This window comes from Polaromonas sp. P1_G1 (assembly GCF_056405595.1).
The window spans coordinates 57,672-165,021 of the sequence record NZ_JBFUBU010000003.1 but is presented as its reverse complement, the minus strand read 5'-3'; the positions used below and the strand labels follow the sequence as shown (position 1 = coordinate 165,021).

At 64.2% G+C, this 107,350-nt stretch carries 96 protein-coding genes, 2 tRNA genes and 1 pseudogene (1 of these 99 running past the window's edge); 76 read left to right on the top strand and 23 right to left on the bottom strand.

The genetic code is table 11. The annotated features are described in order from the left end of the window. From AC1D1Y_RS02450 to AC1D1Y_RS02355, 20 genes are all read left to right on the top strand, one after another. A partial coding sequence (locus tag AC1D1Y_RS02450) for an EF-Tu C-terminal domain-related protein (RefSeq protein WP_477680957.1) occupies nucleotides 1–146 on the top strand: 146 nt, incomplete at its 5' end. Nucleotides 147–163: 17 nt separating this feature from the next. After that, a tRNA-Trp gene (locus AC1D1Y_RS02445) sits at nucleotides 164–239 on the top strand. 133 nt (nucleotides 240–372) lie between these two features. Then, complete coding sequence (gene secE / locus AC1D1Y_RS02440; RefSeq protein WP_477655119.1) at nucleotides 373–756, top strand: preprotein translocase subunit SecE; 384 nt, start codon at nucleotides 373–375, stop codon at nucleotides 754–756. A gap of 68 nt (nucleotides 757–824) precedes the next feature. Continuing rightward, nucleotides 825–1,352 carry a transcription termination/antitermination protein NusG gene (nusG, locus tag AC1D1Y_RS02435; RefSeq protein WP_228778638.1) on the top strand — a complete coding sequence of 176 codons (528 nt, stop codon included), beginning with the start codon at nucleotides 825–827 and terminating at the stop codon, nucleotides 1,350–1,352. 143 nt (nucleotides 1,353–1,495) lie between these two features. Continuing rightward, entirely contained in the window at nucleotides 1,496–1,930 is a 435-nt protein-coding gene (gene rplK, locus AC1D1Y_RS02430; protein ID WP_188708843.1) for a 50S ribosomal protein L11, read from the top strand. Further along, nucleotides 1,927–2,622: a 50S ribosomal protein L1 gene (rplA, locus tag AC1D1Y_RS02425; protein ID WP_477680949.1), complete on the top strand. Its 696-nt coding sequence runs from the start codon at nucleotides 1,927–1,929 to the stop codon at nucleotides 2,620–2,622. The genes rplK and rplA overlap by 4 nt, the downstream gene beginning before the upstream one ends. Before the next feature lie 268 nt (nucleotides 2,623–2,890). Next, complete coding sequence (gene rplJ, locus AC1D1Y_RS02420) at nucleotides 2,891–3,421, top strand: 50S ribosomal protein L10 (RefSeq protein ID WP_413331069.1); 531 nt, start codon at nucleotides 2,891–2,893, stop codon at nucleotides 3,419–3,421. Between the two features lie 26 nt (nucleotides 3,422–3,447). After that, on the top strand, nucleotides 3,448–3,825 hold the full coding sequence (gene rplL / locus AC1D1Y_RS02415; protein ID WP_122955013.1) for a 50S ribosomal protein L7/L12: 378 nt from the start codon (nucleotides 3,448–3,450) through the stop codon (nucleotides 3,823–3,825). Nucleotides 3,826–4,166: 341 nt separating this feature from the next. Then, entirely contained in the window at nucleotides 4,167–8,279 is a 4,113-nt protein-coding gene (rpoB, locus tag AC1D1Y_RS02410; protein WP_477655118.1) for a DNA-directed RNA polymerase subunit beta, read from the top strand. 27 nt (nucleotides 8,280–8,306) lie between these two features. Continuing rightward, nucleotides 8,307–12,530: a DNA-directed RNA polymerase subunit beta' gene (gene rpoC, locus AC1D1Y_RS02405; RefSeq protein WP_477680948.1), complete on the top strand. Its 4,224-nt coding sequence runs from the start codon at nucleotides 8,307–8,309 to the stop codon at nucleotides 12,528–12,530. Nucleotides 12,531–12,733: 203 nt separating this feature from the next. Beyond that, a complete protein-coding gene (locus AC1D1Y_RS02400) occupies nucleotides 12,734–13,327 on the top strand; it encodes a LemA family protein (protein ID WP_477655116.1) in 594 nt (197 codons plus the stop codon). A 39-nt stretch (nucleotides 13,328–13,366) separates the two neighbouring features. After that, entirely contained in the window at nucleotides 13,367–14,368 is a 1,002-nt protein-coding gene (locus AC1D1Y_RS02395; RefSeq protein ID WP_477680947.1) for a M48 family metalloprotease, read from the top strand. Between the two features lie 171 nt (nucleotides 14,369–14,539). After that, entirely contained in the window at nucleotides 14,540–14,863 is a 324-nt protein-coding gene (locus tag AC1D1Y_RS02390; protein ID WP_477680946.1) for a c-type cytochrome, read from the top strand. A 14-nt stretch (nucleotides 14,864–14,877) separates the two neighbouring features. Beyond that, the gene (locus AC1D1Y_RS02385) at nucleotides 14,878–16,203 is read left to right on the top strand and encodes an NAD(P)/FAD-dependent oxidoreductase (protein WP_477680945.1); all 1,326 of its coding nucleotides are present in this window, start codon (nucleotides 14,878–14,880) and stop codon (nucleotides 16,201–16,203) included. 185 nt (nucleotides 16,204–16,388) lie between these two features. Further along, complete coding sequence (gene rsmB / locus AC1D1Y_RS02380; RefSeq protein ID WP_477680956.1) at nucleotides 16,389–17,726, top strand: 16S rRNA (cytosine(967)-C(5))-methyltransferase RsmB; 1,338 nt, start codon at nucleotides 16,389–16,391, stop codon at nucleotides 17,724–17,726. After that, nucleotides 17,707–18,381: a DUF4390 domain-containing protein gene (locus tag AC1D1Y_RS02375; protein ID WP_477680944.1), complete on the top strand. Its 675-nt coding sequence runs from the start codon at nucleotides 17,707–17,709 to the stop codon at nucleotides 18,379–18,381. Before rsmB ends, AC1D1Y_RS02375 begins: the two co-directional genes overlap by 20 nt. After that, nucleotides 18,378–20,702, top strand: coding sequence for a sensor histidine kinase (locus AC1D1Y_RS02370; protein WP_477680943.1), 2,325 nt, complete (start codon nucleotides 18,378–18,380; stop codon nucleotides 20,700–20,702). The genes AC1D1Y_RS02375 and AC1D1Y_RS02370 overlap by 4 nt, the downstream gene beginning before the upstream one ends. Nucleotides 20,703–20,774: 72 nt before the next feature. Then, nucleotides 20,775–21,455 (top strand): response regulator, encoded by a 681-nt coding sequence (locus AC1D1Y_RS02365; RefSeq protein WP_477680942.1) that lies wholly within the window; start codon nucleotides 20,775–20,777, stop codon nucleotides 21,453–21,455. Between the two features lie 58 nt (nucleotides 21,456–21,513). Next, nucleotides 21,514–21,589: transfer RNA gene (locus AC1D1Y_RS02360), tRNA-Phe, on the top strand. A 321-nt stretch (nucleotides 21,590–21,910) separates the two neighbouring features. Continuing rightward, on the top strand, nucleotides 21,911–22,747 hold the full coding sequence (locus AC1D1Y_RS02355) for a hypothetical protein (RefSeq protein WP_477680941.1): 837 nt from the start codon (nucleotides 21,911–21,913) through the stop codon (nucleotides 22,745–22,747). Nucleotides 22,748–22,950: 203 nt separating this feature from the next. On the opposite strand, the gene AC1D1Y_RS02350 is transcribed toward AC1D1Y_RS02355, so the two are convergent. Together AC1D1Y_RS02350 and AC1D1Y_RS02345 are read right to left on the bottom strand one after the other, a co-directional pair. Continuing rightward, nucleotides 22,951–23,271: a DUF4148 domain-containing protein gene (locus tag AC1D1Y_RS02350; protein WP_477680940.1), complete on the bottom strand. Its 321-nt coding sequence runs from the start codon at nucleotides 23,269–23,271 to the stop codon at nucleotides 22,951–22,953. Nucleotides 23,272–23,666: 395 nt separating this feature from the next. Further along, on the bottom strand, nucleotides 23,667–24,593 hold the full coding sequence (locus AC1D1Y_RS02345) for a LysR family transcriptional regulator (RefSeq protein WP_477680939.1): 927 nt from the start codon (nucleotides 24,591–24,593) through the stop codon (nucleotides 23,667–23,669). 207 nt (nucleotides 24,594–24,800) lie between these two features. Between AC1D1Y_RS02345 and AC1D1Y_RS02340 the strand changes: the two genes are divergently transcribed. After that, complete coding sequence (locus AC1D1Y_RS02340; protein ID WP_477680938.1) at nucleotides 24,801–25,085, top strand: DUF4148 domain-containing protein; 285 nt, start codon at nucleotides 24,801–24,803, stop codon at nucleotides 25,083–25,085. Nucleotides 25,086–25,277: 192 nt separating this feature from the next. Then, on the top strand, nucleotides 25,278–26,099 hold the full coding sequence (locus AC1D1Y_RS02335) for a hypothetical protein (RefSeq protein WP_477680937.1): 822 nt from the start codon (nucleotides 25,278–25,280) through the stop codon (nucleotides 26,097–26,099). A gap of 23 nt (nucleotides 26,100–26,122) precedes the next feature. On the opposite strand, the gene AC1D1Y_RS02330 is transcribed toward AC1D1Y_RS02335, so the two are convergent. The 7 genes from AC1D1Y_RS02330 to AC1D1Y_RS02300 form a co-directional block, all read right to left on the bottom strand. After that, the gene (locus AC1D1Y_RS02330) at nucleotides 26,123–27,262 is read right to left on the bottom strand and encodes a DUF1513 domain-containing protein (protein ID WP_477680936.1); all 1,140 of its coding nucleotides are present in this window, start codon (nucleotides 27,260–27,262) and stop codon (nucleotides 26,123–26,125) included. 9 nt (nucleotides 27,263–27,271) lie between these two features. Next, entirely contained in the window at nucleotides 27,272–28,363 is a 1,092-nt protein-coding gene (locus tag AC1D1Y_RS02325) for an imelysin family protein (RefSeq protein ID WP_477680935.1), read from the bottom strand. 5 nt (nucleotides 28,364–28,368) lie between these two features. Next, nucleotides 28,369–29,832, bottom strand: a complete 1,464-nt coding sequence (locus tag AC1D1Y_RS02320; RefSeq protein ID WP_477680955.1) for a di-heme oxidoreductase family protein — start codon at nucleotides 29,830–29,832, stop codon at nucleotides 28,369–28,371. Nucleotides 29,833–29,835: 3 nt separating this feature from the next. After that, nucleotides 29,836–31,053, bottom strand: a complete 1,218-nt coding sequence (locus AC1D1Y_RS02315) for an imelysin family protein (RefSeq protein ID WP_477680934.1) — start codon at nucleotides 31,051–31,053, stop codon at nucleotides 29,836–29,838. A gap of 239 nt (nucleotides 31,054–31,292) precedes the next feature. Next, a complete protein-coding gene (locus AC1D1Y_RS02310; protein ID WP_477680933.1) occupies nucleotides 31,293–32,609 on the bottom strand; it encodes a cation:proton antiporter in 1,317 nt (438 codons plus the stop codon). 82 nt (nucleotides 32,610–32,691) lie between these two features. Further along, nucleotides 32,692–33,894, bottom strand: coding sequence for a phospholipase A (locus AC1D1Y_RS02305; protein ID WP_477680932.1), 1,203 nt, complete (start codon nucleotides 33,892–33,894; stop codon nucleotides 32,692–32,694). A 59-nt stretch (nucleotides 33,895–33,953) separates the two neighbouring features. Next, nucleotides 33,954–34,340: a hypothetical protein gene (locus AC1D1Y_RS02300; protein ID WP_477680931.1), complete on the bottom strand. Its 387-nt coding sequence runs from the start codon at nucleotides 34,338–34,340 to the stop codon at nucleotides 33,954–33,956. A 376-nt stretch (nucleotides 34,341–34,716) separates the two neighbouring features. On the opposite strand from AC1D1Y_RS02300, the gene AC1D1Y_RS02295 reads away from it, so the two are divergent. Further along, nucleotides 34,717–35,535, top strand: coding sequence for a phosphate/phosphite/phosphonate ABC transporter substrate-binding protein (locus AC1D1Y_RS02295; RefSeq protein WP_477680930.1), 819 nt, complete (start codon nucleotides 34,717–34,719; stop codon nucleotides 35,533–35,535). A gap of 118 nt (nucleotides 35,536–35,653) precedes the next feature. Here the strand turns inward: AC1D1Y_RS02295 and AC1D1Y_RS02290 are convergent, their stop codons facing one another. Further along, nucleotides 35,654–37,747 carry an ATP-dependent helicase gene (locus tag AC1D1Y_RS02290; RefSeq protein ID WP_477680929.1) on the bottom strand — a complete coding sequence of 698 codons (2,094 nt, stop codon included), beginning with the start codon at nucleotides 37,745–37,747 and terminating at the stop codon, nucleotides 35,654–35,656. 210 nt (nucleotides 37,748–37,957) lie between these two features. After that, on the bottom strand, nucleotides 37,958–38,818 hold the full coding sequence (locus AC1D1Y_RS02285) for an IclR family transcriptional regulator (protein WP_477680928.1): 861 nt from the start codon (nucleotides 38,816–38,818) through the stop codon (nucleotides 37,958–37,960). Between the two features lie 491 nt (nucleotides 38,819–39,309). Here AC1D1Y_RS02285 and AC1D1Y_RS02280 point away from each other — a divergent pair, with 491 nt between their 5' ends. The 13 genes and pseudogenes from AC1D1Y_RS02280 to AC1D1Y_RS02220 all read left to right on the top strand — a co-directional run bounded on the left by AC1D1Y_RS02280 (nucleotide 39,310) and on the right by AC1D1Y_RS02220 (nucleotide 50,743). Beyond that, nucleotides 39,310–40,851 (top strand): sugar ABC transporter ATP-binding protein, encoded by a 1,542-nt coding sequence (locus AC1D1Y_RS02280; RefSeq protein ID WP_477680927.1) that lies wholly within the window; start codon nucleotides 39,310–39,312, stop codon nucleotides 40,849–40,851. 20 nt (nucleotides 40,852–40,871) lie between these two features. Next, nucleotides 40,872–41,867 (top strand): ABC transporter permease, encoded by a 996-nt coding sequence (locus tag AC1D1Y_RS02275; protein ID WP_477680926.1) that lies wholly within the window; start codon nucleotides 40,872–40,874, stop codon nucleotides 41,865–41,867. Between the two features lie 137 nt (nucleotides 41,868–42,004). Next, nucleotides 42,005–42,949 (top strand): substrate-binding domain-containing protein, encoded by a 945-nt coding sequence (locus AC1D1Y_RS02270; RefSeq protein WP_477680954.1) that lies wholly within the window; start codon nucleotides 42,005–42,007, stop codon nucleotides 42,947–42,949. 65 nt (nucleotides 42,950–43,014) lie between these two features. Then, nucleotides 43,015–44,295, top strand: coding sequence for an L-fuconate dehydratase (locus AC1D1Y_RS02265; protein ID WP_477680925.1), 1,281 nt, complete (start codon nucleotides 43,015–43,017; stop codon nucleotides 44,293–44,295). 62 nt (nucleotides 44,296–44,357) lie between these two features. Continuing rightward, a complete protein-coding gene (locus tag AC1D1Y_RS02260; RefSeq protein ID WP_477680924.1) occupies nucleotides 44,358–44,576 on the top strand; it encodes a hypothetical protein in 219 nt (72 codons plus the stop codon). Nucleotides 44,577–44,608: 32 nt separating this feature from the next. Further along, nucleotides 44,609–45,667 (top strand): porin, encoded by a 1,059-nt coding sequence (locus tag AC1D1Y_RS02255; protein ID WP_477680923.1) that lies wholly within the window; start codon nucleotides 44,609–44,611, stop codon nucleotides 45,665–45,667. Between the two features lie 193 nt (nucleotides 45,668–45,860). After that, nucleotides 45,861–46,814 (top strand): AEC family transporter, encoded by a 954-nt coding sequence (locus AC1D1Y_RS02250; RefSeq protein ID WP_477680953.1) that lies wholly within the window; start codon nucleotides 45,861–45,863, stop codon nucleotides 46,812–46,814. 168 nt (nucleotides 46,815–46,982) lie between these two features. Beyond that, nucleotides 46,983–47,408 carry a YciI family protein gene (locus tag AC1D1Y_RS02245; protein WP_477680922.1) on the top strand — a complete coding sequence of 142 codons (426 nt, stop codon included), beginning with the start codon at nucleotides 46,983–46,985 and terminating at the stop codon, nucleotides 47,406–47,408. A gap of 68 nt (nucleotides 47,409–47,476) precedes the next feature. Continuing rightward, nucleotides 47,477–47,812: pseudogene (locus tag AC1D1Y_RS02240) on the top strand (YciI family protein); the annotation flags it as partial. Between the two features lie 75 nt (nucleotides 47,813–47,887). Then, the gene (locus AC1D1Y_RS02235; protein WP_477680952.1) at nucleotides 47,888–48,250 is read left to right on the top strand and encodes a YciI family protein; all 363 of its coding nucleotides are present in this window, start codon (nucleotides 47,888–47,890) and stop codon (nucleotides 48,248–48,250) included. A gap of 177 nt (nucleotides 48,251–48,427) precedes the next feature. After that, nucleotides 48,428–48,964 carry an SRPBCC family protein gene (locus tag AC1D1Y_RS02230; protein WP_477680921.1) on the top strand — a complete coding sequence of 179 codons (537 nt, stop codon included), beginning with the start codon at nucleotides 48,428–48,430 and terminating at the stop codon, nucleotides 48,962–48,964. 42 nt (nucleotides 48,965–49,006) lie between these two features. Then, the gene (locus tag AC1D1Y_RS02225) at nucleotides 49,007–49,438 is read left to right on the top strand and encodes a YciI family protein (RefSeq protein WP_477680920.1); all 432 of its coding nucleotides are present in this window, start codon (nucleotides 49,007–49,009) and stop codon (nucleotides 49,436–49,438) included. Nucleotides 49,439–49,444: 6 nt separating this feature from the next. After that, complete coding sequence (locus AC1D1Y_RS02220) at nucleotides 49,445–50,743, top strand: RNA polymerase sigma factor (RefSeq protein ID WP_477680919.1); 1,299 nt, start codon at nucleotides 49,445–49,447, stop codon at nucleotides 50,741–50,743. Between the two features lie 3 nt (nucleotides 50,744–50,746). Here AC1D1Y_RS02220 and AC1D1Y_RS02215 read toward each other — a convergent pair whose 3' ends face one another. Beyond that, nucleotides 50,747–52,033 carry an MFS transporter gene (locus tag AC1D1Y_RS02215; protein ID WP_477680918.1) on the bottom strand — a complete coding sequence of 429 codons (1,287 nt, stop codon included), beginning with the start codon at nucleotides 52,031–52,033 and terminating at the stop codon, nucleotides 50,747–50,749. 141 nt (nucleotides 52,034–52,174) lie between these two features. Here AC1D1Y_RS02215 and AC1D1Y_RS02210 point away from each other — a divergent pair, with 141 nt between their 5' ends. The 8 genes from AC1D1Y_RS02210 (at nucleotide 52,175) to AC1D1Y_RS02175 (ending at nucleotide 58,416) form a co-directional block, all read left to right on the top strand. Continuing rightward, on the top strand, nucleotides 52,175–52,939 hold the full coding sequence (locus tag AC1D1Y_RS02210; RefSeq protein ID WP_477680951.1) for an ArsR/SmtB family transcription factor: 765 nt from the start codon (nucleotides 52,175–52,177) through the stop codon (nucleotides 52,937–52,939). Between the two features lie 910 nt (nucleotides 52,940–53,849). Next, complete coding sequence (locus AC1D1Y_RS02205) at nucleotides 53,850–54,248, top strand: DUF7668 domain-containing protein (protein ID WP_477680917.1); 399 nt, start codon at nucleotides 53,850–53,852, stop codon at nucleotides 54,246–54,248. 85 nt (nucleotides 54,249–54,333) lie between these two features. After that, on the top strand, nucleotides 54,334–54,867 hold the full coding sequence (locus AC1D1Y_RS02200) for an alpha-ketoglutarate-dependent dioxygenase AlkB family protein (protein ID WP_477680916.1): 534 nt from the start codon (nucleotides 54,334–54,336) through the stop codon (nucleotides 54,865–54,867). 138 nt (nucleotides 54,868–55,005) lie between these two features. Continuing rightward, entirely contained in the window at nucleotides 55,006–55,977 is a 972-nt protein-coding gene (locus AC1D1Y_RS02195; protein WP_477680915.1) for a hypothetical protein, read from the top strand. A 26-nt stretch (nucleotides 55,978–56,003) separates the two neighbouring features. Beyond that, the gene (locus AC1D1Y_RS02190) at nucleotides 56,004–56,573 is read left to right on the top strand and encodes a hypothetical protein (protein WP_477680914.1); all 570 of its coding nucleotides are present in this window, start codon (nucleotides 56,004–56,006) and stop codon (nucleotides 56,571–56,573) included. 118 nt (nucleotides 56,574–56,691) lie between these two features. Further along, a complete protein-coding gene (locus tag AC1D1Y_RS02185; RefSeq protein ID WP_477680913.1) occupies nucleotides 56,692–57,408 on the top strand; it encodes a DUF6348 family protein in 717 nt (238 codons plus the stop codon). Nucleotides 57,409–57,590: 182 nt separating this feature from the next. After that, entirely contained in the window at nucleotides 57,591–57,872 is a 282-nt protein-coding gene (locus AC1D1Y_RS02180) for a hypothetical protein (RefSeq protein ID WP_477680912.1), read from the top strand. 118 nt (nucleotides 57,873–57,990) lie between these two features. Continuing rightward, nucleotides 57,991–58,416, top strand: coding sequence for a DUF2059 domain-containing protein (locus AC1D1Y_RS02175; RefSeq protein ID WP_477680911.1), 426 nt, complete (start codon nucleotides 57,991–57,993; stop codon nucleotides 58,414–58,416). Nucleotides 58,417–58,469: 53 nt separating this feature from the next. Here the strand turns inward: AC1D1Y_RS02175 and priA are convergent, their stop codons facing one another. Together priA and hemE are read right to left on the bottom strand one after the other, a co-directional pair. After that, entirely contained in the window at nucleotides 58,470–60,671 is a 2,202-nt protein-coding gene (priA, locus tag AC1D1Y_RS02170) for a replication restart helicase PriA (RefSeq protein WP_477680910.1), read from the bottom strand. A gap of 375 nt (nucleotides 60,672–61,046) precedes the next feature. Continuing rightward, complete coding sequence (hemE, locus tag AC1D1Y_RS02165; RefSeq protein WP_477680909.1) at nucleotides 61,047–62,156, bottom strand: uroporphyrinogen decarboxylase; 1,110 nt, start codon at nucleotides 62,154–62,156, stop codon at nucleotides 61,047–61,049. A 125-nt stretch (nucleotides 62,157–62,281) separates the two neighbouring features. Here hemE and AC1D1Y_RS02160 point away from each other — a divergent pair, with 125 nt between their 5' ends. Next, nucleotides 62,282–62,641, top strand: a complete 360-nt coding sequence (locus tag AC1D1Y_RS02160; protein ID WP_477680908.1) for an aminoacyl-tRNA synthetase — start codon at nucleotides 62,282–62,284, stop codon at nucleotides 62,639–62,641. A gap of 8 nt (nucleotides 62,642–62,649) precedes the next feature. On the opposite strand, the gene AC1D1Y_RS02155 is transcribed toward AC1D1Y_RS02160, so the two are convergent. Beyond that, the gene (locus AC1D1Y_RS02155; RefSeq protein WP_477680907.1) at nucleotides 62,650–65,163 is read right to left on the bottom strand and encodes a sensor domain-containing protein; all 2,514 of its coding nucleotides are present in this window, start codon (nucleotides 65,161–65,163) and stop codon (nucleotides 62,650–62,652) included. 258 nt (nucleotides 65,164–65,421) lie between these two features. Between AC1D1Y_RS02155 and AC1D1Y_RS02150 the strand changes: the two genes are divergently transcribed. Further along, nucleotides 65,422–65,718 (top strand): hypothetical protein, encoded by a 297-nt coding sequence (locus AC1D1Y_RS02150; protein ID WP_477680906.1) that lies wholly within the window; start codon nucleotides 65,422–65,424, stop codon nucleotides 65,716–65,718. Nucleotides 65,719–65,725: 7 nt separating this feature from the next. Here the strand turns inward: AC1D1Y_RS02150 and AC1D1Y_RS02145 are convergent, their stop codons facing one another. From AC1D1Y_RS02145 to AC1D1Y_RS02125, 5 genes are all read right to left on the bottom strand, one after another. Further along, the gene (locus tag AC1D1Y_RS02145) at nucleotides 65,726–67,060 is read right to left on the bottom strand and encodes a class I SAM-dependent methyltransferase (protein ID WP_477680905.1); all 1,335 of its coding nucleotides are present in this window, start codon (nucleotides 67,058–67,060) and stop codon (nucleotides 65,726–65,728) included. A gap of 166 nt (nucleotides 67,061–67,226) precedes the next feature. Continuing rightward, nucleotides 67,227–68,027 (bottom strand): hypothetical protein, encoded by an 801-nt coding sequence (locus AC1D1Y_RS02140; RefSeq protein WP_477680904.1) that lies wholly within the window; start codon nucleotides 68,025–68,027, stop codon nucleotides 67,227–67,229. 77 nt (nucleotides 68,028–68,104) lie between these two features. Further along, nucleotides 68,105–68,569: a CoA-binding protein gene (locus AC1D1Y_RS02135; RefSeq protein ID WP_477680903.1), complete on the bottom strand. Its 465-nt coding sequence runs from the start codon at nucleotides 68,567–68,569 to the stop codon at nucleotides 68,105–68,107. Nucleotides 68,570–68,591: 22 nt separating this feature from the next. Next, on the bottom strand, nucleotides 68,592–69,254 hold the full coding sequence (locus AC1D1Y_RS02130; protein ID WP_477680902.1) for a thioredoxin family protein: 663 nt from the start codon (nucleotides 69,252–69,254) through the stop codon (nucleotides 68,592–68,594). Between the two features lie 33 nt (nucleotides 69,255–69,287). Beyond that, nucleotides 69,288–71,471: a protein-disulfide reductase DsbD family protein gene (locus AC1D1Y_RS02125; RefSeq protein WP_477680901.1), complete on the bottom strand. Its 2,184-nt coding sequence runs from the start codon at nucleotides 71,469–71,471 to the stop codon at nucleotides 69,288–69,290. Nucleotides 71,472–71,585: 114 nt separating this feature from the next. Between AC1D1Y_RS02125 and AC1D1Y_RS02120 the strand changes: the two genes are divergently transcribed. The 3 genes from AC1D1Y_RS02120 (at nucleotide 71,586) to lnt (ending at nucleotide 75,882) form a co-directional block, all read left to right on the top strand. Further along, nucleotides 71,586–73,154: a B12-binding domain-containing radical SAM protein gene (locus AC1D1Y_RS02120; protein WP_477680900.1), complete on the top strand. Its 1,569-nt coding sequence runs from the start codon at nucleotides 71,586–71,588 to the stop codon at nucleotides 73,152–73,154. 278 nt (nucleotides 73,155–73,432) lie between these two features. Continuing rightward, nucleotides 73,433–74,215, top strand: coding sequence for an HlyC/CorC family transporter (locus AC1D1Y_RS02115; RefSeq protein WP_436156001.1), 783 nt, complete (start codon nucleotides 73,433–73,435; stop codon nucleotides 74,213–74,215). Nucleotides 74,216–74,271: 56 nt separating this feature from the next. Continuing rightward, nucleotides 74,272–75,882: an apolipoprotein N-acyltransferase gene (lnt, locus tag AC1D1Y_RS02110; RefSeq protein ID WP_477680899.1), complete on the top strand. Its 1,611-nt coding sequence runs from the start codon at nucleotides 74,272–74,274 to the stop codon at nucleotides 75,880–75,882. Between the two features lie 219 nt (nucleotides 75,883–76,101). On the opposite strand, the gene AC1D1Y_RS02105 is transcribed toward lnt, so the two are convergent. After that, complete coding sequence (locus tag AC1D1Y_RS02105; RefSeq protein WP_477680898.1) at nucleotides 76,102–77,010, bottom strand: LysR family transcriptional regulator; 909 nt, start codon at nucleotides 77,008–77,010, stop codon at nucleotides 76,102–76,104. A 238-nt stretch (nucleotides 77,011–77,248) separates the two neighbouring features. On the opposite strand from AC1D1Y_RS02105, the gene AC1D1Y_RS02100 reads away from it, so the two are divergent. Further along, nucleotides 77,249–78,337, top strand: coding sequence for an asparaginase (locus AC1D1Y_RS02100; RefSeq protein WP_477680897.1), 1,089 nt, complete (start codon nucleotides 77,249–77,251; stop codon nucleotides 78,335–78,337). 71 nt (nucleotides 78,338–78,408) lie between these two features. Here AC1D1Y_RS02100 and AC1D1Y_RS02095 read toward each other — a convergent pair whose 3' ends face one another. After that, nucleotides 78,409–79,191 (bottom strand): SDR family oxidoreductase, encoded by a 783-nt coding sequence (locus AC1D1Y_RS02095; protein WP_477680896.1) that lies wholly within the window; start codon nucleotides 79,189–79,191, stop codon nucleotides 78,409–78,411. 160 nt (nucleotides 79,192–79,351) lie between these two features. On the opposite strand from AC1D1Y_RS02095, the gene AC1D1Y_RS02090 reads away from it, so the two are divergent. From AC1D1Y_RS02090 to AC1D1Y_RS02050, 9 genes are all read left to right on the top strand, one after another. Then, nucleotides 79,352–80,305, top strand: a complete 954-nt coding sequence (locus AC1D1Y_RS02090) for a LysR family transcriptional regulator (protein WP_477680895.1) — start codon at nucleotides 79,352–79,354, stop codon at nucleotides 80,303–80,305. A gap of 82 nt (nucleotides 80,306–80,387) precedes the next feature. Next, nucleotides 80,388–81,317, top strand: a complete 930-nt coding sequence (glyQ, locus tag AC1D1Y_RS02085) for a glycine--tRNA ligase subunit alpha (RefSeq protein WP_477680894.1) — start codon at nucleotides 80,388–80,390, stop codon at nucleotides 81,315–81,317. 11 nt (nucleotides 81,318–81,328) lie between these two features. Beyond that, nucleotides 81,329–83,446 (top strand): glycine--tRNA ligase subunit beta, encoded by a 2,118-nt coding sequence (gene glyS / locus AC1D1Y_RS02080; protein ID WP_477680893.1) that lies wholly within the window; start codon nucleotides 81,329–81,331, stop codon nucleotides 83,444–83,446. 18 nt (nucleotides 83,447–83,464) lie between these two features. After that, a complete protein-coding gene (gene gmhB / locus AC1D1Y_RS02075; protein ID WP_477680892.1) occupies nucleotides 83,465–84,037 on the top strand; it encodes a D-glycero-beta-D-manno-heptose 1,7-bisphosphate 7-phosphatase in 573 nt (190 codons plus the stop codon). A gap of 69 nt (nucleotides 84,038–84,106) precedes the next feature. Beyond that, nucleotides 84,107–84,859: a lysophospholipid acyltransferase family protein gene (locus AC1D1Y_RS02070; protein ID WP_477680891.1), complete on the top strand. Its 753-nt coding sequence runs from the start codon at nucleotides 84,107–84,109 to the stop codon at nucleotides 84,857–84,859. A 39-nt stretch (nucleotides 84,860–84,898) separates the two neighbouring features. Continuing rightward, the gene (locus AC1D1Y_RS02065) at nucleotides 84,899–85,930 is read left to right on the top strand and encodes a M48 family metallopeptidase (protein ID WP_477680890.1); all 1,032 of its coding nucleotides are present in this window, start codon (nucleotides 84,899–84,901) and stop codon (nucleotides 85,928–85,930) included. Nucleotides 85,931–86,095: 165 nt separating this feature from the next. Then, the gene (locus tag AC1D1Y_RS02060) at nucleotides 86,096–86,536 is read left to right on the top strand and encodes a response regulator (protein WP_436156012.1); all 441 of its coding nucleotides are present in this window, start codon (nucleotides 86,096–86,098) and stop codon (nucleotides 86,534–86,536) included. Nucleotides 86,537–86,594: 58 nt separating this feature from the next. Then, nucleotides 86,595–90,899, top strand: a complete 4,305-nt coding sequence (locus AC1D1Y_RS02055; RefSeq protein WP_477680889.1) for a PAS domain S-box protein — start codon at nucleotides 86,595–86,597, stop codon at nucleotides 90,897–90,899. A gap of 154 nt (nucleotides 90,900–91,053) precedes the next feature. After that, entirely contained in the window at nucleotides 91,054–91,695 is a 642-nt protein-coding gene (locus AC1D1Y_RS02050; protein ID WP_477655049.1) for a response regulator, read from the top strand. A 108-nt stretch (nucleotides 91,696–91,803) separates the two neighbouring features. Here AC1D1Y_RS02050 and AC1D1Y_RS02045 read toward each other — a convergent pair whose 3' ends face one another. Then, entirely contained in the window at nucleotides 91,804–92,880 is a 1,077-nt protein-coding gene (locus AC1D1Y_RS02045; RefSeq protein WP_477680888.1) for an MBL fold metallo-hydrolase, read from the bottom strand. A 118-nt stretch (nucleotides 92,881–92,998) separates the two neighbouring features. Here AC1D1Y_RS02045 and AC1D1Y_RS02040 point away from each other — a divergent pair, with 118 nt between their 5' ends. From AC1D1Y_RS02040 to AC1D1Y_RS01960, 17 genes are all read left to right on the top strand, one after another. Then, nucleotides 92,999–93,403, top strand: a complete 405-nt coding sequence (locus tag AC1D1Y_RS02040) for a MerR family transcriptional regulator (protein ID WP_477680887.1) — start codon at nucleotides 92,999–93,001, stop codon at nucleotides 93,401–93,403. Between the two features lie 27 nt (nucleotides 93,404–93,430). Next, nucleotides 93,431–94,624, top strand: a complete 1,194-nt coding sequence (locus AC1D1Y_RS02035; RefSeq protein ID WP_477680886.1) for a serine hydrolase domain-containing protein — start codon at nucleotides 93,431–93,433, stop codon at nucleotides 94,622–94,624. Between the two features lie 68 nt (nucleotides 94,625–94,692). After that, nucleotides 94,693–95,136, top strand: a complete 444-nt coding sequence (locus AC1D1Y_RS02030) for a PaaI family thioesterase (RefSeq protein ID WP_477680885.1) — start codon at nucleotides 94,693–94,695, stop codon at nucleotides 95,134–95,136. A gap of 37 nt (nucleotides 95,137–95,173) precedes the next feature. Then, the gene (locus AC1D1Y_RS02025) at nucleotides 95,174–96,355 is read left to right on the top strand and encodes an isovaleryl-CoA dehydrogenase (protein WP_436156017.1); all 1,182 of its coding nucleotides are present in this window, start codon (nucleotides 95,174–95,176) and stop codon (nucleotides 96,353–96,355) included. 5 nt (nucleotides 96,356–96,360) lie between these two features. Then, nucleotides 96,361–97,215: a hypothetical protein gene (locus AC1D1Y_RS02020; RefSeq protein WP_477680884.1), complete on the top strand. Its 855-nt coding sequence runs from the start codon at nucleotides 96,361–96,363 to the stop codon at nucleotides 97,213–97,215. A gap of 51 nt (nucleotides 97,216–97,266) precedes the next feature. Beyond that, nucleotides 97,267–97,959, top strand: a complete 693-nt coding sequence (can, locus tag AC1D1Y_RS02015; protein ID WP_477655045.1) for a carbonate dehydratase — start codon at nucleotides 97,267–97,269, stop codon at nucleotides 97,957–97,959. Nucleotides 97,960–97,971: 12 nt separating this feature from the next. Continuing rightward, nucleotides 97,972–99,849: a bifunctional isocitrate dehydrogenase kinase/phosphatase gene (gene aceK, locus AC1D1Y_RS02010; protein ID WP_477680883.1), complete on the top strand. Its 1,878-nt coding sequence runs from the start codon at nucleotides 97,972–97,974 to the stop codon at nucleotides 99,847–99,849. Nucleotides 99,850–99,898: 49 nt separating this feature from the next. Then, the gene (locus tag AC1D1Y_RS02005) at nucleotides 99,899–100,582 is read left to right on the top strand and encodes a hypothetical protein (RefSeq protein ID WP_477680882.1); all 684 of its coding nucleotides are present in this window, start codon (nucleotides 99,899–99,901) and stop codon (nucleotides 100,580–100,582) included. Between the two features lie 26 nt (nucleotides 100,583–100,608). Continuing rightward, entirely contained in the window at nucleotides 100,609–101,802 is a 1,194-nt protein-coding gene (locus AC1D1Y_RS02000; RefSeq protein ID WP_477680881.1) for an acetyl-CoA C-acyltransferase, read from the top strand. Next, nucleotides 101,799–102,887 carry a DUF695 domain-containing protein gene (locus AC1D1Y_RS01995; RefSeq protein ID WP_477680880.1) on the top strand — a complete coding sequence of 363 codons (1,089 nt, stop codon included), beginning with the start codon at nucleotides 101,799–101,801 and terminating at the stop codon, nucleotides 102,885–102,887. Before AC1D1Y_RS02000 ends, AC1D1Y_RS01995 begins: the two co-directional genes overlap by 4 nt. Before the next feature lie 2 nt (nucleotides 102,888–102,889). After that, complete coding sequence (locus tag AC1D1Y_RS01990; RefSeq protein ID WP_477680879.1) at nucleotides 102,890–103,564, top strand: SDR family oxidoreductase; 675 nt, start codon at nucleotides 102,890–102,892, stop codon at nucleotides 103,562–103,564. Between the two features lie 53 nt (nucleotides 103,565–103,617). Next, nucleotides 103,618–104,748 carry an acyl-CoA dehydrogenase family protein gene (locus AC1D1Y_RS01985; RefSeq protein WP_477680878.1) on the top strand — a complete coding sequence of 377 codons (1,131 nt, stop codon included), beginning with the start codon at nucleotides 103,618–103,620 and terminating at the stop codon, nucleotides 104,746–104,748. A gap of 10 nt (nucleotides 104,749–104,758) precedes the next feature. Continuing rightward, on the top strand, nucleotides 104,759–105,190 hold the full coding sequence (locus tag AC1D1Y_RS01980) for a rhodanese-like domain-containing protein (RefSeq protein ID WP_477680877.1): 432 nt from the start codon (nucleotides 104,759–104,761) through the stop codon (nucleotides 105,188–105,190). Next, nucleotides 105,190–105,618, top strand: a complete 429-nt coding sequence (locus AC1D1Y_RS01975) for a YchJ family protein (protein ID WP_477680876.1) — start codon at nucleotides 105,190–105,192, stop codon at nucleotides 105,616–105,618. The genes AC1D1Y_RS01980 and AC1D1Y_RS01975 overlap by 1 nt, the downstream gene beginning before the upstream one ends. 27 nt (nucleotides 105,619–105,645) lie before the next feature. After that, nucleotides 105,646–105,942, top strand: a complete 297-nt coding sequence (locus tag AC1D1Y_RS01970; protein ID WP_477677883.1) for a hypothetical protein — start codon at nucleotides 105,646–105,648, stop codon at nucleotides 105,940–105,942. A gap of 56 nt (nucleotides 105,943–105,998) precedes the next feature. Beyond that, nucleotides 105,999–106,835 carry a metallophosphoesterase gene (locus AC1D1Y_RS01965; RefSeq protein ID WP_477680875.1) on the top strand — a complete coding sequence of 279 codons (837 nt, stop codon included), beginning with the start codon at nucleotides 105,999–106,001 and terminating at the stop codon, nucleotides 106,833–106,835. Next, nucleotides 106,832–107,350, top strand: partial view of an HAD family hydrolase gene (locus tag AC1D1Y_RS01960; protein WP_477680874.1) — the 5' portion only. The gene runs 144 nt beyond the window's last position; only the first 519 of its 663 coding nucleotides appear in the window; its start codon is at nucleotides 106,832–106,834; its stop codon lies beyond the right edge, outside the window. Before AC1D1Y_RS01965 ends, AC1D1Y_RS01960 begins: the two co-directional genes overlap by 4 nt.

Genomic DNA, 107,350 nt, shown 5'->3' with positions numbered 1-107,350 from the left:
GCAAGGAAATGGTCATGCCAGGCGATAACGTGTCGATCACCGTCAAGCTGATCAACCCGATCGCCATGGAAGAAGGTCTGCGCTTCGCCATCCGCGAAGGCGGCAAGACCGTCGGCGCCGGCGTCGTTGCCAAGATCATTGCGTAATTTGCAAGGTTTGATGGAGGGGTATAGCTCAATTGGCAGAGCGTCGGTCTCCAAAACCGAAGGTTGTAGGTTCGATTCCTACTGCCCCTGCCACCTGATGACTGATGTGTATCAGCGTTGAGGGTGGTTTGAAAAGTTAAAAAGCAAGCCCGCCGGGGGTCAAAACCCCAGGTGGGCTTAAGCGTCTGGAAAGACGCCCGAAGATTGAACAGGAAATCTGCCAACCATGGCCACTTCTCAAGTTGAAACCGTCAGTACCAGCGCCGACAAGGCCAAGCTGGGCGCGGCCGTTGCTCTGGTGCTGGCCTCCCTGGTGGGCTTTTACCTGCTGGCCAAGCAAGGCCAGGTGGTCCAGTGGGCTGCCCTGATCGCCGGGCTGGTGGCGGCCGTGGCGGTGTTCATGCTGTCCGAGCCGGGCAAGCAGTTCGTGGCCTTCGGCCGCGACTCATGGCGCGAAGTCAAAAAAGTCGTCTGGCCGGCCCGTCGTGAAGCCATCCAGATGACGGCTTATGTATTCGGTTTCGTGGTGATCATGGCGCTGTTTTTGTGGTTTACGGACAAGACGCTCGAATGGGTGTTTTACGACCTGCTCTTGGGATGGAAACGATAATGAGCGATCTGAATGGCACGGTAGTCAGCGAAGTGGCGGCGGGTACGTCCCTCACGCCGACGCCAGGCATGCAGTGGTATGTCGTCCATGCCTATTCCGGCATGGAAAAAGCGGTCGAGCGCAACATCGTCGAACGCATCAACCGCGCGGGCATGCAGTCCAAGTTCGGCCGTTTCCTGGTGCCCACCGAAGAAGTGGTCGAAATCAAGAACGGCCAGAAGAAAACGACGGAACGCCGCTTCTTTCCTGGTTACGTCCTGGTCGAAATGGTCATGGACGATGAAACTTGGCACCTGGTGAAGCACACCAACAAGGTTACCGGTTTTGTCGGCGGAGCCAAGAACCGCCCGGCCCCGATTTCCGAGGAAGACGTCCAGAAGATCGTCAGCCAGATGCAGGTCGGCACCGAGAAGCCGCGGCACAAGGTGGAGTTCGAAACCGGCGAATACGTGCGCGTCAAGGACGGCCCGTTCACCGACTTCAACGGCACGGTGGAAGAGGTCAATTACGACAAGAACAAGGTGCGTGTGTCGGTCACGATTTTCGGCCGCGCCACACCGGTGGAACTGGAATTCAGCCAGATCGAAAAAACGTAATTTCGGTTCGGCATTCAATTTCGCGCCTTGCAACTCGGCGCGAAACGGTCCCCAGGGACTGTTTTTGAGTTGTGTAACCCCCGGGGAGCCCGGGCCTGCCTTGATGGCGGCGCCCAGGCGTTATGACCCGCAAGGAGAAAAGTATGGCGAAAAAAATCGTCGGCTTTATCAAGCTGCAAGTGCCAGCTGGTAAGGCTAACCCGTCCCCCCCGATCGGCCCTGCGCTCGGTCAGCGTGGCCTGAACATCATGGAATTCTGCAAGGCATTCAATGCGCAGACCCAGGGTGTGGAGCCCGGTCTGCCGCTGCCTGTGGTGATCACGGCATTTGCCGACAAGAGTTTCACCTTCGTCATCAAGACGCCTCCCGCAGGCGTCCTGATCAAGAAGGCCATCAAGCTCGACAAGGGTTCTGCCACGCCGCACACGGTGAAGGTGGGCAAGATCTCCCGCGCACAGCTGGAAGAAATCGCCAAGACCAAAATGAAAGACATGACGGCTGCTGACCTCGACGCCGCAGTTCGTACTATTGCCGGCACGGCCCGTTCCATGGGTGTGTCGGTGGAGGGTGTTGTATGAGCAAGCTGACCAAGCGCCAAAAAACCATCGGCGACAAAATCGACAGCAACAAGCTGTACGCGCTGCCTGAGGCCCTGGGCCTTGTGAAAGAGTTCGCCGTCGCCAAATTCGATGAGTCCATCGATGTGGCCGTGCAGCTCGGCATCGACGCCAAGAAGTCCGACCAGGTCGTTCGCGGCGCGGTTGTGCTGCCCAACGGCACCGGCAAGACCAAGCGTGTGGCTGTGTTTGCCCAAGGCGCCAAGGCTGAAGAAGCCAAGGCCGCCGGCGCTGACATCGTCGGCATGGACGATCTGGCTGCTGAAATCAAGGCAGGCAAGATGGACTTCGACGTCGTGATCGCTTCCCCCGATGCAATGCGCATCGTAGGTACCCTGGGCCAGGTGCTCGGCCCCCGCGGCCTGATGCCCAATCCCAAGGTTGGCACCGTCACGCCTGACGTCGCCCAGGCTGTGCGCAACGCAAAAGCCGGCCAGGTCCAGTTCCGCGTCGACAAGGCCGGTATCGTGCACGGCACCATCGGCCGCCGCTCGTTCGACACCGACAAGCTGCAGGGCAACCTGGCTGYGTTGATCGATGCGCTGCAAAAAGCCAAGCCGGCTTCGAGCAAGGGTGTGTATTTGAAGAAAGTGGCGGTTTCGTCCACGATGGGTGTGGGCGTTCGCGTCGACACGCAAACCATCGCAGCGTAATCGCGAAAATTTGAGCAACCCGCAGGGGCTGCTCAATGTGGTGGGCTGCCGGGGTTCGCTCCGGCAGGTCATCCAAGACCGTTGGCGCGACAGGCTTTTTGGGCTTGCCGCTTAATCGAAAGACAGCCAACGCAGATGGCGGTCCCGCTGCTTGAATGGTTTTGCAAAGAATCTGAAAACAGTTGGTCGCTGAACATGAGCGTGTTGAAGGGCAGACAGCCGGCGCAAGCAGGCTTACACCCGACGGCACATTTTTAAGGAGTAGACCTTGAGTCTCAACCGCAGTGAGAAACAAGCCGTCATTGATGAAGTGACTGGCCTCGCCGCTAAAGCTCAAACGCTCGTGATGGCGGAATACCGTGGTATCACGGTCGCTGACATGACCCGTCTGCGCAGCCAAGCCCGCGACAAAGGCGTGACCCTGAGTGTTCTGAAGAACACCCTGGCTCGCCGCGCAGTGGCCGGCAGTGCATTCGAAGTCGTGTCCGACCAGATGACCGGTCCGCTGATCTACGGCTTTTCTACCGATGCAGTAGCTGCCGCGAAAGTGGTATCTGACTTCGCCAAGACCAACGACAAGCTGGTCATTCGCGGTGGTGCATTCGGTGGCAAGACCCTGGACGTGAACGGCGTGAAGCAACTGGCCAACATCCCTTCCAAGGAAGTGTTGCTGGCCCAGGTGTGTGGCTTGCTGATGTCCCCCATGTCGCGTACGGCCGTTGTGCTGGGCGCGCTGGCGGCGAAAAAGGGCGGCGGCGCAGCCGAAGCCCCTGCAGCAGCTGAACCTGTAGCAGCGTAATTACCCAACTTTTTTAGGAAATCAAAATGGCATTCGATAAAGACGCATTTTTGACCGCGCTGGATAGCATGACGGTCCTCGAACTCAACGAACTGGTGAAATCCATCGAAGAGAAATTTGGCGTGAGCGCTGCCGCAATGGCTGCTCCCGCTGCTGCTGGCGGCGGCGGTGCCGCTGCTGCCGCTGAAGAGAAGACCGACTTCAACGTCGTGCTGCTCGAAGCTGGCGCAAACAAGGTGTCGGTCATCAAGGCCGTGCGCGAAATCACCGGTCTGGGCCTGAAAGAAGCCAAAGACCTGGTGGACGGCGCTCCGAAGAATGTCAAGGAAGGCGCTCCAAAGGCCGACGCAGAAGCTGCGAAGAAGAAGCTCGAAGAAGCCGGCGCGAAAGTCGAACTCAAGTAATTCTTGGTGTTCGAGAAGGCTGGAAGACCGTAGTCGGGCTTCCAGCCTTTCGTGCTTCAAGGAGCACATCGAAAGCGGGTTTAAACCGCCCGTTTTTGAGTGCCCTTCGAATATCCGGCAGGCTTGCAGCCCGCCGGGTGTTTGGTAGAAGCACTGGAAAGCAGATCTAAAACGTCTGCTTTCCAGTGTTTTCTGACCCCGACTGCAGAAAACGCCTTGGTTCGGGTGACGTGCAATGCGTCACCGTCCGCCATGGTTGGTAGTGGCCAACCACCAAGCTGCCTGAATACGTGGTGTATTCGGGCACGAGAGTCGCCAGAGCCCATCAACGCGGAGAACTCATGGCCTATTCCTACACCGAACGTAAACGCATCCGCAAAAGCTTCGGCAACCGCGAAAGCGTGTTGACTGTTCCCTATTTGCTGCAAATGCAGAAAGACGCGTACACAGCGTTCCTGCAAGCCGACCGCGCCCCCCAGAAGCGCACCATCGAAGGCCTGCAGGCAGCGTTTGACAACGCATTCCCTATCGTCTCGCACAATGGTTTTGTCGAGATGAAGTTCATCGAGTACAACCTGGCCAAGCCCGCCTTCGACGTGCGCGAGTGCCAGACCCGTGGACTCACATTCGCCTCGGCCGTGCGCGCCAAGGTGCAGCTGATCATTTATGACCGCGAATCATCCACGTCGCAGTCCAAGGTGGTCAAGGAAGTGAAAGAGCAGGAAGTCTACATGGGCGAAGTGCCCCTGATGACCGACAAGGGCTCCTTCGTGATCAATGGGACCGAACGCGTGATCGTGTCCCAGCTGCATCGCTCCCCCGGCGTGTTCTTTGAACACGACAAGGGTAAAACCCACAGTTCGGGCAAGCTGCTGTTCTCGGCTCGCATCATCCCCTACCGTGGCTCCTGGCTTGACTTCGAGTTCGACCCGAAGGACGTGCTGTACTTCCGTGTCGACCGCCGCCGCAAGATGCCGGTCACCATCCTGCTCAAGGCCATCGGCCTGAACCCGGAATCCATCCTCGCGAACTTCTTCGTGTTCGACAACTTCCGCCTGATGGACAGCGGTGCGCAGATGGAATTCGTCGCCGAGCGCATGCGCGGTGAAGTGGCCCGCTTCGACATCACCGACAAGAACGGCAAGGTCGTCGTCGCCAAGGACAAGCGCATCACGGTTCGCCACACCCGCGAACTCGAGCAGAGCAACACCACCACCATCAGCGTGCCGGAAGACTTCCTGGTCGGCCGCGTGGTCGCCAAGAACATCGTCGACGCCGAAACCGGTGAGATCATCGCCAAGGCCAACGACGAGCTGACCGAAGTGCTGCTGAAGAAGCTGCGCGTGGCCGGCGTGCAGGACCTGCAGGTGCTGTACACCAACGAACTCGACCAGGGCGCGTACATTTCGCAAACCCTGCGCGCCGATGAAACGGCCGACGAGTTCGCCGCCCGCGTCGCGATCTACCGCATGATGCGCCCCGGCGAGCCGCCGACGGAAGACGCGGTGCAGGCCCTGTTCCAGCGCCTGTTCTACAACCCGGACACCTACGACCTGTCGCGCGTGGGCCGCATGAAGTTCAACGCCCGTGTCGGCCGCGACTCTTCCACCGGTCCCATGGTCATGACCAACGAGGACATCTTGGCTGTCGTCAAGATCCTGGTCGACCTGCGCAACGGCAATGGCGAAGTCGATGACATCGACCACCTCGGCAACCGCCGCGTGCGTTGTGTCGGCGAACTCGCCGAGAACCAGTACCGCACCGGCCTGGCGCGTATCGAAAAGGCCGTGAAAGAGCGTTTGGGTCAGGCCGAGCAAGAGCCGCTGATGCCTCACGACCTGATCAACAGCAAGCCGATCTCCGCTGCCCTGAAGGAATTCTTCGGCGCATCGCAGCTGTCGCAGTTCATGGACCAGACCAACCCGCTGTCCGAAATCACACACAAGCGCCGTGTTTCGGCCCTTGGCCCGGGCGGTTTGACCCGCGAACGCGCAGGTTTCGAAGTGCGCGACGTGCACGTGACCCATTACGGCCGCGTCTGCCCGATTGAAACGCCTGAAGGCCCGAACATCGGCCTGATCAACTCGCTGGCCTTGTACGCCCGCCTCAACGAGTACGGTTTCATCGAAACCCCGTACCGCCGTGTGGTGGACAGCAAGATCACCGACCAGATCGATTACCTGTCGGCCATCGAAGAAGGCAAGTACGTGATCGCCCAGGCCAATGCCCTGCTGGACGAGTCCGGCAAGCTGACCGGCGACCTGGTGTCCGCCCGTGAAAACGGCGAATCCGTGCTGGTCGGCGCAGAGCGCATCCAGTACATGGACGTTTCGCCCGCGCAGATCGTCTCGGTGGCCGCTTCCCTCGTGCCCTTCCTGGAGCACGATGACGCCAACCGCGCGCTGATGGGCGCCAACATGCAGCGCCAGGCCGTGCCTGTGCTGCGTCCCGAGAAGGCCTTCGTCGGCACCGGCATCGAGCGCGTTTCCGCGGTCGACTCCGGCACCGTGGTGACGGCCAATCGTGGCGGTGTGGTCGATTACGTCGATGCCACCCGCATCGTGGTGCGCGTCAATGACGCGGAAGCCCTGGCCGGCGAAGTCGGTGTGGACATCTACAACCTGATCAAGTACCAGCGTTCCAACCAGAACACCAACATCCACCAGCGCCCCATCGTCAAGATGGGCGACAAGCTGGCCAAGGGTGACGTGATCGCCGACGGCGCATCGACGGACATCGGCGAACTGGCCCTGGGCCAGAACATGCTGGTGGCTTTCATGCCCTGGAACGGCTATAACTTCGAGGATTCGATCCTGATCTCCGAGCGCGTGGTGGCCGAAGACCGCTACACCTCGATTCACATCGAAGAACTCGTGGTGATGGCCCGCGACACCAAGCTGGGCTCCGAAGAAATCACGCGCGACATTCCCAATCTGTCCGAACAGCAGCTCAACCGCCTTGACGAGTCCGGCATTATTTATGTCGGCGCTGAAGTCCAGCCGGGCGACACGCTGGTCGGCAAGGTCACGCCCAAGGGCGAGACCACGCTGACGCCGGAAGAAAAACTGCTGCGCGCCATCTTCGGCGAAAAAGCCAGCGACGTGAAGGACACTTCGCTGCGCGTGAGCCAGGGTTCGCAAGGCACCGTGATCGACGTGCAGGTCTTCACCCGTGAAGGCATTGTTCGCGACAAGCGCGCCCAGCAGATCATCGACGACGAGCTCAAGCGTTTCCGCCTGGACCTGAACGACCAGCTGCGCATCGTGGAAGCCGACGCGTTCGACCGTATTGAGAAAATGCTGGTCGGCAAGGTCGCCAACGGCGGCCCGAAGAAACTCGCCAAGGGCAGCAAGATCGACAAGGCCTACCTGGCCGACGTCGAGAAGTACCACTGGTTCGACATCCGCCCGGCGGAAGACGACGTGGCTTCGCAGCTGGAAAGCGTCAAGAATGCCATGGAGCAGACGCGCCACAGCTTCGACCTGGCTTTTGAAGAAAAGCGCAAGAAGCTCACGCAGGGCGACGAACTGCCGGCCGGCGTGCTGAAGATGGTCAAGGTCTACCTGGCCGTCAAGCGCCGCCTGCAACCCGGCGACAAGATGGCCGGCCGCCATGGCAACAAGGGTGTGGTGTCCAAGATCGTTCCGGTCGAAGACATGCCCTACATGGCCGACGGCACACCGTGCGACATCGTGCTGAACCCGCTGGGCGTGCCTTCGCGCATGAACGTGGGCCAGGTGCTTGAAGTCCATCTGGGCTGGGCTGCTAAGGGCCTGGGCCAGCGGATCGGCGACATGCTGCAAGCCGAAGCCAAGGTGGCCGAGCTGCGCAAGTTCATGGACACRCTGTACAACAAGTCCGGCCGCACCGAAGACCTGGCCAAGCTGTCGGATACCGACGTGCTCGAGATGGCCAGCAACCTGGCCACCGGCGTGCCTTTCGCGACGCCGGTGTTCGACGGTGCTTCGGAAGAAGACATCATGACCATGCTCAAGCTGGCCTACCCGGACGACATCGCCAAGGCCAAGGGCCTGACGGCGACGCGCACCCAGGCCCAGCTGTACGACGGGCGCACGGGCGACCAGTTCGAGCGCACGACGACGGTCGGCTACATGCACGTCCTGAAACTTCACCATCTGGTGGACGACAAGATGCACGCCCGCTCGACCGGCCCCTACAGCCTGGTCACGCAGCAGCCGCTGGGCGGCAAGGCGCAATTCGGTGGACAGCGTTTCGGCGAGATGGAGGTCTGGGCGCTGGAAGCCTACGGTGCCGCCTACACGTTGCAGGAAATGCTCACCGTCAAGTCCGACGACGTGCAGGGCCGTACCAAGGTGTACGAGAGCATCGTCAAGGGCGAGCACGCGATCACGGCCGGCATGCCCGAGTCGTTCAACGTGCTGGTCAAGGAAATCCGTTCGCTCGGTATCGACATCGAGCTGGAACGCAGCTAATCAACAGGAAAGAAAAGGATTTAACTCATGAAATCATTACTCGACCTGTTCAAGCAATTCACGCCGGATGAGCATTTCGATGCCATCAAGATCGGCATGGCCTCGCCCGAGAAGATCCGTTCGTGGTCTTTCGGCGAAGTCAAGAAGCCTGAAACCATCAACTACCGCACCTTCAAGCCCGAGCGCGACGGTCTTTTTTGCGCCAAGATCTTTGGCCCCATCAAGGATTACGAATGCCTGTGCGGCAAGTACAAGCGCCTCAAGCACCGCGGTGTCATCTGCGAGAAGTGCGGCGTTGAAGTCACGCAGACCAAGGTCCGCCGCGAGCGCATGGGTCACATCGACCTGGCCGCACCGTGCGCGCACATCTGGTTCCTGAAGTCGCTGCCGTCGCGCCTGGGCCTGGTGCTCGACATGACGCTGCGCGACATCGAGCGCGTGCTCTACTTTGAAGCATACGTGGTGACCGATCCCGGCATGACCCCGCTGAAGAAATTCAGCATCATGTCGGAAGACGACTACGACGCCAAGCGTAAGGAATACGGCGACGAGTACACCGCCAAGATGGGCGCCGAAGGCATCAAGGACCTGCTCGAAGGGCTGGACCTCGACGTCGAAATCGACAAGCTGCGCAACGACCTGACCGGTTCCGAAATCAAGATCAAGAAAAACGCCAAGCGCTTGAAATTGATGGAAGCGTTCAAGAAGTCCGGCATCAAGCCGGGCTGGATGGTGCTCGACGTGCTGCCCGTGCTGCCGCCGGACCTGCGTCCGCTGGTGCCGCTGGACGGCGGCCGCTTTGCGACCTCCGACCTGAACGACTTGTACCGTCGCGTCATCAACCGCAACTCGCGCTTGCGCCGCCTGCTGGAACTGAAGGCCCCTGAAATCATCGCGCGCAACGAAAAGCGCATGCTGCAGGAAGCCGTCGATTCGCTGCTGGACAACGGCCGTCGCGGCAAGGCCATGACGGGCGCCAACAAGCGCGCGCTGAAGTCCCTGGCCGACATGATCAAGGGCAAGTCGGGCCGTTTCCGCCAGAATTTGCTGGGCAAACGCGTCGACTACTCCGGCCGCTCCGTGATTACCGTGGGCCCGACGCTCAAGCTGCACCAGTGCGGCCTGCCSAAGCTGATGGCGCTGGAACTGTTCAAGCCTTTCATCTTCGCGCAGCTCGAGTCGCGCGGCATCGCCACGACCATCAAGGCGGCCAAGAAGGAAGTCGAATCCGGCACGCCGGTGGTCTGGGACATCCTGGAAGAGGTCATCAAGGAACACCCCGTGATGCTGAACCGTGCGCCCACGCTGCACCGTCTCGGCATCCAGGCCTTTGAGCCCATCCTGATCGAAGGCAAGGCTATCCAGCTGCACCCGCTCGTCTGCTCGGCCTTCAACGCCGACTTCGACGGCGACCAGATGGCCGTCCACGTGCCGCTGTCGGTGGAAGCGCAGATGGAAGCCCGCACCCTGATGCTGGCTTCGAACAACATCTTGTTCCCCGCCAACGGCGAGCCTTCCATCGTTCCTTCGCAGGACGTTGTGCTGGGCCTGTACTACACGACCCGCGACCGTACCAACGGCAAGGGCGAAGGCCTGGTGTTCTCGGACACCGGCGAAGTCCGCCGCGCGTTCGACGCGGGTGAGCTCGACCTGAACGCCCGCATCAGCGTGCGCCTGACCGAGTACACCAAGGACAAGGCCACCGGCGAATTCGTGCCGTCGACCAAGCTGTGGGAGACCACCGGCGGCCGCGCGCTGCTGTCCGAGATCCTGCCCAAGGGCCTGCCTTTCTCCAACATCAACAAGGCGTTGAAGAAGAAGGAAATCTCCAAGCTCATCAACGTGTCTTTCCGCAAGTGCGGACTGAAAGAGACCGTGGTGTTCGCCGACAAGCTGCTGCAATCGGGCTTCCGCCTGGCGACCAAGGCCGGCATCTCGATCTGCATCGACGACATGCTGATCCCCAAGGAAAAGCCGGCCATCATTGCGCGCGCCCAGAAGGAAGTTAAAGAGATCGAGCAGCAGTATGTCTCGGGCCTGGTGACCTCCGGCGAGCGCTATAACAAGGTGGTCGACATCTGGGGCAAGTCCGGCGACGAAGTGTCCAAGGTGATGATGGCCCAGCTCTCGAAAGAGAAGGTCATCGACCGCAACGGCAAGGAAGTCGAGCAGGAATCCTTCAACTCCATCTACATGATGGCCGACTCCGGCGCCCGCGGTTCCGCGGCGCAGATTCGCCAGGTCGCCGGTATGCGCGGTTTGATGGCCAAGCCTGACGGCTCCATTATCGAAACGCCGATTACCGCCAACTTCCGCGAAGGCCTGAACGTGCTGGAGTACTTCATCTCCACCCACGGTGCCCGTAAGGGCCTGGCTGACACTGCGCTGAAAACCGCCAACTCCGGCTACCTGACGCGCCGCCTGTGCGACGTGGTGCAGGATCTGGTCGTGACCGAAGAGGATTGCGGCACCCAGGAAGGCTCGCTCATGCGCGCCATCGTGGAGGGCGGTGAAGTCATCGAATCGCTGCGCGACCGTATCCTCGGCCGCACCGCGGTGGAAGACGTGCTGCACCCCGAGAACCGCTCGGTCCTGGCCAAGGCCGGCGTCATGCTGGACGAAGACCTGATCGAAGAGCTCGAAGCGGCCGGCGTGGACGAAGTGAAAGTGCGCACGGCCCTGACCTGCGAAACCCGCTTCGGCCTGTGCGCCAAGTGCTACGGCCGCGACCTGGGCCGTGGCGGCCTGATCAACATCGGCGAAGCGGTCGGTATCATCGCCGCCCAGTCGATCGGCGAACCCGGCACCCAGCTGACGATGCGGACCTTCCACATCGGCGGCGCCGCATCGCGCGCAGCCATCGCCTCCAGCGTCGAAGCCAAGTCCAATGGCGTGATCGGTTTCAACGCACCGATGCGCTATGTGACCAACAGCAAGGGCGAGCTGGTCGTGATTGCCCGTTCCGGCGAAATCGTCATCCATGACGAGCACGGCCGCGAGCGCGAGCGCCACAAAGTGCCGTACGGCGCGATTCTGGCGGTGAAAGCCGACCAGACGATCAAGGCCGGCGCCATCCTGGCCAACTGGGACCCGCTGACGCGCCCCATCATTACCGAGTTCGCCGGCAAGGTGGCCTTCGAGAATGTGGAAGAAGGCGTGACGGTTGCCAAGCAGGTTGACGATGTGACCGGCCTGTCCACCCTGGTGGTGATCGATCCGAAACGCCGCGGCGCCACGAAGGTGATCCGTCCGCAGGTCAAGCTGATCGACGCCGCCGGCCACGAAGTCAAGATCCCCGGCACCGATCACTCGGTGACCATCGGCTTCCAGGTGGGCGCGCTGGTTCAGGTGCGCGACGGCCAGGACGTGGGCCCCGGCGAAGTGCTGGCCCGTATCCCGATCGAAGGCCAGAAGACCCGCGACATTACCGGCGGTCTGCCGCGTGTCGCCGAGCTCTTCGAAGCCCGTACGCCGAAAGACAAGGGCACGCTGGCCGAGATGACCGGTACCGTGTCCTTCGGTAAAGAGACCAAAGGCAAGGTTCGTTTGCAGATCACCGATCCTGAAGGCAAGGTCTGGGAAGACCTGGTCCCCAAGGAAAAGAACATCCTGGTGCACGAAGGCCAGGTGGTCAACAAGGGCGAATCGATTGTGGACGGCCCGGCCGACCCGCAAGACATCCTGCGCCTGCTGGGCATGGAAGAGCTGGCCCGCTACATCGTCGACGAAGTGCAGGACGTTTACCGCCTGCAGGGCGTGAAGATCAACGACAAGCACATCGAAGTGATTGTTCGCCAGATGCTGCGCCGCGTGGTTGTTGAAAACGTGGGCGATTCCAGCTACATCGCCGGCGAGCAGGTCGAGCGTTCCGCCATGCTGGACGCCAACGACGCGCTGCGCGCCGACGGCAAGGTCCCGGCCACCTTCAGCAACCTGTTGCTCGGTATCACCAAGGCCTCGCTGTCGACCGATTCGTTCATCTCCGCGGCTTCCTTCCAGGAAACCACCCGCGTGCTCACCGAGGCTGCCATCATGGGCAAGCGCGACGAGCTGCGCGGCCTGAAAGAGAACGTGATCGTCGGCCGCCTGATCCCTGCCGGCACCGGCATGGCCTACCACGAGGCACGCAAAGCCAAGGACCAGATGGACGACGCTGAGCGCCGCGCCATCGCCGAAGCCGAAGCCGCCGAACTGGAAGCGATGCCCGCTGCGGCTGAAACCGGTGGTGGCGATAGCGCCGCTTCCGAGTAAGCCGGCTGACACGCTCCCGGCGCCCTGAAAGGCGCCCGGCCCCACACCTGTAAAGGTGTGGGGCTTTTTTTTTGGCGCTTGCCGCGTGGCCACCACACCGGGGAAAGAGCCGGCTTGCCGATCCGGCCCAAAAGCAGTTAACCTCGCGGCAGCCGCCGGCCGGGATCCTCTCCTGCCGGCGTTCTTCAGCACCAAGGAATCCCATGTCCCTCAGCACGCTTGTCGTCATCGTCGTGTTTGCCTTGCTGGTCTTCTGGGCCGTGGGCGCCTACAACCGGCTGGTGCGGCTCAAGAACATCATTGCCAATGCCTTCGGCCAGATCGACGTGCAGCTCAAGCGCCGCTATGACCTGATTCCCAACTTGGTGGAAGCCGCCAAGAAATACCTGCAGCACGAGCAAAGCACGCTGGAAGCCGTGACGCTGGCGCGCAACCAGGCGCGTAGTGCCAGTGATGCGGTGCGCAGCCGGCCCGCCAACGCCGTGGCCGTGACCGCGCTGGCCGTCGCCGAGCAGGCGCTCGAAGGCAGCCTGGGCCGCCTCTTCGCCGTGGCCGAGGCCTACCCTGAACTCAAGGCCGACCAGACCATACGCGAACTCAGCGAAGAACTCACGAGCACCGAAAACAAGGTCGGCTTCGCGCGCCAGGCCTATAACGACGCCGTGCTGGATTACAACAACGCGCAGGGCCAGTTTCCAGCTGTGTTGATCGCCCGGACTTTTGGTTTTGCACCTTCCGCCATGCTGCGCGCGACCGAGAGCGCGACTGAACGCCAGGCCGTGCGCATTCAGATGTAGTGGTCGCCAGATGGCTTGTTCCTCCCCGGCCCGCCGTTGATGCGCTTCTTTGAACGGCAGGAAACCGCCCGCGCCCAGACCCTGCGGCTGCTGTTGCTCTTCGGCCTGACCCTGGTCGCCCTGCTGCTGGCCGTCAACGGGGCGCTGGCACTGGCCTGGCGGCTGGTGACGCCGGGCTTCAGCGGCTATCCCGTCTACTTCTTCAGCGTCAACACCTCGGTGACCCTGCTGTTCGTGCTGGGCGGCTGGTGGCTGGAGACCTCGGCCCTGAGTAGCGGCGGCGAGGCGCTGGCGCGCCGCGTCGGAGCCCGCGAGGCCTGGCCCGCCAGCCGGGAAGCCGAGCAAAAACTCAGCAACATCGTGAGTGAACTGGCCATTGCGGCCAGCATGAAGCCGCCCCTGGCCATGGTGCTGCCGCGCCTGGACGCGATCAATGCCTTTGCCGCGGGCTGGGGCGAGGACGACGCGGTCATCGCCGTCACGCAAGGTGCACTCGACAAGCTCACGCGCGACGAACTCCAGGGCCTTGTAGCCCACGAACTGAGCCACCTGCGCGAAGGCGATACACGTTTGAACATGCGGCTGGCCGGCATGGTGTTCGGGCTGGAGATGATCTTCAACCTGGGCCGCAGCATGTGCGGCGCTGACGAAAACGGCCAGCGTTCCTTTCTCGCCTTGCCCGGGTTCCCCATCCTGGTCACCGGATCGCTGGGCTGGCTGGCGGGGCGTGCGCTCAAGGCGGCGATCTCGCGCCAGCGCGAGTTCCTGGCCGATGCGCGCGCCGTGCAGTTCACGCGCAGCCGGGAAGRCCTGGGCGGCGTGCTGCGCAAGGTGGCCGGCGAAGAAGAGCAGGGCATGGCGCCCGCGCGCAGCCTGCACCCGGCGGTGCAGCACATGCTGCTGGTCGATGCCCGCGACCGGGGCCGCTGGTTTGCCAGCCACCCGCCGCTGGCGGAGCGCATCTTCCAGATCTACGGCCGGCCCATGGCGGTACTGTCGATGCGGGATGAACTGCCGACGCGGCCCGACGCGATCTTTTGAACGCAGCGCCATCAACGATGAATTGGTGCCAAGCAAATCACCAATGGTTCGAATGCGGGAGGTGACGCGACATGCCGAAGTACTGGATACTCCCTATAGGGTGCCAAGGGCACCGCGTTAAATTGTCAGATCAAGAAAAAACCAAAATCTGAAACCGCCTGGAGGCCCCACATGAGAACCCCACACCTCGCCCAACTCGCCGTGCCCTTGCTGTGCCTGGCACTCAGCCCCGTCGCCCAGGCGCAAAGCAAGGAGGCGCTCTACACCCGAAGCCTGGCCGCCACCTGCGCCAACTGCCACGGCACCGACGGCAAAGTGGTGCAGGGGTCCCAGGTCACCTCGCTGGCCGGCCTGGATAAAAGCTACATCGTCGCGCAGATGGGCGCCTTCAAGACCGGCGCCCGGCCGGCCACCGTGATGCATCAGATCAGCAAGGGCTTCAACGATGCGCAGGTCGAGGCGCTGGCCGGCTACTTTGCCGCACAAAAGAAGTAAGGGGAAAGAACACCATGAACACGTTTCTTCAATCCCGTTCCGCTTCTTTCGCTTCGATGGCCGGCTTCAAGCGCCGTTCTTTCCTGCAGTCCACTGCCGCCCTGAGTCTGCTGGGGCTGGCCGGCTGCGCCAGCACCGTCGTTCCCTCCAGGGCCAAGGTCGTGGTGATAGGCGGCGGTTACGGCGGCGCCACCGCCGCCAAGTATGTGCGCCTGCTGTCCGACCACACAATCGACGTGGTGCTGATCGAACCGCAGGATGCTTTCATTTCCTGCCCCATCTCCAACCTGGTGCTCAGCGGCGGCAAGCAGCTGTCTGATCTCACCGCTTCCTACGCGGGCCTGTCGCGCGCCCACGGCATCACGGTGGTGAAGGACTACGCGAGCGCCATCGACACCGCGAAGAAAACCGTCACGCTGGCCGGCGGCGCCACTATCGCCTACGACAAGCTGGTGGTTTCGCCCGGCGTGGAGCTGATGTTCGGCAGCATAGAGGGCCTCAAGGAGGCCAACGCCTCCGGCCAGGTGCTGCAGGCCTGGAAGGCCGGTGCGGAAACCGTGGCGCTGCGCCGCCAGCTGGAGGCCATGCCCGACGGCGGCGTCTACGCCATCACGATTCCCGAAGCGCCTTACCGCTGCCCACCCGGCCCTTACGAGCGCGCCTCGGTCATCGCCGGCTATTTCAAGGCGGCCAAGCCGCGTAGCAAGGTGCTGATCCTGGATGCCAACCCCGACGTCACCTCCAAGGGGCCGCTGTTCAAGAAGGTGTGGGCCGAGCAGTACAAGGGCATCGTCGAATACCGTGGCCAGCACAAGGCCACGGCGGTGGATGTGAAGGCCGGCATCATCAAGTTCGACGTGCAGGACGACGTCAAGGCCAACGTGCTCAATGTGCTGCCAGCGATGCGCGCCGGCACCATCGCCGTTCAGGCCGGCCTCAACAATCAGGCCAACAATCGCTGGTGCGGCGTCAATTACCTGACCTTCGAATCCACCGCCGCCAAAGACGTGCATGTGCTCGGCGATTCCATTCAGGTGGCACCGGCCATGCCCAAGAGCGGGCACATGGCCAACAACCATGGCAAGGTGGCGGCCGCCGCCATCGTCGCCCAGCTCTCGGGCTGGGACGTCAACCCGGCTCCCATGCTGACCAACACCTGCTACAGCTTTGTCGACAACAAGAACGTGATCCATGTGGCCAGCGTGCATGAATACGTGGCCGCCGAGAAAACCTTCAAGGCCGTCGCCGGCTCCGGGGGCGTCAGCACCGGGCCTACCGAGCTTGAAGGCGTCTACGCGCTGAACTGGGCCAGCAATATCTGGGCAGATACCCTGAGTTGATGTTGGCCCCCACGGTCGCTCACTGCGTGTAGCTCCCTGCCCCCCCGAGGGGCCGCTGCGACTGCGGCCCGGCAAAGCCGGTTCCGCGGCCCCTGCTTGCAATTCGGGATGGGTACTGAGGTGGCGGTTTCAGGACTGGTCTAATACGGGATAGCCGCCCGTTTTGGGCGACATTCGTGAGCCTAATGCAAGACAACCCGACCCAAGTCCCCCTGTGGCGCCAGCTGCAAGGGGCTGCTTCCCTGCTGATGGCCGTGCGCGACGGCCAGTCCATGACCGCCGCGCTTGACGACGTTGACGCTGCTTTGCGGCCCGGCGTGCAATCGTTGGGTTTTCACACGCTGCGCTGGCTGGGCCGTGCCGAGGCCTTGCGCCAGCAACTGGCCCGCCGCCCGCCGCCGCCCGAGGCTGACGCCTTGCTGTGCGTGGCCCTGGCCTTGATCTGGACCGAGCACGACGCGCCCTACACCGCACACACCCTGGTCGACCAGGCGGTTGAAGCTGCCAAGCGCGGCGACGCCACCCAGCACCAAGCCAGTTTTATCAACGGCTGCTTGCGCCGCTTTCTGCGTGAGCGCGATGAACTGGTGGCGCGCACCGAAAAAAGTCCCCAGGCCGTCTGGAACCACCCGCAGTGGTGGATAGACCGGGTGCGCAAGGACCACCCCGGGGAGTGGCAGGCCGTCCTGCAGGCCAACAACAGCCGCGCGCCGCTGATCCTGCGCGTCAACGAACGCAAGACGACACAGGCCGGTTACCTGCGAGCGCTGGCAGCCGCCCAGATCGACGCTGCGCCGGTGGGCCAATATGGCGTGATCCTCGCGGCCGCGCGCCCGGTGACCGGCCTGCCCGGCTTTGCCGAGGGGCATTTTTCGGTGCAGGATGCCGCCGCGCAGCTGGCGGCGCCTCTACTGCTGGAAGGACTGGCCGCTCCGGACGGGGGCGGCACCCGGCTCAACATCCTCGACGCCTGTGCCGCCCCGGGCGGCAAAACCGCCCACCTGCTGGAAATCGCCGACTGTGAAGTGACCGCGCTCGACATTGACGCGCGTCGTTGCGAGCGCGTCGGCCAGAACCTGCTGCGCCTGGGATTGCAGGCCCAGATTCGCGTGGGCGACGCCGGCGAGCCGGACGGCTGGTGGGATGGCCGGCTGTACGACGGCATCCTGCTGGACGCTCCCTGCACCGCTTCCGGCATCGTGCGGCGCCACCCGGACGTGCGCTGGCTGCGCCGGCCCACCGACATCGCCCAGCTGGCCGCCATCCAGGCGAAGCTGCTCGAAACGCTCTGGCCCCTGCTCAAACCCGGCGGGCGCTTGCTGTACTGCACTTGCTCGGTTTTTCGGGCGGAAGGCGACAACCAGATACAAACGTTTCTTACGCACCACACCGATGCTCTATTAAGGCCCTCGCCGGGGCATTTGCTCCCGCAAAGTGGCGTGGAAGCGACGGTCTTCCCGGACAATTTGATGCGTGAGCACGACGGTTTTTATTACGCACTCCTTGAAAAAAGCGACCGCTGACAACGGCCGGCGCCTGGGGCATGCCGCTGCGCGCTGGCTGTTGGGGGCTTGCCTCTGTGTGCTGCTGGCCTGGGCGCCCGGGCTGGCCTCTGCCACCGAGATCACCCAGCTGCGCGTGGAGCGCGGCGAAGACGGGGTGCACCTGTCCGCCCTGGTCCGCTTCGACCTCCCGCTGGTGGTGGAAGACGCCCTGCTCAAGGGCATTCCGATGTTTTTTGTGGTTGAGGCCGATATCTACCGCGACCGCTGGTACTGGACCGATCCGCGCGTGGCCAGCACCGCCCGCACCATACGCCTGGCCTACCAGCCGCTGACCCGGCGCTGGCGCGTCAACATCGCGTCAGGACTGATCACCAGCTCCTCCGGCCTGCGGGCCACCCTGAACCAGAATTATGAGACCTTGTCCGAGGCCTTGTCGGCTATCCAGCGCGTGGCCCGCTGGAAGATCGCGGAAGCCGGTGACGTGGACCCGGATGCCTCCTACAAGCTGGACTTCAGTTTCCGGTTGGACCTGTCCCAATTGCCCCGGCCGTTCCAGATCGGTGTAGCCGGCCAGCGGGACTGGAATATTTCCGCGCAGATCAAGGAGCGGCTCAGGCTGGAGCCCGCAGCGCCCCAGGCCCCCGCGGCCCCAGGCACCGAGGCCACCAAGTGAACCTGCAGGTCAGCGGCGGGTCCCTCAAAAGCAGCAAAGCCTTTCGCTGGACGGTCGGCGTCGGCATAGGCGCCATCGTGGCGCTGGGCCTGGTGCTGATGTTTCTGCTGACGCAGGCCACCGGTAACCGCGAACTCTACGAACGCAACTACGCGCTGCTGCTGATGCTCAACATCGCGGTCGCCGGCCTGCTGCTGCTGGTGATCGGCTGGATCGTCGCGCGGCTGCTGCTGCGGTTGCGCCGCGGCCGCTTCGGCAGCCGCTTGCTGGTCAAGCTCGCGGCCATCTTCGCGCTGGTCGGCCTGATGCCGGGCCTGATGATTTACGTGGTGTCCTACCAGTTCGTTTCGCGTTCCATCGAAAGCTGGTTCGACGTGGAAGTGGAGGGCGCCCTGGCCGCGGGCCTGAACCTGGGCCGCGCCACGCTGGACACGCTGGCGGCCGACCTTGGCAACAAGACACGGCAGGCCGCCACGCAGATCGCCGAAACGCCCGATGCCATGGCGGGGCTGGCGCTGGAGCGCCTGCGCGACCAGCTGCAAGCCAGTGACGTGGTGCTCTGGAGCCCCTCGGGCCAGGTGATCGCCAGCGCCGGCGAATCGCGCTTCCTGCTCAAACCCGAACGCCCCTCGGTGCAGCAGCTGCGCAGCGCGCGCACGCAGCGTGTCGTCACGCAGATCGAAGGCCTGGACGAGGTGGTGTCCGCCGGCAACGGCGAACTGGCGGCGGGCGCGGCTGGTCCGGCGGCCAACGCCGGCAGCGCGCCGCGCGTCAAGGCCATCGCCGTGGTCAACAACCCCAATGTGGCCGTGCTGGGCGATGCCCGTTTTCTGCAGGTGACCCAGCTGCTGCCCGAAGGCCTGGTGGCCAACGCCGTCGCCGTCCAGGAGGCCAACCGCGAATACCAGGAACGCGCGCTGGCGCGCGGCGGCCTGCGCAAGATGTATATAGGCACACTCACGCTCAGCCTGTTCCTCGCCGTGTTCGGCGCGGTGCTGCTGGCGGTGCTGCTGGGCAACCAGCTGGCCAAGCCGCTGCTGGTGCTGGCCGAAGGCGTGCGCCAGGTGGCGCAGGGCGACCTCACGCCCAAGGCAGCGCTGCAAGGCAAGGACGAACTCGGCGGGCTTACGCGTTCCTTTGCCGATATGACGCAGCAGCTGTCCGATGCCCGCACGGCGGTGCAGCAAAGCATGAGCCAGGTGGACGCGGCGCGCGCCAACCTGCAGACCATCCTGGACAACCTGACGGCCGGCGTCATCGTGCTCGACGTGCGCGGCAGCATCCAGTCCAGCAACCCGGGCGCCACGCGCATCCTGCGCGCGCCGCTGGCGGCCTACCACGGCAAGTCGCTCGGCGAAGTGCCCGGCCTGGGCGTGTTCGCCAAAGACGTGCTGGCCCAGTTCGCCGACTACCTTAGCGACGGGGCGCCGCATGCGCAGGAGCACTGGCAGCAGTCGTTTGAACTCAACGCGGCCATGCCTGGCGCGCCGGACAATGCCATCACACTGATCGCGCGTGGCGCCAGGATGCCCGGTACCGAGGAGTTCCTGCTGGTGTTCGACGATATTTCCGAAATGGTCTCGGCCCAGCGCGCGCAGGCCTGGGGCGAGGTGGCGCGAAGGCTCGCGCACGAAATCAAGAACCCGCTCACGCCGATACAGCTGTCGGCCGAACGCCTGGAAATGAAACTCACCGGCAAGGTGGGCGAGGCCGAACAGCAACTGCTCACCAAATCCGTCAAGACCATCGTCGACCAGGTCGACGCGATGAAGCGGCTGGTCAACGAGTTCCGCGACTACGCCCGGCTGCCGGCCGCCGAACTCAAGCCCGTGGACCTCAATGCCCTGGTCAACGACGTGATGCAGCTCTACCTGCACGACAGCCACAGCGACGGCCACGGCGGCCGGCGCAGCGATGCCGCTGCCGCGGTGCCCGTCGTCACCGAGCTCGACCCCAAGGCCCCGCTGATCCAGGGCGATGCCCAGCAGCTGCGCCAGGTCATCCACAACCTGCTGCAGAATGCGCAGGACGCCCAGGAGGGCAAAGAGGGCGCGTGCGTCACGCTCAAGACCGAGTACTCCGAGACCTCCAGGCGCGTGCGCCTGAGCGTGCGCGACAAGGGCACCGGCTTTCCCGAACACATCCTTAAACGCGCCTTCGAGCCCTACGTCACCACCAAGGTCAAGGGCACGGGGCTGGGGCTGGCGGTGGTCAAAAAAATCGCCGACGAACACGGCGCGCGCATCGATATTTCCAACCGGGTTTTGGACGGCGCGGTGCAAGGGGCGCAAGTGTCGTTATCATTTGCAGTTGTGGCATAACAACACATTCAGTAACACTTCGATTTCGAGATCCGCACGGCATCGCAACAACAGGCAGGCAGCAATTCAATCATGGCAAATATTCTGGTGGTCGACGACGAGCTGGGCATACGCGACCTTCTCTCAGAAATTCTCAATGAYGAAGGGCATCAGGTCGAGCTCGCCGAAAATGCGGCGCAGGCGCGTGCCGCCCGCGGGCGCTCCAGGCCCGACCTGGTGCTGCTGGACATCTGGATGCCCGACACCGACGGCGTGACCTTGCTCAAGGAGTGGTCCTCCAGCGGCCTGCTGAGCATGCCGGTCATCATGATGAGCGGCCACGCCACCATAGACACCGCCGTCGAGGCCACCAAGATAGGCGCGATGGCCTTTCTGGAAAAACCCATCACGCTGCAAAAGCTGCTCAAGGCCGTCGAGCAGGGCCTCAGCAAGACAGCCCCGCGCAAGCCTGCCGCCCCGAACAGCAACTCGGCACTGCCCCTGGCCGACCTCACGGTCGAGGCTGTAATGACCGGCGGCAGCTTGCCGGCGCCCGTCGATATGGGACCCCAGGCCACGCAGAGCTTCCTGCTGGAGAAACCGCTGCGCGATGCGCGCGACGAATTCGAGAAAGCGTATTTCGAATTCCACCTGGCCAAGGAGGGCGGCTCCATGACCCGTGTCGCGGAAAAAACCGGCCTGGAGCGCACCCACCTGTACCGCAAACTGAAGCAGCTGGGCGTCGACCTCACGCGCGGCAAACGCGGCATCTGAGCCTCTCCCCGCCGGCCGGCCGGGCACCCTTTTCGGCTGATATATAATCTGAGGCTCAGGCCCGGTAGCTCAGTCGGTAGAGCAGAGGATTGAAAATCCTTGTGTCGGTGGTTCGATTCCGCCCCAGGCCACCAGATGCGCAAGCCCTTGATTCCTAACGGATTCAGGGGCTTTTTAATTTCTGGCGCGTCGCTTTCCTTTGCGTTGGGATGCCTGGGACCCCTTATGCTCCGGCAGCATTTGGGGGCGCGGGATCGGCGAATTTCCAGGACGCTCCGCCGCCTCTCAGGGTACGGAACGCCTGTAAGATGCCCCGCTGTAGTGCTGTCCCCGCGGCAGAAGGCTTGGCCGAGGCTGCGTTGCAGAGCGCCCGGCGGCCTATCGATAATGATGCTTCACCATGGCTTCAGGCCTTGATCGATGAATTTCAGCACCAGCCAATACCAGGAACTCAATTGAAATACCACGTCACCCACATCATGAGCAATGGCCGGGCGTATGGCTTAAACGCCTACCTGGAAGTCGTTGAGTCCGTCGTCTGGGGCCTGCGCGAATTGGGGCACACAGTGGAGTCCGGCGTGGACACCTTCTCTGAGTCGGCGACGAACATCATCTTTGGCGCCCAGATGCTTGAGATGGATGTGGTGAGCAAGCTGCCACCCTCCACCATTGTTTATAACTTCGAGCAAATTCGGGGTGCGACTTTACTGAAGCCGGCACTGATGCATGCCGCGGCGAATTTCAAAATATGGGATTACAGCGAGGGGAATGCGGATGTGTGGAAGAAACTCAACGCAGATTGCCGGATCGTGCCGGTGGGTTATGCCGAACCTCTGACGCGAATTCCCAAAGCGCCGATCCAGGACATTGACGTTCTGATGTACGGAGCACCTGGACCCGATCGTATGGATGCGTTCCATCATCTGTGCCATTCCGGGCTCAAGTCAGTCTTTGTGTGCGGCCTGTATGGGAAGGCGAGGGATGAGTTGATTGCGCGATCAAAAGTCATCGTGAACATCAATCTCTATACGGCAAAAAAAATATTCGAAGTCGTTCGCGTTTCCTATCTGTTGGCCAATCGCAAAGCTGTCGTGGCTGACATTGATCCAGAAACTGTGATTGAGGAGGATATTCGCGCCGCAATCTGCGTGGCGTCTCCGTCAATGCTTGTTCAAGAGTGCCACGACATTGTCTTCAATGAGAATCGCCGTAAAGCCATAGAAGAATCTGGGTTCGAGGCCTTTCGGAACCGGGACATACGGCCTATTCTTGAGGCTGCCTTGGCGGGTTGAGGCCAAGCCGGCGGCCGCGTAGGTGAGTGCGTTCTGTTCCATCAAAAGAGTCGCTGAAGGAAACGGCACTTCGTCTGAGGCTCGGCAGGCGCGCACTTCAAAACCTCCCGTAGCGCAAGCGCTGCGGGAGGTTTTTTGGTTTTAACGGCCGGTGGCGGAAGCTTTCGCAACCGCGGCCCGGCAATCAACCGCGCGTAGAACGCTTATTGAACAACAGGATAGTCGCGTTCCAGCGCGGAGACCGACACGGCGCTGCCGGCTTCGGCCTTCACTTCGGCGCGGCTCCGGGTGCTGGCAGGTGCGCTGGCTTCGGGGGCCTGGTAGGTTGGGCCGATGTTCACGGAATAGCCTTCGTGCTGGGCTTGCGCCAGCTCGGCGCGGACGTCAGCGCGGGTCTTGGTGCTGACCGAATTCACCTGGTCTTGGGGAAACGGATCGCGGCCTTCGGCGAAGCTGCTGGCGGAGCCGAAGAAGGCGAGGGCGGAGACGGCAAGAACGGAGGCGGAGACGAGATTCGATTTCATGATGAATTTCCTTTAGACAGTTTTTAAAAAATCCGGTCGGACGGGCTGTGTGCCCGAAGGGCCTTCCTCGCTGAGTCGCTGTTATGAATGTGGCTCACCGATGCATCCAACCTTGTTCCTCCAAGCCCTCTGGACAAGTGCGCGTTTGCAGAACATTCCATTGCCGAAACTGGAACAATGAAAACGCGGAATCGCGGAACTTTTTTCACACGGAAGTTTTGAAAGCATCGCGTCAAGAACGCATGCATCCTTCGCCGCGCAGCTTGAATGGCTTGATGCAGCACCGAATGCATGAAGCCGGCCGGCGCGTGATCGCACCTGCCTTGTTGCTTATGTGGGGATGAACCGCCGGTCTTCCATGCGGCCCGGGGCCGCGCGCAAAACCCGGTAAAAACTCAGTCCTGCCGCGTGTCCATCTTTTTGATCACCCTGCGTGTGTACTCGGTCATGAACTCGAGGAACACGCTGGTGCGCACCGGGATGAATTTGCGGCTGGGAAGCGCCGCGTACAGGGTGTTGGTGCCGGTGATCCAGGGCGAGAGGATGCGCTGCAGCGCGCCGCTGTTGAGGTGGTTGGCCACCAGGTCGATGGACTGGCTCATGATGCCGGCGCCGTCCACGCAGGCGCGTATCAAGGTGTCGGTGTGGTTGACCAGCATGCTGGGCTCGATCTGCACTTCGACGACGCGCTTGCCTTCGCTGGGATTGGTCAGGCGCCAGACGCGGTGCCGGTTGGCCGTTGCCTTGACGCGCAGGCAGTGGTGCTGCGGCAGGTCCTCGGGCCGCGCCGGCATGCCGTTGCGGCGCAGGTAATCCGGTGAGGCGCAAAGGACGCCGTCGGACGAAGCAATGGGCCGCGCGATGATGTTGGCATCAAAGGTGTCGGCTGCGCCCAGCAGGGTGAGGTCGTAGTCTTCTACCGGCGGCACCAGCGGCGAGTCCACATGGATGTCGAGCACGACCTTGGGGTAGCGTCGGCCGAACTCGGCCACCAGCGGCGCCAGCACATGCACGGCGAACACCGGCGGCGTCATGATGCGTATGGTGCCGGACATCTCCTGCGCATGGGCCTGGGCGGCGGCGTGGGCTTCGTCGATGTCGCTCAGGATGTGCCGCACGCGGGCCAGGTAAGTTTCACCGGCATCGGTCAGCGCCAGGCGGCGCGTGGTGCGCTGCAACAGGCGCACGCCCAGGTGGTCTTCCAGGTCGCCGACCAGGCGGGTCACGACGGCGGACGACATGTCGAATTTGCGCGCCGCGGCGGCAAAACTGCCGTCGTCCACCACCTGCTGGAATACGCGCATTGATTGGAGTCGGTCCATGGTTAACCCTTATATAACACCTTTATTGTTGCTAATTTAACAGCAATGTATTGTGGGAATTGGTATTTTTTGTTCAATTTAACAGGAATACAGTTCATACATCGATGAGCCGAAGCCACTTACAAGGCGACTCACCGAGGCTGGACAGACGGGGAGATGAGCCCGCCATGCCCGGAACGTCACTTAACTTTTGAGAGGATATTCATCATGAAATCGAACTTTGTTGCCGCCGCTGTTGTTGCTGTTGCCGCCCTGACTTCCGTGGCCGCGTCCGCCCAACCCCTGAACGCTTTCCTGCTGGAGCAGATGCAGGCGCCTTCGAGCAAAACCCGCGCTGAAGTCAAGAGCGAGGTGCTGCAGGCCCAGAACGCCAATGCGGCATCGGGCTTCAACGGCGTGACCGCCCAGCAGAACCTGGCCGCTCCGCGTGCCGAAAAGACCGGCACGGCTCCCCAGGCTGCAGCCGAGCTCGTGAAGCCCAGCCAGCAATAAGCTGTGCAAGGCCGGCTTTGGCCGGTTCTGGCGCAATCGCCCCGGCAGCCCGAAAGGGTTGCCGGGGCGATTGCATTGGTGCCTGACGAACACAGGAACACCTTTTCAATTCTTCCGCCGGCGATCTCGCGGAGCAGTCTGCCCTGGGCCGCATCGGCGGTATCTTGGCCGCGCTCTAGAATCCCGGTCATCTTGAGAACCTCCAACACACCTTACGCCTTTGCCTTTGTCGCCGCGCATCTGCTGGCCCTGCCGGGCCTGGCTGTGGCGCTTTACCTGTACACCGTGGGCAAGGTGGCAGGCAGTGGTGGCTGGCTGCTGGGCGTGTTCGAGCTGCTGTTTTCAGGCGTGGTGGTCTTGCCCGCGATGCTGCTGTGCACGGTGCTCTTATTGGTTGCCGGCTTGTTCTCCCGGGTGCGGCCGTGGGCTTGCCTCGTGCTGTTGTTGGTCAATGCGGTCGTACTTGCTGTTGCCTGGACGACCAGTCCCTTCACCGAAGCCGTGGAGCTGCTGGTCTGGGTTTCCACCGTGCTTTCGGCTGCGGCAGCGGCTGGGCTGGCGTGGCAGGGGTTTTCGCCGGTGACGAGGCCTGAGCGGAACATGCTCTGGGGTCAGCTCCTGCTGGCTGCCGGGCTGGGGGTTGGATTGGGGCTGGCAGGCGGTGGCACTGTCCCTGTTGCGCCACCTGCCGAGCCGGATCCCATGGCGGAGATACCACCGGAGCGCGTATTCAAGGGATTGCTGGGCGGCAAGCCGGTGCATCTCGCGGTGCATGACTGCAAGGTCTATCGCGCCATACCCAAGGAGTCCAGGGAGTCCGGGAAGGACGGCTGGCAGATGGTGCTCGAACCCGATCTCTATCCATTCTTCACGTATTGCGATCGGCAGTCGCTGCTGGCAGACAACGGTGTCGTCACCGTCACCCTGGGGCGCATCGCTTTCGGTGCGGGGGGCTGCTGCGCCACGGGTGGCACTTACCGTTCCAGGGACGGTGAGCTGTGGAAGAAGCAGTGAAGTGCGCCGGATAAGGGCGAACTCTAGCCCGCCATCGGCGTCCAGTGATTGTCCAGCCGCACATTCTTGAGCACCGGCGAAGCCGTGCGGCCCGTGCCGTCGCGCATCAGCGCGACTAGCCGCCCGCCGGCCCACAGTGTCGTGTCTGCTTCGCCCGCCGTAGAGGCTGAGGCGACGGCGCAGGCTTCTTCCAGCGGGAAAAATCCCGTCCAGCGCCCATCGGCTTGCCAGACGGCCACGCCGTTGGCGCGCGGACAACCCACGGCAAAGCCGCCCGCCGCCCAGGCGATGTCGCCGCCGTAACCGGCCAGCACATGTCCGGAGTCGGCCGCGCAGGTCCGCAACTGCCGGCCGTCAAAAAGCGCCAGCACGGGCGCGCGGGCCTTGGCCGCGTTGTCGTCATGCTCTGCCTGCAGGGCGATGCCCAGTACACGCGGGCTGCCTGCCGCCGGCGCGCGGCCCCAGGCCATGTGCCGCAAGCTCAGGCGTTTGTCGGCCAGTCGCCACTGGCCCAGCAGGGCGCCGTTTCGCGTGTCAAGCCGCACCAGCGAGGCGTCCATGCGGTCCATGTGAATTTTCAGGCGACCGGTTTCCGGCAATGTGGGAATGCCGCCATTCGCCACGAGCAGGCTGCCGTCGCCATCCAGCAGCAGTTCGTGCGGGTCCATGCCATGGGTCGGCCATTCGCCGATTTTTTCAAGCGTGCCTGCATCACGCAGGCCCACCAGGCCCTGGCCGGTTTCGAGATTTGTTTCGGTGGTGTAGAGCGTCTTGCCGCCGGGGCCGGCGATCACGTGGCCGTTGAAGGCGCGGTCCGGGTCAGCCCAAGCCCAGGCGATGGCCTTGGCGCTGCCTTCGCCTTCGGGCCGCCAGCGCAGCAGCCAGTCCCCCGGCCGGCGTGCCACGGCCAGCAGCGTGCCGCCGCGCTCGGCCCACACGCCGTGGGCACGCGTCGGCACGTCCAGTGCGGCGCTGACCTTCAGCGTGTCGCCACGATAGGCCAGCACACCGACCTGATAGCCATGGGCTGCCTCCCAGGCCGCCGCCAGTTGCAGCGGCTGGGCGGCGGCCGCTGCCAGGGCCGGCTTGAACCAGGCACTCGCACCGGCCGCGGCCAGCGCCAACCACTGCCGGCGCTGCAATGTCGTCTGGGCTTGCTGCATGGCGGATGCCTAGTCGCCGTCGGCGTCTGAAAAACCGATGCTGACCTCGAGCGCCGGCGCGATCTCGGCTTCCGCGAGTTTTTTCAGATCGGCGAGCGAGCGTCCGGCGGCGGTGACGCCGGCCCGGTTCGCGGGCGAGAGATTTTGCAGCGCCTTGTCGGCCTTGCCCGCGCTTTGCGCCAGCGCGTCAGCCGGTTCGTTGCGGCCCAAGCCGCGCAGATAAGTTTCAATCGGCGCCAGGCCCTCGCCGGGGCGTGGCGCTTCAGGGGCTTGCGAGGCGCCCAGCGTGCGCAGCGCCTGCCATTGCGCGGCCCATCGCGTGGCCGTTTGGCCGCTGGCGCCGCGCGCATACGCGGCGGCGTTGCGGCCGCCTTGCGCGCTGCCGGCGAGGCGGGGCTTTTCCATTTCGGCCCAGCGCAGCCGTTCCAGTGCGCCAGTCCATTGGTTGACGAGTTCGCTCATCGCGGGGCCCTGGGTTTCTTCGCCTTGGCCGGGCGGCCGCGCGGCCAGTTCGCCGAAGGCCTTGGCGAGGATGTCGGCTTCGCGCTGGATGTCGGCGGCCACCTGCACCGCGTAGCGGCAGTCCGGTGTGCCTGGCGCGATGGGCTGGCTCCACAGCAGCCACTCCAGCGCCGGCAATCCCTTGGCCGGCGTGCCTATGCTTTCCATGGCGATGGCGTCTTGCGGCGCGGCCTGGATCGCGCGCTTGATCAGTTCGGGCCGCGTCGGTGTGAAGTCGATCTGGCGCGCCGAGCGCCGCTGCACCAGCGGGCCAATCTGCACGCCGCTCAGGCGGTCCCAGGCGAGGGCGCTGGCTTTCCAGCGTTCGCGCGCCTGCTCCAGCCTGGCCACGGCCGCGCCGGCGTCAGCATCGCAGACCGCGGAGATCGCCGCGGGAAGGCCTCCGGCCTGCTCGGCAAACGCGGCCGCTTGCGGCGCGTACCAGAAGCGGTAGACGCCGCGCATGAAATCGCCGGCCGTGTAAAACGGCACCGCGACGTTGGACGGGACGGTTTGCGCCTGCGCGGCGCCGCCCAGCAGGACGGCGGCACCGGCGAGGAGCACCAAGGCCGGCTTCAAGGGTGCAAAAAAGGATTTCATGGCACTCACAGCGATTCGAGGAATTTGACCAGCGCGGCGCGCTCCTGCGCATTCATCTGCAGGACCTTGTCCTTGCTGGCCTTGGCCTCGCCGTCATGCCAGAGCACGGCCTCCAGCGCGCCGCGCGCGCGGCCATCGTGCAGCAGGCGGTTGTGGCCGTTCACGTCGGGCACCAGGCCCAAGCCCCACAGCGGCGGCGTGCGCCACTGGCGGCCGTTCGCGAGAAAGTCGGGCCGGCCGTCGGCCAGCCCTTCGCCCATGTCGTGCAGCAGCAGGTCGGTGTAGGGGTAAATGGTCTGGCCTTGCGCGGCCTTGCTGCCCAGGCGCGGGAAGGGAATTTCGCCGGTCACGTAACTCGGGCGGTGGCAGGCGGCGCATTGCGCTGCGGCAAACAGCTTCTGCCCCTGCACCACCTGGGAATCCTTGGGGTTGCGCCGCGCGGCCGGCGCCAGCGCGCTTTCATAGAACACCACGTCGTTAAAGGTCTTCTCGTCGATCTCGGGCGCCTTGCCTTGCGCGCCGCGCGGCGCGGCCAGGCAGTCTTTCTGCGCGCTGGTGCAGGTTTCCTTGGGGAACAGTGGCGAGGTGATGCCCATGTCGCCGAGGAAGGCGCCGCCGGTCTGGTGGGCCAGCGTGGCGACGTTGGCCTTCCAGCCGAAGCGTCCCACGCGCATTTGCTGCGTGGGCGCGTCCCATACCTGGTTGACCACGCCGCGCACCGGCCCGCCCAGGGCCGCCTGGTCGCGCGAGTTGCGCAGGATCTCCGCCTCGGGAATCGCCTCGAGCAAACCCACGCCGGCCATCTGTGGCGCGATGCGCGGGCTCAGCATCACGTCTTTGGCCATGGGGCCGTAGTTGAGCTTGCTGAAACCGTAGCGGGGCTTTTGCAGCTGGTAGGGCGTGCCGTCGGCGAACTTGCCGCGTACTGTCTCGTAGCGCAGCGCGATCTGCCCCTCGGGCGTCACGCCCTGGACCGCGAAGTTGGAGAACTGATCGCCATACACCGGGTCGGGCATGGGGCCGCCGTGCGCGTCCTTGCCCGGAATCGACAGGCGCAGCAGCAAGCCCACGGGCTGGTCGGACAGCCCGCGCGTGAAGTCGGGCGGCGCACCGCGGCCGTCCTGCACGTGGCAACCCCCGCAGGAGCGGGCGATGAAATGCGGGCCCAGGCCGTCGCGCGCGGTGGTCGACGAAGGCGCCTGCACCCAGTTGCGCTTGAAAAACGAATTGCCGATGACGAAGCGCGTGCGCTCCTCATCGGGCAGGTTGGCCAGCGGAAACGAGAAGGCGTTCTGGCCGGTGGCGAACACGGTGGTGTCGCCGCCGGTTTTTTCGTCATCGGGTGCGGCACCGTCCTGGCCGGATCCTGCGGACGCCCAGAAGGCCGCGCCCGCTAGGCCGGTAACGGCCAGCCACAGCAGCCCCGCGCGCAGGGAGCGCGGGAGCGATCGGGGCGAAGCGGTGCGCAACACTTAAGGTTTGACCAGGGTCAGCTTGGTGATGCCGGCCGCGTTGGCCGCTTCGACCAGGTCCTTGCTTTGCTGCACCAGGCTGTCTATGGTTTTCTGCACGCGCAGGCGGCCGGGCGCGTCCTTGGCGCCGACGATCTCGCGGTCAAACGGCGCCTGTATGCCTTCGGCGGCGGCGACCGATGCGGCGATCTGTTTTGTGGTGCGCTCGGCCAGTGCCGGGTTTTTGGCGGCCACCAGTTCGCGCAGCGAAACACCGCTGAGCGTGCTGCCGTCGGCGCGTTTGTACTGGCCCAGCCAGGCGTTCTGTATGCCCTTGGCGTTGTTCACCACGTCGCGGTGCGTGTTGTCGGAAAAGCAGGAGTGCTCGTCTTCCTGGTCCTGGCTGGCCAGCGCGACCTCCAGGCGCTCGCCGGCAAGTTCACCGCGCGAGAGCGAGCCTAGGCCGACAAACATCTTGCGCACCGACTCCATGCCGCCGCGCTCGAACTTCGCGCGGTAAGACGTGGCTGTTGTGGGCGCCCAGGCTTCGGTCAGGCTGCGCAGGTCGTCGACCAGCAGGTCCGTCACCACCTGCAGGTATTGGCGGCGGCGATCGGCGTTGGGTTTCTTGCCGTCAATGAAATCTTCAAACGAACGGTTGCCCGGGCCGGTGGTGCTCAGGTCCTGGCCCCACAACAAAAATTCGATCGCGTGCCAGCCGGTGGCGATGTTCTCTTCGCCGTTGCGCTCGTTCAGGCTGGCCAGTTGCTTCTTGCCGATGACGGCCTTGCGGTTGTTGACGATGCCGGCGTTGGGCGCGTCTTTCACGTAATCGACATAGGACTCGTCCATGGGCCAGGCGTTGATGCGGCCTTCCGGGCCGTTTTTGCCGTCGATGGGGCCGCCGTAAAAACGGAAGGCCTCCGTCTGGCCGTAAAACTCGCGGGCGTCCAGCCAGGCCTTGCGCGCGGCTTTGAGGCCTTCGTCGGAGGGCGCGGCGGTGAAGGACTGCACGGCCTTTTGCAGCGTGAGCGCGCCGGCCAGCGTGTCCTCATAGCTGGCCAGCACCAGCTGGGCGTAATGCTTGGCCACGGCGGGCGCCGTCACGGCCTGAGCTGCTTGTGCGGCCGGTGCCGCCGCCGTGGTGCTGCCTGCGGCGGCTGCGGGCTGGGCCATGACGGGCGCTGAGAGCAGGGCAAGCAGGGTGGCAAGAAAGACGGGTTTCAGCACGGGTGTCATTGACGGCTCCTGGATTTTTGGGAATGGCAAAAAAGGGATTATACAAATGAGAATAGTTATCAATAGCATCGGCATACGGAATGCCGGGTCATTTCCGTCAGGTTCAGTGATGCGAAAAATGGGAGATGAGAGCTGCTCACAAACTCAGCGAAGCGGTCCTGGCTAGGCGCGCCGCCGCAGACAGGGCTCCAGCCCGGCAAGGCGGCGCAACAACGCCAGGAGGGTTTTGTGAGCAGCTCTCAGCGCCGCCGGCCGGCCTTGCGCGCTTCGTAGCGCTTCATCAGCGGCGTGACGGAGACGCCGTGCGCGACGACCGAGGCCACGACCACGGCCAGCGTGATGGACAGCAGTTGCTGGGCCAGCGCGCGTTGGATGTCGTGGTTGATGGCATAGAGCAGGTAGTAGAGCGAGCCGATGCCGCGTATGCCGAACCAGCCCATCAGGTTGCGCTGTGCGCCCCTGACCCGTGTGCCCAGCAGGCCGATGTAGACCGCCAGCGGCCGCACCACCAGGAACAGCACCGGAATGAACCACAGCACCTCCGGGCGAAAGCGCACGGTGGCCACCAGCACGCCGACGGCCAGCACGATGGCGACTTCGACAAAACTTTCCAGCTGGCTGTTGAAGCGCGCCACCGCGCGCATCATGTGGGCCGGCGCCTCGGCGCCCGAAGCCTCCTGATCCGCGGGACTCAGCGTTTCGCCGGGGACGGGGGCCGGCGCCTGCGGGCGCACATGAGGCTCGTCAATGCGGCGCAGCGCCAGCCCGGCGGCGAACACCGCCAGAAATCCGTAGGTGTGGCTGAGCAGCGCCAGGCCGTAGGTCAGCCCTATCAGCCCCAGCGCGATGAATTCGTCCGAGCCCAGCGCCTCGCGATGCCGCATGCGCAGGTAGAGGATGGCGCGGCCCACCAGCGTGCCCAGCAGCCAGCCCAGCGCCAGGCCGCCGGCCACCGCCCACAGCACGTCGACGGTCCACCAGCGCCAGCCGCCTTCGCCGAGTTCGTGCAGGCCCAGCAGGCCCAGGCCGAGCATGACAAAAGGAAAGGCCGTGCCGTCGTTGAGTCCGCCTTCGCCCGTAAGGCCGAAGCGCAGGCGGTCACGGTCTCCGGGATCGGCCACCTGCACGTCGGAGGCCAGCACCGGGTCGGTGGGCGCCAGGATGGCGCCCAGCAGCACGGCCGCGCCCAGCGGAAGGTTCAGCGCGTAGACGCCCAGCGCGGCAACGGCCGCCACCGTGAGCACCATGGAGACCGTCGCCAGCTGCACCGGAATGCGCCAGCGGCCGTCGTGCCGGCGGAATTCGAGCTTCATGCCGCAGGTGAACAGCGAGACCAGCACCGCCACTTCCGTCAGGCGTTCAAGCAGCACGGCGTTCTTCAGCGCGTCGAGCTTGAGCAGCCCCAGACCCACCGGGCTGACGGCCACACCCACGCCGAGGTAAAGCATGGCGGCGCTCAGCGGCAGACGCGCGATAAAGGAGCCCCCCAGCGTCATCGCAATCAGCAGCGCGCCGGCCACGATGCAGGCCAGGGTGAAGGTGGTGGGCTCGTTCATGGCCCGAGCTTATGGCCGGTGCGCGCCCGTGTGTATCAGCCGGCACGCCGTCTTGTGCTGGCCACGGGTGGCGGCGCCGCGACTACCAGTCGACCAGGCTTAAGCCAACGCTCAGGACATTGCGCTTGCGGTTGTAGTCCACCAGGCTGTCGCCATAGCCGCTGAACAGCTGCACGTGGTAGCGCAGGCCGGTGTAGTTGGGCGATGAGGCGGGCGCCATCATCCAGTCAAAGCGCGCCGAGCCGCGGGCTTCCTTGCGCAGCGAATGCCGCAGCGTCACGCCCACCGTGTTGGCCTTGTTGATCTGCCAGCTGCCGGTGACCTCGGCGCGGCCTATGTAGTTCTCGATGCCGGGGTTGTCGTCGTTGCCCGAAGACTCCTTGAGCCGGTCCCAGATGCGTCCCTGCAGGATCAGGCCCGAGTCCTGGCCCAGCGTCTTTTCCGCCGCGCCCATCAGGTAGACGCGGTTCCAGCTGCGTGACAGCGGCAGCGACTGGCCGTTGGACTGGTGCACCAGCCCAAGGCCCGAGAGCCGGTAGGTCCAGCCGCCGGCCAGCGGGATCTGGTGCGGGTAGATGTAGAGAATTTCAGGCTCGTGGTCCGTGGTGCGGAAAGGCCGCGAGATGGCGCCGTTGAACAGCTGCCAGTAGCTTTGCTGCGTGTAGCCGAACCACAGCGAGTCGTGGTCGTCCTCGTCCTCGGGGCCGTTCTTCAGCAGGCCCTTGGCGATCTTGGTGCGCACCGAGAGCTGGATCTTGTTCTCAGTCCGCATATAGGGCTGCGAAGTCAGCGCGGTATGGCCCAGCGACGGCGACGAAGGCTGCATGTTCACGCTGTCGGAGGTGACCACCGCCAGCGAGATCGGCCGGTAGCCGCGCAGCGAGAAGGTGTCGCAATCGGTGCCGCGCTGCAGCTCCCAGAACCGCGAGAGTTCGGAGTACTTGGTGTTCTTGCAGCCTATGGGTTTGCCGTCCGGCGCCTCGGTGTTCAGCGAAGGCAGCAGCAGCACCGGCGTGGCCGGCTGGCCGGTCGCCGGATTGGCCGGCGCCGTGGTGAGGCTGGGCGCGGGCATGTTGGCCGGCGTCTGCGCGTCCGCCCATTGCTGGAAGCAGGCCAGTTGCGCGGCCGGGTCGGCCTTCATGGCCTGGCAAGCCTGCCAGCCCGTGACCGGGACGCGTGCGGAAGCGGAAGAAGAGGTTTGCGCCTGTGCCGGGAACATGGCCAAAAGCCCCAGGAGGCCGGCCCACAGCAGGGGCGCGGCAAATAGGGAGGGTGTCGATCGCATGGTTGGGCAGTCGGTTCGGTGATGTTTTAAAGGAATTTTCAGGCGTCCGCGCTTGGGGCTTAAGGCAGCCGGGTCAGCGTGAAGGGAATATCGGGCGCGTTGTCGGGGGCGCTGCTGCTGGTGTCTTTCCAGTTGCCTTTGAAGGCCTTGCCGCAGGAGCCCTCGACCATTTCGCCGTTCCAGGTGCCGGTGATGCTCACATTGTCGGAAGACTCGTCGAGCAGCAGCATGCCGCCCTCGAGGTCGCCGGCCAGCGCGGCCTTGGCGGCATGGCCGGCAATGGCCTTGGAGCCGCCGGCCGCGCCCAGGTCGCGGCTCACGATACCGGCCAGGCTTTCGGCGAATTCGGCGTGCCGCTCCAGCAGCATGGTGGCGCGGGCCGGCAGTCCGGCGGGCGGGTTGGAAAAACGCACGGCCCACAGGCCGTAAAGCTGCGCGGCCTTCATGTCCGTCGCCGCGGGGCATCCGCTATCAGCTTTGGTTTGGGCGTTTACCCCGGTAAACAGTGTGCAGCTTGCTATCAACAAAAGAGCAAATCGGAAGGTATTCGAAGTCATGAACAGGTGAACGCCGGCTCGAGGCCGTTCGGAACGGGGCTGCAGGAACGCTGCGCAGGCCGGCCGGGTGGCCGGCCTGCGCAGCGGTGGAAAGAAAACCCGGGCCGGCGAGGTGCGGGGTTTAAGCAACGCACAGCCCGGGGCTTGCGCACTATCTCACGAATACATCTTCTATGACGCGCAACTCAGGCAAACCCGCGAGTTGAAACCATTTGTAACTGAGATACTGAATTTGTTTCCATTTTTTACTCCGAAAGGCCCCACCATGAAAATCCGTCAATACATAAGTGTGCTGGTGCTGGCTTTGTTGGCCGGCCAAGCCTCGGCCCAGGGGACGCCATTGGTGTTCGCCGTGAATGAAGGCGTGACTTACGGCGTCAATCCGGGCGCGACCGTCGAGCGTTTTCGGGACCTGTCCGAGGACTTGGGCAAGCTGCTCAAGCGCCCCGTCAAGATACAGCCCGTAACAGACTACAAAGAACTCGCGGCCGGCATGGCCGAGCAGCGCTACGACATCGCCTATGTGCACCCGGCCCATCACTCCATCCGGGCGATGTCCAAAAACGGCTACCGCCTGGTCGCACTGACCAAGGGCTTTACCGATTACAGCGCCTCCTTCATGGTGCGCAGCGACTCCCCGCTCAAGTCCATCAACGACCTGAAGGGCCTCAAGATAGGCGCGCCCAGTGAAGACTCCATCACCTCGGTGATCATGCGCGCCACTTTGCGTGACGCGTTCGGGCCGCAACCGCTGGAAACCGTTTACGTGAAACTGCAAGACGCGGTGCCCTTTATGGTGGAGCACGGCATGGTGGCTTCGGGGGTTACCGCTTCGCGCGCGGTGGTCAAAGACTGGCAGGCCAAAGGCGGCAAGGTGCTGGCCACCAGCAAGCCGGTGCCCATCAAGCATCTGATCGCCAGCGGCAAGCTGACCGACGCGGAACGCGCCCAGCTCACCGCCTACTTTGTGGGACTGGATCAATCCGCCGACGGCAAAAAGCGGCTGGACGCGCTCGCCGTGCAGGGGTTCATCGAGTATGACCAGGCGAAGCTGATGGATCTCGGCAAATGGCTGGGGCTGTGACGTCCCATTCCTATTTCAACGCGATATGTCGTTGCAGCCCCCTTGCCGTGCTGTAGCACTGTCTGCGGGGACGCGCCTAATCTCGCGCTGAACTAGGAACGGGAGTTCGGGCGCGGCGTCAGCGAGTCTCTGCCGCCGCCGCTGCCGCCGCAATCCCCTCAGCGGATTTTTTCGCGAACTCCGCGCGCAAGGCCTTGAGCTTTTCGCGCGGATCTTCTTTCACCGTGGCCTTGTCCAGCGCCATCTCGGCGATGAAGCGGCTGGGCGCGCCGGGGATCATGTCGCGGCCTTTTTTGCGTTTGCGCAGCCAGTTCACGGCCAGCGTGCGCTGCGCGCGCGTGATGCCCACGTACATCAGGCGGCGTTCTTCCTGCAGGCGCAGCGCGATGCTGTCGGTGTTGCTGCCGTCGTCGTCTTCCAGCTTGAAGGGCAGCAGGCCCTCGTTCACGCCGGCCAGCACCACGTGCGGCCACTCCAGGCCCTTGGCCGCGTGCAGGGTGGACAGCGTCACCACATTCTGGTCGCCTTCGCGCTCGCTGATGGTGGACAGCAGTGCGATGGTCTGCACCACTTCCAGCATGGTCTTGGTCTCGGCGGCCACCACCGCGCCCGAGGCATCGTCGATCTGGCCGCCGCAGCGCTGCGCCACCCAGTCGCAGAAATCCATCACATTGGTCCAGCGCGCGGCCGCCAGCTTCTCGCTGTCCTCGCCGTCATACAGGTGCTTCTCGTAGTCGATTTCCTTGAGCCAGTCGTTCAGGAAAGCGCGCGCGTCCTCGGCGCCCACGGTGCGCTTCGCGCGGTACTCGAGGTCGTTGAGGTAGCGGCCGAACTCATGCAGTGAGCCCACCGCCTTGGCCGGCAGCACCGAGCCCAGCGAGTTGCTGAACAGCGCCTCGAACAGGCTCTGCTTGGACTGGCTCGCGAAGTTGCCCAGCGCGCCCAGCGTGGTGTGGCCTATGCCGCGCTTGGGCGTGGTCACCGCGCGCATGAACGCCGGGTCGTCGTTGTTGTTGACCAGCAGCCGCATCCAGCAGCACAGGTCCTTGATCTCGGCGCGGTCGAAAAAGCTCTGCCCGCCCGAGACCTTGTAGGGAATGTTGGCCTTGCGAAAAGCTTTCTCGAAGGGCTTGGCCAGGTGGTTGGCGCGGTACAGCACGCAGAAATCTTTCCACTCCTTGTACTGCCCGCCCTCGGCCTGCAGGCTGCCTTCGGCGCGCAGGCTCTGGATGCGGGCCACCACACGTTCGGCCTCATGCTCCTCGCTGTCGCAGTCCACCACGCGCACCGGCTCGCCCTCGCCGAGCTCGCTGAACAGCGTCTTGGGAAACAGCTTGGGGTTGGGGCCGATCACGTTGTTGGCCGCGCGCAGGATGGCGCTGGTCGAGCGGTAGTTCTGCTCAAGCTTGACCACCTTGAGGTTGGGATAGTCCTGCGGCAGTTTCCTGAGGTTGTCCAGCGTGGCGCCGCGCCAGCCGTAGATCGACTGGTCGTCGTCGCCCACCGCGGTGAAGCGGCCGCGCGGGCCCACCAGCAGCTTGAGCATTTCATACTGGGTAGCGTTGGTGTCCTGGTATTCGTCGACCAGCACATGGCTGAGCGACTCCTGCCATTTGCTGCGCACGCTGTCGTGCTCGCGCAGCAGCTTGAGCGGCAGGCCCACCAGGTCGTCGAAGTCCACGCTCTGGTAGGCGGTCAGGCGTTCTTCATAGTGCGCCATCACCCGGGCGATGGCGCGCTCCTCGTCGCCGTTGGCCTGCGCCATGGCCTCGGCCGCGTTGAGGCCCATGTTCTTCCACAGGCTGATAGTCCACTGCCACTGCCGCGCGGTGGCCGCATCGGTGCTGCCACCGGCGTCCTTGATGATGCTGGTCACGTCGTCGCTGTCGAGAATCGAGAACTGGGGCTTCAGGCCCAGCGCCGTGCCATCCTGGCGCAGCATGCGCACGCCCAGCGCGTGGAAGGTGCAGATCAGCACGCCCTTGGCGCTTTTACCGATCAGCGCCTTGGCCCGTTCGCGCATCTCGGCGGCGGCCTTGTTGGTGAAGGTGATCGCGGCAACCTGCTCCGGCTTGAGCCCCGACTGGATCAAGCGGCCGATCTTGTGCGTGATCACCCGCGTCTTGCCCGAACCCGCGCCCGCCAGCACCAGGCAGGGACCATGCAGGTAGTTCACGGCTTCTTGTTGGGCGAGGTTCAGGCCGTGAGTCATGAAAAAGAATCGATTCCAAGGAGAGAAAATGCGCGAGGGCCGGCCAGGTCAGGAACTGGCGGTGAAGGGCAAATCATAGCGGCTGCCCTTTTGCGGTCCGCGGTGCGGGAACACCCGAAATTGCGGATTCAGGGAATAAATGCCCGCAGCGAATCCTCACGGGCCCAGGAAGCTATCAAAGCAATAGCACTACCGGGCCCGGGCGCGGCTTCAGGCGTGCCGGCTCGCCGGGGCGAAGCCACCCTGCGTCAAGGACAAGGCCTGGGCTGCCTGCTGCAGCAGCAGCCGCACGGTTTTCTGGTCGGGGCCGACGTGGCGGTCTATGCGCCGCACGTAAGGGCAGGTCAGCGCCGCCAGCGCGCTGTGGTCGGGCCCGAAGATCGGGCAGGAAATATCGGCCACGCCGAAGGATTGCAGGCTGTCGCGTTCGAAATAGCCTTGCTTGCGGATCACGCCGAGGGCGGCGGCCAATGCATCGGACTCGATCGGCACCTCGCCTTCGAGCGCCGTGTGCTGGGCCAGCATTTGCTGGGCCTGGCTGGCATCCGCGAAAGCCAGCAACACCCGGCCCGAGGCGGTGTCGACCAGCCCGACATGCACCCCCACGCGGATCGTCATGCTCCAGGTGCCGGGGCCGTTGACCTGTGCGGTGACCAGCACATTGCCCTGGTCATAAACGCCCATGTGGCAGGCCTGCTCCGCCTTCTGCGCGAAAGCTTCCATGATGGGAATGGCCTGGGTCACCAGCCGGTTGAGCGGTGGATGCATGTGGGCCAGCGAGAAGAGCTTCAGGCTCAGCGAATAGCGGTCGCCCGAGAGCGAGCGCATCACATATTGCCGCGCCACCAGACGCTCCAGCATGCGGTAGATCTCGCTCGCGTTGCGGTCCATTTCCTTGACGATCTCCGCGCGCGTCAAGCCCTGCGGCTGACGGGCCAGCAACTCCAGGATGTCCAGGCCTTTGTCGAGCGCCGGTGCGCGGTAGCGGTCTTCCGCAAGAGGCGGAGATGCGGAGGCGCCAGCGTCGTTCGGGGCCGGGTCGGGCGTCGGGGGAAAAGATTTTGGTGTCATGGCGGGAGGTGGGTGAGGGCAAAGGCATTGCAATTTTGATATGGAACGCAGCGCTCCTGATATGTCACACGGCGCTTGCGAGGACTTTCGCCTTCATTGTTCTGAGTTTATTTACTTTTGCACTTAATGTTCATCAATAAATTAAATCCTGACCTAGGGAAAGTCCGGAGCTTGGAAAGATGAGCAAATTTCTATGATTCACACCGTTTCGATCCATAAGTGAATAGATTGTTCATCAATGAACCATTTGTAACAATAAGTTTCCCGCCTCTGGCACCTTCGCCTCGTAACGGCCCGTCAGCTAAAAAAGGTTTTTGTTATGCGTCCAGGACGATTCGAGAAGAAAACAGTATTGGTCTCAGCGCCGGCGTCCGGGCTGGTGCCCGCGGCCTGTGCCTTGGCTTACGCCGGGGACGACGCCGGGGCACGTCTTCCTTGCGCGCCGGCGGCGTAACGACCTGAGTGAATACCGCAGTTGCCAGCAACCGCTCATGACACCTCTTGTGGCCATCACCAAGCTGTGCAAGTCCTTCCCGGGAGTGCGCGCGCTGCACAACGCCCGGTTTGAGCTTGCCGCGGGCGAAGTGCATGCCCTGATGGGCGAGAACGGCGCCGGCAAATCCACCTTGATGAAGATACTGGCCGGGGTCTACCAGAAGGACGCCGGCGAGATCAGCGTCGACGGTCAGGCGGTCGAGATCGCCAGCCCGCGCGCCGCGCAGGCGCTGGGCATCGGCATCATTCACCAGGAGCTCAACCTGATGGGCCACCTGAGCGTGGCGCAGAACATTTTCATCGGACGCGAGCCGCTCGGCCGGCTGGGCCTGTTCGTCGACACCGAAAAGATGGCCCGTGATACCCAGGCGATCTTCGACCGGCTGAACCTGAACCTGGAGCCGCATACGCTGGTCTGCGATCTGACGGTGGCACGCCAGCAGATGGTCGAGATCGCCAAGGCGCTGTCCTTCGACTCGCGCGTGCTGATCCTGGACGAGCCCACCGCCGCACTGAACAACGCCGAGATCGACGACCTGTTCCGCATCATCGGCGAGCTCAAGCGCCAGGGCGTCGGCATGGTCTACATCTCGCACAAGATGGACGAGCTCAAGCGCATCTCGGACCGCGTGACGGTGATGCGCGACGGCCAGTACATCGGCACCGTGCCGACCGCCACCACCAGCATGGACACCATCATCGGCATGATGGTCGGGCGCGCGCTGCTGGAAGACGAGAGGCCGCCCGCAAGCGACCAGTGCGGGGAGACCGTGCTCGAGGTGCGCGGCCTCAATCGCGGCCGCACGATCAAGGATGTCAGCTTCAGCGTGCGCAAGGGCGAGATCCTGGGCTTTGCCGGCCTGATGGGCGCCGGCCGGACTGAAGTGGCGCGTGCCGTGTTCGGCGCCGACAAAAGGGATTCGGGCGAGATACGTGTCAAAGGCCGCAGGGTCGAAGTGCGCAGCCCGGCCGATGCGGTGGCGCACGGCATCGGCTACCTGTCGGAAGACCGCAAGCACTTTGGCCTGGCCACCGGCATGGACGTGCAGACCAACATCGTGCTGGCCACCCTGCGGCGCTTCTTGAGCTTGGGCTTCCTCCTCAAGCCTGCCGCGATGCAGGAAACGGCGGCGAAATTGATCGCGCAGCTGGGCATCAAGACACCGGGCGCGCAGCAGAAAGTGGCGCTGCTGTCGGGCGGCAACCAGCAAAAAATCGTGGTCGCCAAATGGCTGGTGCGCGACTGCGAGATCCTGTTTTTCGACGAGCCCACGCGCGGCATCGACGTGGGCGCCAAGAGCGAAATCTACAAGCTGCTCAATGCGCTGGCGGCGCAAGGCCGCGCGATCGTGATGATCTCCTCGGAACTGCCCGAGGTGCTGCGCCTGAGCCACCGCATCGTGGTGATGTGTGAGGGCCGCATCACCGGCGAGCTGTCGGCCCGCGAGGCCACCCCCGAAAAAATCATGCAGCTCGCCACCCAGCGCGAAGCTCCTCCCAACGCTTCCGGCGCGCTTGCCGCGGCCGCCGCTTTTTAAACACACCGGAAGCATCCCCCATGACCGTCTCCAAGTTGCTGCAGAGTTTCAAGACTGCGGCCTTCAGCAGCAATACCCGTCAAAAGCTCCTGGCGTTTGCCAGCCTGCTGGGATTGCTGATTTTCTTCAGTGTGGCCTCGCCCAGTTTCATGCAAACCGACAACATGGTAGGCATCTTGCAGGCCACCGCGGTGAACGGCGTGCTGGCCATTGCCTGCACCTTTGTCATCATCACCTCGGGCATAGATCTTTCGGTGGGCACCCTGATGACGTTTTGCGCCGTCATGGCCGGGGTGGTGCTGACCTATTGGGGCCTGCCCTTCTACCTGGGCGTGCTGGCGGCCATTTTCTTCGGCGCGTTCTCAGGCTTCATCTCGGGCGTGCTGATTGCCAAGCTGAAGATTCCGCCCTTCATTGCCACCCTGGGCATGATGCTCATGCTCAAGGGCCTGTCGCTGGTCATCACCCATTCCAAGCCGATCTATTTCAACGACACGCCGGAGTTCTCGGTCATTTCCCAGGAATCGCTGATCGGCTACTTCCTGCCCGAGCTCCCCATCCCCAACGCGGTGCTGATTCTCTTTGTGGTGGCGGTGCTGTCCAGCCTGGTGCTGAACAAGACGGTGCTGGGCACCTACACCTTCGCGCTGGGCAGCAACGAAGAGGCGGTGCGCCTGTCGGGCGTGAACGTGGACCGCTGGAAGATCATTGTCTACACGCTGAGCGGCGCGATCTGCGGCATCGCCGGCCTGCTCATCGCCTCGCGCCTGAACTCTGCGCAGCCCTCGCTGGGTCAGGGCTACGAGCTGGACGCAATTGCCGCCGTCGTGATCGGCGGCACCTCGCTCAGCGGCGGGGTCGGCACGATCCTGGGCACCATCATCGGCGCTTTCATCATGAGCGTGCTGACCAACGGGCTACGCATCATGTCGGTCGCCCAGGAGTGGCAGACCGTGGTGACGGGCCTGATCATCATCGCGGCGGTGTACGCCGACATCTTGCGAAAGCGCAGGTAGATGCAAGCAAACGCCGTCTCAGCCGCCGGGCCGCATGCGTGCAGTTCCTAGCCAAGGAGAACCCCAAACCCCAGCCCCTGCCCACGTTTGATTTTGATATTCATTGCAGCAACCCATAACGATCAGGAGACGACATGATTTTGAAACGAACACTTTTGAGCCTCGCACTGGGCCTTGGCCTGGCTTCCACCTTGAGCACGACGGCGCTGGCCGCCGACGAGATCTACATCCCGATGATCTCCAAGGGCTTTCAGCACCAGTTCTGGCAGGCCGTCAAGGCAGGGGCCGAGCAGGCCGGCAAGGATTACAAGGTCAAGGTGACCTTCGAAGGCCCCGAGAGCGAGAGCATGGTGGACAAGCAGATCGACATGTTCGCGGCGGCGCTGGCCAAAAAACCGTCGGCCATCGGCTTTGCCGCGCTGGACAGCAAGGCGTCGATCCCGCTGCTGAAAAAAGCCCAGGCCGCCAAGATCCCGGTCATCGCTTTTGACTCGGGCGTGGACAGCGACATCCCGGTGACCACGACCACTACCAACAACGTGGCTGCCGCGGCGCTGGCCGCCGACAAGATGGCCGAGCTGATCGGCAAGAGCGGCGATGTCGCCCTGGTGGTGCACGACCAGACCAGCCGCACCGGTATCGACCGTACCGAGGGATTTGTCAACCGCATCAAATCGACCTATCCCAACATCAAGATCGTCAGCGTGCAGTACGGCGGCGGCGACCAGCTCAAATCGACCGAGATCACCAAGTCCATCCTGCAGGCCAACCCCAACCTGAAGGGAATTTTCGGCGCCAACGAAGGCTCGGCCATCGGTGCATTGAACGGCGCCAGGGAGATGAAGCGCAAGGTGGTGATCATCGGCTACGACTCCGGCAAGCAGCAAAAAGCCGCCATCCTGGACGGCTCCATGGCCGGCGCCATCACGCAGAACCCGGTCGGCATCGGCTACAAGACCGTGGAGGCGGCGGTCAAGTCCCTCAAGGGCGAGAAGCTGCCCAAGGTCATCGACACCGGCTTTTACTACTACGACAAGACCACCATCAACGACCCCAAGATCGCGGCGGTTTTGTATGACTGATGGGTGCGGCGGCCTCAAGGCTGCCACGCGCTGAAGCTTCTTCACCAGGCAAACGGCAATCCTTCATGAGCACTATCCAATCCCTGCGTGTCATCGACGTGCGCTTTCCGACGTCGCGGCATCTCGACGGCTCGGATGCGATGAATCCGGACCCGGATTATTCGGCCGCCTATGTGGTGCTGGAAACCGGCCAGCCGGGGCTCGAAGGCCACGGCCTGACCTTCACCATAGGCCGCGGCAATGAGGTCTGCTGCGCCGCCATCGAAGCCATGCGCCATCTGGTGGTCGGCCTGGACATGGACTGGGTGACCGCGGACATGGGCCGTTTCTGGCGTTACATCACCTCGGACAGCCAGCTGCGSTGGATWGGCCCGGACAAGGGYGCKATCCACCTGGCSACMGSCGCCGTGGTCAATGCCGTGTGGGACCTGTGGGCCAAGCAGGAGGGCCTGCCGGTGTGGAAGCTGGTGGCCCGCATGAGCCCGGAAGAAATCGTCAGGCTGATCGACTTTCGCTACATCACCGACTGCATCACGCCGGCCGAAGCGCTGGCGCTGTTGACGCGCCAGGCCGCCGGCAAGGACGCGCGCCTGAAGACGCTCGAGCAGGAAGGCTATGCCTGCTACACCACGTCCGCCGGCTGGCTGGGCTATGACGACGAAAAGCTCAGACGCCTGGCCCAGGAGGCGGTGGACGCCGGCTTTTCACACATCAAGCTCAAGGTGGGCCGAGACCTGCAGGACGACATCCGGCGGGTGCGCGTCGCCCGCGAGGTGCTCGGCCCCGACCGCACCCTGATGATCGATGCCAACCAGGTGTGGGACGTGAACGAGGCGATCGACTGGCTGGAACACCTGCGTTTTGCCAAGCCCTGGTTCATCGAGGAGCCGACCAGCCCCGACGACATCGAAGGCCACCGCCGCATCCGCGAGGCGGTCAAGGGCGACATGCAGGTCGCCACCGGCGAGATGTGCCAGAACCGCGTCATGTTCAAGCAGCTCATCATGCAGGGCGCGATTGACGTGGTGCAGATCGACGCCTGCCGGCTCGGCGGGGTCAATGAGGTGCTGGCCGTGATGCTGATGGCCGCCAAGTACGGGCTCAAGGTGTGCCCGCATGCCGGCGGGGTCGGCCTGTGCGAATACGTGCAGCACCTGTCGATGATCGACTACCTCTGCATCGCCGGCACCAAGGAAGGCCGGGTCATCGAATACGTGGACCACCTGCACGAGCATTTCGTGGATCCCTGCGTGATTCGCAATGCCGCCTACATGCCGCCGCAGCGGCCGGGTTATTCGATCGAGATGAAACGCGAGTCGCTGGCGCAGTACGCCTTCAGGGCTTGACGGCACGCCGACCCTTCATTGCCTGCCCATCCATGACCAACAGACGAGACCGGAGCCCCACGATGGACTTATCGACCGACCGCGAAATCGACGACACGGCGGTGTTCCTGCCGCTGGGCGCCATGAACAGACATCCACACCGCCGAAACGCCATGCGGCGCTGCCAGCCACCGGGCCCGAAGAGCACGGTGAAAGCTGGCCGCCATGTTTTCCCCGCCCGAACCGGGTTCGCTCTGGGCAGCCATGCCGGCGAATGGGCATATCCGGACTTCTTCAACTGACTCAATCCAACCACAGAAAAGAGAGACAAATCATGAAAGCTGCTATCCGTAGTATGTACCTGGGCGTTGCCTGCGCGGCCGTGCTGGCTCCGCAAATGGCCTCTGCCCAGTCCACCGTCACCTTGTATGGACGGGTCGTGTCAGGCCTGGCCTATATCGATCATGTGTTTGACCCGGTGGCCAATGCCAGTTTCTCCAAAACCATGGTGGCCAGCAACCAGTGGGGCACCAGCATGTGGGGCATGAAGGGCAAAGAAGACCTGGGGGGCGGCCTCGCGGCCAACTTCCTTCTCGAAAGCGGGTTTGAGCTTAAAAACGGGGGGGCCGGAACGAACCTGTTCAATCGCCGCGCCTATGTCGGCCTGTCCAACGCCAGCTGGGGCAGTTTTCGCCTTGGCAAGAACCTGTTCATCAGCAACGACGTGTGGGACCTGGACCCGACCGGCCAGCAGTGGGTGGGCAGCGCCACCCTGGTCAGGGGACGCAGCTGGCCTGGTGCCAACAATGTGATCGAGTATTCAACGCCTGACATGGGCGGCTTTAATGCCACGGGGCAGATCTCGCTCGGCGAACAGGCGGGCAACAGCAAGGCCAACCGCGGCGAAGGCTTTTCTCTGACCTATGCGAACCAGGACCTGATGCTGCGCGCCATCTATTCCCAGCGCCGTAATGCTGTCGGCACCTTCACGGATGTTTTCAACACCTCCAAGGAAACCATCATCGGCGGCACTTACAAGATCGGCCCGGCCAAGCTGTATGCGGCTTACGACTACATCACCGCAGCCGACGCGGCCCTCACCGCCGCGAGCAAGCTCAAGCATGCCTGGGTCGGCGTTCGCTACGATGTGACGCCGGCGCTCACGCTGATCGGTTCGGTCTTCCACGTCAAGTCCGACCGGGTGGCCGGCAAGGCCACGCTCGGCATGGTGGGCGCGGACTACAGCATGTCCAAGCGCACGCTGCTGTACGCGGCATTCGGCAACGTCAGCAACTCCAGTGGCGCCAACTTCGGGGTGGACACGGTATCGGGAAATCCGGCGATCAACCAGTCGCAAAGAACCATTTACGCGGGCATTGCGCACAGCTTTTAAAGCGGCGGCGCCGGGCTGGCGGGATTCACATCGGAATCACGCCACCCGCCAGCCGTCCTGCCATCATTTGCTCTGTCATAAGTAGCTGCAGCGCAGGCACTCCCTGCGCTGCAGCTATTTTTTTTTGCCCAATCGACGGGTGGGCAGAGCTTTGCGACGCACCACACGCAAGGCCTGGGCGACAATCAGCGCCGTGCTCGGCATTCTTTTCGTCACCTTTCCCTTTTTCGCCCTGGTGCTGTGCGGCTACCTTGCCGCGCGCCGCGGCCTGCTTCCGCAGCTGGCCATTCCCGGCCTCAACACCTTTGTGCTGTATTTCGCGCTGCCCTGCATGCTCTACCGCTTCGGCGCCGGCACGCCGATCGCGCAGCTGCTGGACGCCAGCCTGGTCGCGGTTTACCTGGTGTGCGCGCTGCTGATGGTGGCCTTCACCGTGGTGCTCACGCGCAAGGGCCGCATTGCCTGGAACGATGCGTCCTTCGGCGCGCTGGTCGCGGCCTTTCCCAACACCGGCTTCATGGGTGTGCCCCTGCTGGTGGCGCTGCTGGGCGCGCAGGCCGCCGGCCCGGCCATCGTCACCATCCTTGTTGATCTATTGGTGACGAGTTCGCTGTGCATCGCGCTGTCGCGGCTGGATTCGGCCGACATCCACGGCGCCGAAGTCGCCGCGCAGAAGGCGCTCAAGGGCGTGGCGCTCAATCCCATGCCCTGGGCCATCGTGCTGGGCGCGCTGTCGTCAGGCTTCGGGGTGGCGCTCCCCGGGCCGGTGATGCAGACCGTGGGGCTGCTGGCCGACGCCGCCTCGCCGGTGGCGCTGTTCACCATMGGCGCGGTGCTGGCCCGCTCACAGATGAACAGCGTTGCGGCCACGCCGCTCAGGGACTACGTGCCGGTGGCGCTGATCAAGCTGGTGGTCCATCCGGTGCTCGTGGGCCTGGTGGGGCTGGGCGCCATCGCGCTGGGCGTGCCCCTGGATCGGTTTGCGCTCACCGTGATCGTGCTGGTGGCGGCCCTGCCCAGCGCCAGCAACGTGGCGATGCTGGCCGAGCGCTTCGGCGCCGACAACGGCCGCATCGCGCGCATCATCCTGCTGTCCACCGTGCTGGCCTTTTTCAGCTTTTCGGCGGCCGTAGCCCTGCTCACCTGAGGCGGAGCCCGGGCCTGCGCCCGGGTTTCAGCGGCTGTTACAAAAAAACTGAAAAAAGACGGCGCCCCTGCTGTCGATTTCGCTCCGCCTGTTCGTCGTACCGGTAAGAGCAGGATGTTTCTGCCCGGGTTGTCCGGGCTCTCCGCTCCCAACCCAAAGGAGTCCGATATGAAATTCATGGTCCTGGTGAAAGCCGACAAACACAGCGAAGCCGGTGAAATGCCCAGCGAACAACTGCTGGCCGACATGGGCAAGTTCAACGAATCACTGGTCAAGGCCGGCGTCATGCTGGCGGGCGAGGGGCTGCACCCGAGCTCCAAAGGCGCGCGCGTCAGGTTTTCCGGCAGCAAACGCACCGTGATTGACGGGCCCTTCCCCGAAACCAAGGAACTGGTGGCCGGCTTCTGGATGCTGCAGGTTTCGTCGAAGGAAGAGGCGATTGAATGGGTCAAACGCTGCCCCTTCCCGCCGGAGAGCGAAGCTGAAATCGAAATTCGCCAGGTGTTCTCGGCCGAAGACTTCGGCGCCGAATTCACGCCCGAACTGCGCGAAGCCGAGGAACGCCTGCGCCGGCAGATGGAATCACAGGGCTGAAACATGCCGGGCCCGTGTTTGAGGTAAAAACCTGGGACGGCGGCATCGGGCCACCCAAGGAAATTCACATGCAATTCATGATCCTGCGCAAATCCGACGCGAGCACCGAGGCCGGCGAACTGCCCAGCCCCGCGCTGCTGGCCGCCATGGGCGCTTACAACGAAGAACTCGCCAAAGCTGGCATGCTGCTGGGCGGCGAGGGCCTGCAGCCCAGTTCAAAGGGCGCGCGCATCCGCTTCTCCGGCGGCAAGCCCACGGTCGTCGACGGCCCCTTCACCGAAGCCAAGGAGCTGATCGCCGGCTTCACTATGGTCGAGGCGGCCTCGCGCCAGGAAGTCATCGAGTGGCTCAAACGTTGGCCGCAGGAAGATGCCGGCGGCAACAGTTCGCTGGAGGTCCGCGAAGGCGGCTGCCCCGGCGGCCTGCGCGGCGTGGCCGGTGAGGGCGCACCAGCCCTGCCCGAAGGCTTTCGCCGTTTCATGATTCTGCTCAAGGCCAACGACAGGGCCGAAGCCGGCACCGTGCCCGACAACCAGTGGCTGGGGCGCATGGCCCAGCACAACGACGACGCCGTCAAGGCCGGCGTGCTGCTGCTGGGCGAAGGCCTCAAGCCCAGCGCCAGCGCATCCCGCCTCAAATTCACCCGGGGCAAACCCAGCGTGATGGACGGGCCCTTTGCCGAAGCCAAGGAATTGCTGGCCGGCTTCTGGATCATCCAGGCGCGCTCGCTGCAGGCCGCGGTGGACTGGGCGCTGGGCTACCCGTTTCCTTTCAGCGACACCGAGGAGGTCGAGGTTGAAATCCGGCTGCTGTATGAGGCCGCCGACTTCGCCGCGGCCTGAAGCCCGGGGTGCGGCCAAAAAAATCTGAAATTTTTTTTGGCCGGGCGTGTCGATTTGATGTTTTCCGTTCGTCGTAACGGTGAGCAGACGTTTTTTGGAGGCCGCACAGCGTGCGTGCCCGATAAACCCGGCGCTCGCCCATTCATGAAATGAACGAACACCAAAAAGGGGATTTACATGTTCAAGACCATTGCCATCATTGCCGCCGTTGTCATCGTGCTTTTCATCGTGACGGTGTTGGTGCTTGCCGCCGGCAAGCCCGACACCTTCCGTGTCCAGCGCCAGACCACCGTCCAGGCGCCGCCCGAAAAAATCTTCCCGTTGATCAACGACTACAAGAACTGGGGCGCCTGGTCGCCCTGGGAGAAAAAGGACGCGGCCATGAAGCGCAGCTTCAGCGGCCCGGCCGCCGGCAAGGGCTCGGCCTATGCCTGGGAGAGCAAGGAGGTCGGCACGGGCGACATGCTGATCACCGAATCGGTACCGTCTTCCGTCGTCAGGATAGACCTGAACTTCAGCAAACCCTTTGAAGCCCACAACAAGGTGGTGTTCAGCATCCAGCCGCAGGCCGGCGGCAGTGTGGTGAGCTGGGAGATGGCGGGCCCCGCGCCGCTGATCTCCAGGGTCATGCATGTCTTCTTCAACATCGACAAGATGGTGGGCAAGGACTTTGAAGACGGCCTGGCCGCCATGAAGGCCACCGCGGAAAAGTAAAGCCGGCCGCTGACCTCAAACCCACACCCAAGGAGTACAGAAATGCGATTCATGATGCTGATGATCCCCAAAGGCTACGAAAGCGCCGCCGCCGGCACCCTGCCCAGCGCCGACGCCGTGGCCGCCATGATGAAGTACAACGAAGAGCTGCAAAAAGCCGGCGTGCTGCTCTCGCTTGAAGGCCTGCACCCGCCGTCCATGGGCGCGCGCGTGAGCTTCCCCGGCGGCAAGCCGCGCGTGAGCGACGGCCCCTTCGCCGAAGCCCGTGAAGTGGTGGGCGGCTTCTGGATGATCAACGTGGCCTCGCGCGAGGAAGCCATCCAATGGGCGTCGCGCTGCCCCGCCGCCGAAAACGAGACCATCGAGCTGCGCCAGGTGATGGAAATGTCGGATTTCCCGAGCGACGTGCAGGAAGCCGCCGCCGGCTTCACCGAGATGCAGCAGGCACCCAGCGGAAAAAGCAAGAGCGCCTGAAACCGCATGGCCTCGCATGAAACCCACCGCGCCATCGACGCCGTCTGGCGCATCGAGTCGGCCAAGGTCATCGCCAAGGTCGCGCGCATGGTGCAGGAGGTGGGCTTGGCCGAAGAGATCGCGCAGGATGCGCTGGTCACGGCACTCGAGCGCTGGCCCAAGACAGGCGTTCCCGACAATCCGGGCGCCTGGCTCATGGCCGTCGCCAAGCACCGCGCCATTGATTACTTGCGGCGGCGCAAGCTGCTCGCGCTCAAGCACGAAGAGCTGGGCCGCGAACTCGAGATGGAGCAGGACATGGCCTTCGCCGACGTAGACGAGCCCGGTGACGGGGACGACGGCGCCGACGACTACGGCGACGACCTGCTGCGCCTGATCTTCACCGCCTGCCATCCGGTGCTGTCCACCGAGGCGCGCATCGCGCTCACGCTGCGGCTGCTGGGCGGCCTGAGCACCGACGAGATCGCGCGCGCCTTCCTGGTGCCCGAGCCCACCGTGGCCCAGCGCATCGTGCGCGCCAAGCGCACCCTGGCCGAGGCGCGCGTGCCCTTTGAAGTGCCCGGCCCCGAAGAGCGCGATGCCCGGCTGGCTTCGGTGCTGGAGGTCATCTACCTGATCTTCAACGAAGGCTATTCGGCCACCTCGGGCAGCGACTGGATGCGGCCCGCGCTGTGTGATGAGGCCTTGCGGTTGGGGCGCGTGCTGGCCGAACTGGCGACGCAGGAGCCCGAAGTCCACGGCCTGGTCGCCCTCATGGAAATCCAGGCCTCGCGTGCCAAGGCGCGCACCGGGCCTTCCGGCGAACCCATCCTGCTGCTGGAGCAAAACCGCGCGCGCTGGGACCACCTGCTGATACGCCGCGGCTTCGCCGCACTTGCGCGCGCCGAGGCGCTGGGCGGCGCGCTGGGGCCGTACGCGCTGCAGGCTGCTATCGCCGCCTGCCATGCGCGCGCGCCCACCGGCGCCGACACCGACTGGACACGCATCGCCGCGCTCTACGATGCGCTGGCGCAGCTCGCGCCCTCGCCGGTGGTGGAACTCAATCGCGCGGTGGCGCTGGCCATGGCTTTCGGCCCCGCCACGGGGCTGGAGGTGGCCGACGCGCTGCTGGCCGAGCCCCTGATGAAAAACTACCACCTGCTGCCCAGCGTGCGCGGCGACTTTTTGTTCAAGCTGGGACGCCTCGAGGAGGCCCATGCCGAATTCGAACGCGCCGCCTCGCTTACGCGCAACCTGCGCGAGCGCGAGCTGCTGCTGGCGCGCGCCGCGGCTTGTTTGCCGGATTCCACGCCGCGCCTGGGCTGAACTTCAGCCTGCGGGCTTGCGGCCGCCCAGCATGCAGGCAATCGCGGCCAGCTGCAGCAGCACCGTCGCGCCGAAATAAAGTCCCGTGCCGGCACCCAGGTGCGCGGGGCTTCCATGGCTGGTCACCAGCAGCAGGGCAAACGTGGCCGGCGCCAGCGCCCACAGGCCTTGCGACATCGCGACGATCAGCGCCACCACGCGCGCCACGTCTTCCTTGACGAACTCCACCTGCGCCACCAGCGGCGGCAGCGAGGTCGCGTTGCCGATGCCGACGCCGAACAGCACCACGCCCAGCAGGATCAGCGCGCCCTGGTGTTCCGCTGCGCAGGCCAAAGCCAGTGAGCCGGCGATCTGCACCGCATAACTCACGCTGGCGACCAGGCGGCGGTCGGCGCCGGCCGGCATGCACTTGGCCACGATGGTGCGCCCGCCAATCGCGCAAGCCGTGGCCAGCGCCATCGCCAGGCCCGCGCCCTGGGCGCCCAGGGCCGAAACCAGCAGCGAATACAGGTGCGTGATCAAGCCGGCCTGCGCGAACAGGCTCAGCGCCATGGCGGCGGCCAGCGTGCGAAAGCCGCGGTCCCGCCACAACAGCCGGCCCGGCAGCGGCCTGGCATGCGCTGAGGTAACGCTGCCGGGCGGCGTGCCCGGCGCATCGCCGTCGGGCCGCTGGCCCAGGCGCTCCGGCGTTTGCACCACCACAAAAAAGCTCAGGCAGCCCACGACGGCCAGCATGGCCGCGCCCACCCACAGCGTTGCGGCGGTAAACCCCATCGCGGCAATCAGCGCACCCCATAGCGGTGAAAAAATCACCCCACCCAGGCTGGCACCGTTGTAAGCCTTGGCCAGCGCCATCGGCCGGCCGCGCACAAACCAGGGCGAGATGATGGCGTTGATGCCCGCCGCACCCATGGTGACCCAGCCGCCGCCGGTCAGCAGCGCGGCCGCAAACAATTGCCAGGGCTGGGCAGCCAGCGCCCAGCCGAGCAGGCCCACGGCCAGCGCGGCGGCACCGGCGGCCGTCGTCGCGGCCACACCGAGACGGGCATGGATGCGAGGCATGCAGGCCACCACACCCGCGCCGAACAAAAAGTGAAAGGTCACGGCGCTTGACACCAGCGGCAGCACCCAGCCGGTGCGCGCCAGCACCGCGTGCAGAAAAATCGCCGGGCTGTAAAAACCAATACCCCAGCCGAAGATGGCCAGCACAAAGGCGGCGCGCACCACGGTGGCGCCAAAGAAGGGGCGCGGCGCCGGCGGCTGGAGGATGGGGGACGCGGACGTTTCCATGGGAGTTTCCTTGAGGGGCGGCAGTGCTTGTCGCATGGCCTCCATGGTGCGGCGAAGAGGGGCCGCGATACTTAGCTCGGGAACGAAGCATGGGTTTTCTGATGCTGCTAAGGTTGCTGCTACGAGACCCCAAAACCCATGATGAACACCAACCAGATTGCCCACATCGCCTCGCTGGTCGGCGAACCGGCCCGCACCGCCATGCTGATGGAACTGCTGGACGGCCGTTCGCTTACGGCGCATGAACTGGCCGGCGCCGGCAACGTGTCGCCGCAAACCGCCAGCCGCCACCTGGCGCTGCTGGTCGAAGGCGGCCTGCTGCGCGTCGAGCAGCATGGTCGCCACCGATATCACCGTCTGGCCTCGGCCGACGTGGCCCGCGTGCTCGAAGGCATCACGCAGCTCGCGGCGCAGAACGCGCCCACTGTGCGCCGCGCCGTGGTGCCCGGCCCCAAGGACGCCGCCATGCGCATGGCGCGCAGCTGCTATGACCACATCGCCGGCCGGCTCGGCGTGGCGATTGCGCAGCACCTGGTGGCCGACGGCGCCATTGCGTTTGAGGGGGAGGCCGGCCACGTGACCGACAAGGCCGGCGCCGTGCTGGCGCGCCTGGGCATTGACCTGACGGCTTCACTGCCTGGCACCAACACCAAGCGGCCGTATTGCCGGCCATGCCTCGACTGGAGCGAGCGCCGCTTTCATGTGGCCGGGCAGCTGGGCACGCTGATTTGCACGCATAGCCTTGAGCGCGGTTGGCTCTTGCGCCGCCAGGGCATGCGCGCGCTGGAGATTACGCCCAGAGGTGTGATGGCGCTGCGCGGCTGGATGGGGCAGGAAAGCTGGCGGCAGGTGACGGAGGGCGATGCAGTGCCTGTGCGAGGGGAGCCGCGATCCATTGCCGCCTGAGCCGGGCGCCCGCAAAACGTCACGTTGCCGGCTGATTGTTTCGGCGCGAATCACGGGGCATCGCGCGCGCGGAAGCCGACCTTTGCAGTGCCTGGGTTTAGACCTCAATGCCTTGAACACTACGGAAGCGGAGTTTTGGGCCCTTCCTCAGATGAGGGGATGTTCAAACCTATTCATTTGGTCCAGAATCGCCGCAAGTCTGGAATGCGCCATTGATGCCAGTTCCGGCGTTGCTGCCAATACATTAAGTCAGGTACTCACCGCCATGCCACTGTCCGAAGAAGAGCTCGTCGCGGGCCTTGTGCTTAATGACGACTACGCCCATCACATTGGCCAGGTTGTCAGTGTTGGAACGGAAACGCTTAGGGTCTTGAAGAAGCAATTCTCCATCACGACGCCATACCGCATAGACACCGTGCCGCTTAAAACTTGCGTGGGCTTGCGGTACGAGTCGGGCTCATCAGTCTTTCACATCATCGCCGGGGCACTTCTGGTGGTATTGATGTTGGCCATCGCATACTTCCTCATCATTTATTGGTCACGGTTGGAGCCAGGGACGAGAGTCCAGGTGGGTCTGCTGACACTCGCCTTTGCGTACGGCCTCCGGTGGGCCTTCATGTCCAAGCATCATCGCCTGGTCTTCAACTTGCGGGACGGAGCGAGACTTCATTGGCGGTCTCGGTCTGGGGATTTCAAGTACCGTGAGCGCGCGGTTGAGAAGGTCATTGAGTACATGCGGTCCATTGGAGTCCCTGTGACCACGAATGAAGCGCGCACTTGACGGATCAATCGACACGGATCCACACCTACGGGAGGCGGCTTCGCCGCAAAGGGTGGTGGTCTGGTCATCTTTTGGGCTCTTGCCTACGGCATACATTACGTCAGGCGTTGCAAGAGAGGCGGCCACGATATGAGTGTTCGTAGTTCAAGCACTGAAGTGTTGGTGGTTAAAGACGGAGCACAGGAACGACCGATCCCCACGGTTTGGCGGCCCGTGTTCCGCGATATCGTGAACGCTTTTGCCGAGCACGACTACTGCTTAAAAGCGGGCGTGTTGGGAGTTGAGCCTGTTTCCGCGGACACGGCTGCCCATATCCGGGACTACATTCAGAGCTACGGAGAAATTTTGGTGGAACTGCCAGATGAGACGTGGGATTCGTCTGTTTGCATCTGGTCGGGAAATCACTGGGACGCGCTGGTAGACCTATGGACGCAAGCGGAAGGTCGAAGTGATTTGGTGCTGAGTGCGCGCGTCACAGATAGCAATCCCGGCTTCTCGTTCAAAATTCATATGGTTTATGTGCCGTAGCGATGACGACGCCTAACCCATTCGCCAAGGGGACGTCCTCTGGCAAGCCGAAGTCCACCCCTTACGTCGCAAAGTGCCCTTTCCCATGCTTCCAGCACCCAATGTCACCTTCGTTCCAGACTTTGTGGCAAGCCACAAGGACTTGTTTGACCGTCTGCTGTCTTCGGTTGCCTGGGATGAGCGCCTGCGCGCTCGAAAGACAGCAAGTTTTGGGGTCTCCTACGACTACTCGGGTATCACATACCCGCAAGTTGCCATGCCTGAGAGCCTTCAAGGAATCTGCAAACAGATCGAGGCAACATTGGGCTTTTATCCCAACAACTGCCTGCTGAATTACTACCCGGATAGCCAGTCTTCAATGGGTTTTCACTCCGATTCAACTGAAGAACTGGCAGAAGGTACCGGGGTCGCGATCGTTTCCCTCGGCAGCGAGCGCGAGATGATGTTCCGCTACAAGCAGCTTCGTTCACACGAGGTTCCATATGCATTGACGCCAGGCTCTCTCTTGTACATGTCAAAAGAGTTCCAGTCCTTGTGGCTCCATGCCATTCCAAAATCACCCGGCTCCGGCCAGAGAATCAGCCTCACCTTTAGGCTTATGCTCAAGACTGTTGCCTAACCCATTGATCAATGGAGCAAGCGATTCAAATGAGACAAACCTCAATGCTGGGTTTTATGGGCGAAGTCGCCAAGTTATGCCGCAGCATTTTGCGGCATGCGCTATCTTAGGGCCCACATGGCAAATCGTTCCTACCTATTGAACACTGATATCTTGACCAGCGACCCGCAGATATTGCGGGTGGGGTTGAGTCGCGGCAGCGAATATGTGGAAATTGCAGAGGCGGCCTATCGCATTCCTCTCCCGTGGCTGTGTTGCTTCAGGAACGTACCGCTTTACAAAGTGAGTGTCCCGATGGAAGCCGGCTTCACAGACGGTCAAGCGGAACCGTTGGTTATCGAGCTTCCTTGCGTTGAGGTGGCAACCGCGAAACGCAATCTCGAACTCAGCCTCTCCATATTCCAGGAAGTAGCCGGCGATCCCGGCATGGGCGAAGACTACTGGAAGCTTGCCTGCGACGGCCTCGCAGATCTGCCACTTCCCTATCTGACTCTGAACCCTATCGAAGTTCTGTTCATGGGTGACCCCACCGAAGAGTCGGTGGCCTTCGCGGCGTGCATACGATCTCCTTCACCACCGATCTCGCTGATGAAACGCATCTCTGGGTTCAAAGATGGCTTCTTGGCATTCAGCGCCAAGGACTTCTATTCGCTCCCTTTGGCAGAACTTGATCACCAAGCGCGCCTCTCGTGCTCGCGCTCGCTGGATGCAGGATATTTGGGCCGGGATCACAGGTATTGGCATAGGTCGACTCCAAGTCCGACACTTTCAACTTACGATTCAATCCCCGAATCCAAGGTTGTCGCCGAATCATTCAGGCTGGCTCCTCCCGCCGTCGACGTTCCGCTTAAACCCGACGTTATGAGCAACGAGCCTTTCGATCCATCCAAACAACTCTACCCTCTGGGCTATCTTCTGCGCCTCGCCGTAGTCTTGGCTTTGGTGATAGGCGGAGGAGTCTGCGTAATTTTTTACGGCCAAATCGTCGGAGGGGTAATGTGGATATGTGTGCCGTTCTTTCAGAGGTTTAGCGGACTTCGAGAGATGCACAAAAAACACAAGGCAGAAATGGCAGCGTTTCTAGCGCGATCCAGAGAACTCAAGCCCTGAAAAGGCAAATGCCGCCGGGGTCACTCATGCTTCGTTTCAAATTTCTCGTTGCGATCAGCCTATGTCCGGTCGCCGCAAGTGCTGGCCTGGATATAACGGCTTATGAAAATCTGACCATTGTCCGATCACCGCGAGTCGCCAAAGACGGAGAACCGACAGGACAGAATCAGGTCAAGTTAGCCCCGGTGCATTTTGCTGAGCGCTTTGCCGGGCTGACAGCAGGAGCGGTGTACCGCTATCAGTCGTCCTTTGAGTTCAGGGCAGGTTCCTACTCCGGCTACAACCATTGGAGGAATGAACTGGCGAAGCTCGCTGGCTACGGGCAGACTCCGTACAAGGCGGTTAATGGCAAGGTTGAGCTTCGGTACGACGCTACCGTTTGGAGCGCCAAGAGGGGACCATTTTGGGAGCTCATTGACTTCTCTGACGCGGAAGGCGTCATTGGTCCGGTTGTCTGCAAACGCGTCTACAGGGACTTCCTCCAGTACCAAGCTGCGGCGTCAAAGCATTCCGACGAATACTTCCGCACCTCCTATGGGGACTGGAAGAAGGCGTTTTCCATGTGTGCCAATGGTGGAGCTATCGTCTTTCATTGACCCCGGGCCAATACGAGAGTGCGCTATCTGACTATGCCTAACCCTTCCTTCAAGCGGACCTGCCTGCGGCAGTCAGCTTGAGTCAAACTTTTTACCCCTACGTGCCCCCTTCTCAAACATGCGAAATCTCTTTGTCACACTACTTCTCTTCCTGGCGTCGGCCGTCCATGCGGGCCAGGGAGCAGAGTACGTCAACTCCTACTTCGAGCTCTGGCTTAAAGCTCACAACTTCAACGACTTCGAAAAGAGGAAGGATGGAATCTATTTCCCACGAACGGGAGTCCTGCTTGGCGGGGAGATCCATGAGGCTAAAGAGCTGACTCCGGGAAAGTTCTACTCTGTGGAATCGCGAATCTCCATAACCTTCAAGAATGGCAGAAGGCTTGAGGACTACGTCGCTGGAGCCGGAACAAAGATGGATGCAGCCTTCTACGACTCCCTGCAAAACTTCTGTCTAACCACTTTGCACCCGATTTACGCCGAGCTATTCAATCGCGAAGACCCGCACGTTCGGAAGGCAACCTGGAAGATCAGCGGAGCCCCCAGACGTGTATTCCTTTCGGAGTGGGGTCAACGCGGCACGAAGTTGAGCGAATCCGTCCAGGTGCAAGTTGAGAAGCTCTTTGCTGAAGAATTGCAGCGTTCAAGCATGTCTGCCGAACTTCATTGGGTAAAGCTCGTCGTGTTCATCAACGAGGGGAAGCTCCAGACCTTGACTGTTACGGTCGATGGCGTTACTCAGGAAAACGCCACGCGGCGGCTAGCTGCATACAACTGGCCCACTGCGAATGGCTTTTCCATGGCGAAGTTGTTCTTCGTCATTGGTAGGGTCTAACTCTTCTATTGAGTCAGTCCTTGTGGCTCCACGCCATTCCAAAATCTCCCGGCTCTGGCCAGAGAATCAGCCTCACCTTTAGGCTTATGCTCATGACGGGTGTCTAACCCTTGATCAATGGAGCAAGCTATTCAAATGAGACAAACCTCAATGCTGGTTTTTATGGGCGAAGTCGCCAAGTTATGCCGCAGCATTTTTGCGACATACATGACGTCAAGTGTCTTTGGGTGGAACGCATGTTAGCCGTAGCCATCCTTCTGGTCACTGTCATCTTCCTGTCGGTTGTAGTCGCGTTTGGCGGTCCAATATTGCGCCGGTTGTTGGCGAAAGACCATGTATTGCAGAAGTACCTGACCGATGATGCGATCGAAAGTGCCCTTGGCTGGATTGCACGAAACAAGGGCCAGATTGCGGGAGGGCTGTTGTTGGCAACGTTCACGGTAATCACGATTGTTTATTCGTAAATAGGACCCGTTAGGTCGCCGCGGATGCCCTTAAGCTGCAGTGCCTGGCGCCTCCGGTGTGCGTGCGCTAGTTACTTCCGACGTTATGCGTCATATCCGTGAGTGAAAAGGACCCAGAATGAGAGTACTTTCCGCGTTTCTTCTTTTCTTCGTGCTCAGCGTCAATTTCGCATTTGCAGATCCGGTTGCCAGTAGGGATTCGGCAAGGAGGTACGCGAAGGCGATTCCCCAGCAGGAAGTGGTCGATGAGATGCTTGCCTACCATGTACGTAACGTACCTGCACAGGGACGGAAGAGTTTAGCCAACGAAATCCGAAGTCGATTGAACAGCGACAAGTTATTGGAAACGTACATCGACATACTTGTGTCTGTGTATACGACTGAAGAATTAAATGCGCTGGCCGACTTCTATTCCAGTCCTATCGGTGCCTCGGTAAACGCCAAGCGATGGCAGGTTGTCGACAAGTACTGGATGTTCCGTGAAGAGGTTGAGCGCGCCGTTAAGCAGGCGGCTTCTGACTTGCAATTGAATGTTCAAAAGTAACGCACCCAAGTGGACCGTGTGAGTCTCGTAAAAATACACCGCCGGCCATTCCATCAAATCGCAATCGGATCCACATCAATTGCCCAGCGGATCAGGCTTTTAAATTCCGCCTGCTGGCGCGTTTCAAACAGCACCGGCTGCCAGGCCGCGAGGAAGCGCTGCAGCGCCGCTCGCGAAGAACTTTCGACCAGCATCTGCGCGCGCTCGATGTCGGCCACGCGCTGTATCGTCATCGGCACCGCCGGGTAGGCCGTGACCTGGCCGTTGCCCGTGAGCTGCAGCGCGTCGGCCTGGGCTGCCGCGGCGTTCAGGAAACCTTGCGCCACCTCCTGCGTGCGCGCCTCGGCGCGCACCAGCGCCGAAAAACCGAAGGGCGACATGCCGGCCGCTTCGCGTTCGGCCAGCTGCTGCGCTGCGAAGCCCGCGTAATCGTGCCGCTTGAGCGCCTCGAACAAAGGGTGCTCGGGATGGAAGGTCTGCACCCACATCTCGCTGGCGCCGCTATGGCGCGCGTCGCGGCCGGCCCGGCCGCCGGCCTGCATCAGCAGGCTGAAGAGTCGCTCGGGCGCGCGGAAGTCGCTGGAGAACAGCGCGCCGTCGGGGTTGATGGCGGCCACCAGCGTGATGTGCCGGAAATCGTGGCCCTTGGCGATCATCTGCGTGCCGACCAGCACGTCGACCTCGCCCGCATGCACGCTGGCCAGCTGTGATTCGAGCGCGCCCTTGAGCCGCGTGGTGTCGGCGTCTATGCGGGCGATGCGCACCGGCTCGCCGTCGGGCCGCTTCACGCCGGCCAGCAGTTCGGCCAGGTGCTCTTCCAGCCGCTCGGTGCCGCGGCCCACGGGCGCGATGTCGATGTTGCCGCAGCTGGGGCAGGCGCGTGGCACGCGCTCGGTGAAACCGCAGTGGTGGCAGCGCAAGGTGCGGTCCATCTTGTGGAAGACGCGAAACGCGCTGCAATGCGGGCACTCGCTTTTCCAGCCGCAGTCATGGCAGGCCAGCACGGGCGCATAACCGCGCCGGTTCAAAAAGATCAGCGACTGCTCGCCGCGCGCCACGCGCTGGGCGATCGCGTCCAGCAGCGGCGGCGCGATGATGCAGTGCTTGGGCTGGTGGTTCATGTCCACGCGCCGCACCGTGGGCAGGCTGCCGGCGTCGCCCAGGGGGCCGGGTTCGCTGGCTTGCGGCGGTGTGGAAGCTTCGGGCTGAGGCCCGGCGGAGTAGGGCGCCAGCTCTTCGCCGGTTGATGAAACCGTCCCGATTCGCTCGTCCATGATGAGCCGTTGGTAGCGACCGGCCAGCGTGGCCTGCCAGCTCTCCAGCGAAGGCGTGGCCGAGCCCAGCAGCACGCGGCAGGGGCCGTGCGCGTGCATGGCGTCTTCCGTTTCTATCTTGGCGCGGTAGACCGCCAGGTCGCGCGCAGAATAACGCGCGCCTTCCTGTTGTTTGTAGCTCGGGTCGTGTTCCTCGTCGACCACGATCAGGCGCAAATTGGGCATGGAGGCGAACACCGCCATGCGCGTGCCCAGCACCAGGCGCGCGTGGCCGGCGTGGGCCGCCAGCCAGCTTTTCAGGCGCTGGGCCGGCGTCAGTCCGCTGTGCAGGGCCACCACGCGCTCCTTGCCCAGGTGGGCAAAACGCTCTTCAAAGCGTGACTGCAGCTGCGGCGTGAGGTTGATTTCGGGCACCATTACCAGCACCTGCGCGGCCGGGTCCAGCTCCAGCACGCGGGCCGCGGCGCGCAGGTAGACCTCGGTCTTGCCACTGCCGGTGGCGCCGAACAGCAGCGCGGGCCGGCTGTCGGCATGGAATTCGGCCAGCACGGCGGCCTGCTGGGTGCTGAGCGCCCACAGGCCGCGGCCGTCCGGCGCGCAGCTGGTGTCGGCTACCGGGCGTTTGAGCCGACGCGCCAGCTGCACATTGCTGAGGTCGCGCAGCTGCGGCGGCAGCGCGGCCAGCGCCACCTCGCCCAGTGAACGCTGGTAATAACTCGCGGTGAACTGCACCAGCTTGCGCCAGGTGGCGGACAAGGGAGGCAGGCCTTCCAGCGCGCCGGCGACGTGGCGCGTCTGCATTTCCAGCAGTGCGCCGCTGTCGGCCAGCAGTTCCCAGACCACGCCCAGGACCTCGCGCCGGCCCAGCGGCACGCGCACCAGCGAGCCCACAGGCAGTGGCGACTCACTCTGATAAGTCAGGGGCCCGGCAATGGAACTGTGCGCGGGCGCCGCGACGACGACTTGCAACCAATAGCTCATTCGGAGTAACTAAATGTGTTTACTTCTTGAGGAATACATCCAGATAATGCGCTAAGTCCTTGATTTCGCGCCACTTTACAGATTTCCAGATTTTCTGTGGATAACTTTGTTGACAGCTTGTCCGCGAAGGTCGCGAAGCCTTGTAAATCAAGGCTTTTCTTAAATTGCCCGGAAAAAAAGCAATTTAAAGTCTTTATATAAATCAACGACTTACGAGCGCTATTGCTTTGATAGCGCGAGATCGGACAGAGTCCCCGCATTGCGGCGGCGCAACAAGATTTTTGTGCATAAGTCCAGCAGCCAAGGCCCGGTTTTGTGCTAGCCATGGTTGAAATTGGCCAATTTCGGGCAGTTTCGGGATATGCGCAAAAAGCGTTAGCTACGGGCGGAGCGCATGCTGCGAGAGTGAGCGTGCACTGCGCGCACCAGCATTTCGACGCTCTCGGGCGGCGTGTGCTGGCTGATGCCGTGGCCCAGGTTGAAAATATGGGTCGGCCCGGCCTTATGGGGGTCGGCATGGGGGGCGCCAAAGCTGTCCAGCACAGCGGCCACCTCGGCTTCGATCTGTGCCGGATTGGCGAACAGCACGTTGGGGTCCAGGTTGCCCTGCAGTGCCTTGGCCTGCGGCCCTTGCTCGCCGACCAGCGCGCGCGCGCGCGCCAGGTTGACGGTCCAGTCCAGTCCCAGCACCTCGCAGTCGAGCTGCGCCATGGCTTCCAGCCACTGGCCGCCGCCCTTGGTGAACACCAGGCGCGGGATCTTCACACCCTCATGTTCGCGTTTGAGCTGGGCCAGCACGCGGGCCGTGTAGGCCAGGCTGAAGGTCTTGAAGGCCGCGTCGGCCAGCACGCCGCCCCAGCTGTCGAAAATCATCACGGCCTGGGCGCCGGCTTCGATCTGGGCGTTCAGGTAGGTCGCCACCGCGTCGGCGTTCACGGCCAGCATTTTGTGCATCAGGTCGGGGCGTTGGTAGAGCATGGTCTTGACCAGGCGGTAGTCGTCGGAACCGGCGCCTTCGACCATATAGCAGGCCAGTGTCCAGGGGCTGCCCGAAAAGCCGATCAGCGGCACGCGGCCGTTCAGGGCCTTGCGGATGGAAGTGACGGCGTCGAACACATAGCGCAGTTTGGCCATGTCGGGCACCTGCAGTTTGGCCACGGCGGCTTCGTCGCGCACCGGCGTGGCAAAACGCGGGCCCTCGCCCAGCGCGAAAGACAGGCCCAGGCCCATGGCGTCGGGCACGGTCAGGATGTCGSTGAACAGGATGGCGGCGTCCAGCGGGTAGCGCTCCAGCGGCTGCAGSGTGACCTCGGTGGCGTAATCGGTGTTGGTGGCCAGGCCCATGAAGCTGCCGGCCTGGGCGCGCGTGGCGCGGTATTCAGGCAAATAGCGGCCGGCCTGGCGCATCAGCCAGACGGGGGTGTGGGGGGTGGCCTGGCGCAGGCAGGCGCGCAAAAAAGTATCGTTTTGAAGGGGTGCGAACATGCACCGATTGTCTCAGGTGTGAGTCTGTGTCCGCTGGCACAGGCACTGGCACTGGCGCGGCTTCGGATTTACCATGGCCGCAGGGGCCCCGACCAGGCCCCGGACAGCCTCCAAGGAGTGTTTCCATGCGCATGAACGACCAGGAATATTTCCGCAGCTGCATCGCCAAGGAACGCCACCTGGCGCAGCTGCTGGGGCACACGCACATCGAAGAATGCTATGAAAGCGCGGGCACGCTATGGGACAGCGCCCAGGCTCTGCCGCAATGGACGCGCGACTGGCGCGCCTGCGGCCCGCTGATGACGGCGCACGGCATCAGCGTGACCTATGACGGCGAAGGCGCGACCCTGGGCGCCACCACGGTGCATTTCAGCGACCACCCGAACCGTGACCGCGCCGTGATGTACGGCATCGTCAAGGAGGTGATTTTCCGGCTGGAGCACCAACGCCAGCCCCAGCAACAGCACCACAAGGCCGCCGCCTAGCGGCCGCGTCACACGGGCAAGGTCTTGATAAAGGCCTCCAGCTCATCAATCGGCAGCGGCTTGCAGAATAAATAACCCTGGTAGCAGTCGCAGCCGTGGCGCGACAGAAAGTCGCGCTGAGCCTCGGTTTCCACGCCCTCGGCCACCACGCCCAGGCCCAGGCTTTGTGCCAGGCCGATGATGGTGCGCGCGATGGCGGCGTCATTGGGGTCGCGCAGGATGTCTTCCACAAAGGACTTGTCGATCTTGAGCTGGTCCAGCGGCAGGCGCTTGAGGCAGGAGAGCGAGGAGTAGCCCATGCCGAAATCGTCGAGCGACAGGGTCACGCCCATTTTCTTGAGCCTGGCCATCTTGCTGATGGTGATTTCCATGTCCTCGGCGAGCAGGCTTTCGGTGAGCTCGAGCTTGAGCTTGTGCGGGCTGACCTGGGTTGCCTTGAGCGCGGCCATCACGAGGTCGACGAACTCGGGATGGCGGAACTGCCGCACGCTGACGTTGACGGCGATGCTCAGCGCCGCGGTTTCGGGGCGCTGCGCCCAGGCCGCGAGCTGGCGGCAGGCGGTCTCCAGCGCCCACTGGCCCAGCGGCAGTATCAGCCCGGCGTCTTCGGCGGCCGGGATGAATTCGGCGGGCTGCACCAGCCCGCGCTCGCCATGCCGCCAGCGCAGCAGCGCCTCCGCGCCGGTCATGCGGCCGTCGCGGCCCACCTGCGGCTGGTAATACAGCAAGAACTGCTTTTCGCGCAGGCCCTGGCGCAGGTCCGACTGCAGCGCGGCGCTGGCCGTCACCGCGGCCTGCATGGCCGGGTTGAAAAAACAGACCGTGTTGCGCCCCGCCATCTTGGCCTGGTACATCGCGAGGTCGGCCTGCTTGAGCAGGTCGCCGATGTTGTTCAGGGTCTGGTTGAAGGCGGTCACGCCTATGCTGCAGGTACTGTAGTGCTGGTAGCCCGCCAGGCTGTAGGGCTCGCACAGCGCGGCCAGGATCTGCCCGCTCACGATCTCGGCCTTGACGGTGGCTTCAGCGGGGTCCTGGCCCAGGTCTTCCAGCATGACCACGAACTCGTCGCCGCCCAGGCGCGCCACCGTGTCGGTCTGCCGCACGCAGGCCGCCAGGCGCCTGGCCACCTGCTGCAGCAGCAGGTCGCCCTTCTGGTGGCCCATGGTGTCGTTGAGCGTCTTGAAGTTGTCCAGGTCGATGAACATCAGCGCGCCTTCACGCGGGTGCCGGCGGTTGTGCAGCAGCGCCTTGTCCAGCCTTTCCATCAGCAGCTGGCGGTTCGGCAGCTGGGTCAGCGGGTCGTAGAAGGCCAGGTGCTTGATCTCGCTTTCCGCCACTTTGCGCCGCGTGATGTCGCGCCCCACCGCCACCCAGTGCGTGACGAACACGCCGGCATCGTCGGCCACCGGCACGATGTCGATTTCCATCCAGAAATGCCGGCCGTTCTTTTTGTAGGTGATGAGTTCGGCCTGCACCGGCTCGCCCTTCTGGAAGGCGTTGCGCAAGCGCTCGAGTTCGCTGCGCTGCGTCAGCGGCCCGCACAGCAGGCGCGGCGAATGGCCCAGCGCCTCCCCGGGGCTGTAGCCCGTGTGCTGCTCGAAGGCATTGTTGACGAAGATGATGCGCAGCCCGGGCCGGCCCGAGGGAACGGCTTCGGCGATGAGCACGATGTCGTTGAGCCGCGAGATGCTGGTCTCCAGCAGCATGAGCTGCTCGCGCGCCTTGCGCCGCTCGCTGACGTCGCGAAAATAAATCGCCAGCCCGTCGGGATAGGGGTAGGCGCGTATCTCGAACCACCTGTCGAGCGGCGCATACAGGGCCTCGAATTCCACCTGGTAGTTGCCGGCCACCGCCGCGCGCACCTGCTCCGAGAACAGGGTGTTGATGGCGCCCGGGAACTCCTTCCAGATGCTTTTGCCCAGCAGCTCCGTTGAGGGCCGGCCCAGCAGGCGCGCGCCTTCGCGGTTGAGGTAGCTGAAGCGCCACTGCGGGTCCAGCGTGTAAAAGCCTTCGGTGATGCTTTCCAGTGTGATGCCCAGGCGTGTGGCCAGGCGCTGGGCGTCCTCGCCGGTCTGCGTAGCCTGCGGCGCGCCGGCATGCCGCGCATCCAGCTGGGCGGCGGCCAGCCCGGCCAGCGTCTCCAGGTCCTCTTCCTGCTCGGGGCCCAGGCTGCGCGCTGTTTTGTCCATGACCGCTAGCACGCCCAGCAGCGTGCCATCCTCCCGGCTCAGCGGCAGGCCGCGGTAAAAGCTGATCTGGGCCGCGCCGCGCGCCGGCAGCGGCGGCTGGCGCGGCGGGGTTTCGAGCGTGGCGCTGCACAGCGCGACCAGCCCTTCGCGCTCCTGCGCGGAAAAACCGGTGCCTGCGACGAACGCGGCTTCGCCGTTTTCAAGGGCCGCGACGATGGCGATCGGCACACCGCAGGCGCGGGCGGCCAGCCGGGCGAGCCGATCAGCGCCGGAATGCGGCAGCACATGGAGCGCGAAGGCGGCGGGCGCTACGGAGGGAACGGAGACGGACACGGGCAAGCACCTGCTTTTCAGACATTTGATCAATGATGCTGACGCATGGCGAGGCGGTTTTCACAGGAGATTTGAAAGCGTTGGCGATAAAGCGTTGCAAAACGTTCCGTCACTTACCTGCGCACGGTTTTGTCCTACGCTGCAGGTCTGTGGCGCCTCACGACAGCACGCAGCCCCACCCTTCATGCTGCACCACCCCTCCACGCTATTGGCGCGGCCTTCCCGTTGTTCCCGTGTTTTTATTCCAGGCAAGGACCCATGAGCCCTCTCGAACTCGACCAGTTGCAGCAATGCCCTGATATCGCCACCCTGCAAACCGTCTTGGGGACCTTGTGCAGCCGCTTCGGCTCGGTCACGCAGCTCAACATCGTGCCGGCCGCCCATGCCGGCAAGCAGCAGGCCCTGTGCTTTGTGCGCATGGCTTCGGAGGAAGAAGAGCAGAAGCTCATGAGCGGCCTGGGCATAGGCCGCTTCGGCGGTGAACTGGTGGTGGTCGTGGATTTGCTGGCGGATCAGACCTCACCAAGCGCCGACCTGTGGAGTTCCGCCGCCTGAGGTGGCTTTATTTCGCGGCCGGGACGCCCACCGAAACGTGCCTGAGCAGCAGGCGCTCCAGTGCGTTCAGCGTCTCATAGGATTCGGCGAAGTCGGCGAACAGCGTGGCGTTGTCGGGCGCGGCGGCCTTACCCTGCCAGGCCGCGCGGAACTGATCGAAGATCTCGCCGAAGCTGCGGCGGCCGTCTATCAGGCCCAGGATCTTCGCGCCGTACTTGCCCGGGTTGACCGTGACGGAAACACCCGAATGCTGGTGCCTGAGCATGAAGGGCTGGCCGCGGCTGTTGCCGAACACCTGCGCCGCGACCTCGCCCGTCAAGGGCTCGTGGTAGAAAAAAGGCACGTAGTCGGGATCGCCGTACGGCGCGGTGCAGGCCGCATCGCGCGTCAGGTACAGCGAATGCGTGATGATGTTGCCGCCCATCAGCTCGGCCATTTCATACTGCTGCCTCAGCGGCAGCTTGCGCAGCCCCGCGGCCATGGCCGGCGGCTTGCTGCCCAGCACCATGTGCGGCAGGTAAGGCGCGCGGCCGCGCTGCACGTCGCTGAAGGCCAGGTGCAGGCCGTGGCCGCCCTTGCCATCGGCGCCTCCGGCTCCCAGCCAGTCGAACAGCTCGCCCACGCTGTACGAGCGGTCCTGCGAATGCAGCAGCAAATCGTAGATGCCGGCGTCCCCGGCCTTGTGGTCGTGGTGCAGTTCTTCGCTGCGCTTGAACCAGTTGCCGGGCGGCAGGCTGGCCAGGATGTCGCGGGTGTTGGCGATCTTGCGCTGCGCATCCTGCTCGCTACCGTTGACCATGCGCATCAGCGCCTGCATCTGGTAGACGCCGATGCGGCCCGTGGTGGCATAGACCATGAGCCCGATGGCGCCGCCGTCCTTGAGCACGCTCAGCAGCGCCTTGAAGCCCAGGTCGGGATCGGCCAGGTGGTGCAGCACGCCGCTGCAGTTGATGTAGTCGAATTTTCCGAGCTGCGCGGCCAGCGCCGGCAGGTTCAGCAGCGAGTCGTGCACCCAGCTGATGTTGCCGAGGCCGCGGATTTGCGCGCGCTCTTTGGCCAGCGCGATGCTGGCCTCGCTCATGTCCAGGTGCACCACCTGCGCATCGGTATGGCGCAGCTGCTCGGCCAGGAAAATCGTCGCATCCCCCGTGCCGCCGCCGGCCACCAGCGCCCGGAAGCCCTGCTGGAAGGACTGCTTCCCGGCGAAGCAGTAGTGGTTGATCATGGGCAGGTCTTCCAGCCAGGTCAGCACCAGGCGCTTATGGTCGTCCTGCGGGTCGCAAGGCGGGTAAGGCAGGGCCTCGTACTGGTTTCGGACCTCGGGCAGGTAGTTGTCGGGCATGGCGGCTTCCGGAATTGGCGGCAAACACGTATTGTCTCCGCCCGCAGACTCACCTCGCTCCCAATCAAGTGACAGCACGGAACCGGCTTTGCCGGGCCGTAGGTGTCGCCCCCTGCAAGGGGGGATCCCGCTACACGAAGTGAGCGGAGAAGGGGGTGTGCTTGCTTTACCGGACGGGCAAGAACTGGAGGAACGTACCGCCCAAGAGGTTCTGGACATAAGTGATCACGGCACGCCTGTATTTCTCGGTCAGCACCGAGGCCAGCAAATCCAGCCGCCCTATGACCTTGCCGAACTCGCGCTCGAAGCTCAGGTTGCGTTCACGCTCGGTGATCTCGTCTGCCAGCAGCAGGGGCTGGCCCGCGGCATTGCGGCGATTCGACAGCATCCAGACGGCGATCTCGATGTTGCGCGCGGCGTTGTAGATGTACTGCGCGTCCAGGCTGTCGGTCAGGTAGAAGCTGGTCTTGCCGCCATGGGCCGTGACCACCATGTCGGCACTGGCGTAAATAAAGGCCGCCACGCGGTCGCCCTTGAAATCCGGGCCCAGGGCCAGCGACAGCGCCGCGATGTCGCGCTTGCCCTGCAGCTCCGGCCAGGGTGTGCGTGTGTCGACGGCCACGCGCAGTTGGGCCAATGCCGCGTCGCGGCTGACCGTGCTGGTCTTTCGCCATTCGGCCGGGTTGCGGCGGTACAGTTTGTCGGCCAGGCGCAGCAGGCTTTCGAGGTTGTCCCGCATGCCCAGCGTGGCCATGCGGTTCACGTCCGACTGGCCCACCTCGCTGGGGGCCATGGGCGCCGCCTGTGCCTCACCCCGGTGCGTGGGCGCCGGGCCGGCGCAACCGGCCAGCGCCGCGAGGGCCAGCAGCAGTGAAAGGCGGAAGAGGGAGAAAAGGGAAAAAAGCGAAGGCGAAACGGCGGGGCTGGGATGGGTCGGAGGGAAGGTGGTTGCCGTGCGCAGGGACATGGCGCATTCTCAGCGGCCGCGCCGGGCCGCGCAAGCATGGCTTTCCCGGGCCCCGGCCGGATGCCGCAAAGGCAGGCTCAGGCCGAAGCCGCGCCCGTGCGGGCCGCCGTGTCCAGCAGGCCGCGCGACTGCAGCACCCGGTGGTCTATCTTGATGCAATGGTCTTGCACGACCAGCAGGCCCGCGGCCTCGGCTTTGGCCGCCGCGGCCGGGTTGCTGATGCCCAGCTGCATCCAGACCGCCTTGGCGCCTATGGCGATGGCCTCGTCGACCACGGGCGGAATGTCTTCGCTGTTGCGAAAGCAGTTCACCAGCTCGATTTTTTCGTGGCGCGCGGCCTCGGTCAGCGAGGCGTAGGCTTTTTCGCCGAGCACCTCTCTGGCGTTGGGGTTGACCGGGATGATGCGGTAGCCGTTGGCCTGCATGTAGCGCGCCACGTCAAAACTGGCGCGGTGCGGCTGGGGCGACAGGCCCACCACCGCGATGTTGCGGTAGTGGTTCAGGATGTAGGGCATGCGTTCGGCGGGGGGCAGGGAAGTCATGGCGGGCCTTTGCAGGAGAGGTTTACGCGTCCTTGTATTTGACCGAGCAGCCGTAGGCGCGGCTGCTGGCCACGCTCAGCGGCTTGCCGCCCAGCGCTTCCGTGAGGCCTTGGCGCACGTAGTTGGTGGCGGTCTTGATGTCGTCCACGCGGGCCGAAGGAATGCTGTCGATGCCGCCGGCATAAAGCAGCTGGCCTTGCGGGCTGATGATGTACATGTGCGGCGTGGTCTTGGCGCCATAGAGCTGGCCGAGCTGACCCGATTCGTCCATCAGCGTGGCGCTGGGCTGGCCCTGCTTCTCGGTCATCCAGCCCGCCAGCCTGGCGGGCGCCAGGTAGTCGCTGCTACCGGCTTCGGTGGAATTGACGGCCAGCCACACCACACCCTTGGCGGTGAACTCTTTTTGCAGGGCCTGCATATTGCCGCTGTAGTGCTTGCGTACAAAAGGGCAGCCCGGGTTGGTCCATTCCAATACCACCAGCTTTCCTTTGTAATCGCTCAGGCGATGCGTCTTGCCGGAGGTGTCGACGGCGGAAAAGTCGGGCGCCGCCTGGCCCACGGCGGCGGAAGCGGCCTGCGCGGAAAGCGGGGAAAGGGCGGCCGTTGCCAGCCAGGGCAGGGCGGCCATCGCGCCGGAAAAATGGCGGCGGTTCAATGGCCGCGCAGAGCGTGCTTGATCATTCATGGCTTGACTCCTTGAAAGAAGAAATAGACAACATCACAGCCTGGCGAGTTCGGCCCTTACCTCATCCACCGACAGGATCTCCGACATCACGACGGGCGCGCGGCCGGGCTTGTAGACCACGTAGACCGGCACGCCGTTGCGGCCCAGCTGGGCCAGCGCCGCGGTCACCGCCGGGTCGCGGCGCGTCCAGTCGGCGCGCAGCAGCACCACGTTTTTCGCCTGGATGTCGGCCAGCACCGCGGCGTTCGACAGCGTGGTCTTCTTGTTGTACTGGCAGGTCACGCACCAGGCGGCGGTGAAGTCCACGAACACACTTTGCCCTTGCGCGGCGAGCTGGTCAACCCGGCCCGGCTCCCAGGCCTGCCAGCCGCCGGCGACCGGTGCGGCCGACGCGATGGCCACCGGCCGGGTGATGTTCGGGCCCATGGACCACAGGCCCCATGCGCCCAGCGCGAGGGAGAAAGCCGCCAGCAAGGTGCGCGGCGTGCCGCGCAGCGTGAAGGCCCAGATCACCAGCGCCATCAGCACCAGCAAGGCCAGCAGCGCGCCCGCGCCGTCCACCCCGCTTTGCTGGCCCAGCACCCAGACCAGCCAGGCGACGGTGGCGAACATCGGGAAGGCCATGAGCTGCTTGAAGGTCAGCATCCAGGGGCCGGGGCGCGGCAGCGCGCGCGCGACGGCGGGGATGGCGCTGGCCGCAAGATAAGGCAGGGCCATGCCCACGCCAAGGGCCGCGAAAATCGCCAGCGCCTCGAAGGCCGGCAAGCCCACGGCATAACCGAGTGAGGCGCCCATGAAAGGCGCGGTGCAGGGCGAGGCGATCGCCGTGGCCAGCACGCCCGACAAAAACGCATTGACGGTCGGGTTCTTGGCCTGCCAGCCCGCGAGCCGGCCGGGCAGCAGGTTGCCGAATTCAAACAGGCCCGCGAGGTTCAGGCCCAGCAGCGTGAACAGGGCGGCCATCAGCGCAACCACGGCCGGGTTCTGCAGCTGAAAGCCCCAGCCCAGCTGTTCGCCAGCGGCGCGCAGGCCCAGCAGCAGCGCGCCCAGCGCCAGGAAGGACAGAACCACACCCACGGTATAGGCCAGGCCGGTCGTCAGGCGCGTGGCGGAATCTTTTACCTGCACAAAGCCCACGACCTTGATGGCCAGCACCGGGAACACGCAGGGCATGAGGTTGAGCACCAGCCCGCCGAGCAGGGCGCCCAGCAGCGCGGCGATCAGGCCCACGGGCGCCGCGCTGGTTTGCAGGGGCGTGGCGCCCGCCGAGGCATTGGCGCGCAACGCCGCTTCGAGCGCGGGCGGCACCACGGCGGCGGCCGCCGGCGCGGGCCAGGCGCCTTTGACCGGCGCGTCTATGCGGTAGGCGGCGTTCTCGAGGGCCACCACCAGCGGCATGCTGGCCGGGCTTTCGGTGCGCTGGCCGGACAGCGGCACCTCGGCCGTCCACACTGCACCTTGCCAGGCTTGCTGCCAGGCGGCCGCGGGTTCGATCACGCTGCCGGTTTCGGGGTACAGCGCCAGTGTCTTGCCCTGCAGCGCGGCGGGCAGGCCGGCCAGGGAAATCCTGATGGCCTTGCCGCCGCCGACTTCCACCTGGCTGGCGCCGGCGGGCAGCGCCTTGGGCGTGGCGGCGAAAGTGTCCTTGAACAGCTGGCTGCTGGCGGCGGTCGAGCTGCGCACCGGGATGCTCAGCGCGAAGTCGCCCTCCTGCGGAATGCATTCCTTGCGGCACACCAGCCAGGCCGCCTTGAGCTTCACCTCAAGCTGGCTGCCGGCAAAGCCGGGCGCGACCGTCAGCGGCACCGGCAGCAGCACGGTTTTTTCGTAGCCGTAGTTGGCCAGCGTGCCGATGGGGATTTTTTTCGGCGTCGGCCAGGCGATCTCGCCGGCATCGATGCCGGCCGGCAGCTGCCAGTCGAGCTGCGTGGGCAGGCCCGAGTCGCCCGAATTCTTCCAGTAGGTGTGCCACTCGGGCTGGTGCGTGAGCTGCAGGCCCACCCAGACCGGCTTGCCGGGCTCCACGCCCTCGGGCGCCCAGGCCAGCAGTTCGGCGCGCACCTGGTCGGTCGTGACCACGCTGGCGGCCGCGCCACGGCTGCTTTTGCCGGGCAGGTTCAAAGGTGCATTCTGGGCGCCAGCCACCATGGATATTGCGCCAAGAGCTATCAAAAGCGTAGCGGAAAAGGCGGCGAACAGAGGGCGCTTGAAATGCATGGTGGGAGTGTGAGCGGGCGGTGGGGGCATTAGTTCCTGGGGCGGGTGGCGCTGGATCCGCCTGCCGGCCAGGTGATTACAGCCGTTTTGGGAGCCAACTCCGATAATAGGGTCATGCCCCGTATTGTCCTGGCCACTCTCAACGCGAAGTACATCCACGCCTCGCTGGGCCTGCGCTACCTGCTGGCGAATATGGACAAACACGGCGGGCCCGGCCTTCGCGAAGCCACGCAGCTACGCGAATTCGTGATCCAGCAGCGGCCCACGCAGATCGTCGAAGAGCTGCTGGCGCTGCAGCCCGAGGTGATAGGCCTCGGTATCTATATATGGAACGTGGTCGAGACCACCCAGGTGGTGCGCCTGCTCAAGGCCTTGCGCCCCGGCATCAAGATCGTGCTGGGCGGGCCCGAGGTCAGCTACGAGACCGGCGAGCAGGAAATCTGCCGCCTGGCCGACCATGTGGTCACCGGCTGGGGCGACGTGAGTTTTCCCAAGCTGTGCCGCGCGCTGCTTGACGGCCCCCAGCCGCTCATGAAGGTGATCGCCGGCGAACAGCCGCCGCTGGAGGCGCTGGCCCTGCCTTATGGCGACTACACCGCCGAAGACCTGGCCAAGCGCCTGCTCTACGTCGAGGCCTCGCGTGGCTGCCCCTTCAAGTGCGAGTTCTGCCTGAGCTCGCTGGATAAGACCGCCTGGGCCTTCGACCTCGAGGTTTTCATGGCGGAAATGGACACGCTGTACCAGCGCGGCGCGCGCAACTTCAAGTTTGTCGACCGCACCTTCAACCTCAAGGTCGAGAACTCGGTGCGCATCCTGCAGTTCTTCCTGGACCGGATGGCGCCTGAGCTGTTTGTGCATTTTGAGGTCGTGCCCGACAGCCTGCCCGAGCGCCTGAAGGCCCTGATTGCGCAGTTCCCGGCGGGCTCACTGCAGTTTGAAGTCGGCATCCAGAGCTTCAACCCCGAGGTGCAGCAGCGCATCTCGCGCAAGCAGGACAACGGCAAGACCGCCGACAACCTGCGCTGGCTGGTGAACGAAAGCCGGGCCCATGTGCACGCCGACCTGATCTTCGGCCTGCCCGGCGAAACCCTGGAAAGTTTTGCCCAGGGCTTTGACCGCCTGCATGAACTGGCGCCGCATGAAATTCAGTTCGGCATCCTGAAGCGCCTGCGCGGCACGCCGATCACGCGGCACACCGAAGCCTTCGCCATGGCCTACGACCCGCAGACGCCGTACACCATATTGCAGAACTCCACGATCGATTTCGCCACCATGCAGCGCATCAACCGTTTTGCGCGCTACTGGGAGATGGTCGCGAACTCCGGCCGCTTCGCGCGGGCGCTCCAGCTGCTGCTGGCGCCGGGTTCGGCTTTTGGCAACTTCCTGCGCTTCAGCGACTGGCTGTGGGCGACCACGGCCAAGACGCATGAGTTCGCGCTGGAAAAACTCGTGGACCTGCTGTTTGAGCACCTCACGGAGGTGCGCGGCCTGGCCGGGAAAGAGGTTCGCGATGCGCTGCTCGCGGATTACCTGGCCAGCGGCGCGCGCGGTCGGCCGCAGTGCCTGGCCGGTGCGCTGGGGGCGGTGCGGGCCGCGGCGCCCTTGCGGACCGGACGACAGGGCGCCGAGCGGCAGGGACGGCATGTGAGCCAGGAGATTCGCAAGGCTGCCGCCGCAGCCTGAGCTTTGCGCGGGCCGCCCAATACAACCAAAGGTTTCGTCGGGCCGGGAAAAGCACCGGCTCGCTATCAAATCAATAGCTGAAAAAGCCCAGATGCGATAGGCTGGCGCGGAAAATGCTTTTAAATCCGGTCCCTCGTATCCCATCCCCCTCAGTGTCAAAGATTTCAGCTATCCTTAGCCCCTTCACAACTACCGACCGCCATCACGTGTCCGACGTTCCCCCCAGTCGGTCTTCCAGGCCGGAAGACAAGCGAGGTTTTCTGCAAAAGCTCGCTGAAATGCTCCACCCCGGTCCCGACTCGAAAGACGAGTTGATCGAAACCCTGGTGGAGGCCCAGGACAATGACGTTATTGGCGCCCAGAGCCGTGAAATGCTCGAGGGCGTGATCCGCATGGCCGACATGACGGCCGGCGACGTCATGGTGGCCGCGCCGCGCATGGACGTGATCAATATCGACGCGCCCTTCGACGAACTGCTGCACCTGGTGATAGACACCGCCCACTCGCGCTTTCCCGTCTACGAGGGCGAAAAGGAAAACATCCTCGGCATCCTGATGGCCAAGGATTTGCTCAAGCTGCAGCGCGCGCCCGAACTCAACATCAAGGCCCTGCTGCGCCCCGCCGTCTTCGTGCCGGAAAGCAAGGGCCTGAACGACCTGCTGCGCGAGTTCCGCGGCAACCGCAACCACCTGGCCATCGTCATCGACGAATTCGGCCGYGTGGCCGGCCTCATCACCATTGAAGACGTGCTTGAGCAGATCGTCGGCGAGATCGAGGACGAATTCGACATCGCCGAGGACGACGGCGACATCTTCGGCCTGACCGACCACACTTACCGCGTCAGCGGCGACACCTCGATAGAGCGCGTCAACGAGGCTTTCGGCGTGACGCTGCCCGAAACCGACTTCGACACGATAGGCGGGCTGGTGGCGCACGAGATGGGCCATGTGCCCAAGCGCGGCGAACACTACGCGCTGGCGGGGCTGCAATTCACGGTGCTGCACACCAAGGGTGGCGCGGTGCGCTGGTTCAAGGTATCGCCGGCTTCCGCTGGCGTCTGACGACACACACACAATAAAGAAGAGGGCGATATATGGCACGGGACTCGATTCACAGCATGATGTCCCACCTGCCGACCTTGCCCGCCTTGCTTGAGCACGCGCGCAACCTGCCGCCGCGCAAGGGCTTCTCCCCCTTCCAGCTGGCCATGGTCCTGATTGCCGGCTGCCTGCATGCCGCCAGCATGGCCTGGCCGTTTGATTTCGCCTTCGTGCAGGGCCAACCTCTGGGGGGCATGCAGCTGCTGGCGATGTTCCTGTTCGCCGCGCAGATCGACAGCTGCCGCTCCTTGAAGCGCGCCGCCTGGCTGGGCGTCGCCTTCGGAACGGCCATGCTGTGCAGCACTTTCTGGTGGCTGTTCATCTCCATGCATTACTACGGCGGGCTGGCCGCGCCGCTGACGGTGCTGGCCGTGGTGCTGCTGGCGGCCTTTTTGTCGTTGTACTACGCGGTAGCGGGCGCGCTGTTTGTGCGTCTGGCGCCGCGCCGCAAGTTGCCGCGCGCCCTGGTGTTCGCCGCGCTGTGGCTGCTGGCCGAACTGGCTCGCGTCGAGTTTTTCACCGGCTTCCCGTGGGGCGAGGGTGGCTACGCCCATGTGGACGGCTGGGCCAGACCGCTGGCCGCCCTGGTGGGCGTGCACGGCATCACCTTTCTGGCGGCGCTGGCCGCCGCCTGGCTGGCCATGGCCATGCGCGCCTCCCGCATGCAGTGGGCGACCGCGATTGCCATCGTGGCGGCTTGCTTCGTCCTGTCCTACCTGCCGGTGCAAAGCGCCCTGCCGGGGGAGGCGGGCTCCACCGCGGCCGCGGAGCCGCTGCAGGTCACGCTGCTGCAGGGCAATATCCCGCAGAACGAAAAATTCCAGAGCGGCACCGGCGTGGCCACCGCGCTGAACTGGTACGGCCAGCAGTTGCGCGACGCGAAGACGCCGCTGGTGGTGGCGCCCGAAACCGCCATCCCCCTGCTGCCCATGCAGTTGCCCGAAGGCTACTGGCGGGCGCTGCAGTCGCGCTTTGCCACCGGCCAGCAGGCGGCGCTGGTGGGCATCCCCGTGGGCAGCCCGCAGGCCGGCTATGCCAACTCGGTGGTCGGCTTCAAGCCCGGGCAGCCCGAGCCCTACCGCTTTGACAAACACCACCTGGTGCCTTTCGGCGAATTCGTTCCCCCGGGCTTTCGCTGGTTCATCAACATGATGCGCATCCCGCTGGGCGACTTCAACCGCGGCGCGGTCGGCCAGGCTTCCTTCGAATGGAAAGGCCAGCGGCTGGCGCCCAACATCTGTTACGAGGACTTGTTCGGCGAAGAGCTGGGCGCGCGTTTCGCCGACCCGGCGCTGGCGCCCACGATTTTTGTCAACGTCAGCAACATCGCCTGGTTCGGCAACACCGTGGCCATAGACCAGCATCTGCAGATCTCGCGTATGCGCGCGCTCGAGTTCAGCCGCCCGATGATCCGCGCCACCAACACCGGCGCCACCGTCATCATCGACCACACCGGCAAGGTCACCTACTCGCTGGAGCGCCACACGCGCGGCGCACTGGTCGGCGAGGTGGAAGGCCGCAACGGCATCACGCCCTATGCCGCCTGGGTGTCGCGCTACGGGATGTGGCCGCTGTGGGGACTGGGGCTGGGTATAGCCGTATTGGCCCTCCTGTTCCGCCGCCGCTAGAAATTAGCTCACCCCTGTTCAGGCTCACTGCGTGTAGCCTGTTCCCCCCTTCAAGGGGGCGGCGCCTGCGGCCTGGCAAAGCCATGAAATAGGTTCACCCCTATCCAGGCTCACTGCGTGTAGCCTGTTTCCCCCTCGAGGGGGCGGCGCCAGCGGCCTGGCAAAGCCAGTTCCGCGGCCCCTGCTGGCCTGGTGGGTGCTGCGGTGAGCTAGATGTGCTCAGTGCGTCGAGGCCATTACGCCATGCAATAGGTCTGGAAGCATTTCCAGCATGCGCAATGCATCCTGCCCCGGCGGCGTGCTGGTGGCGAAATACATCTGCAGCGGCGCGTGGGCGAACTCATGCAGCGGCACCGCCGTCAGCGATGCCGGGTCCAGGTTGCTGGCCGTGAGGAAGTCCACCACCGTCCAGCCCATGCCGCGCTTGACCAGCTCCAGCGCCAGCCGCGAGGTCTGCACCTGCAGGCCGGCCGGGGCGCTCAGGCCCAGGTGGCGGGCAAGTTCGTCGATGGACTGGCACATCGGGTCTTCACCGACCAGGCGTATCAGCGGCATGCTGGCCAGGAAAGACATCGGGTTCTGCCGCCGCGCCCGCACGGCGCGCAGCCAGATCTCGCGCGTGACCGCCAGGTAGAGCGGCCCGCTCACCAGGGTAGTGCTGGTCAGCAGCGGATGCGGGTGTTCGTAAAACCCCAGCGCGAAGTCCACGCCGCGGGTCAGCAGGGCCTGCACCATCTGGTCCTGGTGCAGCGTGCGCACCTCGACGCGCACGCGCGGGTGCCGCGCCATGTGGCGCTCCAGCACCAGGGGTAAAAATTCGTGGCTGATGGATGGGATGGCCGCCAGCCGCACCTGGCCGTCGGCGGCCTGCCGCAGGTTCACGGCGATGCGCTTGAGCCCATCCAGCTTCTGGTGGATCAGGGTGGATTCTTCGAACAGCACGCGCGCTTCCGGCGTGGGCGCCAGCGTGCCCTTGCCGCGCGTGAACAGCTTGTAGCCCAGCTGCAGTTCAGTGTGGGCAATGGTCTTGCTGACGGCCGAAGGCGTGATGCAGATCAGCCGCGCGGCGGCGCTCATATTGCCCGTCTGCATGACGGCCTGGAAGACTTCAAGTTGCCTGAGGTTCATCGTTCTGCCGGGTGACGGCGCGGCAAGAAGGCCTGCTGCCGGGGGGTGTGAGTTTTAGTCACACCCCTCGTTACATTATGCATCGCCGCATCCCGGCGGCGTGGCTACGATGAGCCACCTTTGGCCCTGGCGCCGGAGGAGACATCGGGGCGCGGGCCCTGCGCATGGACACCTTTCACGGGGTGTCCGGCGCGTGCCGCGGTCCGGCAGAACAATTTCACCTTTCCTGGAATACCTCATGCAAATTACCTCCACCCTCCTCAAAATAGGCGCCGGGCTTGGCATCGCCGCCTTCACCGCGCTGGGCGTACCGGCCTCCGTGCTGGCGCAAACGGCCGGCAAGCCCAACGTCGTCATCCTGGCCACCGGCGGCACGATTGCCGGCGCCGGCGCCTCGGCCCTGAACAGCGCCACCTACGCCGCCGCCAAAGTGCCGGTCGACAAGCTGCTGGCCGGCCTGCCCGAGCTGGCCAATGTGGCCAACGTCAAGGGCGAGCAGGTCTCGCAGATCGCCTCCGAGAGCTTTACCAACGACAACCTCATGAAGCTGGGCAAGCGCATCTCGGCGCTGGTCAAGCAGGCCGACGTGGACGGCATCGTCGTCACCCACGGCACCGACACGCTGGAAGAAACCGCCTACTTCCTGAACCTCGTGATCCGCACCAGCAAGCCCATCGTGGTGGTCGGCTCCATGCGCCCGGGCACGGCCCTGTCGGCCGACGGCGCGCTGAACCTGTTCAACGCCGTGAGCGTGGCCGCCAGCAAGGACGCGGCCGGCAAGGGCGTGCTGGTCACCATGAACGACGAGCTGCAGAGCGGCCGTGATGTCACCAAGACCATCAACATCAAGACCGAGGCCTTCAAGAGCCAGTGGGGCCCGTTGGGCATGGTGGTGGAAGGCCAGAATTACTGGTTCCGCGCGCCCGTGAAACGCCACACCGCCCAGTCCGAATTCAATATCGATGAATTCGAGGCGCTCGCGCCGGTGGACATCGTCTACGGTTACGGCAACGTGCCGCGTTCCGCGGTGGACTCTGTCGGAAAGACCGGCATCAAGGCCCTGATCCATGGCGGCACCGGCAACGGCTCGGTGGCCGACCGCGTGGTTCCCGCGCTGCAGGAAGTTCGCGCCAAAGGCATCCAGGTCGTGCGCTCCTCGCGCGTGCCTGAAGGTTTTGTGCTGCGCAACGCCGAGCAGCCCGACGACAAATATGACTGGGTGGTCGCGCACGACCTGAACCCGCAGAAGGCCCGCATCCTGGCGGCCGTGGCCTTGACGAAGAACATCGACAGCAAGGAACTGCAGCGCATCTTCTGGCAGTACTGAGCCTTCGTGGCATAGCGGAAAAGGGCGGTGCCGGCAACGGCATCGCCCTTTTTCATTTGCGAGGGGAAGGCTTAGAGTTGGCTCATGCCGCCGTCGACGATCAGTTCCGTTCCCACGATAAACGCGGCTTCCGGCGATGACAGGTAGACCACGGCGCCGGCCACCTCATCCGGTGTGCCGAAGCGCTTGACCGGCACTTGCGCCTGGATGCCGGCGGCCAGCGCATCCAGCTGGTCGGCCGSCACGCCGAGCTTGCCGTACAGCGGCGTTTGCACCGGGCCGGGGCTCACCACGTTGACGCGGATGCCGCGCACCACCAGTTCGGCCGACAGCGTTTTGGCCAGCGAAATCAGCGCGGCCTTGCTGGCGGCGTAGACGCTGGAGTTGGGCATGCCGATGTGGGCGTTGATGGAACCGTTCAGGATGACGGCCGCGCCCGTGTTCAGCAGCGGCGACAGCGCCTGGATCGCGAAGAAAGCGCCTTTGATGTTGACGTTGAAGGTCTGATCCCACAGCGCTTCGTCCACGCTTTCGAGCGGCGCGAATTTGGCGACGCCGGCGTTGATAAACACGGCGTCCAGCGTGATGCCTTCTGCGGCCAGTGCGCTGGCCAGCGCCTTGGCCGAGCCGCTGGCCCCTGCGTCGTTGCGCAGGGCGATGGCGCCTGTGCCCAGTTGGGCTTTGGCCTTGTCCAGCGACGCCTGGTCGCGGCCGGTGATGACGACCCGGGCGCCTTGCCCGGCGAATTGCAGTGCGGTGGCCAGTCCTATGCCGCTGTTGCCGCCGGTGACGAGCACGGTTTTGTTGTCAAAGCGTTTTGCGGTGGAAGGTGAGGAGGTCGTTTGCGTGGTCATTTCAGTGTCCTGTTCGAGTGAGTTGATAAAACTTCCGGGTCGGCCTGTGTTGTTCGCCTGCCGATGTGTTCAATGTACGGTTTACGTTCTGTGGGAGGAATGCCTGAAAAGTGTTTTAATCATTCAGGTTTTATGAATTTCAAGGACAGGGGAAGCCGCCATGGACCGTTTGCGTGCCTTTGAAGTGTTTGCCGCCGTCGTGGGGCGCGGCAGTTTCACGCGCGCGGCCGATGCGCTGGACACCTCGCCGGCCAACGTCACGCGCTACATCAACGAACTTGAGGCGCACCTCGGCACGCGCCTGCTCAACCGCAGTTCGCGCAAGCTCTCGCTCACCGAAAGCGGCGAGGCGCTGTACGAGCGCAGCAAGTCCATCCTCGAGGAGGTCGCCGATGCCGAGGCGCTGGCCTCGTCGGCCACCCTGCAGCCGCGCGGGCGCCTGCGCATCAACGCGCCCGTGAGCTTCGGCATACGCCAGCTGGCGCCGTTGTGGCCGCGCTTCATGCAAAGCTACCCGGACGTGGAGCTCGACATCGCGCTCAGCGACCGCGTGGTCGACATCGTGGAAGAGGGTTACGACCTGGCCATCCGCATCTCGCGCACCGGCCCGGCCACCCATGCGGCGCGCAAGCTGGCCACCTCCTGCAACATCGTCTGCGCCGCGCCCGCCTACCTCCAACAGCATGGCACGCCGCGGGTGCCCGCCGATCTCGCGGCGCACCGCTGCCTGGGCTACACCTATGCCGCCACCGCCAACGAATGGCACTTTGTCGACGAACAGGCGCACCCGCACCAGGTCAGGGTCAACTACGTCATGCATGCCAACAACGGCGACACGGCGCGCGAGGCCGCCCTGGCCGGGCAGGGCATCATCTGGCAGCCGGCTTTTCTGGTCGGTGAGGACCTGCGCGCGGGGCGCCTGCTGCCGCTGCTGCCGGGCTACCGTATGCCCGACATCGACGTGCTGGCCGTCTACCCGAGCCGCCGCCACCTGAGCGCCAAGGTCCGCGTGATGGTGGATTTCCTGGCCGAGGCCTTCAAGGCCGGGCCCGCCTGGTATGTGCCGCCCGAGGCAACTGCCGCGGCGCCCGCGCGCCGTCGCCGCGTAAAATGACCGCTTTGGCACAGCCGCCCGGTGCGGCCTGGCCTTCCCGGCGCCTCCACAGGCGCCGTGCTTTTGCCCTCAACCCACTTCTATGCTTACTTTCCAGCAAATCATCTTGAAGCTGCAGTCCTACTGGGACGCCCAGGGCTGCGCGCTGCTGCAGCCCTATGACATGGAGGTCGGCGCCGGCACCTCGCACACCGCGACCTTTCTGCGGGCGCTGGGCCCCGAGCCCTGGAAAGCCGCTTATGTGCAGCCCAGCCGCCGCCCCAAGGACGGCCGCTACGGCGAGAACCCGAATCGCCTGCAGCACTATTACCAGTACCAGGTCGTGCTCAAGCCCGCGCCTGCCAACATCCTGGAGCTTTACCTCGGCTCGCTCGAGGCCCTGGGCTTTGACCTGAAGAAAAACGACATCCGCTTCGTCGAGGACGATTGGGAAAACCCCACGCTGGGCGCCTGGGGCCTGGGCTGGGAAGTCTGGCTCAACGGCATGGAAGTCACGCAGTTCACCTACTTCCAGCAGGTCGGCGGCATCGATTGCAAACCCGCGACCGGCGAAATCACCTACGGCCTGGAGCGCCTGGCCATGTACCTGCAGGGCGTGGACAACGTCTACAACCTGGTCTGGACCGAAGGCGCCGACGGCTCGAAACTGAGCTACGGCGACGTCTACAAACAAAACGAGGTCGAGCAGTCCACCTACAACTTCGAGCACAGCGACGCCGACTTCCTGTTCACCGCCTTCACGGCGCATGAAAAGCAGGCCAAGCACCTGATAGAGGTGCAACTGGCCCTGCCGGCCTACGAGCAGGTGCTCAAGGCCGCGCACAGCTTCAATTTGCTGGACGCGCGCGGCGCCATCAGCGTGACCGAACGCGCCGCCTACATAGGCCGCATCCGCAACCTGGCCCGCGCCGTGGCGCAAAGCTATTACGAAAGCCGCGAACGCCTGGGCTTCCCGATGGCGCCACGCGAGTGGGTGGAACAAATGACTCCGATGACGAAGAAGGCTGCGTGAGAGCGATGACGATGACGACCCAAAACCTTCTCGTAGAACTGTTTGTCGAAGAGCTGCCGCCCAAGGTGCTTAAAAAGCTTGGCGACGCTTTTGCCGGCGTGCTGTTCGAGCAGCTCAAGGCCCAGGGCCTGACGGCGGCCGGCTCGGCGCTGACCGCTTTCGCCTCGCCGCGCCGACTGGCCGCGCACGTCACGGCGGTGGCCGCCCAGGCCGCCGACAAGGCTGTCTCCCAAAAACTCATGCCGGTGGCCGTGGGCCTGGATGCTTCCGGCAATGCCACGCCCGCGCTGCTCAAGAAGCTGCAAGCGCTGGGCGCTGACGCGTCGGCCGTGGCCGGCCTCAAGCGCGCGCCTGACGGCAAGGCCGAGGCCCTGTTTTACGACAGCACCGTGAAGGGCGCGACCTTGGCTGAGGGCCTGCAAAAGGCCTTGCTCGAAGCCATCGCCAAACTGCCGATTCCCAAGCTCATGACCTACCAGCTGGCTGACGGCTGGAGCGACGTGAAGTTTGTGCGCCCGGCCCATGGCCTGGTCGCGCTGCATGGCAGCACGGTGGTCCCAATTGAAGCGCTGGGCCTGAAGGCCGGCAACAGCACGCACGGCCACCGCTTTGAAGCCGCGGTGGACCCGGTGCTGTTGAAAGACGCCGACAGCTACGCCGCCACGCTGCAAAAAGACGGCGCGGTGATTGCCGGCTTTGCCGAGCGCAAGGCCGAGATCGCGCGCCAGCTGGCGGCCGCCGCGGCCAAGGTCGGCGGTGGCGTGAAGGCGATTGAAGACGACGCGCTGCTCGACGAGGTGACCGCGCTGGTCGAACGCCCCAATGTGCTGGTCTGTGAGTTCGAGAAAGAATTCCTGGGCGTGCCGCAGGAATGCCTGATTCTCACGATGAAGGCCAACCAGAAATACTTCCCGCTGCTCGATGCCGCAGGCAAGCTGACCAACAAGTTTCTGGTGGTCAGCAACATCAGCCCCACGGATGCCAGCGCGGTGGTCGGCGGCAACGAGCGCGTGGTGCGCCCGCGCCTGGCCGATGCCAAATTCTTCTTCGACCAGGACCGCAAGAAAACCCTGGCCTCGCGCGTCGAAGGCCTGGGCAAGGTGGTGTATCACAACAAGCTCGGAAGCCAGGGCGACCGAGTCATTCGTGTGAGTCGCATTGCTGCCGAAATCGGGATGCTAGTGGCAGTTGCAGGTGATTCGACTTTGGCTGTGCATGCTCAAAAGGCTGCGGAGCTTGCTAAGACAGATTTGGTAACAGACATGGTCGGCGAGTTCCCTGAGTTGCAGGGCATCATGGGCCGCTATTACGCGATAAACGATGGGTTACCTCTCGATATTGCCGATGCCATTGAAGATCACTACAAGCCACGTTTTGCTGGCGACGAGTTGCCGCGTGGCGACGTTGGAGTGATCGTCGCGCTGGCCGACAAGCTCGAAACCCTGGTCGGCATGTTCGGCATTGGCAACTTGCCGACTGGCGACAAAGATCCCTTTGCGCTGCGCCGCCATGCGCTGGGCGTGATTCGTATCTTGGTTGAGAAAGATCTGTCGCTGAAATTGAACGATTTGCTTCATTTGAGCGCGGCGGCATTTAAAAATATCGAACGTGCGGCTATAGATCCGTTGGAAACGTTCATCTACGACCGCCTCGCCGGTTCCCTGCGTGAGCAAGGCTATAGCGCGCAGGAGGTCGATGCCGTGCTCGCGCTCAAACCCCAGCGCCTGGGCGACGTCGCCAAGCGCCTGGCGGCCGTGCGCGCCTTTGCCGCGCTGCCCGAAGCGCCGGCCCTCGCGGCCGCCAACAAGCGTGTCGGCAACATCCTCAAGAAGGCCGAAGGCACGGTCGAGGCCGCCATCAAGCCTGAACTGCTGCAGGAGGCCGCCGAGAAATCGCTCGCCGACGCATTGAAGACTGTCGGCCCCAAGGCCGAAGCCGCTTTTGCCTCCGGCGATTACGCCGCCTCGCTACAGGCGCTGGCCGCCTTGAAGGCGCCGGTTGATGCCTTCTTCGACGGTGTGATGGTCAATGCCGAAGACCCGGCGCTGCGCGCGAACCGGCTCGGTTTGCTGGCAACGTTGCATCAGGCCATGAACCGCGTGGCCGACCTCTCCAAGTTGGCCTCCTGAGTTTTTAAAGGCAACACCATGAAACTCGTCATCCTCGACCGCGACGGCACCATCAACAGCGACAGCGACGACTTCGTCAAATCGCCGGACGAATGGCTGCCGCTGCCCGGTTCGCTGGAGGCGATCGCGCGGCTCAACCATGCGGGCTGGCATGTGGTGATCGCGTCCAATCAGTCAGGCCTGGGGCGCGGCCTGTTCGACGTGGCCTCGCTCAACGCCATGCACGCCAAGATGCACAAGATGCTGGCCGCCGTCGGCGGCCGTATCGACGCGGTGTTTTATTGCCCCCACAGCCCCGAGGAAAGCTGCATCTGCCGCAAGCCTTTGCCCGGCCTGTTCGAGCAGATAGGCGCGCGCTTCGGCGTGCAGCTGGCGGGTGTGCCCACGGTCGGTGATTCGCTGCGCGACCTGCAGGCCGGCGCCGCGGCCGGCTGCGAGCCGCACCTGGTGCTCACGGGCAAGTCGGCCCAGTACCGGGGTGGCGGCCAGCCCGAGGGCCTGCCGGCGGGCACCACGCTGCATGCGGACCTGCCGGCCTTCGCCGATTTCCTGCTGGAACGCGGCGCACGGCCGCTGCCGGTGGCCATCTGAACATCGCGCGTTCCGCGGAAAACCGCTTGCCGCCCCTTACAACCTGACCCGATAGCCGGAAGCTCGCACATGCCCTTTATCCGCTCCGTCCTGCACCTTTTGTGGATGTCCGTCACCATCATTCCGTGGGCCACCTTCGTGGTCATCGCGTCGCTCTTCGTCAGCAGCACCACCATGTACTGGATGTGCGCGGGCTGGCTGCGCGTGGCGGTCAGCGGCGGCACCTTCATCCTGGGCATCAAGAACCGCGTGACCGGCATGGAAAACCTGCCCACCGGCGAAACCAGCGCCGCGGTGCTGCTGCTCAAGCACCAGAGCACCTGGGAGACCCTGTGCATGCCCACGCTGATGCCGCATCCGCTGGCCTACGTGTTCAAGAAAGAGCTGCTGTATGTGCCCTTCTTCGGATGGGCGATGGCGCGCATGGACATGATCCACATCGACCGCAGCCAGCGTGCCCAGGCCTTCAACAAGGTCGTGATGCAGGGCAAGCGCCTGMTGGCGCARGGCAYCTGGGTCATCATGTTTCCCGAAGGMACGCGCATCCCGCGCGGCCAGAAGGGCACCTACAAATCGGGCGGCACGCGCCTGGCCATCGAAACCGGCGCGCCGGTGATCCCCATCGCCGTGACCTCGGCCAAATGCTGGCCGCGCAAGGCCTTCATCAAGAAGCCGGGCATTGTCGACATCTCCATCGGCAAGCCCATCCCCAGCGCGGGCCGGCAGCCGGACGAACTGATGCGCGAAGTGGAAGCCTGGATCGAATCGGAAATGCACCGGCTCGATCCCGAGGCCTACGCGCCCGCCGTGTCGAATACCTGAGCGGTGCCTGCGCTAATCGCGCCGCGCTAAACTGACGTGATGCAACGGCTTCTCCAGTTCACGCTCGACCTGTTTGACGCCCATCCCGCGCCGCCGGTCCGCAGCGCGGGCCCGAAAACCGGCAAGCCCCCGGCAAAGCCGCGCTCCCCCAAACCGGTGGCTTCCGTCCCGCGGCCGCAGCCGGCCGCCGAGGCCGAAGCCGAGTTCATCGGGCCGCAGCTTCCCGCCCAAAGCCTGCAGCAGGCGCTGGCGCCGGCCACCTTCCGCCATCCGCGCGCCACGCGCGAGTCTGTACTGGACGGCATCCTGGTGGCCTACGAATTCCGGCGCAGCAAACGCAAGACCATCGGTTTTTCAGCCGGTGCCGACGGCCTCACGGTGAGCGCGCCCAAGTGGGTGCCGCTCTATGAGATCGACAAGGCCGTGCTTGAAAAGTCCGGCTGGATACTCGCCAAGCTGCAGGAGACCCGTGAGCGCCACGAGCGCATGGAGTCCGCGCGTATCGAGTGGAAGGACGGCACCACCCTGCCTTTCCTGGGCGACCAGGTCATCGTGGTGATAGACCCGCGGCACGCTTTCGGCGGCGTGGGCGCCGAGCTCAAGACCCACACGCCCAGCATGCCCGAGGTGCTGCTGCAAGGCAACGGCGATGCGGCCAACGACACGCTGCCCGGCGTGGCGCAGCTGACCTTGCACGTGGGCCTGCCCCACCACGCGTCGGCCGAGCAGATCCGCGATGCCGTGCAGGCCTGGCTGATGCGCCAGGCCAAGCGGATCTTTATCGAGCGGCTCAACCATTTCGCGCCGCAACTCGGCGTGCAGTGGCACAAGCTCAGCCTGTCCAGCGCCGGCACGCGCTGGGGCAGCGCCAGCGCCGACGGTTCCATCCGGCTGAACTGGCGGCTGGTCCATTTCAGGCAGTCGGTGATCGACTATGTGGTGGTGCATGAACTGAGCCACCTGCGCGTGATGGACCACAGCCCGCGCTTCTGGGACACGGTGCGCACCATCGTGCCCGACTACGCCGAATTGCGCGGCCAGCTCAAAGACGAAGCGATTCCACGCTGGTAGATAGCGGAGTGCGCATGCCGCAGAGGCTGTGCGGGGCCAAACCTTGGCCTTTGGGGGATCATCGATAACAAAGTAGTACATGTCAGCGTTACTTGGTAATATGACAAAAATATCAAAAATGCCAGAACCCCCAGGGAATTGATGTCGTACTTCTCAAGCACCTCCATGAACGACAAGCTCATACTCGTAGTTGAAGACAATCCCGACCACCTGGAGCTGACCGTCCTGACTCTGGAGGAGCAGGGCGTCACCGCCGAGATCGCGGTTGCCCGCGACGGCGTGCAGGCGCTTGACTATCTCTTCGGGCAGGGCAGCCACGCGGGGCGCGACACGCAGCGGCAGCCCTCGTTCATCCTGCTGGATATGAAGCTGCCCAAGCTGTCGGGGCTGGATGTGCTGCGCAGCGTGCGCGCCAACCCGCTCACGGCCCTGGTGCCGGTGGTCATGCTGACGTCTTCCAGCGAGCGCTCCGACATCGTGGCCTGCTACCAGGCCGGCGCCAACGGGTTTGTCCGCAAGCCCGTGGATTTCGGAGACCTCACGGAAAAACTCCAGCGGCTCCAGGCCTATTGGCTGGATGTCAATGAATCCATCGCGGCCGGTTGAGATTCCTGCGATGCAGGGCGCCCGCGCGGCTTTGGCGGGCTCCTGAGAGATGGCCGCGATGAAGGTTCAGATCACGCTGCGGACCCGCCTCGTCATTCTGGTGCTGGCCGCGATTGTTCCGCTGTTCGGCCTGTCCATCTTCAAGGCTGTCTACAACGCCGATATAGCCGTCGAGCGGGCCATGACCGACCTGCAGTTCGCGGCCTCGCTGGCGGCCTCCAACCAGCAGCAGCTGGCCGAGACGGCACGCCAGGTGCTCACGGCCGTCGTCCATGCGCCCGAGTTGCTGAGCGACGAGGCCGGCAAAACCGTCAAAGGCGGCAGGGGCGGGCGCTGCGACGCCTACCTGGTGGAGCTGAACCGGCAGTTCCCGCTGTACGCCAACCTGGGCATTGTGGGCATGGATGGCCGGGCGCTGTGCAATGGGATTCCCAATTCGACGCTGAACTACCTGGGTGACCGCGCGTATTTCCGCGAAGCCGTGGCCCGCCGCAGCTTCGTGACCGGCGAATACATCGTGGGCCGCGCCACGGGCATACCCTCCATCAGCTTCGCGCTCCCCCTGCTGGACCGCGAGGGGCATGTCCTGATGGTGGCCTATGCGTCGGTGGACCTGGCCGAAATGGCCAAGTCGGCGCTGGGCATCGAGTTGCCGCCCGGCGCCGCACTCGGCATCCACGACCGCAACGGCGTGCTGCTGGCCGGAAAACCGGCCCTGCCTATCCGCATTGGCCAGAAGGCCGCCAGCCCGGTGCTGCGCGAGGCGGTCAAGGCCATGCGCACCGGCACGGCCGACGGCCCGGACGGCGCGGGCAAGCGCCGGCTGTGGGCCTACATGCCCAGCAGCAGTAACGCAGGCGAGGCGTTTTTTGTGGCGGTCAGCCTGGACCACAACCTCGTCGTGGGCGCCACCCAGCGCCAGCTGTGGCTGGAGCTTGGTGTTCTGTCCTCGCTGGCCTTCCTGAGCGGCCTGCTCGCCTGGATGATGGGCGGGCGCGCCATCGTGCTTCCCACGCGCAACATCCTAAAGGCGACCCGGCTCATCGAGGACGGGCGGCTGGACGTGCGCATCCCGGTCAGCCCGTCCGATGACGGCGGGGAGTTCTCCCGGATCTCCGCCGGCTTCAACCGCATGGCCGAATCGCTGCAGAAGCACCGCGGCGCCCTGGAGGCGGAACTGGCGAACAGCGAAGCCATACAGCGCAGGCTGCAGGATGCCCAGCGGCTGGGGCGCATAGGGTATTGGCAGCTCGACGTCCGCACTGAGAAGACCTGGTGGTCCGACGAGGTCTATGACTTGCTCGGCGTGGACAAGGCGGCGTTCGCCGCCAGCCGCGAAGCCTTCCTGCGGCTCATTCATCCCGGCGACCGCCAGGACTTCAAGGCCAGGCGCGACGCCGCCGTCGAGGGCGGCCTGCCGCTGGACGTCGAGTTCCGCGTCATCACGGCGGCCGGCGAGGTGCGCTGGATCCACCTGATGGGCCGCGCCCACGAGCGGCAGGACGGCCAGCCGGGGCATGAGCCGCGCCGCTCCGGCGTGCTCCAGGAGATCACCGACCGCAAGCAGGCGGAACTGGAAATTGCCCGCGGCACCGAGCTGCTGAACCGCACCGGCGAGCTCGCCAAAATCGGCGGGTGGGAAGTCCAGGTCGACACCATGACGCCGTACTGGTCCCAGGAAATCTACCGCATCCATGACCTGGAACCCGGAGCCAGGCTGAGCATAGGGCATGCGATCCGTTCTTATGCGCCGGAAGCGCAGCCTGTCGTCAGGGCCGCGGCTGAAGCCGCCTTCCTTCACGGCACGCCATGGGACCTCGAGCTGCCGCTCATCACCGAGAAGGGCCGGCGCATCTGGGTGCGCACGCGGGGCCGCGCGCTGCAGCGGGACGGCAAGGTCGTGAGCCTCGTCGGCGTGCTGCAGGACATCACCGAGCAGCACCAGGCCCAGGAGCACCTGCGCCTGCTGGAGTCCTGCGTCTCCCGCCTCAACGACATCGTGCTGATCACCGAGGCCGGGCCGATCGACGCGCCCGGCCCGCGCATCGTCTTCGTCAACGACGCCTTCGAGCGCCGCACCGGCTACACCCGCGAAGAAGTGCTGGGCCGGACGCCGCGCCTGCTGCAGGGCCCCAACACACAGCGGGCCGAACTCGACCGCATCCGCGCTGCGCTGGAGGCATGGCTGCCGGTGCGAGCCGAACTGATCAACTACACCAAGGGCGGCGAGGAGTTCTGGGTCGACCTCGACATCGTCCCCATCGCCGACGCCAAGGGCCTTTTCACGCACTGGGTGGCGGTGGAGCGCGATGTCACGCAGCGCAAGCGGGCCGAGCAGGCGTTGATGGACAGCGAGCAGCGCTATGCGGCCCTGTTTGAAATGGCGCCGGTGCCCATGTGGGTGTTCGACGTCGCCACCAAGCGTTTCCTCAACGTCAACAAGGCGGCGGTGGACAGCTACGGCTACTCGTCGGCCGAATTCCTGGGCATGACCCTGTTCGATATCCGTCCCGAGGTCGAGCACTCTCGCCTGGAGCGAGCGCTTGAAGACGACTCGGTCGAAAGGAAAGGCGACTGGCAGCACCGCCGCAAGGACGGCTCGGTTTTTTCCGTCCACGCCGTGTCGCGGCCCATCCAGTACGCCGGCGTGCCCGCCCGGTTTGTGCTGGCGATGGACATCACGGCCCAGCGCAAGGCCGAGCGCGACGTGCAGGAGCACCTGTTCACCCTGCAGCGCGCCGCCGACGCCGCGCAGGCCATCACCTGGCACCAGACGCTGGAAGGCACCATGCATGAGGTCGCCGAACAGGCCAGGGGCGTGGTGGGCGCCCACCAGTCCATCGTCAGCCTGACCGTCAGCAACGACTGGAAGCAGGCCATTAACGCGCTCTCGCTGTCCGACAAATACGCGAAATACCGCGACCTCATCGAGCCGCCCGACGGCACCGGCATCTATGCGATGGTCTGCCAGACCAACCGCTCCATGCGCATGACGCAGGCCGAGCTCGAAGCCCATCCGCGCTGGCGCGGTTTCGGCAGCTATGCCGACAAACACCCCGCCATGCGCGGCTGGCTGGCCGTGCCGCTGACCGGGCGCGACGGCCGCAACATCGGCCTGCTTCAGCTGTCCGACAAGTACGAAGGCGAGTTCACGCAGCAGGACGAATACGTCGCGCTCGAACTCGCGCAACTGGCATCCATCGCCATCGAGAACGCCCGCCTGCTCGAGGAAGTCAGCCAGCTCAACACCGGGCTGGAGCAGAAGGTGGCAGAGCGCACGCTGGCGCTGGAGCGCCAGCAGGCCTTGTTCCGCGCGCTGGCCGAGCAGGCGCCCCAGGTGGTGTGGACCATCGACCCCGACGGCGCGGCCACCTACTTCAACCGCGCCTGGTTCGACCTGGTCGGCGGCAAGCTTGAGGACTGGACCGGCACCCAGTGGTTCTCCGTCATCCATCCCGAGGACCTTCCCGACGTCCAGGCCACGTGGGTGACCGCCAAGGCCGCGCAGACGCCCTACATGGGCATACGCCGCGTGCTGGCCCGCGACGGCAGCACCCACACCATGTCCTACCGTGCGTCGCCCGTGCTGGACGAACAGGGCCAGGTGGCTTTCTGGGTCGGCATAGACGCCGACATCACCGAGATCAAGGCCATCGAAGCCGCCTTGCGGCTGTCCAACCATGAGCTCGAGGCTTTTTCCTATTCGGTGTCGCACGACTTGCGTTCGCCGCTCAACACCGTGGACGGCTTCAGCCGCCTGCTGGCCAAGCAGCTGGGCGCCGACGCCGGCGACAGGGTCACGCACTACTTGTCGCGCATCCAGGCCGGCGTGGCGCAGATGGGCCAGCTGATCGAAGACCTGCTGTCGCTGGCGCAGGTGTCGCGCGCGCCCCTGAGCAACAAGACGGTGGACCTGTCGGCGCTGGCGCGCAGCATCATGGACGAGTGGCAGTCGCGCGACCCCGAACGCAAGGCGGTGGTGAGCATCGAAAAAGGGCTGAAGGCCCACGGCGACGCCCGGCTGGTCCGCGTGGTCATGGAAAACCTGCTCGGCAACGCCTGGAAGTTCAGCTCCCACGAGGGCGTGGCCGAGATCACCGTCGGCCATACCCAGGACGCCGCGGGGCTTCCCGTGTACTTTGTGCGCGACAATGGCGCCGGTTTTGACATGGCCTACGCCGACAAGCTCTTCAACCCCTTCCAGCGCCTGCATGCCGCCTCGGAGTTTCCCGGCACCGGCATAGGCCTGGCCACCTCCAGCCGGGTCATCAAGCGCCACGGCGGCAGGCTGTGGGCGGAGTCCTCACCCGGCCAGGGCGCGACCTTTTTCTTCACCCTGCCGAAAACGCCGCAGACGTCCTGATGTGTCCTGATGTGACGCGATGTGTCCTGATCGGGAGTAATTACCCGCACAGAAGGATGTTTTCACCTCTTTTCTCGTGTTTTTTCTAGGGCTTTTTAGAACGAATTGATTAAAATGCGAAAAATGCGAAAAACAATCCTTTACGAGACTGACCATGCGTGAACCCAAGTCCTTCGAGGCCGCCATCACCGCTTCGGATTTCTCGAGCGAGGATTACTGCGGCACCAGCTATGCGGCCAAGCTGCTGGGCCTGTCCGTCGCCACCGTGCAATCGCTGGTGGAAAAAGGCGAGATCGAGGCCTGGAAAACGCTGGGCGGCCATCGCCGCATCGCGCTGCAATCCATCAACGCTTACCTTGCCAAGAACAACCCGCAACTCTCGCGGGCGGACACCGACCCCAAGCACCGCCTGCGCGTGCTGATGGTGGAGGACGACGAGAACACCCGCGAGCTCTACCGCTGCCAGTTCGAGGACTGGGACCTGCCGGTCGACTGCACCTTCATGCCCTCGGCGCTCGAAGCCATGATGGACATCGCGAGCATGCGGCCCGACCTGCTGATCACCGACCTGTCCATGCCCGGCGTCGACGGCATCGAAATGCTCAAGGCCTGCAAACGCAACCTGCAGCTCTCGGACATGCAGATCGTGGTCATCAGCGGCCTGGCGCCCGAAGCCGTCAAGGCGCGCGGCGGCCTTCCGGCCGAAGCCCACCTGCTGCAAAAGCCGATCAACTTCGACTGGTTGCATGGCTATGTCACGGCTTTGGTCACGGCCAATCGCAAGTGGCGGCATTAGGCCCCCACGCTTTTCACTTCGTGTAATGCGCTGCCCCCCGAGGGGGCGCTGCGCCTGCGGCCTGGCAAAGCCAGTTCCGCGGCCCCTGCTTGGTTGGAGAGCCCTACGTCACACGCTGTTGAAGCGGTAAATCCCGTCCAGGTCTAACCGTCGGGTGAGCTTGCCGCCGAACCACAGCGCATGCAGATGCGCCACCGCTTCGCCCATGGCGAAGGTGGTCTGGTGCAGGTCCAGCTTGCGGGGGAACATGATGGGCAGGATGTCGGCGGCGCTGCAGGGTGCCGCTTCGCAGGCCTGCATGACTTCGGCGAGGCGGTCGCGGTGGTGGTCGTGCAACTGGCCTATGCGGGTGTGCAGGCCGCGGAACGGCTTGCCGTGTGAGGGCAGCACCAGCGTGTCCTTGTCCAGCGGCAGGAATTTGTCGATGGATTCCAGGAACAGCGTGAGCGCGTTGGACTCGGGCTCCATGTCGTAGACGCTCACATTGGTCGAAATGCGCGGCAGTACCATGTCGCCGCTGATCAGCGTGTCAAGCTCCTGGCAATACAGCGCGATGTGCTCGGGCGCGTGGCCGTAGCCGCTGATGCAGCGCCAGTCGCGCCCGCCTATGCGCACCGCCATGCCGTCCATGATGCGCACATAACTTGCCGGCACCGAGGGCACCATGCCCGGGTAGTAGCTGGCCCGGCCGCGGATCTTTTCGATGGATTCCGGATCCACCAGGCCGTGCGAGGCAAAAAAGCGCGCGGCGCTTTCGCCGCCGAAACCCGTGGTGCTCTGCGAGCCTATGCGCGCCGAGTGGTAGTCGGTGGCGCTGACCCACAGGCGGCAGGCCCAGCGTTCGCACAACCAGTGGGCCAGGCCGATGTGGTCGGGGTGCATGTGCGTCACGATCACGCGCAGCACCGGCAGGCCTTCGAGCTGCGTCGCAAAAATCGCTTCCCACTGGGCTTTTGATTCCTCGCGGCTGATGCAGCAATCGACGATGGTCCAGCCCTGGAGCTTCGCGCCCGGCCGGTTCGGGTCGTCCATTTCATCGCGCAGCAGCCACAGGTTGATATGGTCCAGCGCGAAGGGCAGCGCCATGCGTATCCACTTCACGCCGGGCGCCACCTCCAGCGTCGTGCCCAGCGCTGGAAGGGTGTCGCCGAAGGGGTAGTGGAGTTGCTGCTCGAGGAGGTTCATGGCAATATTCGCGGTATATTTGACGTTTACGTAAACGTCATACACAGGCATTGTAGGGACAGCACCCGTTCCGCGCTGTCGCCCGCGTTTGCACAGGGTTTGCACAAGACTTCACACCATGGCCACCACCTACACCATCAGCGACCTGGCAAAAGAATTTGACCTGACCACGCGCGCCATGCGGTTCTACGAAGACATGGGCCTGCTGCAGCCGCAGCGCGAAGGGGCGGGCGGCCGCAACCGCGTCTACACCGCGCGCGACCGCACCCGGCTCAAGCTCACGCTGCGCGCCAAGCGCCTCGGGCTGTCGCTGGTGGAGGCCAAGGAAATCATCGACTCCTACGACAGCCCGCGCGACACCGCGCCGCAGCTCAAGAAATTCCTGGCCATCCTGACGGAGCACCGCAAGAAGCTCGAGGCCCAGATGCTCGACCTGCAAGCCAACCTCGACGAAATCCGCACCCACGAAAAAGAAGCCAAGGCCCTGCTCGCCAAAACCGAAAAGGCGAGGCCGTCGGCGTAGCAGTTGGCCTGCCGCCCGCCGAGATTCATGGCACTCGATTCCTTGCGCCGCGCGACCTGCGTCCTGCTCGCGATGGGCTTGCCCGCCCTCGCGGCGGCCCAGCAGGGGTGTACCGGTTCGTTCCTCAACACCCAGCAACGATTTCCGTTCAAAGAAGCAAGAGCGGGGGATGCGCCGCGGGTCTTCAGCCGTGGGGCGCCGCTGGAGAATGTCACCTATCGCGTCGCCGGGGATTCCGAAACCCATTCGCTTGAGGATTACCTGACGCGTTTTTGCACGACGGGATTTCTCGTCCTGCATGAGGATCGGATCGTTTACGAGCGATATCTCCAGGGAACCGGAAGCCAGGACGCTTTGCTTTCCGCGTCCATGTCGAAGACGATCCTCTCGCTTCTGGTCGGCGTGGCGGTCGCGGAAGGCAAGCTGACGCTGGACACCACCGTCAGACAGGTCCTGCCCGACTTCGAAGCCAGCGCATTTGCCGACGACACAGTGGAGGATCTTTTGCGGATGACCACCGGGGCCCAGCTTCATGTCGCCTACGGGGCGGGCGCGATATCGGACAACCGCGCGACCGACCCCACCGTCTCACCACGCCAGAATATGCGACGCTACCTGAAGGAGAAGACGGACCGATCACCCGCCGGTAAGACCTTCAACTACAACGGCGCAGTAACCGCGCTGCTCGGCCTGGTGTTGAGCGAGCGCACCGGCATGAGCAACACCGGTTACCTGGAGGACAAGATCTGGTCGCGCATCGGGGCCGAGGGCAGCGGCTTCTGGATCAAGAACTTGCACGGCGAGGAGGGCGTTCAAGGCCAATTTGTCGCGCGTCTGCGCGACTATGGCCGATTGGGGGCACTGATGCTAAACCGGGGGCAGGTGGCAGGCGAGCAGCTCGTGCCCGCGGCCTGGATCGACGAGATGGTCATGCTGCGGCCCGACAAGCCGCAGCCCAAAGGGACTCCGTTCTATGGGCTGCACGTCTGGATTCCGCAAGCGGCTGGCGGCCGGTCTTTCTTCTGGGGCGTCGGCGGCCAGAACATCTTCGTCGACCCCGTCGCCCGCATGGTGATTGTGCATACGGGCAATTCACGGGAAGCGCAGTTTGCCGGCGATGCGCATCTTTTTCCCCTTCGGGACGCGATCGCCCGGACTCTCAGGTCGCGCGCGAAGCTTTCGCCGCCCTTGGACAGCTCTTCTGTCAGCAGGCATAATTGACGTTTACGTAAACGTCAATTCGACAAACCCAACAGAAACCGCCTTCCGCACGTTTCAAAAGGCCCTCCATGAATGCACTCGCCACGCCAACAGCCCTGTTCCAGCGCATCGAAGCCAGCTTCCTGCGCCAGGGCCTGATGCAGCACCTGGGCGCCCGGCTGCTGCGCGTGGAGCCCGGCCTCTGCGAGGTTGCCTTGCCCTATTCGGAGCGCGTCACGCAGCAGCAGGGCGGCTTTCACGGCGGCGCCATGGGCGCGCTGGCCGACATCGCCGGCGGCTACGCGGCCCTCACCGTCGCAGCCGAAGATTCCGAAGTCACCACCGTCGAATACAAGATCAACTTCATGGCAGGTTTCAAGGACGGCGAGCTGCGCGCCCTGGGCCGTGTCGCCAAGGCCGGCAAGCGCATCATCGTCACCACCGCCGAAGTCACGCACGTCGCCCCCGGCGGCAAGGAAAGCGCCTGCGCCCTGATGCAGCAGACCCTGGTGCCCGTGCCCAAGACCTACTGACCCGTCCAACCCATAGTTCGTTCCCAGAAAGCCCATCATGACCAATATGCCCGGACTCAACTTCATGCTCGGTGAAGACATCGACGCCCTGCGCGACGCGGTGCGCGAATTCGCGCAGGCCGAAATCGCCCCGCGCGCGGCCGAGGTCGACCGCAGCGACCAGTTCCCCATGGACCTGTGGCAAAAAATGGGCGCGCTCGGCGTGCTCGGCATCACCGTGGGCGAGGAATACGGCGGCGCCAACATGGGCTACCTGGCCCACATGATCGCCATGGAAGAGATCAGCCGCGCCAGCGCTTCCGTCGGCCTGTCCTACGGCGCGCACAGCAATCTCTGCGTCAACCAGATCAAGCGCAACGGCAGCGACGAGCAGCGCAAAAAATACCTGCCCAAACTCATCAGCGGCGAACACGTGGGCGCGCTCGCCATGAGTGAGCCCGGCGCCGGCAGCGACGTCATCAGCATGAAGCTCAAGGCCGAGGACAAGGGCGGCTATTACCTGCTCAACGGCAGCAAGATGTGGATCACCAACGGCCCCGACGCCGACACCCTGGTCGTCTACGCCAAGACCGAACCCGAACTCGGCGCGCGCGGCGTCACCGCCTTCCTGATCGAAAAAGGCATGAAGGGCTTTTCCGTCGCGCAAAAGCTCGACAAGCTCGGCATGCGCGGCAGCCACACCGGCGAGCTGGTCTTCAACAACGTCGAAGTGCCTGCCAGCCAGATCCTGGGCGGCCTCAACAGCGGCGCCAAGGTGCTCATGAGCGGCCTCGACTACGAGCGCGCCGTGCTCACCGGCGGCCCGCTGGGCATCATGCAGTCCGTCATGGACAGCGTCGTGCCCTACATCCACGACCGCAAGCAGTTCGGCCAGAGCATCGGCGAGTTCCAGCTGATCCAGGGCAAGGTCGCCGACATGTACACCGTGCTGCAGGCCGGCCGCGCCTTCGCCTACACCGTCGCCAAAAACCTCGACATGCTGGGCACCGACCACGTGCGCCAGGTCCGCAAGGACTGCGCCTCCGTCATCCTCTGGTGCGCTGAAAAAGCCACCTGGATGGCCGGCGAGGGGCTGCAGATCCACGGCGGCAACGGCTACATCAACGACTACCCGCTGGGCCGCCTCTGGCGCGACGCCAAGCTCTATGAAATCGGCGCCGGCACCAGCGAAATACGCCGCATGCTGATAGGGCGCGAGCTGTTCGCTGAGACCATGTGAGGCCGATGCCGAAAGTGGTCTTCTCCATGGATGTGTTGATACCTGCGATGCCCGCGATGCGCCGGACGGCGAAGTGGCTTCCCATGCTCGTGCTTGCCGCGCTTCTCGGTGCATGCGAAAAAGATGAGCCCTTGCCCTACGCGGCAGTGCCGCAAGCCGACGCTACGTTCGAATGCGGCGTCCCCGAATCGCTGCGGGGTAAGGCCGTCAACGTATTTCTGGATGCCTCAAGAGTGGGGGAGACCTCCGAGGAAGCCGTTCTCGCCCTCAAAGGCCGTTTCGCGGCGTACGCCGTCGGCCTCACCTTGCGGGACGGCACAACCGTCAGCATCGACCTTGACGAACCCATGGGTTTTACCGCCAAGGGCCAGGCGATTCACACGGGATGTGAGCAGTTCAAGTGGGCAAGCATGGGAAACCTCACGCTGTTTGAATACCCCCATGGCGCCGCAACTCCTTTTCCCGCCCAGCAGTTGATGTATTCGCACGGCCCAACGCCCGACTTCAAGAACCTGCGCCCACTTCTCACGGGAGGCACGGCCGCCTTCTATGAACGCGAAGGGGACCGCTGCCTGACCGGGCTGGTCCAGGGTGACGGTGAAGTGGGCAGGTGGTGCTACCAGAGCGGCAAGATGCACCAGACCCGGAAGCTGCTGACCGCCTCGCTTTCTGACGGCAAATACCGGTTTGTCTGCGATTTTTCCGGCGAAGGGCCTTTGTTGATCGATGCATCGATCGTGAAGTCCGGGGCTAACCCCACACCTTCGGACCCGCACAGCGACAAGGAACTCGCCATCATGACGGAAAAATGCCTGGCCGAGAAAGCCCTTTTGAAGCCGAGGGGGTTCGATGAAACATGACATTCAGCCGCTTCCCGGGCGGCATCTCCGCAGGCAGGTGAAAATACGCCCATGACCACCTCGCTCCAAGACCTTTTCGCCCACAACCGCGCCTGGGCCGCGCAGATGGAAGCCGAACGGCCCGGCTTCTTCACCAGCCTGGTGAAGCAGCAGACGCCCAAGTACATGTGGATAGGCTGCTCCGACAGCCGCGTGCCCGCCAACCAGATCACCGGCCTCGAGCCCGGCGAGGTCTTCGTGCACCGCAACGTCGCCAACATCGTCGTGCATTCCGACCTCAACGCACTCTCGGCCATCCAGTTCGCCGTCGAGCGCCTCAAGGTCAAGGACATCATGGTCGTCGGCCACTACGGCTGCTCCGGCGTGCAGGCCGCGCTTGAAGGCGCGCGCATCGGCCTGGCCGACAACTGGATACGCCACATCCAGGACGTGCGCCACCGCCACCGCCAGCTGCTCGACAGCCTCCCTGAGGAAGTGCGCGCCCAGGCCCTGTGCGACATCAACGTCATCGAGCAGGTGGTCAACGTCTCGGTCAGCACCGTCATGGTCGACGCCTGGGCACGCGGCCAGGAGGTCACCGTGCACGGCTGGGCCTTCGGCGTGCACGACGGCCTGCTGCAGGATCTGCAGATGAGCGTCTCCGGGCCCGCTGAACTCGACATGCTCTACAGCAAGGCCGTAGACCGCGTCTGGGACGTGTGGATGGCCCGCGTCGGCGGCGGCACGCAGCAGCAGCTGGTCTGAGCGGAAGCCGCCATGTTCCCCCAGCGCCTGGACTCGAGCATCGCCTACGACATCGCCAAGGCGATGATGGACGGCTTCAACCGCCACTACCAGCTCTTTCGCACCGAGTCCGCGCGCGCCAAGCACCGCTTTGAAACGGCAGACTGGCACGGCCAGCAGCGCGCCCAGCGCGAGCGCATCGAGTTCTACGACCTGCGCGTGCGCGAGGCCTCCACCCGGCTGGAGCGCGAGTTCAAGGCAGGCGAGCAGCCCATGGACGTCTGGCAGCAGGTCAAGCTCCATTACATCGGCCTGCTGGTCAACCACCACCAGCCCGAACTCGCCGAGACCTTCTTCAACTCGGTCACCACCAAGATCCTGCACCGCAGCTACTTCCAGAACGACTTCATCTTCGTGCGCCCGGCCGTCAGCACCGAGTACATCGAGAACGACGAGCTCGCCTCGCAGCCCACCTACCGCGCCTACTACCCCACACGCGACAACATGCGCGAGGTGCTGCTGCAGCTGGTGCGCGACTTCGACCTGCGCCTGCCCTTTGACGACCTCGAGCGCGACGCCGGCTACGTGCTCGAGGCCATCAGCGAGCGCTTCGCCGACGTCAAGCTGCGCGCCAACTTCCAGATCCAGGTCCTGACCAGCCTGTTCTTCCGCAACAAGGGCGCTTACGTCGTCGGCAAGATCATCAACGGCTTCAACGAAGTGCCTTTTGCGCTGCCGGTGCTGCACAACAAGGCGGGCAAGCTGGTCATAGACGCGGCCTTGTTCGGCGAGGATGACCTGCTGATCCTCTTCAGCTTCGCCCGCGCCTACTTCATGGTCGACATGGGCATACCCTCGGCCTATGTGCAGTTTCTGCGCAGCATGATGCCGCACATGCCGCGCGCCGAAATCTACAACGCGCTCGGCCTGGCCAAACAGGGCAAGACGCTTTTCTACCGCGACTTCCTGTACCACCTGCGGCATTCCACCGACAAGTTCCGCATCGCACCCGGCATCAAGGGCATGGTCATGCTGGTGTTCGACCTGCCGTCCTTTCCCTACGTCTTCAAGGTCATCAAGGACTACTACCCGCCGCAGAAAGACACCACGCGCGAGCAGATCAAGGGCAAGTACCTGCTGGTCAAGCAGCACGACCGCGTCGGCCGCATGGCCGACACCCAGGAATACAGCGAGGTCGCCTTCCCGCGCGACCGCTTCGACGACGAGCTCATCGCCGAAATCGAAAAGTTCGCGCCCAGCCAGCTCGAGATCAGCGACCGCGACGGCGACGGCCAGACCGAAGTCATCATCAAGCACGTCTACATCGAGCGCCGCATGATCCCGCTCAACATCTACCTGCAGGAAGCCTTCGACGCCGGCGTCAACGAGCCCGCCGCCAAGGACCAGATAGAGCGCGCCGTCGTCGAGTACGGCAACGCCATCAAGGACCTGGTCGCCGCCAACATCTTTCCCGGCGACATGCTCTGGAAAAACTTCGGCATCACGCGCCACGGCAAGGTCGTGTTCTACGACTACGACGAGATCGAATACATCACCGACTGCAACTTCCGCAAGGTGCCCGAGGCCCGCACCGAGGAAGAAGAGATGAGCGGCGAGGTCTGGTACTCCGTCGGCCCCAAGGACGTGTTCCCCGAAACCTTCGAGCCTTTTTTGCTCGGCAACGACGCGGTGCGCGAGGTCTTCATGAAGCACCACGCCAACCTGCTGGACGCCGATTTCTGGCAGAAACACCAGGCCCGCATCCAGGCCGGCCATGTGCACGACGTGTTTCCCTACGAGCGCGAAAAGCGCTTCAGCGCGCTGCACAGCCCCGGCGCTCCCCACGATGAGGTGCTGACGCAACTGCCGCCCGAACCGGTGTTGACGGGCCTCAGCGGCTTGACCCCTTGAGGCGGGGGCTGGCGGCAGAACATCACAACGAGACAGGAAGGAAATGACCGTGACAACTCCCCTTATCAGGACCTGGACGCTTTTTGCGGCGCTGGCTTTTTTCTGTGGTCTTGCCTTCTCGCAAGACATCTCGCTGCTGCCCAAATACGGCAACCTGCAGAAGACTGAACAACAGAAGGCGGCGGACGCCGCATTCCTGGTCGAGGTTGACGCTCGCTACCCGGGTGACAGGCCGAAGGCGGCGAAAGATGTTGCGGAACGGGGCTGGCAGTTTTTGCGCCAGGGCAACCCGGAAAATGCCATGCGGCGTTTCAACCAGGCCTGGATGATCGACCCGAAAAGCGTTTCCGCCTTGTGGGGCATGGCGGCAGCTTCCGCCAGCAGCGACCAGGGCCTTCTTGCTTCACTGGGCCTGTTTGCCGAAGTTGAAAAACTGGCGCCCGGCGACATCGATCTTGCCGTCGATTACGCCAGGACGATTGGAATAGCGGCGGGCGTGGTGGGCAATCCAACCCTGATGGCCGAGGCTGTCAGGCGTTATGAAGCCATCTACCAAAAAGCCCCGAACCATACGCTGAACCTGCAGAACTGGGCGATTGCCGACTACACCAGCGGCAACTACGCCATGGCCTGGAAGCGTTTGAAACTCGCCGAGGCCACGCCGCAGCGAGCCGATATCGACCCGAATTTCGTCAAGGCGCTGGAGGCAAAAATGCCGCGGCCCACCCCCTAAGCTGAACCACTGAAAGGAAACTCGACATGTCCAACCCCAACCAAGACCCCATCGTCATCCTCGGCGCGGCCCGCACCCCCATGGGCGGCTTCCAGGGCGACTTCAGCAGCCTCTCGGCCCACGACCTCGGTGGCGCCGCCATCAAGGCCGCCATTGAACGCTCGGGCATCGCGGCCGGCAAGGTCGATGAAGTGCTGTTCGGCAACTGCCTGATGGCCGGCCAGGGCCAGGCCCCTGCGCGCCAGGCCGGCTTCAAGGGCGGCCTGCCCGCCAGCGTCGGCGCCGTCACTCTGTCCAAGATGTGCGGCTCCGGCATGGAAGCCACCATGCTCGCGCACGACCAGCTCGTCGCCGGCAGCCGCGACGTCATGGTTTCGGGTGGCATGGAAAGCATGACCAACGCGCCGCACCTGTTGCTCAAGGGCCGCAGCGGCATCCGTATCGGCCACGACCGCATCTTTGACCACATGATGCTCGACGGGCTCGAAGACGCCTACGAACCCGGCCGCGCCATGGGCACCTTCGGCGAGCAGTGCGCCGACAAATACAAATTCACGCGCGAAGCGCAAGACGCCTTCGCCACCGCCAGCGTGCAGCGCGCCAAGGCCGCCACCGAGTCCGGCGCCTTCAAAGCCGAAATCACGCCCGTCACCGTCAAGGGCCGCGCCGGCGAGACCGTCATTTCGATTGACGAAGGCCCCGGCAAGGTCAAGCTCGACAAGATTCCCACGCTCAAGCCCGCCTTCAAGAAAGACGGCACCATCACGGCAGCCTCCAGCTCCTCCATCAACGACGGCGCCGCCGCCCTGGTGCTGGCCCGCGAATCCACGGCCAAGGAACTGGGCGCCAAGCCCATCGCCCGCATCGTCGGCCACGCTACCTTCTCGCAGGAACCCGAATGGTTCACCACCGCGCCGGTGGGCGCCGTCAACAAGCTGCTCAAGAAAATCGGCTGGAGCGTGAAAGACGTGGACCTCTGGGAAGTCAACGAAGCCTTCGCCGTCGTGCCCATGGCCGCCATGAAAGAACTCGGCATCAGCCACGACATCGTCAACGTCAACGGCGGCGCCTGCGCGCTGGGCCACCCGATTGGCGCGTCCGGCGCCCGCATCCTTGTCACGCTGATCCATGCGCTCAAGGCTCGCGGCCTCAAGAAGGGCGTCGCCACCTTGTGCATAGGCGGCGGTGAAGGCACGGCCATGGCGATCGAGCTGGTATGAGCGAGGCCGGCCCGGCGCTCTCGGCCGCTGAGCTCGCGCAGCGCATAGACGGCTTCTGGCTGCGCTTTCGTGAGGGTGAGGCGGCGCTGGTCCGCAAGCCGGTGCGCGAGCAGGTGGAAGAAATCAACGAGGTGCTGGAAGCCTGCCTGGACGGGCTGGCCCTCGAGATGTCGGCTGACGACGGCGACCAGCAGGTCGAACTGATCGCCACGGCGCACGGCAACGCCGACAACTTTCCGCTGCTGCTGGATTTCGTCAAGCGCGCGCCACCGCTCAAGCACTACACCCTCAGCGCCTTTCGGGCCCGCACCGAGAGCCCGGACTTTCCCATGCGCATGGACGACTTCGAACTGGCAACCTCCGACGTGCTGATCGGCCATCTTGCCGATGAAGGCCGGGTTGGCATGGAAGTCATGTTCGCGCGGGAACTGCCCAGCGACATGCAGGACCATGCGCGCAACATGGCGTTCATCATGCTCGACCATGTGCTCGGCGAGTACGACTTCGCGGTCAAGGTGGGTTTTGTGGATTTCGTCGACGGGTTTTCGGACGAAGTGAGCGCCTCCACCCCGCTCGACAAGTTCGGCCCGGTGCTCGACAGCTTCTGGACGAATGAGCTGGGGCATACGGGCTTGTTCCCGAGCGGCGAACACCGGTGGTCGGTCATGACGGTCGTCTTTGGCGGTGGCGAGGATGGCGACAGCGACAGCGAAGAAGCCGGCGAAGAGGACGAAGGGGGCGACAAGGCGATCGTGGCCGTCAACCAGAGCGCCAATGCGGTGGCGGCACGGCCGGACCTGGGCCATACGATCGAGCTGCGCCTGCCCGTGGAAGACCATGCCGCGCTGGACCGCGCCCGTGAACTCCAGGAGCAGATCGCCACCCGGCTGGAGCTTCAACATGCCGGCATCCTGTCCCACACCGTGGTCAGGAACGGCCGGCGCCTGGCCAACTACTATGTGGGTGACCTGCCTGCCGCGCTCGGCGTGGTGGACGCCAGCCTGCACGGCGCATCGTTCACCGGTGCTGAATTGACTCATGCCTTCGACCCTTCGTGGTCGAAATACTTCAATTTCGCGGGCTAGCCATGAAAGTCCTCGTCATAGGCGCCTCCCGCGGCATAGGGCTTGAGTTCGTTCGCCAGTACCTGGCCGAGGGCGCGCAAGTCATGGCCACCGCGCGCGACGACGAGGGCCTGCAGCGCCTCAAGGGCCTGGGCGCCAAGGCCTTGCGGCTGGACGTGGCCCAGCCCGCCAGCATCAGCGGCCTGGCCTGGCTGCTCGACGGCATGGAGATCGACATCGCCCTCTATGTGGCCGGCGTGTTTCCGCAGGGCGATGCCTTGACCCCTCCGACGCGCGAAGTCTTTGACCAGGCCATGCACACCAACGTGCTGGGTGCCATGCAGGCCATCCCGCAGGTCGCGCCCCTGGTCGAAGCGGCGCGTAGCGGCAAAGGCCGTTTTGCTTTCATCAGCAGCGGCATGGCCAAGATAGGCGGCGTGGAGAACAGCCGCGGCTGGGTCTACCGCGTGAGCAAAGCCGCGCTGAATATGGCCGTGGCCTCCGCCCAGCACGACTACCCCAAGGCCATCATGGTCGCCATGTCGCCCGGCTGGGTCCAGACCGATATGGGCGGCAGCGGCGCGCCGCTCACCACGGCCCAAAGCGTCACGGCCATGCGCGCCGCGCTGGCCGGGCTGGGGCCCGAGCACAAGGGCGCGTTTCTCGATTACGACGGCAGCCGCTTCGGCAGCTGGTAGGCCGCACGCGGCCCGTCTTTTTTTTCGTTCCCACATTCACCGCAAGGCACAACATGCTGCTCAACCAGGACCAGGAAATGATCCGCGACGCCGTCCGCGCGTTCGCGCAGGAAGAGCTCTGGCCCCATGCCGCGCGCTGGGACAAGGAACATCACTTCCCCGTCGAGGCGCACAAAGGCCTGGCCGCGCTGGGCGCCTACGGCATCTGCGTGCCCGAGGAGTTCGGCGGCGCCAACCTTGACTACCTCACGCTCGCGCTGGTGCTCGAAGAAATCGCCGCCGGCGACGGCGGCACCAGCACTGCCATCAGCGTGACCAACTGTCCCGTCAACGCCATCCTCATGCGCTACGGCAACGCGCAGCAGAAAAAGCAGTGGCTGACAAAGCTCGCGCAAGGCGAGATGCTGGGCGTCTTCTGCCTGACCGAGCCGCACGTGGGCAGCGATGCATCTTCGCTGCGCACCACGGCGGTGAAAGAGGGCGATGAATACGTGCTCAACGGCGTCAAGCAGTTCATCACCAGCGGCAAGAACGGCCACGCCGCCATCGTCATCGCCGTGACCGACAAAGGCGCCGGCAAAAAAGGCATGAGCGCCTTCATCGTGCCCACCAGCGCGCCAGGTTATGTGGTGGCGCGGCTGGAAGACAAGCTGGGCCAGCATTCCAGCGACACCGCGCAAATCAATTTTGACAACTGCCGCATCCCGGCCGAGAACCTGATCGGCAGCGAGGGCGAGGGTTACAAGATCGCCCTGGGCGCGCTCGAAGGCGGGCGCATCGGCATCGCCGCGCAAAGCGTGGGCATGGCGCGCAGTGCGTTTGAGTCGGCCCTGGCTTATGCCAAGGAACGCCAGAGCTTCGGCACCGCCATCTTCAACCACCAGGCCGTGGGTTTCCGCCTGGCAGATTGCGCGACGAAGATCGAGGCCGCGCGCCAGCTGATCTGGCACGCCGCCAGCCTGCGCGACGCCGGCCTGCCTTGCCTGAAGGAAGCCGCCATGGCCAAGCTCTTCGCCAGCGAAATGGCCGAACAGGTCTGCAGCGCCGCCATCCAGACCCTGGGCGGTTATGGCTATGTCAGCGACTTCCCGGTCGAACGCATTTACCGCGACGTGCGGGTCTGCCAGATCTACGAAGGCACTTCCGACGTGCAAAAAATCATCATTACCCGCGCCCTGGCCTGAGGAGAAACTAATGCCCATCACCAAAGGATTCCGCGCCCTGGTCGACGAGGCCATGGCCCAGGTCAAGACTTACAGCGTGGATGAAGTCAAAGCCAGGCTCAACGATCCCACAGTCCAGATCGTCGACATCCGCGACGTGCGTGAACTCACGGCCGGCACGGTCGTCGGCAGCTACCACGCACCGCGCGGCATGCTCGAGTTCTGGGTGGACCCGGCCTCGCCCTATCACAAGCCCCTGTTCGCCGACGAGGGCAAGGAGTTCATCCTGTTCTGCGGCGCCGGCTGGCGCAGCGCCCTGGCCACCAAGACCCTGCAGGACATGGGCATGGCCAACGTCGCCCACATAGCCGGCGGTTATGCCGAATGGGTCAAGCAGGGCGCGCCCACTGAAACGCTCGAAGACCGGGAAAAGCGCAAGGCCCGCGCCCACAGCTGCGGTTGATGCCGAATCCGCTGCTGTCCCAGCCACTCGCCTCACAAGCCTGCCCCTGCGGCCGCCAGGCCGGCAAGCGCGCGCGGGCGTATGCCCAATGCTGCGGCCGCTACCTCGACCACTTCGACACCATTCCCGCCCCAGACGCCGAGTCGCTGATGCGCTCGCGCTACACCGCTTTTGTGTCCGAGCGTGCCGACTACCTGCTCGCCACCTGGCACGCCAGCCACAGGCCCGCGTCGATAGATTTCGACCCCGGCGTCAAATGGCTGGGCCTCGAAGTGCGCAGCCATCGCCAGGTCGACGCCACGAACGCTGAGGTCGAATTTGTCGCGCGCCAGAAATCACCAGCCGGCCCCGCCGTGCGCTTGCACGAGCGCAGCCGCTTCGTGCACGAAGCCGGCCGTTGGTACTATGTGGACGGCGATATCCAATAAGCCAACAAGCCAATAAGGGGCGGACACATGTTCAACCAGACCGTGCGCGGCATGTACTGCTTGCGCTGCAGCAGCCGCAAGGTGGTTCGCGGGAATTTCGAAGCCGAGCGTTTTTATCCCCTGCGCGGCCTGCTGCGCTCGCTGCTCGGCAAACCCGTTCTTTTGCAAAACGAACATGCGCATGCCTGCATGGACTGCGGCCTGGCCTGGAACGAGGTCGACCCCGCGGATCTGCGCAAGAACCTGCGCAGCTATGGCCTGTCGCCCCACAGCACCGGCGTGATGGATGCGGTGGACGGCGATTCGCCGGATATCCGCCTGTGACAGGGCCTGCGAAGCCCTGGGGGCGCCGCGCCGCCGGAGTGTTGGCGCTTGTTGCCATGCTCCTGCTGGGCACCTGGACTGTCATCATCGAACCGCGCTGGGTCGCCCATCGCGAGATCAGCGAAACCGTCCCCCACTGGCAAGGCCCGCCCGGCCTCAGGGTCGCCGTCGCGTCCGACTGGCATTTCAGCAAACGCCCTTTGTGGCGCGTCATGACACTGGAGCGCGCACTCGCCATCGTGGCCGAGATCAACGCCGCCCAGCCCGACGTCATCCTGCTGCCCGGCGACTTTCTTGCCGACCGCGATTACAAACCCGAAATCGCCGCCACGCCCGAAGACGAAATCGCCCAGGTGCTGGGCGGGCTCAAGGCCAGGTTGGGTGTCTATGCCGTCATGGGCAACCACGACTGGTGGCACGACGGCGCGAAATTCACCGCCGCCTTCCAGCGCGCCGGCATCCAGGTGCTTGAGAACGACGCCGTGCCCCTGCCCGGCACCGTCCTGTGGGTGGCCGGTGTGGGCGACGACGACACTGGCCATTCCGACCCGGTGCGCGCCATGGCCAAGGTGCCCAAGGGCGCGCAGGCGCTGGTCTTCATGCACGAGCCGGCCAGCCTGTTCGACCTGCCGCCGGTGCGCGGCCTCGTCGTAGCCGGCCACACCCATGGCGGCCAGGTCAGCATTCCTTTCTACGGCCCGCCCGTGGTGCCCGGCGCCGGCCCCCGCGCCTGGGCTTATGGCTGGGTGGCGCACGGCGACAATCGCATGTACATCACCAGCGGGCTCGGCGTCAGCATCCTGCCGGTGCGTTTTAATATGCGGCCTGAATGGGTGATGTTCACGCTCGCCGCCCCGGCAAAACCTGAACTGGACATGAAAGCGGAACCATGAGATTTGACGCGGTGTTATTCGACTGTGACGGCGTGCTGGTCGACAGCGAACCCATTACCAACGGCGTGTTGCGCGACATGCTCGAAGAGCGCGGCTGGAAACTCAGCTCCGCCGAATGCATGCGCATCTTTGTCGGCAAGGCCGTCAAGGACGAAGCCGCGCTGATCGCCGCCAACACCGGCAGCCCCCTTACCGAAGACTGGATGGTCCAGTTCCGCGAACGCCGCAACACCGGCCTGATGCGCGACCTCAAAGCCATCACCGGCGCCGTCGACGCCATCGCCAAGGTCCACGCGCTCTACCAGGGCCGCATCGCCTGCGCCTCGGGCGCCGACCGCTTCAAGGTCGAACTGCAGCTCGAGAAATGCGGGTTCATGCCCTTCTTCAAGGGCCGCATTTTCAGCGGGCACGAGCTGCCGCGCTCCAAACCCTTCCCCGACGTTTACCTGGCCGCCGCCGCGGCCCTGGGCGTGGACCCCAAACGCTGCGCCGTGGTTGAAGACACCGTCACCGGC

What these genes read in the sequence shown, in the direction of transcription:
- AC1D1Y_RS02315 (WP_477680934.1), bottom strand. Translation starts at nt 31,053, where the DNA reads ATGACACCCGTGCTGAAACCCGTCTTTCTTGCCACCCTGCTTGCCCTG.
- AC1D1Y_RS02255 (WP_477680923.1), top strand. Translation starts at nt 44,609, where the DNA reads ATGAAAGCTGCTATCCGTAGTATGTACCTGGGCGTTGCCTGCGCGGCC.
- AC1D1Y_RS02055 (WP_477680889.1), top strand. Translation starts at nt 86,595, where the DNA reads ATGAAGGTTCAGATCACGCTGCGGACCCGCCTCGTCATTCTGGTGCTG.
- glyS (WP_477680893.1), top strand. Translation starts at nt 81,329, where the DNA reads ATGACGACCCAAAACCTTCTCGTAGAACTGTTTGTCGAAGAGCTGCCG.
- AC1D1Y_RS02350 (WP_477680940.1), bottom strand. Translation starts at nt 23,271, where the DNA reads ATGAAATCGAATCTCGTCTCCGCCTCCGTTCTTGCCGTCTCCGCCCTC.
- AC1D1Y_RS02325 (WP_477680935.1), bottom strand. Translation starts at nt 28,363, where the DNA reads ATGAAATCCTTTTTTGCACCCTTGAAGCCGGCCTTGGTGCTCCTCGCC.
- aceK (WP_477680883.1), top strand. Translation starts at nt 97,972, where the DNA reads ATGTTCCCCCAGCGCCTGGACTCGAGCATCGCCTACGACATCGCCAAG.
- AC1D1Y_RS02230 (WP_477680921.1), top strand. Translation starts at nt 48,428, where the DNA reads ATGTTCAAGACCATTGCCATCATTGCCGCCGTTGTCATCGTGCTTTTC.
- AC1D1Y_RS02295 (WP_477680930.1), top strand. Translation starts at nt 34,717, where the DNA reads ATGAAAATCCGTCAATACATAAGTGTGCTGGTGCTGGCTTTGTTGGCC.
- glyQ (WP_477680894.1), top strand. Translation starts at nt 80,388, where the DNA reads ATGCTTACTTTCCAGCAAATCATCTTGAAGCTGCAGTCCTACTGGGAC.
- AC1D1Y_RS02135 (WP_477680903.1), bottom strand. Translation starts at nt 68,569, where the DNA reads ATGACTTCCCTGCCCCCCGCCGAACGCATGCCCTACATCCTGAACCAC.
- AC1D1Y_RS01995 (WP_477680880.1), top strand. Translation starts at nt 101,799, where the DNA reads ATGAGCGAGGCCGGCCCGGCGCTCTCGGCCGCTGAGCTCGCGCAGCGC.
- AC1D1Y_RS02020 (WP_477680884.1), top strand. Translation starts at nt 96,361, where the DNA reads ATGCCGAAAGTGGTCTTCTCCATGGATGTGTTGATACCTGCGATGCCC.
- AC1D1Y_RS02300 (WP_477680931.1), bottom strand. Translation starts at nt 34,340, where the DNA reads ATGAAGGCCGCGCAGCTTTACGGCCTGTGGGCCGTGCGTTTTTCCAAC.
- AC1D1Y_RS02275 (WP_477680926.1), top strand. Translation starts at nt 40,872, where the DNA reads ATGACCGTCTCCAAGTTGCTGCAGAGTTTCAAGACTGCGGCCTTCAGC.
- AC1D1Y_RS01980 (WP_477680877.1), top strand. Translation starts at nt 104,759, where the DNA reads ATGCCCATCACCAAAGGATTCCGCGCCCTGGTCGACGAGGCCATGGCC.
- AC1D1Y_RS01975 (WP_477680876.1), top strand. Translation starts at nt 105,190, where the DNA reads ATGCCGAATCCGCTGCTGTCCCAGCCACTCGCCTCACAAGCCTGCCCC.
- AC1D1Y_RS02400 (WP_477655116.1), top strand. Translation starts at nt 12,734, where the DNA reads ATGTCCCTCAGCACGCTTGTCGTCATCGTCGTGTTTGCCTTGCTGGTC.
- can (WP_477655045.1), top strand. Translation starts at nt 97,267, where the DNA reads ATGACCACCTCGCTCCAAGACCTTTTCGCCCACAACCGCGCCTGGGCC.
- AC1D1Y_RS02190 (WP_477680914.1), top strand. Translation starts at nt 56,004, where the DNA reads ATGCTTCGTTTCAAATTTCTCGTTGCGATCAGCCTATGTCCGGTCGCC.
- AC1D1Y_RS02290 (WP_477680929.1), bottom strand. Translation starts at nt 37,747, where the DNA reads ATGACTCACGGCCTGAACCTCGCCCAACAAGAAGCCGTGAACTACCTG.
- priA (WP_477680910.1), bottom strand. Translation starts at nt 60,671, where the DNA reads ATGAGCTATTGGTTGCAAGTCGTCGTCGCGGCGCCCGCGCACAGTTCC.
- AC1D1Y_RS02345 (WP_477680939.1), bottom strand. Translation starts at nt 24,593, where the DNA reads ATGGACCGACTCCAATCAATGCGCGTATTCCAGCAGGTGGTGGACGAC.
- AC1D1Y_RS02340 (WP_477680938.1), top strand. Translation starts at nt 24,801, where the DNA reads ATGAAATCGAACTTTGTTGCCGCCGCTGTTGTTGCTGTTGCCGCCCTG.
- AC1D1Y_RS02215 (WP_477680918.1), bottom strand. Translation starts at nt 52,033, where the DNA reads ATGGAAACGTCCGCGTCCCCCATCCTCCAGCCGCCGGCGCCGCGCCCC.
- AC1D1Y_RS02210 (WP_477680951.1), top strand. Translation starts at nt 52,175, where the DNA reads ATGAACACCAACCAGATTGCCCACATCGCCTCGCTGGTCGGCGAACCG.
- AC1D1Y_RS01965 (WP_477680875.1), top strand. Translation starts at nt 105,999, where the DNA reads ATGCTCCTGCTGGGCACCTGGACTGTCATCATCGAACCGCGCTGGGTC.
- AC1D1Y_RS02220 (WP_477680919.1), top strand. Translation starts at nt 49,445, where the DNA reads ATGGCCTCGCATGAAACCCACCGCGCCATCGACGCCGTCTGGCGCATC.
- AC1D1Y_RS02035 (WP_477680886.1), top strand. Translation starts at nt 93,431, where the DNA reads ATGGCACTCGATTCCTTGCGCCGCGCGACCTGCGTCCTGCTCGCGATG.
- AC1D1Y_RS02390 (WP_477680946.1), top strand. Translation starts at nt 14,540, where the DNA reads ATGAGAACCCCACACCTCGCCCAACTCGCCGTGCCCTTGCTGTGCCTG.
- AC1D1Y_RS02040 (WP_477680887.1), top strand. Translation starts at nt 92,999, where the DNA reads ATGGCCACCACCTACACCATCAGCGACCTGGCAAAAGAATTTGACCTG.
- AC1D1Y_RS02045 (WP_477680888.1), bottom strand. Translation starts at nt 92,880, where the DNA reads ATGAACCTCCTCGAGCAGCAACTCCACTACCCCTTCGGCGACACCCTT.
- AC1D1Y_RS02050 (WP_477655049.1), top strand. Translation starts at nt 91,054, where the DNA reads ATGCGTGAACCCAAGTCCTTCGAGGCCGCCATCACCGCTTCGGATTTC.
- AC1D1Y_RS02025 (WP_436156017.1), top strand. Translation starts at nt 95,174, where the DNA reads ATGACCAATATGCCCGGACTCAACTTCATGCTCGGTGAAGACATCGAC.
- rplK (WP_188708843.1), top strand. Translation starts at nt 1,496, where the DNA reads ATGGCGAAAAAAATCGTCGGCTTTATCAAGCTGCAAGTGCCAGCTGGT.
- AC1D1Y_RS02385 (WP_477680945.1), top strand. Translation starts at nt 14,878, where the DNA reads ATGAACACGTTTCTTCAATCCCGTTCCGCTTCTTTCGCTTCGATGGCC.
- AC1D1Y_RS02060 (WP_436156012.1), top strand. Translation starts at nt 86,096, where the DNA reads ATGAACGACAAGCTCATACTCGTAGTTGAAGACAATCCCGACCACCTG.
- lnt (WP_477680899.1), top strand. Translation starts at nt 74,272, where the DNA reads ATGATGTCCCACCTGCCGACCTTGCCCGCCTTGCTTGAGCACGCGCGC.
- AC1D1Y_RS02235 (WP_477680952.1), top strand. Translation starts at nt 47,888, where the DNA reads ATGATTCTGCTCAAGGCCAACGACAGGGCCGAAGCCGGCACCGTGCCC.
- AC1D1Y_RS02105 (WP_477680898.1), bottom strand. Translation starts at nt 77,010, where the DNA reads ATGAACCTCAGGCAACTTGAAGTCTTCCAGGCCGTCATGCAGACGGGC.
- AC1D1Y_RS02160 (WP_477680908.1), top strand. Translation starts at nt 62,282, where the DNA reads ATGCGCATGAACGACCAGGAATATTTCCGCAGCTGCATCGCCAAGGAA.
- AC1D1Y_RS02260 (WP_477680924.1), top strand. Translation starts at nt 44,358, where the DNA reads ATGGACTTATCGACCGACCGCGAAATCGACGACACGGCGGTGTTCCTG.
- AC1D1Y_RS02200 (WP_477680916.1), top strand. Translation starts at nt 54,334, where the DNA reads ATGCTTCCAGCACCCAATGTCACCTTCGTTCCAGACTTTGTGGCAAGC.
- AC1D1Y_RS02125 (WP_477680901.1), bottom strand. Translation starts at nt 71,471, where the DNA reads ATGCATTTCAAGCGCCCTCTGTTCGCCGCCTTTTCCGCTACGCTTTTG.
- AC1D1Y_RS02140 (WP_477680904.1), bottom strand. Translation starts at nt 68,027, where the DNA reads ATGTCCCTGCGCACGGCAACCACCTTCCCTCCGACCCATCCCAGCCCC.
- AC1D1Y_RS01990 (WP_477680879.1), top strand. Translation starts at nt 102,890, where the DNA reads ATGAAAGTCCTCGTCATAGGCGCCTCCCGCGGCATAGGGCTTGAGTTC.
- AC1D1Y_RS01985 (WP_477680878.1), top strand. Translation starts at nt 103,618, where the DNA reads ATGCTGCTCAACCAGGACCAGGAAATGATCCGCGACGCCGTCCGCGCG.
- AC1D1Y_RS02285 (WP_477680928.1), bottom strand. Translation starts at nt 38,818, where the DNA reads ATGACACCAAAATCTTTTCCCCCGACGCCCGACCCGGCCCCGAACGAC.
- AC1D1Y_RS02310 (WP_477680933.1), bottom strand. Translation starts at nt 32,609, where the DNA reads ATGAACGAGCCCACCACCTTCACCCTGGCCTGCATCGTGGCCGGCGCG.
- rplL (WP_122955013.1), top strand. Translation starts at nt 3,448, where the DNA reads ATGGCATTCGATAAAGACGCATTTTTGACCGCGCTGGATAGCATGACG.
- AC1D1Y_RS02245 (WP_477680922.1), top strand. Translation starts at nt 46,983, where the DNA reads ATGAAATTCATGGTCCTGGTGAAAGCCGACAAACACAGCGAAGCCGGT.
- AC1D1Y_RS02130 (WP_477680902.1), bottom strand. Translation starts at nt 69,254, where the DNA reads ATGAATGATCAAGCACGCTCTGCGCGGCCATTGAACCGCCGCCATTTT.
- rsmB (WP_477680956.1), top strand. Translation starts at nt 16,389, where the DNA reads ATGCAAGACAACCCGACCCAAGTCCCCCTGTGGCGCCAGCTGCAAGGG.
- AC1D1Y_RS02090 (WP_477680895.1), top strand. Translation starts at nt 79,352, where the DNA reads ATGGACCGTTTGCGTGCCTTTGAAGTGTTTGCCGCCGTCGTGGGGCGC.
- AC1D1Y_RS02120 (WP_477680900.1), top strand. Translation starts at nt 71,586, where the DNA reads ATGCCCCGTATTGTCCTGGCCACTCTCAACGCGAAGTACATCCACGCC.
- AC1D1Y_RS02305 (WP_477680932.1), bottom strand. Translation starts at nt 33,894, where the DNA reads ATGCGATCGACACCCTCCCTATTTGCCGCGCCCCTGCTGTGGGCCGGC.
- AC1D1Y_RS02330 (WP_477680936.1), bottom strand. Translation starts at nt 27,262, where the DNA reads ATGCAGCAAGCCCAGACGACATTGCAGCGCCGGCAGTGGTTGGCGCTG.
- AC1D1Y_RS02205 (WP_477680917.1), top strand. Translation starts at nt 53,850, where the DNA reads ATGAGTGTTCGTAGTTCAAGCACTGAAGTGTTGGTGGTTAAAGACGGA.
- AC1D1Y_RS02030 (WP_477680885.1), top strand. Translation starts at nt 94,693, where the DNA reads ATGAATGCACTCGCCACGCCAACAGCCCTGTTCCAGCGCATCGAAGCC.
- AC1D1Y_RS02180 (WP_477680912.1), top strand. Translation starts at nt 57,591, where the DNA reads ATGCCGCAGCATTTTTGCGACATACATGACGTCAAGTGTCTTTGGGTG.
- gmhB (WP_477680892.1), top strand. Translation starts at nt 83,465, where the DNA reads ATGAAACTCGTCATCCTCGACCGCGACGGCACCATCAACAGCGACAGC.
- AC1D1Y_RS02175 (WP_477680911.1), top strand. Translation starts at nt 57,991, where the DNA reads ATGAGAGTACTTTCCGCGTTTCTTCTTTTCTTCGTGCTCAGCGTCAAT.
- AC1D1Y_RS02100 (WP_477680897.1), top strand. Translation starts at nt 77,249, where the DNA reads ATGCAAATTACCTCCACCCTCCTCAAAATAGGCGCCGGGCTTGGCATC.
- AC1D1Y_RS02280 (WP_477680927.1), top strand. Translation starts at nt 39,310, where the DNA reads ATGACACCTCTTGTGGCCATCACCAAGCTGTGCAAGTCCTTCCCGGGA.
- AC1D1Y_RS02065 (WP_477680890.1), top strand. Translation starts at nt 84,899, where the DNA reads ATGCAACGGCTTCTCCAGTTCACGCTCGACCTGTTTGACGCCCATCCC.
- AC1D1Y_RS02225 (WP_477680920.1), top strand. Translation starts at nt 49,007, where the DNA reads ATGCGATTCATGATGCTGATGATCCCCAAAGGCTACGAAAGCGCCGCC.
- AC1D1Y_RS02000 (WP_477680881.1), top strand. Translation starts at nt 100,609, where the DNA reads ATGTCCAACCCCAACCAAGACCCCATCGTCATCCTCGGCGCGGCCCGC.
- secE (WP_477655119.1), top strand. Translation starts at nt 373, where the DNA reads ATGGCCACTTCTCAAGTTGAAACCGTCAGTACCAGCGCCGACAAGGCC.
- AC1D1Y_RS02145 (WP_477680905.1), bottom strand. Translation starts at nt 67,060, where the DNA reads ATGCCCGACAACTACCTGCCCGAGGTCCGAAACCAGTACGAGGCCCTG.
- AC1D1Y_RS02150 (WP_477680906.1), top strand. Translation starts at nt 65,422, where the DNA reads ATGAGCCCTCTCGAACTCGACCAGTTGCAGCAATGCCCTGATATCGCC.
- nusG (WP_228778638.1), top strand. Translation starts at nt 825, where the DNA reads ATGCAGTGGTATGTCGTCCATGCCTATTCCGGCATGGAAAAAGCGGTC.
- AC1D1Y_RS02185 (WP_477680913.1), top strand. Translation starts at nt 56,692, where the DNA reads ATGCGAAATCTCTTTGTCACACTACTTCTCTTCCTGGCGTCGGCCGTC.
- AC1D1Y_RS01970 (WP_477677883.1), top strand. Translation starts at nt 105,646, where the DNA reads ATGTTCAACCAGACCGTGCGCGGCATGTACTGCTTGCGCTGCAGCAGC.